A 115343-nucleotide genomic window follows, 5' to 3' on the forward strand; every position below is an offset into this window, starting at 1 on the left:
GAATCTGCCAGTTCTGGGCCAGATCCCACTGCCCACTCACCTGGGCCAGGGCGGAGTTATCACCGAGGTTGTAGAACAGGGTTGGCGTCACATTCACCAGCGGCGTGACCTCCACCATCAATGAACTGGCCAGATAGTGCCGTCCAAGTGTGAACAGTTCGCCGCGGACAAGCCGCGCCACGAGGTCCTCCGCTGCCGCGATCTCTTCTGTCGAGTAGTTGTCCTCCCGCAGTCCGAAACCGTTAAAAAAGTACTCTGCAATGCCGCTGACGTTGTAACCAACCCACACCCATGAGTAGGACCAGTTAAGCACCAGACTGGCCTCCCACCCCGACTCCACATCGGTGGCAACAACATCGCCGCGTACCACGGCATCACCTACATTCATCACGGCGCCCAGCCCCATCAGCGTCTCGTCATAGTGCTGCGCCAATAACAAGTCAAACTCGCGATCCAGCGCGAAGCTATGGTATTTGAGCGCAGTTGAGCTGACCTCCGAGGTCACGTCGCCATCATCATCCCTGCGCTGAACATTCACCAGCTGCCAGTCATTGCCCGAATCCAGAAGGTATTGACCGTAAAACATGTCGTCCCCCACCTTGTATTCGGTGTCCACAGCCGCCGGGTCGAAAGGATTAAAGAAATCCATAGGGTTGTAGATCAGGCCGTTGCCCCAGCTCACAGCCTGGCGGCCGAAGCGCACTACCGTTTTCTCGCCGCGATAAGCGAGATGCAGGCGATCCAGGCGGTGAGTTAACACGTGGTCCTCGCCGCTGTTGATTTCACGGGTTAAATCCCACCAGCGATATTCGTCATCAATGGCACCCGAGCGCGGACCAAACAATCCGTCGAGTTCACCGGCGGCACTGACACTGTCACCGTGCTGCCCCACCAGCTGGTAATCCGCCTGCCACTGCCAGGCGCCGGAATCTGCGCCGAACTTGAGCCGCGTGCTCACGGCCTGATCATTGCTAACCGCCCCCAACTCACCCCTGAACAGACTGTCTTCCGGGTACGTGGAAGTAAGCCACCGACCTTTCACGTGGCCTGCATCAAATAGCGGTAGCTCAGCGAGGGCAGCACCACTTATCGCCGACAGAAACAGCACCGCCATGACAAAACGCATCAGCTGGCTTGCACTTCGTCCGCGACCAACTGGCCATCTCGCAGTTTTACCAGGCGCCGGGCATACCCCATAACCCGAGTGTCGTGGGTAGAAATCACGAACGTAATGCCCTGCTCGCGATTGAGCTCCACGAACAGCTCCATCAGCTGCTCAGCACTGTGGCTGTCCAGGTTAGCGGTAGGTTCATCCGCCAGTACCAGTGCCGGTTCACTCGCAATAGCTCTGGCAACAGCCACCCGCTGCTGCTGCCCGCCCGAAAGCTCCGCCGGCAGTCTTTCTTCCATTCCGGAAAGCCCCACCTGGGCAAGAACAGCATTCACCCGCTCTCGCCGCTGCGCCACGGCGACACCTTGCACCTCCATCACGAACTCGACATTTTCCCGGGCCGACAGTACCGGCACCAGGTTATAAGCCTGAAACACAAAGCCAATGCTATTCAGGCGAAGGTCAGCCAGCTCTCCCTTTGACAGGGTATCCAGCCGTTGTCCGCCCACTGTCACCTGCCCGCTATCGGGCGTATCCAGGCCACCAATCGCATTGAGAAGGGTCGTTTTGCCAGACCCAGAGGGCCCGGCGAGGCAGACGAACTCTCCCGCTTCGATGTCGAGACTGACCTTGTCCAACCCGGTAATTTCCTGGTCTCCCTGATGGAAGACCCGGCATAAATCCCGACACACAACCGTGCTCATAACATATTCCTTCAGGTTTTATTCAATGCGCGCACTGGGTCCAAGCGCGACGCGCGCCATGCGGGGAGCAGGCTTGCCGTGAGACCGAGAACAATAACAACCCCGGTCGACATCCACATATCCGAGGCCTGCAGCGCGGGGTAGAGGGTTGTCCCCATACCCATCATTTCCATGCCCTCGGCCACCATGGAGATATCTATCCCACTTTCGAGCGGCTTGATCGTCAGCCAGGCCAACAGGTTTCCTGCCCCCAGACCCAACAACAGCAGATACAGGCTTTCGAGCAGGAACTGCTGCAAAATCAATGTAGGGCGCACTCCAAGCGCCTGCTGCAAGCCGATCTCTCGTGTGCGCTCAAACACCGCCATGACCAGGGTATTGACCAGCCCAAAGGACAAGGCGAGAAAGATCACCACCATGAAGATCAGGGTGAAACCATCCTGCACCTCCAGCATGCTGTCGAGAAAAGGCTGCAACTCCATCCAGGATTGCACTTCCAGCTCGCTGCCTGCCGCGACCTGCAGCGCCGGCAACCATCGCGCCACAGCGCGATAATCTCCCCCGGTAACGGCCACCTCGGATACCTGGCCCGGCACCGATAGCATGGCCTGCAGCACCTCCCGGCCCGCATAGGCAAACTGCTCTTCGGTACCCTGCAACCGGGCTCGATAAATGCCGACGACCCGCGTTCCTCGGTCTGCCACGTTGTTGTCGGGGTCCTGTGACATGATCACCACACGTTTGCCAAGCTGGGTGTCCAGGCGCCGGGCCAGCGCAGCGCCTATGACAAGGCCGCGATCATCCACCCCCTCAAGGAAGCGGCCGGCAATGATTTCCTCCGGCAGCGCATCCACGCCCCCCTCTGTCGCCGGGTCAACACCGAGCAGCGTGACGCCGCGGCTCTCTCGCTCACTGGCGATCACCGCGGGCACGCGAACCCGCGCGGACCAGGCTGTGACAGGTGCCGCTTCAAGCGCCTCCAGCAGTTCACCCCCGGGCATGGGAAGGGAGTTCACAACGCTGGGATCAGCGCGATAATTGGGATGGTGAATCTGGGCCTCGCCAGGCAGGTTGTGCAGACCATTCACCAGCACCTGGTCGGTCATGCCACGCATCAGGGCGGACATAAATACCATTGCCCACACACCGGTACCAATGGCCAGTAACATAATCAGAGTGCGACGGTGGTTGCGCCAGAGATTGCGCCAGGCCAAGCGTGAAGATACCGCGATAGCGCCCGTCATCAGACAGCCCTCATCGCTTGCACTGGCTCCAGCCGATACAGGCGCAGCGACGGATATACCGCCGCCAGCATGGTGAACAAAAACACTGTGACGGGTCCCCACATCAGCGCCACAACACTCACCTGCGGATAAAACCGGCTGTCCATGTTGAACTGGGCCGCCATCTCCTCCATCCCCGGATAGCTAAACCCGGCGTAGGCTAACCACGCCACGACAAGGCCGCCTGCGACCAGGCCGAGCACAAGCCCCAACAGTGACATCAAAAATGTTTCTATCGCCACCAGGCGCGCAAGGCGCCCCGGCCCCATTCCGAGGGCGAGCATGACCCCGAACTCCCGGGTGCGTTCCAGCACCGACATTAACTGGGTGTTCAGTACGCTGAAAGCCACGAGAAGAATAAACACGGAGTACATCACCCAACCGGAAGCCAGGTCAGAGCGAATTGCCTGGCGCAGTCCAGGCTGCAGCGCATCCCAGTCGAGCACAGTGAGGCTGGACTCCGATGGCAGCAGTGTGGCGACACGCGCTACAGCACCATCCACCTGTTCAAGATCCGGCACCCGAGCGACAACCACATGGCCATGATCTCCCATACTGAAGACATCCTGGAACCAGTTGAGAGGTACCTGGGCAACACTGCGATCGATTTCGTCCATACCGGTTGCGACAATCCCGACCACCGTTGCCAGCCCCGCGGCAAAAGAACCGTCGCGACCGCTGCCAAGGAATGTGAGCTCATCGCCCAGACCGACCTTTAAGTTGCGGGCCAACACTGCCCCAATGACGATGGCATCGCTGTCGTCGGGCTGCAGATAACGCCCCTCGCTCACCAGGCCCGGCAGACTGGATACCAAGCGCTCGCGCTCCGGCTGCACGCCCGCCAACAGCACGCCGAACGACCGGTCGTCGCTGGAGGCGAGGGCAAAAGCCTGCCCTCGCGCCGCGACAGTATCCACACCCAGCTCAGCGGCCACTTTGTTCGCCAGAGCCTCCACCGCAGGCACGGTATCGCGCATACGCTGGTCTTCGTTGTAATCCGCGTGCTGAACCTGCATATGACCGGTGACCATCGCCAGGCTGTTGTTGATCATCATGTCGTAAGTACCCAGCTGCAGGGAGATCATGAAAATCAACAGGGTATTGCAGAAGACCATGGCTGCCACCGTAAGCCAGGTCCGCCGGCTGTGACGCCACAGATTACGCCAGGCCAACCGCCAGTTGACGCTCACTGGCGCGGGTTTCTCAGATTGGAGAGCGTGAACAGATTGCCCGGCAGCTCAAGGTCATACTCCACCGCCTCGGTGCGCACTTCGGTCCACTCATTGGGGGTGTCCACTTTCGCCATGCGCAGCCGCGTAGCCGTCATTCGGCCGCCCATCTCACGAATCTCGTGGGCTTTGAGAGTCTTGACCAGCTCACCGTCCTGGTCCCAGAACTGCTGCTCCAGCAACACCCAGTCCTCGCGAACGCTCAACACCTCGCGCCCCCACACTACCGCTGCTTCTTCGTGCGGAATTGATTCAATCACCCAGACCTGCAGCCCCTCGTGTTCGCGGGTTTCCAGCAAGGAGTGATCGTAGTCTTCGATGATGGCGGTATCTTTGCTGATGTCCTTGTTGGAAAAATCCGAGCCCATCCAGTTTTGGCTCATCATTGACGAGGGCACCTTGATCACGCGATTGATCTTGGGGGCGTAAGTCCACATGTTGCTGTCGACAGAGAGAGTGCCATTGCCAGCATCTTTCTTCGGCTCAGTAACACGCACCAGGGTCTTCTTATCTCCCTCACTCCAGCCGCGCATGGTCATGCTGCGTTCCCAATCGGGCCGATGGATGACCATCGTCATCTCTGAATAGGAGGTTTGCCCGCGATAGTGATCCATCGCCTTGCGGATAATGTCCTGGGCACTGATATCGTCAGCGGCGCTTGCGGTACCAAGGGCGAATGCCAACACTAGCGGAAGCCATTTCATGGATCACTTTCTCCTGTCGAGGTGGACACAGTGTAAACAATCACCCGACCGGCAGAAATAGATGTCCACAAATGCGCATCACTACGTTATATATCAAGCATGCGTTTTTTCCTGCTGCCACTGTTCTGCCTGCTTCCCTCTCTCATGCTAGCGGCCTGTGACGCATCCGATCACAACCAACCGTTCGCTACCTATCTGGCGAGGCTGGAGAGGACCCTGGATCGCCCTGCGACTCAGCCTCACCTGGCGGTGAGCACGCCCCGCCGCCCTCGAACAGGCCAGCTGCGTATCGCCGTGCCTGCTGACGATCTGGATGTCCTGGACTTTATGGACCTGCGCGGCTGCACGTTGCAAGAGACCATCGGCAAGCGCAACAGCGTCCTCGGACGGCACGCACGCGACTCACAGCGCCTGTTGCTGGAACTCGAATTCCTGCGCCGGGCGCCCGCCTGTATCGAAATGCTACGACGCGATGGTGACAATGCACTGGCGGAACAATTAACCAGAAACATGGCGACAAAGCACGAGCAGCTGCCGGCACGCATTTTCAACGCCACCCTGGGTAACGATGAGTACGCGCGTTTCTGGCGCCCTGCAACACTGTCGCGACAATACCCGGACAGCACCTCTTCCGCCCCGGTGGCAGCATTGGCCTCTGTTAATGCGCTGGCAAGCCGCTGGCTGGCAGGCGACTACGCAGCAGACAATCGTGAATTCGAGTTACTGCTCTATGATCTCTCCATTGGTGACGGAGGCACACTGTGGCTGGCTCTGGATCAACAGGCGGCATGGCTTGATGCCGCCAACAGCGTTCTGGCGACGTACGCTGCCAACGGGCCAATGTGCCGCGGACAAATCAGGCCAGAGGCCGCAGACATTCTTCCTGCGGTAGTTAAGCGATTTTTTATCCAGGATATACAGCCCCGAGCCGCCAAGCTGGGCCAGCGCTATCACCAACTGCTACCACCAGTACAGGCGCTGGAAACCTTGCTTGAGGACGCGCTCCCAGACAACTATCGCAGCTGGCAAAGACGGCGCGACCAAGATCTCGAGAACTACCGCGATGCCCCGAGATTTCACGTCAGGCAACTGCAGACATTGCTTGGAAGCTGCGGTGGCATCAACGGGAACTGACGACGGTGTCGCCGGTCCGATATTCCGTTACACTACTCGGCAAACTCATCCCGTTGGAGACACCAATGAAAAGCTGGAAGCGTATTTCCGCAACCTTCCTGACCCTCACTGCAGCCCTGTTGCTGGGTGCGTGCACGACCCCACCGAAGCCTGTATTTGACTACAAGCAGGACTACGACTTCACCAAGGTACGCAACATTGCTCTCTACAAGGGCTCCGGCCAGGTGAGCGGCGACAACCCCCTGCAGCTGAGTGATTTCCAGAAAGAGCGCATTGACGACGCCCTGATGGATACACTGCGCATGAAGGGCTTTAACGTCGTCGACGATGCCAGCCAGGCAGACATGCTACTCACCTGGCACCTGGGCACCCAGGACAAAACTGATGTCCGCACCTACGAGACGCCCGCCAGCATGAGCGCCGGCTACGGCCGCTACGGCGGTTACAACCGCTACAGTATGTACAACTGCTGGAACTGCACCAACACAGAGGTTCGGGTCAGCAACTACACCGAGGGCACTTTCATTATCGATATGATTGACCCGGAACTGAGGAAAAGTGTGTGGCGCTCTGTGACCCAGTCCAAACTCAAGGGCAAGAAAGACGAGGATGAGCCGGGTGAAATCAACGAAGCAGCCCAGCGCGTACTCGCTGAGTTCCCGCCTCTATAAGCTGACAGGCAAATGACCGGTGGGGGCCCTGGCCCCTGCCAGTACAGCTGCCAGAGCAATATAAGCCGGGCCAGGTATTCCCTCCAGGCCCACCGCAGCGCCGTCATAGCTGGCCAACACAGTGTCCGCCAAAGCGTAAAACTCTTTCGCGCGGTACGGCGAGTTAAGCATTACCACACCTCGATGACAGCCCTGGGCCTCGGCCAGCAGGGCTTTCAAAACCGTAGCAGGGCGCTGGTCGGCCAGCCCGGGTAAATCTTCCGCGCCACCGACAACCACCGCACTGATAGCCGGCTCACTGACGCCGACAACATAAGCATCACACGCCCTGACCTGCTCGCGCTCAAGCGCCAGATCGAGCGCCGTGAGTGACTGATATGTAATCTCCAATTCTGGCCGCATCTGGGTAAGCGCCATTGCCATCGCGCTCGCCGATTCTGCATTGGGCATCAACAGGTGCACGCTTGATACGCTTGCAGGCAAGCCGCCCTCACCTTGCAAGGCGGTGACACTACCGGCAGCTATCCGGGCCTCAAGTTCGCGATGCGCCTCGTTGGCCAATGCGCGCCCTGCCCTGGGCTTAGATGAGGTTTCAGCTGAGGGCTCGGGCAAGGCGTACTCTGCACGCATGGCAGCAACCCTCAACGCAGATGTCCGCAGTTCAGCTTCATCGAGCTCGCCGGCGCGAACGGCGGCAGCGAGATCATCGACCAGAGCGCGCAACGCAAGGAGGCTTGCGGTATCACGCAGAAGCAGTGGCATCAATGCGATATCCGCGCCCGCCCGGAAGCACTCCAGGGTCGCTTCCAGCGGTGACAGCATCTGGCTGATGGCACCCATATCCATAGCGTCGGTGATCACCACACCCTCAAAGCCCAGTTCACCGCGCAGCAGGTCGGTAAGAATCCTGCGCGACAGGGTGGCCGGGCGCACCACGCCATTACCCGACAGGGTGCTGCTATCCAACGATGGGTACTGAATATGTGCAGTCATCACCATTGCGGGATCAGAGCGAGCGATGACAGTCGCAAAAGGCTTCAAATCGATAGCGTGGGCCTCGGCCGCGCTTCTGCTCACCAGTGGCAGCCCAGTGTGACTGTCCTGGCTAGTATCTCCATGGCCCGGGAAGTGCTTCAGGGAGGCGGCAACACCACCGTCCTGAATGCCGTCAGTGACCGCACTTCCCAGCTCGGCCACCACCTCGGGATCATCGCCAAAGGCGCGTACATGAATGACGGGGTTCGCGGGATTGCTGTTCACATCCAGGCTGGGCACGAAATTCACATTGATTCCCAGTGCCAGTAGCTCCGCTGCCTGGGCCCGTGCCATGTCACCCGCCAGCGTCGCGCGATCGCCGGGAGAGCAGGCAGCCAGAGCCATATTGCCACTAAAACTGGTGCATTCACGGCGCGGCAAGCGGGTCACGCACCCCCCTTCCTGATCGACACCGACAAGCAGCTCGGGCGAGATACAGCGGCGCAGCTCGGCGGTCAACTCGCAGATCTGTGCGATATCGGCCAGATTTTCCCGAAACAAAATCACCCCGCCTGGCTGGATATCTCGCAGGGCCTGCACAAGATTGGCTGGCAGCTGCCGCACCGGCTCGGACCCAGTACCACTGTCGAACAGGCGGATATCCACCATCAGCTTGAGCGCAATACATTGCTCTATAGTCAGGGTGGCGGAGGATTTCATGGTCTGGCAATGTCTCAAAGGGAAGCAAAGGCCCACCATAACCGGTGCTACCCCAAGGGGTAAACCTGTTCGCGAGCTGTTCACTCACACTCCACTTGTTGGTACCCTAGCGGCCTTTCGCCTGTTGCGGCGCAAACCCCTTCGGGCCGATACACTCTTTCCTGTCACGGAGCACCAGTTTGGATTCCATCATCGTCAGAGGCGGCCGCCGCCTGGACGGCACCGTCTCTACCAGCGGCTCAAAAAACGCCGCACTGCCCATCCTGTTCGCCTCTCTGTTGGCCGACGGGCGGCACGAATTTGAGAACGTCCCTCATCTGAAAGACATCCAGTCAACCGAGCAATTGCTGGAGTCTCTGGGTGCCAGTTGCCACCGGGACGGCGAGAAGTTCATCGTCGACGTCCAGTCCGGCGGCGACCATGTCGCAGACTATGACATGGTGCGCAAGATGCGCGCGGGCATACTGTGTTTGGGCCCCCTGCTGGCCCGTTACGGTGAGGCCAGGGTTAGCCTGCCCGGTGGTTGCGCCATCGGCTCACGCCCGATCGACCTGCACATAGAAACCATGCGTCGCCTCGGCGCAGACATCAGCAGCGACGGTGGCTACGTGATCGCGCGGGCCCAGCGTCTCGTTGGCGGACGCATCCTGTTCGAGAAAGTCACTGTGGGTGGTACCGAGAATGCCCTGATGGCCGCCAGCCTCGCCAGCGGCACCACGGTGATCGAAAACGCGGCCAAGGAGCCGGAGGTTGTCGATCTCGCTCACTGCCTGATCGGCATGGGCGCCCGGATCGAAGGTGTGGGCACCAGTGTGATCACAGTCGAGGGGGTCGAATCTCTCAGCCCAGCAAGACACCGCATCATCCCGGATCGCATTGAGGCAGGAACCCTGTTGCTGGCCGGCGCCATCACCGGGGGCAATGTCACCGTGGACAAGTGCATCCCCGAGCACCTGTCATCGCTGGTAGACAAGCTGCGCGACGCGGGCTTCCGTATCGATGTCGCCGACGACGCCATCACCGTGAAAGCCGCCGAGGGATGTCGCGCCGTGGACATTTCCACCGCGCCCTACCCGGGCTTCCCGACTGATCTACAGGCCCAGCTAATGGCCCTGATGACCCAGGCAAAGGGCACGTCAGTCGTCACCGAGGGCATCTTCGAAAACCGCTTTATGCACGTACAGGAACTGGTGCGCCTGGGGGCCGATATCACCCCCATGACCCAGGTTGCCGTGGTCCGTGGCGAGCACGATGGACTCAGCGGCGCTCAGGTAATGGCTACCGACCTGCGCGCCAGTGCCAGCCTGGTTTTGGCGGGCCTGGTTGCTGAAGGTGAGACTGAGGTCAGCCGCATCTATCACCTGGATCGCGGCTACGAGCACCTTGAGAAAAAACTCGCCAGCCTCGGTGCAGACATTGAGCGCCGCACTGAAGAACAACCCCTGGCCGACGAACCGTAAATAGACCGGTCAGGGCTGATCAGTGAGCGGTAGCTTGCGCTTGGGATGCATACCCTCGACCATCCCCATGAAAGGCGGGTGAATGGAATACCCCAGCATGCGCCGCATGTTCTCCGAGACCTCAGCAGCGGTCTCCCTGGACACAGACAGGAAATAATTCTCCTGGGTTCTCAGCCACGGCTCGCAGTACTGGGCGGTGATCGCCAAACGGCTGGCACCGCTCTGATTTTCTCCACCGCCGTGCCACAGGTTGCCCAGGAACAGAATCGCTGACCCCGCGGGCATCACCGCTCTTATGCGCGGGTCGCTGTCCTGCGGAAAGCGGTCTTCAGCCCACAAATGACTCCCGGGAATGGCCACTGTAGCGCCGTTTTCCTCGGTAAAGTCATCCACAGCGAATACTGTAGCGACGGAGAGCGCTGGCCGTGGACGCGGCCAGGGATAGAAACCGTCGTCGATATGCAGGGGCTGGGCCGGCGAGCCGGTCAGTATATTGATCACCTGCGCCTGCGAGAGCAGGTAGTTCGGCATCAGCAGCCGGTCAAGATGGGCGAGAATATGAGGGTGCTCGATGAAACGATCCGCCGCGCGAAGCTTTTCCGGCACGCCGTATATCCGCTGGGTTCGCTCGCCTTCAAATGAATTGCGCCCCATCTTTTCGAGCAACGGCCGGGATTGCTCGCGCAGCTCTTCCAGCTCGGCCAGGCTGACCAGGTCCCGCAGAATAAGGTACCCATCGCGCATCAACTGCCCGTGCTCACAATCGATAATCTCCGAATCGACGGCATCGGCCTCATCCGGGCGGGTAAAGCCATGCGTGCCTGCCAGATCCTTGCCCACATACTGGTCAATGGAATCGATCTGCCTGAACCGCGGATCATCGCGTCCACTTTCTTCATTGCTCATGTTTTCTTCCAAATCTGCGACCGTCTCTTACCATAGATGTTATGGCGCCAAACAGCTATCCTGAGGGCCTGACAAGGCTCCTGCACAGAAGGCCAAGTAGTTCTGTGCAGCAGGGGAGGGATTCCATGGAGCAGATAGGTATCGCGTTCACCGGCCTGGTGGCCATCTGGTTAACGCAACACCGCGATTATAACTACCGCCGCTACGCCTGCCTGTTCGGCCTCGCCGGCCAGCCTTTCTGGTTCTACAGCGCGTATATGGCCCAGCAGTGGGGCATCTTCCTGCTCTGTATTTTTTATGCCGTCGCATGGGCCAGAGGCATCAGAACCTACTGGCTGAAGCCGGTACCGGCCGCCAGCCAATCTCCCTCCAACGCCAACGAATGAGCCGATAGCAGCAAACCCTATGCAATGTTCCTCATGCCAAGCCGACAACGACAACAGCCACAAATTTTGTGGCCAGTGCGGCACGCCGCTGCCCCGGCCTTGTGGTGCCTGCGGTTTTGAGAACCCGCCCACGGGACGTTTTTGTGGCGGCTGTGGCACGAACCTTGAAGGTGAAGCGGCAGCGACACCGGCACAGAAAGAGCAGCTCCAGGAAACCGCGAGTAGCGGACCGGAGCGACGCCATCTGACAGTCATGTTCTGTGACCTCGTGGGCTCCACCGATCTCTCGGTGAAGTTTGATCCCGAAGACCTGCGGGACATCATCACCAGCTTCCAGACCTGCTGTGAGCAGGTGATCCGCAAACACCAGGGCTATGTCGCTCGGTATATGGGCGATGGTCTGCTCAGCTACTTTGGCTACCCTTCCGCCAGCGAATACGACGCCGAATACGCAGTCCGTGCGGGGCTTGAAATTATCGAGGCTGTTTCGAAACTGGACCCCGGCCACGGCATCCGACTGCAGACACGGGTCGGCATTGCCAGTGGCAACGTAATTGTCGGCGATGTGATTGGCGACGGTCGCGGCTATCGCGAGGAAACCGTGGTAGGCGAGACGCCAAACCTTGCGGCACGCCTCCAGGGTCTCGCGCCTCCCGACGGGCTGGTAACGTCTTCGCACACCCAGCGCCTGGTCGGCGGCCTGTTCGAATACGAAGATATGGGCAGTCATCAACTGAAGGGCTTCGACAAGCCGGTACCCGTTTTCCGTATATCGGGTGAGTCCATGGTAGAAAGCCGCTTCGAGGCGGCCCGCAACAGCCAAGACAACGGCACCACCTACGGCCGCGAAGGCGAACTGGGCCTGCTACAACGCACCTGGCAGCAAGCGAAATCCGGCACGGGCCAGTTGGTCCTGGTATCCGGTGAGGCGGGCATCGGCAAATCACAACTGCTGGAAAACTTTCGCTCGGAGCTAAGCAAGGCAAAAGTTGATGTGCTGCGCATGTACGGCTCACCACATGCTCTATCTACACCGCTTCACCCCATTATCAACCTGCTCAGGCGCAAGGCCGGGATTCAACACTCCCAGACACCAGAAGAGCAGTTAGAGCTGCTCAAGGCTTTTGCCCTGCCGCGAGGTTTCCCGGACGAAGAGCTCCCACTACTGGCATCACTAGTGGGCATCTCGGCGGACGCTGGCTACGACTTGCCACCCATGCCACCCCCGGAACAGAAGTTCCGCACCATGCACGCGCTTACTCAGATGATCGCCCGGGCCGCCAATTCAACACCCGTTGTCGTTATCATGGAAGACCTGCATTGGCTGGATGCCAGCTCGTTGGATTTCATCGAGCAACTCACTTTCGTGATCGACAGACTACCGGTACTTATCCTGGCGACGGCGCGGCCTGAATTCAGCGCCCCGTGGCAAAGTGCAGCCCACGCCCACAGCCTCATTATCAATCGGCTGACGGAAGTCGCAGCGCGAGACATCATGAGCCAGGTCAGCGGCGGCAAAGATCTCCCGGAAGAGATCAGCGCTCACATTCTCAGCAAGGCGGAGGGGGTACCACTCTACGTCCAGGAACTGACGAGAGCAGTTTTGGAGGGCCCTTATGTAGAGGAACAGGACGACCGCTTTATCCTGACTGGCAATTTCCACCCTGAAGCCATACCCGAAACCCTACAAGACTCCTTGATGGCACGCCTTGACCGCATGGCACCGGTCAAGGAAGTGGCACAAATTGCTTCCGTGCTGGGCCGGGAATTCCAGCTCTCGGTCCTCCTGTCCATCACAGCACAACCTGAGAACATTGTGCAGGATGCCCTCACCCAATTGGTGGACGCTGATATCATCGTGCGCCGCGGCATGGAACCGCATGTGTCTTACCTGTTCAAGCACGCGCTGCTACAGGATTCTGCGTACAACGCCTTACTGCGCAGCCGCAGGCGTCAGATTCACGCCCAGATCGCGATGAGCCTGAAGGACAATTTCCCAACCCACATCGAAGAGCGCCCCGAACTTCTGGCACACCACTACACCGGTGCCGAGATGTGCGATGCCGGTTTCGACGCCTGGCACGACGCCAGCCAATACTCACTGCGTAAATTCGCCCACCGCGAGGTCTGCGACAACCTGCAGCGCGGCCTGGAACAGTGCGAAAAACTCGAAGATCGCAATGCGCGCCGACACACAGAATTCGAGATGAGATCACTGCTGGGTTCGGCATTGATGGTCAGCAAGGGACCGGGCGACAAAGAAGTGGGCGAGGCCTACGGCGAGGCGGTGAACTTCGCCGAGCAACACCCGGATCTGGCCAACACTTTCCCAGCGCAATTCGGGCTCTGTCGCTTTCTATGGGCGTCAGGTGAATTGAACAAGGCCGTGGATATGGCGCGCAAGCTGTCCGGTGCCGCCAGTGAGAAACGCGACCCGGGGCACTATATGGCGACCCATGTACTACTGGGCATCAGCCTCTGGCATGCGGGCCATAACGATCAAGCCCTGGAAAATCTGGACAGGGTCTGCAACTGCTATCAGATGCAGCGCGATGCGGGATTGTTCTTTACCTACATGATGGACTTTGGCGTATTCGGTAACTTCTATCGCTCCCTCGCACTTCAATCTCTGGGGCGCACTGAAGAAGCCATCGTCGCCGCCCAAACCTCGCTGGATTTCGCGCGCAAGCTCGATAACCCGCACGAGATCGGCTTCGGTCTTTTGGCCAACTTCATTGGCGCCACCTTGCGCCGTGAATGGCACCAGGTATTGGCACTCACTGGCGAGTGCATCGAATTTTCCAGCGCCCAGGGATTCCCTGAATTTGTCGCCCTGGCGCGGGCTTGCCAGGGTGTAGCGCAGGTTCAGTTACTGGATCCAACCATCACCAGTCAGGCCATAGAAAGCGCGATTGAGGATTGGAAAGGGACGGGGTTCAATGCCTGGCTACCCTGGCTCTACGGCCTGCTTGCAGAGTCGGCGCTCGAATTAGGAGACTACGATTGCGCCAGAAAGAGCCTTGCCAATGCTCAGATCTACATGGAACACCAGAACGAACGACAAGTCGAATCGATGCTCTCCGGGCTTGAGCAGAAACTTACGGGGAACACCTCTCCCGCCTGATACAGCTAGGCCAGCACTACGCGCAAAGTGGATGTAGTCAATTGCAGGCGCCGGGTTACCAGACGCAGCATGAAGCTGTGGAACTGCGAAGCGATATGAGGGTGATCTCGATTCAGACGCTCCCCCTCTTCCCGTGTGAACACATATAGCTCTCCACCGTCGTCGACTATGACACTCGCTGTACGCGGCGTCCCCAGGTAAAAACCCACTTCACCAAACACGGTACCCGACGAGGCGCGCCGGATCCGATGCATGGTTTCCAGGTCCGTGCCCAGGTAGACCGACGCACTGCAGGTTTCGAGCAGAAAGAGTTCATCAGAGGGCTCTCCCTCACGGGCGAGAATGTCTCCTGCTACTGCTCTGCGCTGCTCGAAATAGGAAAGAAGAATCTCGACGTTTTCCCACGAACCGAGCGCATCATAGAACTGGTTCAGCAGGCTGGCCTCCTGCTGCTCAACCACCTGCCCCGATAGCACTTGCTCTTCACACCATTCCAACCCTCGATCGAGATCCTGCATCACCTCCACACAGTCCATGCTTTCGTAGTCGAAACCGCTGGAACGCAGCTGCCCCATCATGCTGTCGCTCAGGCCCGTCATCACCAGCACGAAGCCTGTCTTCGCCGCTTCCTGGGCAATCCGCGTAAAACTGTTGGCCGCCGAGGCATCCATATCGTTCACTTCATTGAAATCAAACAGCAGGAATCGCAGCGGCTTCCGCTCTCTGGCCTGACGCCATTTATCCAGCCGCGCGACGAGATCAGCGGAGGTACCAAAGAAAAGATAACCCTGTAATTTGGCCACCAGAATCTGCTCACCGTGCTCACCCAGGAATGCGGCCTCCGCCTGGTTGCGGTCAACATTACTGCTCAGCTGGGCACCAGTGAGCGAGTAACGCACAACATTGATGCGACTGTAGTTCACGACAAAAAGTACAACGGCACAGAGCAGGCCGACGACCACGCCCTCGAGGAAGCCCACCAGCACCACCACGCCCACGATGATCCAGATGACGCCGTATTCCAGCGATGGCATCTGCGACCGAGACTCCAGCAGCCACTGCTGCAGGAAAGTCCAGCCCAGGTAGATCAGCAGGCCAGCCAACACCGGCTTAGGCAACCATGCCAACACATCGAGGCCGCCGTACAGAGTAGCCGCACACAGTGCCGCCGCAACGATTCCTACCCAGCGACTGGGCGGCGCCCCAACGTCCATGGCCAACTTCGATAGCGCCATGGAGGGTAGCGCCGTTAGCCCCCCGGTCAATCCGCTCAAGGTGTTTGCCCAGCCAGACACCCGCAACTCACGATTGATATCAACACCACGTTGCTGCAACAGCGAGAGCCCGCTGACAGTGAGCATTAACGAGACCGCACTCAACATGATAATGGTGAGAAAACTACCCGGATGCATGAACAGGGCGTTCCAATGAATATCGCTCGCTGATGTGAAGAGCACCGGATTTATCACCTTCGCCTCGCCCTCGGGGAAAGGACCGAGCAAGACGCCTTCTGCCATCAGCATCGACGGCGTATAGCCAACACCATAGGCTGCGGCAAAGAAGCTGAGGCACAAAGCTATAAAAATGGCTGGCATCACAATCGCCCCTGAGAAGCGGCGCAACGCCTGGTCGAATACCAGTGCCGCGACGCATGCGGGCACCCAGCGCATCAGGCTCTCATACTCGAGCAGGAGGCTAACCTCCACAACGCTCTCCAGCGACAAATCAGTCGCCACCTTGAACCCACCCAAAGTCATCAGCAGGCCGGCACCGGCAAAGTACCCGCCCATCACCGAATGAGGCAGGTAGCGCACCAAACCTCCGAGACGCAATAGTCCAATCGCTGTGAGTGCCAGACCGGTTAGCAGCGCAACCAGCGCTATAGAGGCAAGAGCTGTTGCAGCCAGATCGGAGGCGGGCAAATCTGCCGGGAGGGACGCGACAACCAGAGTGACCATCAAAGCCAGGATTGGCACCGTGTCGTCGTCAGGCAAAGCCAGCACAGGCCGACAAACACTGAGCATAGTAATGAAACTACCGGCAACAACCGCGGTGGAAACAGAGGCGTTGATACCGACAAATACGCTGTCGGCCAATTGGCCGTTAAAGATCAACGCGGCAAAACTCACGCATGAAATGAGCGCCACGAGGCCCGAGACGAGGCCGGCCAGTAGCGAAGATACCAGCTTCTCGGTAAAGGCCGGCGAGAGAGAGAAACCGGCTTTATTGCGATTAATGTACTGCTTCATTCAGGCCACATAGCCCTTGCCACCGCTCAGAATTGCCAGCGAACCTCCAGACTGTACTCCCGGCCGCGGTTGTAAACGCCGGTGTACGTTTGGAAAGCAAGGCCCCACACACCCGTAACGAGGTAATCCTCGTCGCTCAGATTCCTGCCAGACGCAATCACTGTCCAGTCTTCTGAGTCGCTAACCCATTGCAGCCTCGCATCCCACAACTGGTAGGAATCGGTTTTCATTATCTCGGTATTGTAGGCGTCGTTGTAGACCTCGTCTCGATAGCTCCAGTCCACGCGGGCGATCCACTGGCCATAGGACGAAAGCCACTCCTTGGACAGGCCAAGATTCGCCGCCCATTCAGGCACCCGCTCGAACGCATTCCCCTCGTCGATCAAGGTAGTGTTAGAGTCAATTTCATCATACTTGGCATCGAGCCAGGCACCCATAACGTCAATCAGCCAGCCCTCTCCCGGGGCCAACTGCATTTCCAGTTCAGCACCCTGTATAGAGGCCGCACCCACGTTCTTGGTCACCGGCGCTACACTATTAAACGCCTGGACCTGCATGTCCTCGTAATCGGAATAAAACAACGCGGCATTGAGACGTGCCCGGCCCTCGAGGAAGGTAGATTTAAGACCCAGCTCGTAAGCATCCACAAACTCCGGATCAAACGTGGGAATCAGATCGGTTCCGCTCAGGCCCGCGGGTACAGTTATGCCCGGCACTGCAGGGGGGAACACGCGCTGAGTGAAACCCCCTGACTTGAAACCCTCGGAGTAGCTACCATAAATCATGACATCGTCGCTGACGTCCCAACTCAGGCTCGCCATGGGCGTGAATTCACTGACGTCTATCTTTTTTTCGAGGTCCGGCAGAATACGATACCCCTCTTGCAAGAAGAAGGCGTCCAACGCCGCCAGTGGGTGATCTGGTGGCACCAACTCACTGAAGCCCTGGAAGTAGTTTTTGAGGATGTACTGGTCTGGGTGAAACTTCTTTTCTTCATCGGTGTAGCGCCCGCCTACCGTCAGGTGCAGGATGTCAGAGATATCCCACGTAGCCTGCGCAAATAGCGCCATGGATTCGTTGTCGAATGCCCCGCCAGACAGAAAGTTACTGACCGTAAAGTCCAGCGTGTTCCGGTCGGTGCCCTCCTCCTTGAAGTAGTACGCGCCGAGAATCCAGTTCCAGTCAGCGTGGCTGCCAAGCAACTGAAATTCCTGCGTGAACTGCTCCTGCTCCATCTCGACCGTCCAATGGGCGATGCGATGGGGCGAAATATCGCCGTCCTGACCCTCCAGGCTGTCCAGTTCGCGCCAACCTGTAATGGATTTGAAGGTCATGCTGTCACTGAAATCCCAGGCCACTGTGCCCGCTACGCCCCAGACGTCCAACTCTGGGTCTTCAATTTCGGTAGCGGCGCTCCTGCCACGATCCAGCAAATAGCGCTCGTCCATGCAATTGGGACTATCAGGGTTGGAAGTAATGCCATTGCCCGCGACATCTGTCACGGCACAGGGCACACCGGGAGCCGTGGCCGCAAAAGTCACGTTATGAATGAAGACCATTGGAGGCGGGACGGATGCTACCAGGCCATTGAACTGACTCAGGTCAGTAAAGTCGATGCCCAGCAATTCGAACGCAGCTGCATTCGTTTTCATCTGCGAGTAGTCGGCATTGATATCAACCGACAGGGACTCAGTCGGCATCCAGGCCAGCGCAAAACGGCCCGTCAGAGTGTCTTCATTCCCGAGATCGGCACCATCACTCTGACGCGTAACATAGCCATCCTGTTCCAACGATGCCAGAGAAGCGCGAATCGCCAGGCTGTCACCGAGTGGCACCTCCAGGGCGCCCTTGAGGTTAAGACGATCATCACTGCCTACTGCCAGCCCCAATTCACCCCCGAAATCGCCACCAATCTGCGGCCTCACTGTATTGACACTGATGGCGCCACCGATGGTATTGCGACCGAAGAGGGTACCCTGCGGGCCACGCAATACCTCAATTTGCTCGACATCGATCACGTCCAGCACCGCGCCGAGAGAACGGGCGATGTAAACACCATCGAGATACAGGCCTACACCCGGCTCTACCGTGGCGAGATGATCTTTCTGTCCGACACCGCGAATATAGATAGTGGAAACATTGGAGGAGGCTGTATAACCGGGATTGTTCTGCAAGGTGAGATTGGGCACATAACGCTCGATTTCATCGAGGCTGGTGACACCACGATATTCCAGCGCAAGCGCATTGAATGCTGACACGGCTATCGGCGTAGTCTGCATGATCTCTTCGCGCCGCCGCGCCGTTACCAGCACTTCTTCCAGAACGCCTTCAGCGCTGAGCTGGCGAGCTTTTTGTGCGGGTTCCTGAGCATGGCTATCAACCGCGCTAGCCAGCGCCAGCAAGGCCGATACCGCAACGGGTACTGCGCCGATCATTCCTTGACGCATAACATCTCCTCCCATGAGACGCATCTTACTAATTATTGCACCCAGCCTAGCACAGACGGTAACTAGTGATCATTACCATTCGAACTACAGGTCATTACACCGCCCGCGCTTTAATCCAGCCGCGTGAGGGCCTGTCTTGCATGTGTCCACGGTATTGACCGTACTGTGGATGACGCGAGAGAAACGCCTCCACATCCAGCGGCGCGCCACAGGCGCGACCCCAGCGAGCATCAAAATTTAGTGCCTTTGCCTGGCCGGCTGTCGCAACTTTTCCATCCAGTGAGCCCCAGGGATAGAAAGGCCCCTGCCCTGCACTATACTGGCCATTGTCATTGTCCAGATGGCCGCAGATCGTGCGCGATGAGGCACAGTCTTCGCCGGTATACATATCACCGTGATCGCCCAACATCTGCCGGGCGATGTCTTGATCAATGTTGCCCCTGTGAGCCGCCATCAACTGATCCCAGCGAATGCGCCGGCCAGCACTGCCCAACAGATTACTCCAAGCCGTGGCGCCGCTACCGGTTTGCGCTCGAATGGTTTCATCCAAAGGAATATTGCACCCGGCGTAGTAACCGGAAGTCAGCGGTGGCTGCAGCGCGGAGTGGTTCAGCGTTAATTCGTAGGCAGCGATTCGACCTGTATTTACCTCTGCCAGGAACCAGGTATTTACGTAACCGCCGTTATTGCCATCACTGAACAATGCGCACCAACTCTCAATAGAATCACCGTACTGGCAGGCACGACGGGTGCGCAACCACTCTGGCAGGCCATCGACCTCGAAGCCTGCCACGTCCAGCGAAGTCTCGGTGACGATCAGGCCGCCACCTGTCACGCTGAAATCAGTGCTGCTGTAGACGTAGCCTGGTACTGATTGCATAACCATATCGTGGCCGGACTCCGGCCGGATATGGAGCAGCACATTGTAGGCATCGCCATTGGCGAAACGCTGCCAGGTGGTGTGCACCGCTACAGGCCCGCCATCGGCGGTGTAGTCACCTGTGGCGACAAACGCGCTGCAACTGTGGTGAAAATGGTGTGCGCGTAGCGGGCCAGCGTGGGTGGCGTGCCGGTCCCAGGGCAGCGGTTCATTGGGCGTAATATGCCCGGACATCACCGCCGGGTACCACTGGCAGATCATTTCCGGGTAGCCATTCCATCCCAACAAATCTGCCAGGGTCAGCGCAGGATCATCCGGAGTCGCAGCGTTGACACCATCTACAATGCCCTGCAACTCTTCAAGCAGTTCCTCTCCAAACCCATCGGGTGCTTTTGGCAGAACCTTCATGTAGAGCGCTTCTGCGTTACGCGCAAACCAGTCAAATCCAATGCCCGTGTCGATACGCAAAAGGTAATCGATCTCGCGCAGGGCAGCGCGCAATTCATTGGCCAAAAGGTAGCCGTGCTGGTAGCCGCGCTGACGCGGACTACCCGCGATGTGCAGGCGAATCCAGCCCTCGCTGTTTTCTCGATAGGCGCCCTCCAGTGAGGGCGCTTCCAGTTCACTCATTCCCTGAGTCTCCCGCCAGCACTAGTGACCAAACTGATGATTGTTCAGGAACGCATCATCGCCCGCGCCACTCAACGCTGTCATCAAAGCCAGAGTTAGCATCATGTCATAGTCCAGGGAGACAAACGCACCGGCATGACCCTCGGCGCTCATGGGCACTTGGGGGGGGCGGTTCTGGAACCAATTGGCCCACTGTTCTGAACCGGGGTTGTAGAACAGGAACTCCTGACCATCGGCAGGAAACACCATGTTCGGCGAAGGATAGAGATTCGCGCCGAATGGGTACTGAGCAGAACCGTGACAACTCATGCAAGAACTGGCGGCAAACTGGTCATCCTCGGCGCCGCTATGACGCGAACCATCCAGAGTAATGACATTGTGTCGCTTCGCCACATCCATGGGCGCTGCCAGACGATGTCCCCAGCCGAGGCTGTCTTGAGTCCAACTGGGGGCATTGGTGTTGTACCAGGTTTCCTGCAGCGGTGCGCCGTTTGGACAGAAACCATCGGAGGTGCGAGCACAATCCGGGTCGTTGCCCCACATGGCCCCCACTGCGACGACCTTGTCCCAAACCTCGCAATTTGTGCAGATATCCTTGCCATAAGTGAAACCGATGAACACCCAGCCGGTCTCAGGTGAGGCCACTGAGTCACGTACTTTCACCGCCATTTGGGCGAAATACATTTTCACCATCTCGGCTTGCATCAGGCCTGTGGGGTGCACTGAATTCGCTTTGACGATTGCTTCTGCGGTCGGCCGGTAGACCCAGGACGGCGTAGACCCTTCCAGCGCATCCCAGCCCTCCACAGCCGCGCCCTCTACCTTGACCACAATGGAGCCTTCGGGGAAATTCACCGCGCTGGGGTCGGGCTGAAACGGATTCTGCCAAACCTGTCCGAGCATCGCGCCGGCCACGTCGTTGTAATAAACCACCGAGTGGTTTTCAAAATAGTCGCCGGGAGGAGGTGCGCTGTAAAAAGTATCACTTTGAATAATCTGGCCGGCATAGGATCCCTGAATGGGGTCGCGGCCTGTAAACGGATTGATGGTTCCATCAGCTTGAGGGGAACCTGCACCACCCCAGGGCATGTCGTACCAGCCGGCCACGACCGGGTTCCAGGCATGCGGATCATTCACCAGCCCGGTAATCCCATTGGCCGCCAGAAATTCTTTTACCTTGGCCACGTATTGAGGTGCGGTAGTCTGATCCAGTCCGGCTGCACCGATCGGGAGCCCAGCTCCCGCTACCCAGGTAGCAGCCACCGGTGCTTCAGGGTAGGCGTAATTACTGGTACGAAATGTCCCGACGGGCGCGATCGCACCGGGCCATTCATCCGCCGTAGGGTAAACCGTGTTATTGAAAGCGAACGGGTCGGCGGCTAGTGTGCCACCGGCCATCGCCATACCAAGAGCCAGGGCCGCGAAGCCGACAGGGATTGAACGGGACGGGTTACGCCCTCTACGCTGGATAATCATAATTGCTTCCTTTCTATTATTTTCAGTGGGCCAGACACCCACACCAATTCCTTCTTGCTGCCAGCGCAAGTCTCACCGAAACGGTGGCAGTAGCAATTTAAAAGTAGTTGCTACTAACCTGAGGTCAAGTACGGCAATCTGCTTCAACACAAATGCCGTATGTACTCCTGATTACCGAACAAGTGAGATATCGTGAATGATTCGCCAAACTTTTCTCTTCGCCACCATAATGGCGCTGGTCACACCAGTGGCTAGTGCACTGGAAGAACCTTCGTGGGAATTACTGGAAACGGTAGGCCCGGTCGAATTGCGTCGTTACGCCCCGAGCATAGAGGCCCGCACGGCCCTGGCCAGCAATGGCGAAAGTAGCGGGGGCTTCCAGCGTCTGGCCGGTTACATCTTTGGCGGCAATGAAAGCGGTGAGAAAATTGCCATGACCGCCCCTGTGGCTGAGACGCTAGAGGGTGACAACCCGGTGATGAGCTTCACCATGCCCAGCGCCTACGATATGACACAGTTACCCGAGCCAAACAGCTCGGATATAACACTGCACGAAACACCGGAGCGCATCGTCGCCGCTCTCTCGTTCTCCGGCTGGGCAACCAGCGGAAAGGTTGCCCGCTACCAGCGGCAATTACTGGCCACGCTCGATGACAACGGCATCAGTGCCAAAAGCGCGCCGATTCTCCATCAATACAACCCCCCCTGGACGCCCCCTTTTATGCGGCGTAACGAAGTTGTCGTGGAAGTGCGTCTCGACTAGCCCGGCCATCATCATCACGCACTGGCAAGCTCGACCAGCGCCTTCGCTCCTTTGCCAATACGATCCGCGTAGTCCCGCAGCTCGTTTTCAGGGGGACATACGCCCCCTTTCGCACGCACTTCCAGTTCCGCGAGCTCTCCGGCCAGCGCCACCAGGCCGAAACTGCCACAGGTACTGGACAGTGTATGGGCCTCGTGCGCTACTTCTTTCGCTGAAGCAGCGGCAGACAGAGCCTCCGAGCGTTTCGCACTCTCCTGCGCGAACTTCTCGAGTACCCTGCGCAAATTCTTCGTCCCAAGCTCCGCTAGGAGCGAATCGAACACGTCCCGGTCAACGTTTGCCACAGCCTGAACCGGTGCTGCGGGATCGGGCGACAACCACTTCGCCAGCGCGGACGTCAGCTGCCCCCGGTCCACGGGCTTGGTGAGATAATCATTCATGCCCGCCTCCGTTGCGGCAACACGCTCCAACGAACTCGCGTAGGCGGTCAGTGCCAGCACCGGCACATCAGCTACGTCGACGGATGCACGGATTCTTCGAGTCGCCTCCAGCCCATCTATACCCGGCATATTTATATCCATCAATATCAGATCATGGCCGGCGGCCCGCTCCACTGCCTCCTCTCCACTTGAGACAGTTGTCACGCTGAGCCCCAGGCCGCCCAAAATCATACTGCCCAGCATCAGGTTAGTTTCATTGTCATCAACTAACAGGACACGCCCGGACAACGACGCCTGGGGAACAGACTCCGTGCCTGCCGCCACATCCAGCTCCCTCGCTTCAAGCTGCTCAAGCGGCAACTCCAACCAGAAGGTTGAGCCCCGACCCTGCTGCGATGTCACCCCCAATATTCCGCCCATCGCTTCTACATTGCGACGCACGATATCCAAACCCAGGCCCGTGCCGGATTGGCCAATGGGCTGCTTGTCATCAACGCGACTCCAGTAAGGCTGAAAGACATTCTCCACATCGTCGGGGTGAATCCCCGCACCGCTATCGATCACTTCAATACGAACAGCCTGCCCCTCAACCGTACCTGGACAGGCACGCAAGGTAACGCCCCCTGTCTGCGTAAACTTCACGGCATTGACCAGCAGATTCAACAGCGCTTGCCGCAATCGTTCGGCATCGCCGCGAAAACCCAACGGCAGCTGGGGCACAAGATCAATTCTTGCTTCCAGCCCTTTCTCCTGAGCACTGGCGCGAACCGTATCCAGCGATTCTTCTAGCAACAGACCCAGCTCAAACTCAACCTCACCCTGCGACTCCGTCGCCTCTATCTTGGCAACATCCAGCACATAGTTGATAACCTGCATGAGATTTTTGGAAGACTTGTGGCCTAACTGCACAAGCTTATCGGCACTCTCGGAGAGCTGCTCGCCTTGAAGTAACGCCAAAGCACTCACGACTCCGTTCAGCGGCGTGCGCATTTCGTGACTCATTTGGGCAAAGAACGCGTTTCGCTCGACCTGCAAAGCCTCAAGCTTTTCCTTGGCTTCATTCAGTTCGCTGTTCAGTAGCTCCAGGTCGGCAACCATTTGCTTCTCAGTCGACATGTAAAACAACTGATCCAACTGGGCGTCCTGGGGTGCAAAGTCACCCAAACCGAGATTCAGTTCGGGCCGGTTGGTGGTTAACCATAACAACCAGGGTGAACCGCAAAAGCACAACAGGTCTCCACCGGGCGGGCGCAGTAGTATCACCTGGCCTCGTATAGCGAAACTGTCGTCGTTCGCTTGCATCATGAATAGCGAGTCCATGTGTTCACACATGGTGTCGAAGTCGTTTACGGATCGGGGACGCTGAAGCTTAAAAAGCTCAAACAGCGGCGCTTCTTTTTCGAGTGCGGGCACAAACCGCTGCAAGGTCTCACTGGCATGTACAATCCTGAGGTCACGATCGACACACATCACAATCGAGAACAATCGCTGCAGCTGCTCAAGCTCATTGACGCGACGGTCCCTCACTGCAAAGTCACTTCAAATACAGTGTGCTCGCCTCGATCAACGCCGACAGGTTCCTGCGATTGAATTTCGAGTTCACACGAAAAATGATCGGCCAGACCCTTGAAGAGACCGACAACGAAGGGAGTCAAACCCTCGCGCTGGCTGATGTAATGAACACGATGATGTTTTTCATCGATCGATTCGATCTGGAACTCAGGCGGCACATAGTTAAGAAAGGTGCCTGTGATCCTGTCATGGAGACCGTTGATATTCGCCAGAAAGCCCACCATGTCTTGCCCAGTGGCGTCCATCAACGAACCGTAAGCCTTGGCTGCAACCTCTTTCACCCAATACACGCCGAACATTTCAAGGCAGGCTTCAACCGGGGCGCCAAGAACCTCGGATGCAGCACCAGCCAACGCATAGGTCAACTGGTCGTCATAGCTGCGCATGGTCAGAAAGGAATCCTGCGGTATTCCAGAGGCCTCAAACACTGCCTGCCACTGTTCTTCGCCGAATTCACTCTGGATCATATCTTTCAGCGCTTTGTTGATTAATCCGTACATAAAAATTCCTCCAAAAAGGGGTTATCAGGCAATCTCTTGCTTCCAGGATTGCAACTTACGATAGAGCGTCGAAGGTGCAACTTCCAACAGCCCCGCCGCCCGGTTCACGTTGCCATCGCAAGCTTCAATAGCTGACTCAATAGTGTTTTTCTCAACTAGCCAGAGTGGCTCGATCTCGCGCCTGCGCTGCAGCCCATCATCGGCTGAGCGCGGTACCACAGGTGCCGCGGGACTTGCCGCTTGCATGCTACCCAGATCAAGGTGGCCTGCACTAACAGACTCGGGCAACATCGCTTCCGTCACCCGCTCACCATCATGAAGCACCGTTATCTGCTGTACCGTGTTCTGCAGCTGGCGAACATTGCCCGGCCAGGGATAACGACACATGATCTGCAAAGCCTTGTTATCGAAACCCGTAAAGGACTTGCCCTCGCGCGCCGCGAAGTCTGCAAGGAAATGCTCAGCCAACATTGCGATATCATTTTCACGCTCTCGCAGCGGCGGCATCCGCACGGGAACCACGTGTAGGCGATAGAATAGATCTTCCCTGAATCGCCCGGCGCGCACCTCTTCCAGGGGGTCACGGTTGGTGGCGCAAACGAAGCGCACATCGACCTTTTCGAGAGTATTACTGCCCACCTTGCGGAATGTTCCGGTCTGAATAAACCGCAATAATTTCTTTTGCAGCTCCAGACTCATTTCACAAATTTCGTCGAGGAAAAGGGTTCCTCCGTCTGCAACTCCGGCAGCACCTTCGCGCTGCGAACTGGCCCCGGTGAACGCCCCCTTCACATGGCCAAACAGCTCGCTCTCCATCAACTCCCCGGGAATGGCTCCGCAATTGATGGCGATGAACGCCTTGTCACGTCGCGGGCTGTGTTGATGGATTGCCTCGGCCGCCAGTTCCTTACCGGTTCCGCTTTCGCCGACGATAAACCCCGTAGCGTCACTGCCGGCAAGTGCGTCAACCGTCTTGTACACCGACTGCATGGCGAGCGAGCTTCCAATGAAACTCCCAAACCGATCGCGCTGAAGTTGCGCCAGCTCACCTGCCTGCCGATCGAGGCCCAGCTGCGTGGCAGCGTTTTCCATAGTCACGCGAAGTCGCGCCGCGTCGAAGGGTTTGGTCAGGAAGTCAAAGGCACCGCGATCAATCGCTCGAACAGCCAGGTTGGAGGTGCCATGCGCCGTCATAACGATAACCTTTGGCGGCGTATCCAACTGCATACATTCATCGAGAAAGTCCATGCCGTTCCCGTCGGGCAACTCAATATCCAGCAACACGATATCGGGACAGAAGCCGGAAAGGCTCGCGTTGGCAGTGCCCAGGCGATCGACGGCTACCACATGATAATTTCCCTGCTCGAGATAGGCTTTGTAAACCTCGGTCAGCGACACGCTGTCCTCAACCATCAGCACCTTGAGTGGCGGTGTAGTCATCGTTCAATTCCTCACTATCGGTCCTGGTAGCACAGGGTTAATGAATTGGGGGCTACCAAGCTTTCTGTACTTAACAATCCATGGTTTATGCCAACTCTCGCACTTTGCAACTCAATCCAGAAATAAAATTATAATCCATTGTTTTTATTGACTAAATTCTCTTCAAGATAGAAGGAAAGCGGGTAGTTATTTCATTAGCATCTCAACCTTAAGTGATGAATTCGCAATATGCAATTCATTATGCGACGCATTTCGAGACCTAATTGATAGCGCTGCCAGCGCAATCGCGAACGAACCGAGGGTAATTCCCTGAGCATAGGCCAAACCTGGATTGAGCAGCAGATTAAAGCTCTGCGCCGTCATGAAGATAAGACAACCCCAGAGCAGCGGATCACCACCAGACCGGGACACTCTTGCACCCATGTTCGCGCGGTACAGTGCGAGCCAGATTTTGACATGCATAACCAGATACACACCCAGCCCCACCAATCCGTACTTGTATGTCACACCCACGAGACCGAGGTCGGAAGGGTAAAAATACGGCGCCACAATATCCTGATAGGAATCGCCATAAGCGCTGTCTTCACCCGCTCCCAGGAGGAGGTGAGAGGGAATGTGCTCCAATGCAGCGGCGAAGGCCATCAAACGGATGGAGCCGCCGTCGGCGTTAAGGAAATGCTCGGCCGCAAGCAGCAAGATATAGGGCGCAGCGAGCAGTACCAGCGGCGCCAGCAAGACCAAACGGCGCAACTGGCCCGGATGTGCCAACAACAAGGGGTAGAGCAAGACAGAAACAAGAAGTGTGGCAAGCGTCGACCTGAACTGCACAATGCTCCAGATATAAGCCGCCAACAGCACCAGCAGCAGCGCACCGATCCGACTCAATCCTCTGCGACTCTGGGTCAGCACATACAAACCCCCAAGCAGAGCCAGCATGATGGCAAACAGTGGCGGCTTAAGACGAAAGCCTCGCCACTCATCGAAGGTCACCAGGTTGCTCACCGTGTGGTCGCTGGAAAAGAATGCCGCACTCAGGTCCATCGTGGCATAGAAAAACAGGTAGTTGACCATCAGCGCAAAAAGGGCCAACCAGACCGCACGTCGCACGCCCGCCAGGGGCAGCCCACAGCGCACCAACAGGTAAACAGCCGGGCCCAGAAAACCCAACAGAAACTCCCGGGCGGAGAACAGGCTATACAGCACATTGCCTCGATACTGCAGCGCAAAAACCACCGCGCTCACCAGCATGATACCGCCCAGCAGGAGCACCGGCCCCAGCACCCAACGCCGCCACTCTGCGAGAGGAAGGCGGAACAAACTCCGCCACGCACCCACGATGAACAGCAGCAGCGCACAGGCGATACCCACCTCCTGCAGACGATTAGCCATATAGTAGCGTCCACCCTGAAATCCGGCGAAGAGTCCCAGCCAGAGCAGCCACAGAAGCAGTCCCTGGATATCCACGCTGGTCTTGCCAGGACTCTTGGTACCGGTCAGTTCAGGTAAAAGTTTCGCGGCTGCAATCACGCCGGCGCTCCAGGCTGAGGCAGACCAAGCAGAACACGCACCACCGCTCGAGCATTCGCAAACTGGCGGCGCAGCAAGCACTTACCCACATCCAACCATGCGGCCAGATAGGCAACAGGTAGATAGCGACGGTAGTGACAGCGCATGAAGCGCAAGCGACTGCGATAGAGATGATAATCAGCGAACGCCGAAGCGCTGCGCTGCCAGCCCGGCGAACCAATACTACTGCCTTCCCGGTGGTAAATACGCGCTGCGGGCTCCACCAGCAGTTCAAAACGTCCATTCGCACGGGTGAACCAATCTATTTCTTCGTAGTAGAGAAAATACTGCTCTCCCATCAGACCCACATCCTCAAGAAATCGTCGAGGCAAGAGCATGGAGCAACCGCTTAAATAGGCCAGTGAAGCTCCCTGGGCATCCTGTGCGGTGATATCTTTCTCATGAACAAAGCGCCCTTCAGATCTGTGTGCCACACCGGTGAAGTGGTTGAAACGATTGCCGCCCAAGGCCTGCACAATCTCTGGCCGATCAAAGAAATGAATGACTGATCCACAAACCGCCAAACCCGGTGCAGCCGCGAGGCGATCGCGCATCCGCAGCAGACAGTCGGGCTCCACCATGGTGTCGTTATTGAGCAGCCAAACATTGCCCATATCGTTCTGGCTGAGCGCAAGTCGCAACCCGACATTGTTGCCCGCTGCAAAACCCAGATTGGCGCCATTGTCCACGAGCATCAGATCACCATCGAATACAACATCACCGCTTTCAGCCTGTTCTTTGGTGATGCGCCGCTGACGCAGCGGGCGAGGGGCGCGCCCCAACAGCCGCGCCAGGCGAGCCTGCTCTACCGACTCAACCTCAAGCTCTCCCGACGCCCAGGCACTGATCTTCTCGAGGCTGCCGTCACCGGATGCATTGTCACAGACGATCACCCGCAGTGGCGCACCTCCACCCGCGAAAACGCTCTCCAAACAAGCGATAGTATCGCTCCAACCGCGCCAGTTGAGCAGCACGACGTATGTGACATCACGCATCGCAAGGCTCCCCTGCGATCGCCGCCAGCAGCTCACTATCGTCGACAAAAGCCAGCATCTTACCCAGCCCGGCAACCTTGAACATTTGTCGCGTATTGGCGGACGCGCCACTGATAAACAAGTTTCCTTCGCCCGCTTCCAGCAGCGGCATAAGCGCACCGATTGCGGAACTCTCCAGCAGATTTACACCGCGAAGATCCAGCAGGCAGCGATTGCGCGCAACAACACTTAACAGGCTTTCCACGACACCCATCTTCGCAAGACCATCGGCGTCCATCAGCCCACGCAGAAATACCAGGGTCGTGTCGTCCAGTGCGTAGCTACTACACAACAACTCCTCCGAACCATCGGCGCGACGCGCACCCAGGCTTCCCAACGTCGACTCGTCGCCATCGTTGACGAGATCCAACACGCGACAGCTCGCCAGCTGACGTCTAAGTTGCGGCGTCATACCGATGAACTGCAAGCTGCCTTCGCTCATGCGCTGCAGCTCTGCCAGCGTGAAGAACGCCTCCTGGCCAGCCATCTCCACACACCGCACAGCCGAGAAGTCCAGGATACTCAGCGCGGCGGCAGAATCATCAACATCCAGTTCTTTAGCGACGACATGCAAATATTCGGCGGAGACGTATCGCGGCAGCGGCAGAACGCGCAAGGACTCCTGCCGAGAGGACCAAAGCCATCGCCAGACCGGCTGCTGCCGTTTAGCCGGCATAGCGAATACCAGCTGCTGCCTGAAGCGTGCATACAAAAGCGGAGTGCTGAGCAACGCCAGCTTCACCAATCCCTCAGCATAACGACGCCATAAGCGCACCGGATCCTGGGTTATCCGGTAAAGCCATTCAATATTCATGCGCTGCATCCAGCCCGGAGCCCGGCTCACACCGCCGGTAATAAATTCGAATGTGCCGCCAACACCGATCGCCACTGGAACCCTGAGATGGCGCCGGTTCCTGTTGAACCACAACTCCTGCTTGGGATTACCCAGACCGACAAGCAGTATGTCGGCACCAGAGCTATTTATCTGCGCCAGCAACTGCTGGTCATTATGCGCACTATCCTTCAGGCCAGGCCCGGCGGTGTGTATATACGGCGCAGATGTACCCGCGATGGCAAGACCGGGATACCGTTGTTGCAGACAATCCGCAGCGCGAGCTGCGACACCCTCGCCACCTCCCAGAAGGAACAGGGACAGACCATCCTGCGCAGCGCGCTCCGCCAGGGCGGGCACCAGATCAGAACCACATACCCGCTCTTTCAAGGGCTTACCCATGATCCGACTCAGCCAGACAATCGGGAAACCATCGGCTGTCACCAGATCCGAATTGCGCAGCACATTCAGCAACTCCGGATGGCGAGCACGACCGGAGCCGACCCCCAGCGCGTTTACCAGGAAATCCACATTCAGCGTTGACACCAGGCGGGCTCGACCTTCTTTGCATCGCGCCCAATCCATCATGCGATCCACGACCTGATCAAGAGAGAGGTTATCGACAGGGATACCCAGTGAGTTTACGCAGTCTCGAAGAGGTGCATGCAGCGTTGTAGTCATAGGGAGTTCTCCTCAGTTTTTTGCAGCGCCAGAACCTTATGTTCGCGGCGGTAGGCGAGAATAGTGTTTAACATTTGAATAATTGTCAGCCGGGCAAACACAAGGAATACCGAGACAAGAAGGCCGGCAATAGCGCCGAAAAGCACTTTGCGTTTGCGAGAAAGATTGAAGCTGCGATAAGGGAGAGCAGCAGGGTCAATGATCTCCAATGCATATTCTTCTCGTGCATTCGCCAGCATGGAGATGGCCGCTTGCGCTTCAATGAGCCGGTAGATCGACTGCTGAATGTCGACGACATCGGCGCGCTGCAGTTCGTTTTCAAGATATGCTTGCTTGCGCGCCACATCAGCGAGCGTACGACCACGAATAAACTCATTAAACGCAGCCACATATAGATTGGCCCAATCGCGTGCCAGCACAGGATCAGCCCAGACCATACCTACAGCAACAATGTCAGTTTCTTCATCGACATCAATTGTCCTGACCTCGTCTCGGAAGCGGGTAAAAACCGCGCCGCGATCAGGCTCAAAGCCGTTTATCCATGCGCCCGACTGCTCATCCCAGAATTCAGGATAGAAGTGTCGATCCAACTTGTGCTCTGCCAGAAAGCGCATGGTGAAGTCACGCGAAGACAGGCGTGCGAGCATGACGTCGTTGTAATTGTCATGCGTAGTGCCCATGACAAAACCGTGCTCCACTAGCGTAAGCACCTCAGAGGCGCGACGGTCGTCCGGAGAGACCCCACCCGGGTCCTCGATATCTACAATGCTCACCCGGGCAGAGGACTGGTACATATACGGACTTGAGTAGGCCCACCAAGCGGTGAGTGCCGCCGCACAGAGCACCCCTCCCAGCAGCCACCATCGCGCATCAATCAGCGCGTTGACATAGGGCATCAGGTCAATGTGCATCACTGCCGCATCTGCAGCGGCTGTGTCGTAATCACTGTTCATCGCTGAATTCCTCACAGCACGATACCGGCAAGAATGGCCGAGTTAACCAGCGTCTGAACCCAGGTCTGGGCGCGCTCTGTGCCATTCATGCGATCTACATTCAAGGGGACGTAAATTCTTGCGCCAGGCATCACTGACTTGCGCGCCATTCGCGAGGAGTTGCGACCGCCCTTGAGGTTAAGCACCTCACCGTTGGCCTGAATGACATAGGCGTGATCGAGTTTTCCCAACACCGTGCTGCCACCGCTCAGCTCCACGTAGTCTTTGATGTTGCGGTCGTCGCTGTAGAGATGTGAAGTCGGTACATATACCTGCCCCGCCACCTGCACATAGTCAGGCACGCGCGGAACGACCAGTGCGTCACCGTCTTCCAGTGCCAGCTCGTCGCGGCTGCGGCAGCGCTGCACCTTATCCATATCGACCACCATGCGGCCGTTAGCCTCCGCCTTCTCCAACTGCCGAATGGCCTTGAGATAATCCTGTTTGCCCGCCCACTCCGGCGCCGACTTACCATCGTTGTTGAAAGAGTGGGAAAGCGACAACTCAACCATCAGGTCGTCCAGCTGGCCATGCAACTCATCGATAGTTTCCTGCTGCATTTCCCGGACGGAATTGCGAGTGAAGTAAGCGCCATAGGCATAGGCGTCAACCGTCAGACCACCGGCGCGCTGCAGCACACTACAGAGACTTTCATGTCTGTCGATCGCATAGGTACCGGGGCGCTGAACTTCGCCACTCAGTACAACAGTTGCCTGCTCGACCCAACCGGGCTTCTCACTGAAGGCGAGTTGATCCAGGGGCTGTAGGCGCGGGTTACTCACTTCCGCCGTGTACGCGGCCAGGTATTGCTCGCGACTGATTTCGCCGCGCTCACTGCGCCGCTTGAGATCACAAATCGCCAATAACTCAACGCTGTCCAGCGCAGTGTGCGTGGTGATGCCACTGCCAGTATTGTCGGCACCGATGCGCGACAACTCTGCTGTTACGCCCCAGGCCTTGCGTGCCAGGCCGCCGGCACCACAAAGCAAGTCACTGGCACGCATATCCGGCACCATAGGGTAAGTACCAGGCAGGCGCGCTTCACCCAGTACGGTAACGATCGACTCCGGAGCACCGTACAGTGCCTGCTCACGGAGCAAGCTGATATCTTCAGCCAACAGTTCTGACCGCGCCTGCTGCTCACTAAAGAAGTACACCCGGTCACCGGGCTCGATCACCGGATTTTCGCTGCCCAGTGGATTTTCCCGTGCAGCCGCCAGGCTGAAGGCATGGGCCTCCACATAGCGGCCTGGAGAGCGGGTACGCACATAAATGCCGTAATGCATGTCAATCCGAGGGAGCAAGCCGCCACCGAGAGCGACCACATCAAGCAGCCGAGCACCCACCTGCAGCGGCAGATTTCCGGGTTGGCGCAGCGCACCGCGAACACTCACTACAGCGGCCGGGCGCGATTCCGTCGCCTGGACGCGCAACTGTTCAACAATATCCGCCAGCGTATTTTCACGCACCTCGGAAAGGTCAAAGATAAAGACCTGGTCACGCGGAGCCAGTGTCAGATCTGCGGAACCGCCGGGTTGCTCCAGCGCAGCAGTCAGGTCGCCGTAGAGGACCTCGCTGCGCAGCGATACCGGGTTTTCACGACGAATCAGGTAGAACGCCATATCCGCCCCGGGCAAGAGAGCCTCAGCGCTGCCAATAAGATCACTGAAGCGCATGGCATCGCGATACTGGTAACCGCCCGGACGATCGACGTGGCCGGACAGCAGCACCACCGACTCCAACTGATCCTCCAAGGGCAGCACTCTCAGGAAATCGCCGTTGCGCACAGCCTTGGCTCGAATCGCCTGATCGCCACCAGCCGCAGAAAAGTCCACCAGAGTGCGATAGCCCTGCGGCTGTATGCGCTCTATGTGTGAGTCTTCCAACGATGCCGTTGGCAGGAGCCCCCCCGCCATGGCCAGCACCTGGCCGATAGTGGTCTCCCCCAACAGCTCATAAATGCCCGGGCGCTGCACATCTCCGGTGACGTAGACAACCTCACCTAGCGGAGGAACAAAGATGGTGTCGTTGTGCCGCAGGTAATGCTCCGTCCCGCTGCCGCCACGCAACAAAAGATCGTATAAATCGAGAGTGGCAATACGCTGCCCATTGCGCAGTAACTGAATGCGCCGCAGAGACCCTGTCTCGCGAACACCACCTGTAGACAACAGTGCATCAACCAGTGTCGACAAGCCGCCTATGGTGTACACGCCTGGCTGCACTACGTCTCCGGCCAGGCGCAGCTGGATACTGCGCAAGCGCCCCATGGTCACGACAGCGCGAGCGCCGATCACCCTGCGCTCGAACCCCTCGGTGATCATGGCTTCAACTTCGTCGAAGGTCATGCCTGACACCTTGATGGGGCCATACTCCGGCACAAGAATATTGCCGTCGCGAGTCACCAGTAGCTTGTACTCAACATTCCGCTTGCCATAGAGCTGGACGATGAGATTATCACCTGGGCCAACGCGATAATTCGGCGGCACAGGGATACCGTCCACTGGCGCAAAGGTACTCGGGGCCCGGTTGAAAATGTCGTAGCCAAACTGCTTGAGCTGGCCCTCTCCCGCCTGCTGCTGTTGCGTTTCTGCCAGACTGAGAGGCCCTGCCCTGTCTTCTGCGACCTGCTCCACGCGCGATACTTCCGAAGATAGCCCCACGGTCAGGCCGGCGATCGGCATAACCACCTCAGGGCTCGCTTCCTCTAGCGACGCATCGTCTCCCTGGGGTGCAGCCGCCACATAGGTGCGCTGCTGAGCCACGTGCAACGGCTCTATGTAGGGAATGTAACGATCAGAAGCGGCCGCCGCACTTAAAGGCAAAAACAGTGCGACCCAGGGCAACAACCTGGACATACAGGAGAACGTTCTCGAAATAGCCTTGTGCATTGGTCTTTACCAGAAAACGGATAACGCCAGAACTATTGCAAGCGCAATGCCAGCCATGCCAATGCTTATTTATCTATATTTTTCAGCTAGTTAAGATACCGAACTGTTTTTTGAACTATGGTTTTCGCAATTTGCAACGCGTAGTGAGAAACGCATTTTTCGCAATTCGCGAGACTTTTTGCTCAACCAGCCCCATAAGACTGGCGCCAGGGCGGAGCGGGCAGCGGTAGCTCATCGAGGAGAGCGAGGTCACGCGCATAGTGGGCGCGCAGCCGCTCGAGATTGGCAGCCAACGCATCGGCCTCGCCCTGTGCTGGTCCGGCACGCACGTTCCAGCGCTCGTACAGGAAGCGCCAGCGGCCCCGAAGAGGATCAGGCATACGCTCCCAAAGTGCTGCGACCATACGCTGCCGCCGCAGCCAGACGCGCACACCGTGAGGAATGCGACTACGCGAGCCGCCCCGGTGCACGACCTCGCCGAGGCCTCGAGGCTCGAACCCCTGCGGCAAGCCGATGAAACTCAGCACACGATCCAGTGTTTCCCTCGGTGCAGACTGCAGATCTTCGGTATAGATCACCAACAGCTGCTCGGCCGGGAAATGTGCCCGGTAGCGTTGCAGGATTCGCCCATATTCGCTCCAGGCGACATAGAACTCCGATTCTGGCTCATACCCCTCGCCGTGGTCAGGCACTGGCAAACTGCGACTGCGCTCCAGGGTCGCGCTATCGAGCAGGCCGTCCAACACCTCGGAGAATTCGCGCTGCTCCGTATTGCGACGCCTGTCCATCTGGTAGTGCGACCAGGTACGTTGTGCCGGGTCGCGCAGGATTGCGATCAGTTTCACGCTGGGCATAAGCGTGGCTATGCGCGAAGCAGCCTCAGGGTCACACATATACTGCGGCGTAGCCTTGCCCCAGAGCTTTCCCTCACTGGTACCGAACTGCGCGCGGGCAAATTCGCGCCAGCCCTGCGCATCGACAACGGGCGCAGTAAAGAATGGAACCTCCTTCTCCAGCGGCATGCGGATATCCGGGTGCTGCCGGAGTAGCTCAAAGAGTGTCGTGGTTGCACATTTCTGTGCACCGATAATCAAAAAATCCAGTGGCTTCATGAGATAAACTCCTGTGACCGAATGTGCCGCAAAGCGGCCATGTATGAGAGCAAATTTTTGAGCGCCAAACCGGCACTGAAGAGGAAAGCCAGACCGACAAGACCCCAGCCTTCAGCCACCGGCCAGGCCAGCAGCAAAGTCAACGCCATTGCCACAACCTGCGCGCGCAACTCCCGCCGCGCTGCTCCCGTCATGTTCAACAGGACGCCCGACAGGCCCGTAGCCGCATTAATACACTGACCACCCAGCAGCAGCAGTAGCACCGCAACAAAATCTTCACCGGGCAATCCAAACACTGACGCCCAGATGCTAGAGCTGAGCCAGAGAAATGCAGCACCCGGCAAGAAAATCACACAGGATAGCTTCTGGGTCTTCCAGAGGAGGCCCTCAAGTGCGCCGCCATCTCCGGCTGCCGCCGAGCGGGCGAAGGCAGGGCCAAACACTGCCGCCTGAAGTAGCAGCAACAGCGTAACGATCGATACCAGCTTATAGGCCACGGCATACAAACCGATCGCTGGCGTATCTACGAACCACGGCAGCACGACAAAGGGCAACTGCAGAGAAAGGGCAGCAAACAATCCCCCTGCCCAGAGCGCACGGCGATCACTGCGCCCAGGTAACCGCAAATTTTCGCTTGATGAGGCAAGTGGTGGCTGTGTGATTCGAGATACCAACATCCGGCATACCGCCAACAAGGCCACCAGCAGACCGGCCAGGCCTGCTGCAATTGGCGAAAACGGAACTCCGAAGACACTACAAAAACCACAGAACAGAAGTATCAGCGCGGGTGGCGTTATGCTCTCTAGCGCAACCGCCAGCGCTGGTGCAGCACAGGCCTTGAGCATCTCTGAGGCGACACGCTGCAAGGCAAACAGGGGCGCCGCAATCGCCACAGCGACAGCCAACGCCATCAAGTCTGCACCGGCGAGCACAAAACGCTGAGCCACGAGCACAGGCGCGAATCCGGCGAGAAGTAGTAACAGTATCAACCACAAGAATCCGATACGCCGGGTAGCCGCATGCCAGTCTGTCGTGATTCCGCGCTTGTCTCCCTGGGAAAAACGCACTGCCGTCATGCGCATGGCGCTGGCGGGATACCCCTGAGCAAGCAACTCTCCCGCGATCACCACCCAGGACTGAAACAACTGCAGCACTCCCAGACCAGCCGGGCCCGCCACCGCACTCACAGCCAGCTGTGCCAGAAACTGCAAGCCCACCGCCACCGCCCGGCCACTCGCCAATTGCACGGGCACGACAAGCGCCGCCAACCGCGCGCGAGAGACAGGTAGAGTGCTCGCCCAGGTCTCAGCGCGCATGCAGCCCCCGGTAAGCGACAAGCTGCTCGCTGTGTCGAGGGCGCTCAAACAAACTCCCCAGCGCGCAATGCATGGCCGCAAACAGGCTGTCCCAGGTATAGCGATCGGATATCAGCCGCCGAGCGGCAACACTCATCTGTTCCCATGATGATTGATCGGTCAGAAGAAGATCCACAGCCGCGGCAAAATCCTCCGGGCTGTCGGCAACCGCAAGCTGTTCGCCCCGGGTTATGGCAATACCCTCGGCGCCGACGGCCGTTGTAACAGTGGGCATCCCGCGGGCCATAGCATCCAGTACCTTGACCTTCATTCCCGAGCCAAACCGCAAAGGAGCCACGGAGACACGACTGCGGCTATAGACATCCTCCAGGTTTTCCACAAAACCCAGCAGCTTGATTCGCGGCACATCTTTGACCGCCGCCAGCAGACGCTCGTCCGCTCCCTTACCCACAATCTCGAAAGTCAGGTCTGGATGACGCCGCGCCAACAAAGGCCAGACGCTGGCAATAAACCACAACAAACCCTCAGCATTGGCCTCCCAGCCCAGAAAGCCGACATACATCAGGCGCTTCCCTGTACTTCCCCAACGCAGCTCGGGCAGCGCAAGCTGACTGTCGTCGCCGAGGTGATAGGTATCGCGAATAAGACGCTCGTCCACACCACCAGCAATGAGTTCAGCCGCATCATTTGGCGCTGCGAACGTCAGCTGCGCGCAACGTGCGACCCGCGTTTCACAACGGCGCACACGGTAAGACTCCATGGCCGCAGCCAACCGCAAGATTGGATTGCCCGGCAGTTCGGCATAGCGCTGCCAGAGCCGGTAGTAGGCGTTGTGAGCGTGATAAACCACAGGGACCGAGGTGTTCGCTGGGATATAAGGATAGATTTCATAGTGATCGAGAACAGCGAGATCGTAGCTCTCAACAATTTCTGCTACCCGCTGTTGAAGCGCCGCACTGAATGACCGCTGCACATTCAGGGGCCAGCGGCGCAAATAACTGAGCAGCAAATTTTTCGCCGAGCGTGGCACATTCACCGCTTCATGCAGATGCTTACTGCAGGGCGAGACTGCGTGGAAGGCCTCCAGATGCTTAGAGTCCTCAAGCTTTAGTGGGCAAACAAGCGTAATCTCGTAGCGCTCTGCCAGTGAGGCCAGCAACCGGAAGGTCTTAACCTTGCCACCACTCTGCAAGGGGTAGGGAAGCTCAGGCGTGATGAACAACAAGGACTTTTTCATGCTGCAAGACCTCCCTCACCCAGAGCTAACTGCGCTCTCGCACTTTTCACTATGGCATTTTCTCGCGCGGCGCTAAGCCCGATATTTGACTGCAACAACAAGGCAATTGAGCCATCTGCAATGCGTGACTGCTGACTGGCAAGTGATTCCACATCTTCGGAAAACCAACAACAGTGACAGAGCTCGCCGGGCTCATAAAAATGACCGTGCCGCTCGCGCGCGACATGCTCCACGTACATGCCATACAAGGTGTACTCCGAACAGCGCAGACTGCGCGCGAACAACCTATGCCAGGGACGCCCGCCCAACTGTTCAATATGTGCCTTCATCGCAACCAGTTGGCTGCGCCGCCAGGTAACGAGTTGCCCGACGTAGTCGCTGCCGCCGTAACCCGGCGCAAGGCCGAGCAATTCAGCGCTGCGACAGTGCCAGGCAATGTGATCCCTGGACGGTGCAGAACCCGGCTCGCGGCGCAAGCGCAGCAAGTCTTCGCTGTAGACAAGAGCGATATCGAAGTCTCGAACAAACACCAGATCCGAGTCGGCGAACAGAATGAGTTCCGCCTCGGTTACCTTGTCAGCACTCAACTTGGCAAGTTGCTGCATCATCCAGCCCCGCACCGGCCAACCTCGGTTGTCCACCCACCAACGATCCGACCAGGGCAGTTGACGATAGCCCGATGGCAGAACCTCCTCCACTACACGCACACTGCGACGCTCGTTCGCCAGGCTGATGAAGTCCTTGTAGTCACGGGCCGGCACGACCAAGGCATGACGGATATCCCCGGACACATGACGATCGATGGATTCGCAGAGTCTCCGGCAGCGGTCCAGGTCCGGCCCATAAGAGCAGGTAATTATTTCAAGGCTGTTCTGCATGTGGTGTTCCTCATAGTGTTTAGCGGCCCATATCCGGCGCCAAAATGTGCAACCTGCCCTTGTCTGTGCAGGCCGCGTGCCAGATGCCTTGAAAGATGAGTAGAAAATATTTTATTCAGATAAAACAGACACTTACTGATAGCTATTGTGCGACCACAAGCGATCAAAGGGTCCAGACACCGGTTTGAGTGATCGCATTCGCGGATAGATTCGCAAAACGCAATTCATAACGCTCCATATCGCCTGCCAACACCTGAAGAATTCACACAATAATTGTAATTTTATATGTATATCAGTGACTTACATGTTTGGCACAACGATTGCGATGTAGTCCTCCAAGAACCGCCTTGAGGTTCACCAACTGGAGATCAGAACCATGTCAAACATCGCTATCGCAACAATCTCGTCATCACACAACCCCCGGCTCGCGAGCTACCAACTTTTCAAACGCAGCCTCGATGTATTCGCGGCAACTCTTGGTCTGCTGCTGCTCAGCCCGGTGTTACTAGCCACCCTTGTCATCATCAGGCTGGACTCTCCGGGCTCCGCACTGTTCTCGCAAACAAGGGTGGGTAAAAACGGCCGCCTCTTTCGCTGTTGGAAATTCCGCTCTATGCATGTCGATGCAGAGTCACGGAAAGCAGAACTGATGGATGTAAATGAAATGACAGGGGGCGTACTGTTCAAGATGAAACAAGATCCCAGAGTAACTCGCGTTGGGGGCTTCCTGCGCAAGGCATCGATCGACGAACTCCCCCAACTCTGGAACGTGCTCAACGGAGACATGTCCCTGGTGGGCCCACGCCCCCCGGTGCCCTCGGAATACAATCAGTACACGGCCTACGAGAAACAGCGTCTCCAGGTGAAGCCCGGCATCACCTGTTTCTGGCAGGTATCTGGACGCAGCGATTTACCTTTTCCCGAACAGGTAAAACTGGACCTGCACTACGCCGAGGTTCGGTCACTGTCAGTTGACCTGCAGATATTGCTGCGCACTGTGCCCGCGGTGCTGTTCGCCCGAGGCGCCTATTGAAAATGCAGCAGGCCAGCTACCACTGATTGATCTGCCCGTCGCTGCATGCGCCCGTAGACTATTCAATGCCGGACGGGTATCATCGCCACCCTGCAATTTCAGCCTGTTTTCCGCCCGTAGCTCAGCTGGATAGAGCGCTGCCCTCCGGAGGCAGAGGTCAGAGGTTCGAATCCTCTCGGGCGGGCCATATAAATCAATGCGTTACAACCCAGCCCGGCAAGCACAACCTGCCCTTCTCTTAGTTTAAGTCCAAGTTAAGTCCAAATGACTTACTGTGTCGCGCATTTCTCACTGGCACAGAGCGTCACCGCTATAAATCACCTCTTCTAGCGCGCACCAGAAACATTTGGGTCTCAATGCCAGATGTCCACTATCACCCCGTCAGGGACGGTATCGACGGGCGAATCGGGCTATTTTAGATGTCCGCTTTGGGGCCAAGAGCGGGCATTAGAATTACGCCATTTCCAACAGATCAATACCGGTCAATGCTCTCAAGAGTAGGGCTAACAGCAAAGGAACACTAACTATAAGAACGAATTTTCCAATCGCAAACCAGCACTTCTTCGCATGTATCCTCCCTTCTGGCTTCAGCCAACCGAATAAGACTAACCCATTGAATGGATTGAAGCCTGTACGCCAGCTCCATGGATCAATATCGTCTTTGTAATGCTTAGTGAGAGCAACCATGTGATAGAAGACCAGGCACCATTGAAAAAGACCATAGGCGATGATGCAAAACAAGAGAACGTCAACGACAGCAGAAATCATGAATTCCAGAAGGTTAGTCTATTGCCGAGGGCAGCTTTGGGGCCATTAGCTGTCATTGGACTACAGATGAAATCATAACCATCACACCAACCAACGCTTACTGATTCTGCGTCCTTGCCCTAGCCTGGCATTTGCAAGCAATCAGACTAGTTATTTTCCGCTTGCCATTTCTCGTAAGATTTAATCAGCTCTGTCTCGAAGTCAGAATAGTTTCCGGACTTATTAAACTCGGTGGGCAAGTGAGTTCTTCTAAATTCAGGATCGTCCCACTGCCAGTCCAATACTGCAAGCCAGTAATCCCACTCGCCTTCGAGTAACAGGCCATTGGATTCAAGCACATACGCACTCTTCACGAGCCCGTAGTCCCTCCCGTAATACCTGCGAAGCGCATACTTTTCTCGTTCATTCAGTTCTTCGCCGTCTCTACGCTTGGCAACTGCTTCGTGGTAGTACTTCCAATCAATTTCATCGGTAATAGAGTCGTGCTCGAGTGTATAAAGACTTAGCGTGAGCTCCGCCTCAGCGATGTCCCGGGATTGCTTTAGTTCATAAGCAACGAACAGCAGGGACAAGGCTACGCTTAGTCCGGCGAGAACTTGTGCTATCCACTTGTATCGATCTTCTTTCAATCCATGATCTCCTAATGCCTATCAATTTAAGGGGTCAGAGCCCTTAAATTCAATGGCAGCTAAGGGGCCAGGAGCTGCCGCTCACAACACTTCAAAGGCGAAATACTGTTTCAACTAGCGGGCTATATCTCTTTTGAGCTCGTTTTTACCAATATCGAAGTCAGCAACGTATGTCGCGGCATATATCTGTTTCGATTCTTCATCGACCTTTATGCAGTATTGTGCCGGCCGGATGAAGCTGAATGGCATCCCAATTTGATGATACTCACAGGTTTCTATGATTTGTCTCTCGAGTTCCTCAGCCGATATTTCAAACGGCCGCCCCACATCATTTAGCACGTAGAGCTGGTATTCGCCTAATTCACCTTTTAGTGATGCGTAGAACGCCTCTAACTCTGCCCCAGCGTTCGCTTTTGTTCTTTTGAGCTTGGAGCGCGACCATATTTCATACCATGCCCAAAATGCGAAGAATGCTGCCACTAACATGTATTTCAATGGAATCGTCCTTTACAACTTGTTATCGATGGTGAGCTATGGGACCAAAACCGGACACTAATCAACAGCCTTCAAGTTGTTAGCACCCACCACAAATGCAAGCACCGACATAATCAGAACGATAGCACCCGAAATATAATAATTGCCAGTGAAGTAGGAAAGACCACCGGCGAGAAACACTGGAGGTACCATAGCCATTCCAATGGAGTCAGCAACCTTTACTCGGCCCCCACAGCCAGCGCACTGAACGTGCTTTTTGATGAGCACCCACTGGGAGATTGGATTATTGCAACTTGGACAGAGGTAGTTCATGTCATTCCAAAAGTATTCTGGTCAGGGGCCATTAGATGCTGTCCAAAAGCGCCTCAAGCGGGGGCCACTGTAAAGCTGTCCCTGCGCGAAACACCATTGCTGCCTTGACTTATTGTGAGGCTTCACAGTAGCGAGCCAGTTTGTAGAAATAGGACTGTGATTCACCAGTACGAATACGACGGCTGTGTACAGTGAAATCGGCCCCTCTTAACTTGAGCACTTCAACGTCGTCACCTGCTTCAACCCAAGGTCTCTCGCTGTTTGTTAGCGTTAATGCGCCTCTACCAGTCTCTACCGAAATTTCTTGCACGCATCCGCCACCGGACATGCATAGAACCCTCTCCTTTATGACCTTCCCTTCAAAAGAACCAGCCACATCGCCGCAGGATAAGGCAGGGCTGCTGACCAAAATACCAAGTAATGGCAAGTGGCAAACTAATGCATAGCTATGCCGCATGGCCAGATTCATAACAGCTAGGTATATGGAAAAGCTCGTAATGCATCGAAAATCCTTTTCAATGTGAAGGGCAGCTTTGTGGACGAAAGCGGACGTTGGCAACAGCCTATCCTAAAGACTCCCACAATCAAATAGCGGGGTCCTGGAAATGGCCATAAATGAATCAACCTCTAAGCGTACAGCATGGAATCGGGGCCTAATCATCGGCCAGAAGAGGCCCCTGAAGTTGCGGGATATCTGGGAGATACGAATCCGTCTTAAGATCGCTCGGAGCACTCGTAATTTAGCCATGTTCAACCTGGCTCTAGATAGCAAGCTTCGAGGCTGTGACCTGGTAGGACTACTTGTAGGCGATATAGCGCAAGGGGGTAAGGTAGCCAGCAGGGCCACTGTCATGCAGCGCAAAACGCAAAGGCCGGTTCAGTTCGAGATAACTCCCTCAACCAGGGATAGTCTGACGAGTTGGATTCGAGAGAAGCAACTCAGAGATTGTGACTATCTCTTTCCAAGCCGCAACAACGCTGGGTCACATATCTCAATAAGGCAGTATGCTCGGCTAACTGACAACTGGTTTCGCTCTGCGGGACTAGATACAAAGGAATACGGTACTCATTCACTGCGGCGCACCAAGCCATCGATGATCTATAAGCGGACGGGGAACTTGAGAGCGATCCAGCTGCTACTTGGTCACACCAAGCTTGAGAGCACGATCCGTTACCTTGGAGTGGACATGGAGGATGCACTGGAGCTGTCTGAGCAAACAGAGATTTGACTATTAATTGATCAGCGTCACCAGCTTACAGCTGGGACGAACAGCATACATCTGTGATATTTTTGTCTCTAGAGTCCGCTTTCGTCCACAAAGCTGCCCTTCACATTGAAAAGGATTTTCGATGCACACTGACTCTTTCACCGACCCCACCTTTTACGCAAGCGACAGAGAGGCCTGCTTAGATGGATGAAACCAAACAGAAGATTGCACTGTTCATTGATGCAGACAACGCGCCTGCTAGCAAGTTTGAAGATGTTCTTAGTGAGGTTGCGAAGTACGGTGTCGTAACAATAAGAAAGGCGTATGGGAATTGGAAAAAATCATCGATCAAGGGCTGGGAAGATCTATTGCATGAGTACGCTATCCAACCTGTACAACAGTATGATCTTTCAAAAGGCAAGAATGCATCAGATATCGCACTCGTGATTGATGCGATGGATGTAATGTATACAAAGAATATTGACGTAATGTGCTTCGTCTCTTCTGATTGTGACTTCACCCCAATGGTCACTCGTGCATTAGCTGAGGGTAAGGTAGTTCTCGGTTTTGGTGAGAGAAAAGCCCCAGCACCATTTGTTAATGCGTGCTCCAAGTTTTTGTTCCTTGATCAGGAATCAAAAAGTGGCGAGACAAAGACCACGAAAACGAAAAGCATCAAATCCGACACGAAGCTAATAAATCTATTGCGCCAGGCAATTGAAGCGACGGAGGATGAGAACGGTTGGGCGGCCCTAGGTCCTGTCGGTTCACATATATCCAACAAGACCTCTTTCGATACTAGAAACTACGGTTACAAAAACTTGAGTACTCTAGTTAAGGCCATAGACCTGTTTGAGTTAAAGCGAGGCTCAGGTAACTCCTATCTGGTTAAATATGTACGGCGAAAGAAAACAACATAGTAAGTCCAGTCAAGGATTTCTCCGCACTCGGTGCCTCGGCGTTAACGTGCGTCCGCTTTTGGCCCCAATGAAGTCGCCCAGAGATTCTGTATTTCTGGACGAACTCTGTTCCGCTGATGATAGTTGGCCACATATTTCATCGGGCGACAGCTGTGGATGTACCTCGGTGAATATAGAGCTGAAGTAACAGGTGCCTAACCCAATGCTAGATTATGTGAAAAGAACTGTTCATTTTGGAAATGAGTGGGGAGTGGTTATTGAAAATAGGTCCATATAAGACGCTATCAGTTGGATTGGTTTTGATCGTAGCTCTGGGTCTTGCATTTAGTGCAGGTTTAGGAGTCGGCTGGAAAAAGCTACAGATTGAATCTGATGCACTTATCGGGGAGTGGGTACTCGACGTTGAGGAGACAAGGAACTTCATATCCGAGCATGTTCCGGAAGGCCAATTCGACCTCGAAACTTTACCATGTTACTCAACACGCCTCTCTATTACTGAAAATAGATTATTGGTGGAATCAGATAGTCAGACATGTATGTTTGGAGAATACTACAAACGATGAATTTGTGACCTCAGACAATCCTGTCGCTACCTTCAACCTTCTAATGCGAAATGAGAAAGTAACTGGTGTGTCCGGGACGATGAGCAAAGGGCTACTTCTCTTTCTGCCACTTGACCCCAGAAACTGTATCGTTCTCTATAACTACGACGTGTACCGGGTAGGAAGAGAAAGGTACCCGAATGCGTGGCTGCATATTATTGCTCGCAGGTTGGTCTTCAGGCTCAACTACACCGTGTCGAACCGGACACACGGATAGCACAGCGTAAGCCAAACGCAGCCTCGTCTGGAAGGCAGGCCACGTGGTGCGTCAGAATTACATGCCCCCAGCAGGTACCCTCCTCTCTCTATTTAGCCAGATTGACCTTCATCCTGGTTGCCATTATATTACTTAACGAACGTTCAACAGGCTTGCTATCTATGTCATCTACCAGTTCCCGCATGCTCGAGGTCGCCGCACAGCAGTTCGCGGAAAAAGGCTACTCCGGCACATCAATGCGCAGTATCGCCACCGCCACTGGCACCACCCAGGCGGCTATCTACCACCACTTTCCAAATAAGGAAGCGCTTTATTTATCGGTGCTATCCCTACAGTTGAAAGAGAAAACCGGCGCAGCTCTCGAAGGGCTTGATCAGATAAAGGACCCGGAGCAATGCCTGAGGGAGCTTATTTTTCGGTTGGTTAGGCTGGCTGAGGAAGATGAGCAATTCCGGCAGCTCTACTTTCGTGAACTGCTTGAAGGTAACGAGGAGCGCCTGGCGACTCTGGCCGAGAACGTATTTGGTGGCTTGTTGGACAGCGTGGGAGGGCTACTCAATAAGCTGGCACCGAGGTTCGACCTTAACCTGCTACTGCTATCTGTTGCTGGCCTGGTCTGTCATCACGTGGAGGCACGCAAGATCAGTCCTTTCATGCCGGGTAGCGAACCCGATCATCAAGAACTAGACACACTGTCTGAGCACATAACAAAGCTGTTGTTATACGGAGTACGCGGAGCATGAACAGACGTCTTGCGGTCTTGTTGAGTTGTATATTCATCGTGGCCTGTAGCGATTCTGGTTCGCAGATTGAGAAAACAAATGATGCACGACTGGTGCGAGTGAAGGCGAAATTACCGGAGCAGCGCGATATCCAATACGTACTCACCGCGTTGGGAAACGTGGAAAGCATCTATGATCCCACAGTCTCGGCTGAAACAGCGGGCCAGGTACAGCGCATCAGTGTCAGGGAAGGTGACGGCGTTACTGTCGGTCAACAGCTGGTAGCACTGGACAATACCCTGCACTCAATTGAAACCTCAAAAGCCGAGGCGGAATTGCGCCGGGCAGAGGTATTGCTAGACAACCAGGGCAAGGAAGTAAAACGCCTGGAAAAGCTGAGTGAATCCCAGTCGGTATCCCGCGACAATCTTGAAGATGAGCAGGCACAACAGGAAATATTGCGCGCGCAACGGGATGTCGCACGTAAGCAGTGGGAGCAAGCGCTATACCTACAATCCAAAACCGAAGTGATATCGCCAATTGCAGGCCTGGTGGCTCGTCGGCATGTATCTCCGGGAGACTTTGTCACCAGCGGGCAGCCCTTGTTTGACCTGCTTAGTATTGACCGTCTGCGAGCGCGGATTGCATTTCCTGAGCACGACGCATCACAGATAGCACTGGGAAAAGAGGTACAACTGACCACGCCTGCCGCCCCTGATGTCATTGCTATCGGCGAAGTAACTGCCATTAATCCACAGATAAAAATGCACAACCGTGCCGTAGAGATCACCGTTGAGTTCGACAACCCAGGGGGCTGGCTGCCCGGCGCCAGTGTTGATGCAACCCTTGTAGTGGAAGAGCGCCCCAGGGCCCTGACAGTGCCCATCACAGCGCTAAGCAACCGCGGTGGAAAGGATGTGGTTTTCAGAGTGTCGAACGGCGTGGCTGCGACGCTACCGGTCGAATTAGGTTGGCGGGAAGAAGACTGGGTCGAACTTGTCAGCGGAGTGACAGAGCACGACATAATTATTACCGAGGGTGCTGCGCTAATTAGCCAGGGAAGTGCGGTGGAAGTCTCGCCAGAAGAACAGAGAGCCACAGGCGCTGCGCTCGAGGAGGAAGCGCTTTGAACTTTGTCGCTCTATTCATTCAGCGCCGAGTACTGGCTTATATGCTCAGTGCAGCGCTGCTGCTATTTGGTTTCATCGGCTTGAGCGGTGTCGGACTGGATCGACTGCCCAATGTAGAGCCACCCATGATTGCCATCACTACAATAAATTCCGGCGCCAGCCCAGAAGTTATGGATGCCAGTGTCAGCTCAGTCATTGAGTCCGCAGTAAATTCCATTGCCGGTATTGAAAATATTGAATCGACATCAAGTCCGGGGGTTTCTCAGGTTTGGGTCCAGTTTATCTTCAGCAAAAATACGGACGTAGCCTTCAATGAGGTACAAGCCAAAATAAACCAGGTAATCAATGATTTGCCGCGCGAGGTGGAGACTCCGATAGTGGTAAAAATGGATCTGAATGCCGCTCCGATCGTCTGGCTAGTGCTCAAGGGTGATAGGCCGTTGAGCGAACTAAACCAATTAGCGAGAACGCGGATAAAGCGCCAGCTGGAAAATATCAACGGCGTCGGCGGAGTTTCCGTGGGCGGCGGGCGTGAACGCAAAATCAGGGTCGATCTGGATCTACAACGTCTGTCCTCACTGGGCATTTCCGCCCAGCAGGTGATAGCCGCTTTTTCACGGGAACACATTCAACTACCGGGCGGCTATCTGGTGGGAGATATGCAGGAAAAGATGCTGCATCTGGATCTTGAGTTTCACAGCACCGCCGAGCTTGCGCAGCTGGTCGTAGTCTGGCGCGAGCAGGTGCCGGTCACGCTCGGGGATATAGCCGACATAAGTGATGGTCTCGACGACAAGCGTGGCCTGGCACGTTTTAACGGTGACGATGTGCTGGCAATCGCAGTTCGTAAAGTGAGTAACGCCAACACAGTTAAAATTGTAGACGAGTTGAAGCGGCGCCTGGATGAAGTAATCGTGCCCGCTCTACCGGATGGAGTAGAGTTGTTAGTGGCCAAAGACGAATCCAGCATTATTTCAGGAACCGCCAATGCCTTGAAAAACCATATAGTGGAAGGAACTTTATTGGCAGCTTTCGTGGTATGGCTGTTCCTGTTGAATTTGCCCGCCACACTGATTATTACCGCCGCCATTCCCGTATCCCTTGCCGGGGCCGTCGTCGTTATGTTTTTTGGCGGCTACACATTCAACATCATGACCCTCAGTGGATTGTTACTGCTGATAGGTGTGGTAGTGGATGATGCCATCGTGGTGCTGGAAAATATTCATCGTCATCTTGAAGCTGGCGATACCGACCGTATTCGCGCGGCGACGAACGGCACGAGAGAAGTTGTCTTTGCAGTCCTGGCTGCTTCACTTACCCTTGTCTGCATTTTCGCCACCGTTATTTTCATGGAAGGTATGGTAGGCATATTTATGCGTTCCTTTGCGGTGGTGGTCTCAGGGGGTGTAATTACCTCGCTGTTTGTTTCCCTCAGCCTGACCCCGGCACTGTGCGCGCGATTTCTGAGTCACAGTGACGTTGAGTCACGCGCTATCGTGAAATGGATAAGCCGCCTGCACCAGCAGATGGATAAGGCCTACAGTCGTCTACTCGCTTTTTCTCTGAAGCACAGAATTACAGTGTTGGCAGCCACAGCTTTGCTGGTGGCCTCTACCGGTTGGTTTATGGGCCAGCTGGGAAGTGAGTTTTTCCCGGAGGATGACGAGTCCCGTTTCAGCCTTACGCTCAAGGCACCCTTGGGATCGTCAATTGACTATATTGAGCAAAAGATCGGCGATATGGAGATGATTCTCAATGATATACCTGAAGTGACTCGCGTACTCAGCACCGTGGGTTCCGGCCAAGGGTCAGAGGTAAACGAAGCTCAGCTCAATGTGATACTACTGGGCAAAGAGCAGAGGTCGCGATCCCAATCGGCAATAATGCAGCAGGTACGCACCGCGGCAGGTGACGTGATAGGTGTACAAGCCTATGTCAATGTCTACCCGATGTTTGGCGCAAATAGTGGCGAGCCGTTTAATGCCTATATCACCGGTCCAGACTTATACCGGGTTGCAGAGCTGGCGGAACAATTCATGCAGCGTTTGAAGAATGATCCCCGCATGGGTGATGTTCGCATGGAGCTGAAACTGGATCGCCCCCAGCTCTACTTCGACGTTGACCGCAATCGCGCCCAGGCACTGGGGATCAGCACCCAGCAAATTGGCGATACTGTGCGGGTGCTGGCGGGCGGTGCTGATATAGCCAAGTACAATGCGCTGCCCGGCGACGGTGAACGTTATGACATACGCCTGGCAGCCAAACGGGAAGGCATGCGCGCCCAGCGAGATATTGAGAATGTCTACCTGCAAGGACCAGAAGGTGGGCTCATTCCACTGGACGCTGTCGTGCAGGTAGAAGAGTCTCTCGGGCCAGCCACGGTGGAAAGGCGTGATCTAAATTTTGGCGCAAACTTCAGTTCAACCCCTGCGGTCGACCTCGGCCAGGCCGTTGAAATTTTCCAGGGACTGGGTGATGAGTTACTTCCTCCTGGCTATCAGGTGGCGCTGGCCGGGCAAGCGCAGGAGTTAGGTAAATCTGCCAATGCCATTTTGTTTGTCTTTGCCACGGGGCTGATTCTCGTATACATGGTTCTGGCAAGCCAATTCAACTCTTTCCTACAACCAGTGCTGGTTATGCTGGCACAACCGCTGGCCATTGTCGGTGGCATCATAGCCTTATGGCTGGTGGGCCACACCCTCAATATCTACTCCATGATCGGCATGGTGTTGCTGGTGGGATTGGTGTCGAAAAATTCCATCCTGTTGGTAGATCTGATCAATCGCTACCGGGCCGAAGGAATGGATACCATGACCGCCATCTCGCAGGCTTGCCCGCGCCGCATGCGACCAGTAATGATGACTTCGCTGACGATTGTGCTGGCCATGTTGCCAGCCGCCATTGGTGTTGGCGAAGGTGCGGGCCAATACGGCCCTCTGGCTGTTGCTGTGGTCGGCGGCGTGATCTCCTCCACCCTACTCACCCTGATCGTTGTGCCGGTGGCCTATTCCATGCTGGAACGCTGGCTCGCGGTAAAGTAAGTGAACACCCTCCCCCTACTCACTGATCACTATCGGGACAAAAGATAAGCATATATCTCCGATAGACAGATTTTATTGCCGAGATATCCTCCTTAAGGCGAAGATTGATCCCAGAAACTACCGAATTCTCAATTGAGAATGTGTTCATCAGTCGAAAAAGGAAACATAGACTGCGAAACCCACGAGGAGTGGATGGAAATGATAAAAACTATACATCGCAACAGTAATGGTGCGTCCCAACCGCCAAAACCCAAAGCCCGCCGCGGCCACAAGCCCGGATTCACGCTGGGACTAATGGCTATTGGCCTGCTCAATGCAGGCGGTGTCGCCACTGTTTCCGCACAGAGTTCTGGTGCAACGCTCGAGGAAGTCATGGTGACGGCACAGCGACGGGAACAGTCCGTGCTTGATGTTCCAATCGCGATATCTGCTTTCAGCGGAAATTTCCTCAACGAGACGGGTATCAAAGACAGCATGGAACTGGAGATGGTAACGCCAGGACTAACCTACGGACGACAACTGAACGGTGCAGTCCCATTTATTCGCGGGGTCGGCACTCAAACTACCGCTGCTGGTCAGGATTCAAGCGTTGCCTCGTATATCGATGACGTGTATGTCTCCTCCAGCGTCGGCTCTGTGATGCGACTAGCCAATATAGAGCGGGTCGAAGTCCTGAAGGGCCCACAGGGCACCCTGTTTGGACGCAACGCCACAGGTGGCCTGATGCACCTGATCACCAAGACGCCAGATCACGAAACCCAGGGAACCGCGGAACTGTCTTACGGCAACTTTGACACGCTTGAGGCCAGGTTCTACGGAACAACAGGACTTTCAGACAATATCGCCGTCGACCTGTCGGTGCTCTACCACGATCAGGACGAAGGTTGGGGCGAAAACATTCCCACCGGGAACGACGTCAATCAAGGCAAAGAAACCAACATCAGGAACAAGTGGTTGATCACCCCTGGAGACAACACTGACATCGTTGTCTCCCTGAGCTACGCCGACATAGAGAGTTCATTCGGCACCAGTATGCGACTGGATGAAGGTGCGCTCGGCGTTGATGGTCAACTGGTCTTCGGGGGCCTGCTTGCGCAGGGCGTCGACCCAGCCACCGCGGCTGGTATAGCAGCCTCACAGGCCACAACCGCACCGGATGACTACTGGGACCTGACCGCCGATATCGATCCGGAGGCAAATATCGAGCAGACTGGAATCTCTATAAATATCAGACATCAATTCGATGACATTGAATTGGTCAGTATCACCGCTTACAACGACATTACAGCCGATCAGTCCTTCGCCCAGGACGGTACGCCGTTCCCCAATCTGCTACCCGTTCTGCTGGATCAGTTCACAGAAACCTGGACGCAGGAGTTCCGTATTTCCTCCGCGACAGACAATATGGACTGGATTGCTGGCGTCTACATACTTGATGAAGAAGCAGGCTATGATCCGACGATCGTGGGGGGAGAGTTTATTGCTTTAGGATCTGGCGGCTTACTCACCTCAACACAGGACAACAACCAACAAGACACGTTCTCCTGGGCCGTGTTTGCACAGGCTGACTACAGCTTTACAGAAAGGACCACATTGACCCTTGGCCTGCGTTACACCGAGGACGAGCGTGAAATTTCAGGTACTTCTTCAGGGTTCCAGGGGGATACTCCCCTGCTCGTAGCTCAACTCGATGACGAAGAGACCTGGGATGAGATCACCTGGCGTATCGCGCTGTCATACGATTTCAGCGATGACACTATGTCTTATATCTCATACAACCGCGGTTTCAAGAGCGGTGTTTTCGACATGAACGTGCTCGACCCGATTGGCGGGTCAGATAATCCTGTGGAGCCGGAAATTCTGGATGCCTACGAAGTCGGCATAAAGTCTGAATTTATGGAGAGCCGCATGCGACTGAGCGCATCTGCGTTCTACTATGAGTATGATGATCTGCAGGTATTAGTCTCTGTACCAGGCGGCACCCAGTTGTTCAACGCGGCAGAAGCGACAATGTATGGTGCAGAACTGGAGCTGAATGCTCTGGTAACTGACAACCTGACCATCAATGCGGGCTTGTCCTACCTGGACACCGAGTACGACAAGTTTCCAGAAGGGCCTACCTTAACACCGACTGGTTTCGGCGGTAATATTCAGTCAACGGCAGACCTGCAAGGTAACGAGCTTCCACGCTCACCCGAGTATACTTTCAATCTGAGTGCCATCTACGATGTGACAACCAGCATCGGGCGCATCAATGCCAGCGCACATTACTATCATAGCGATAGCTTCTACTGGGAGTCCGAAAACAGAACTGAACAGGACTCCTATGATCTACTTAACGCGCAGCTCACCTGGTATAGCAACGACGAAACTTACTACGTGGGTGCCTATGGCAACAACCTGGCTGATGAGGAATACGGTACCTTTGGTATTTCAAGTGAGTTAGGCGATTTTCTTAGCCCAGGATCGCCGCGTACCTATGGTGTGCGTTTAGGTATTAATTTTTAAGGACGAGGATTCGCCGCTCAATTCGGCGCTCGCCACTCACCCGGCTATCAGAATGTAGGCCGGGTGAGTGGCGATTACTGTTTCGGGTGATAGCTAATCCGGCCGAACTTCCAGACAGGCGTAGACCTTATTAGAGGTTACATACAAGCGACAAGCGATGATACTGAGCTGCGCAAGCATGTGCTCGAATTCTTCGGGTTTAATGGGAAGCCAATGGAACTTGTCAGTTCCTCTCCGTGCCTGATCATCACGCTGGTAAATAAGGAAAGACAGGCACCCGATCATCTGAACAATATGCACGCCCTGCTCAGCGCAGGGGCTGCGATGCAAAATATGAGGCTCACTGCCCGGGAACTGGGCATTGTAGTCCATGAGCAATCGCAGCTGTACGATGTACCGGCATCGCGGCAGGAATTGAAGAGAGTCCTGGGTTTGCCTGAAAACATCAAGGTAGTTGGGGCTATGCGAGTAGGATACAGGCCCGCCCGTAAGTCTGGTTCCAAGGTATTGTCTTTCGTGAAATCCAGCGTCCGGCGTCCTTTATCAAAGATCGCCCACCGCAATGGCTATGGCAACTATTGGGATTGAGGGCTAGCAGTAATGGCCTGCTAACTCTCGCTTAAAATGGGCTTTTCTTCGGCGAACCAGATTATCGAGCGCTGCAAATCTACGAACTGTGCTTCATCTTCAAGTATCGCCCTGGCGACCTCTTCCGGTGTGTCACCGCCGCCGGCAAGCATTTCATCAAAGCTGTTCCAGCAGGCTTCGGCGACACCATCGAAGTCGCCCATAACGCAACCGCGACTTTGCCGGCTCGATTCTGCGACCACATGATCGACCCTGTGGTTCTGCACATACCGTTTCATCTTCATACTGGCGGCATGTTCCAGAGCGAGCGGAGCGTGCTTGTTCTGCCAATACTCCACAAATTCTTCTCTGCTAAGGTGTGGAGCCCGGTACAGCATAAACAAACATTTGATCATAGGAATTCTTTTCGCGCACTACACAGGAGTCAGACCCTCAACCTATAAAGTATCCCCCATCGATACTCATGGTCTGGCCCAACATGAACGAGGATTCATCAGAAGCCAGATAAACAGCGGCGCCCACAAAATCGGCGGGAGTGCCAAGCCGCGCAGCTGGAGTGGCCGCTGTGATTGCATCATCGGGACTAACGCCATACATCCCCTGGAACTGCTCTCGCACGTGATTCCACATCGGTGTCTCGGTGGTGCCGGGTGCTATCGCATTTACTCGAATATTTTGTTGCGCATATTCCTGGGTTGCGCACTGAGTCAGACTAATGGCTGCAGCCTTGCTAAGGGAATAGACCGCAGCTCCCGGCGACGCCTTGCGACCAGCGCCCGAGACGATATTAATAATCGAACCGCCATTATTGGCCACCAGCATGGACTTGATCACAGCCTGGGTCATGAAGAGCAGGCCGCGAGTGTTAATACCCACAATACGATCAAATTCCTCTGCTGTTATCTCAATTATCGGCTGCATTCCAAATACCCCGGCACTGTTTACCAGGATGTCGATTTGACCAAACTGCTGTTCAACAAACGCTACTGCTGCATCGATAGAGGCCTGATCGGTCACATCCAGGGCACAGCCACACGCGTTATTGCCAACCTTTGCCGCCACCTGGTCGCAGGCTTCCAACGACAGATCGGCCACGCACACCCGGGCGCCTTCATTCGCCATGGCTTCTGCTATGGCAGCGCCGATCCCGCTAGCACCGCCGGTGACTATGGCTACTTTGTTTTCCAGTCGTTTCATATTAACCCTGGCTGGCTGGCAGTTTTATGCGCAACCCATCCATTTCATCGGTTACGTCCAATTGACAACTGAGTCTACTCTCGGGCTTCAGGTCTTCGACCAGGCCCAACATTTGCGACTCGATAGGGTCCGGGTCGGGAAATACACCGCCCTCAACATAGCAGTGACAAGTGGCACAACTACAGGCACCGCCGCAGTCAGCAAGAATCGCCTCCACATTGGCCTCAACTGCACAGAGCATGACACTATGCCCCACTGGCGCCTCTACAATTTGTTCACTTCCATCGATGTTTTCAAATACCAATTTTGGCATCACTTACTTCCTCTTACTGTCCTAATTGTTCCATCAGCGCCATGGCGGGCAGCGGATCAAAATACTCTGAATAGCCAACCAGGTTACCTTCAGAGAACTCCGCTCCTAATACGTAGATATTGCTATAGCTCGCGCCCGTAGAGGTAATCGCTTTGGAGCTGGCAGTAGCAAACACATGCCCCTCCTCCTTACATTCCTTAATGTCGAGATTACCCCACTCCCAGGAATCGAACATACCCAGGAAGCCCTGTAGCACCTCCATGCATGAATCCAGTCCGCGCACTTCGCGAGGAAGCGGCGAAGGTGCGTATGGAAATTGCATCACCACGTCACTTGAGAGCAGAGAGGGGTATTCATCAAATTTTTTCTCTGCCAACAGTTTTAACCAAGTCTGCATAAGCTGTTGAGACATGATCAGGCTCCTCGAAATCAGTCGTGTTTCTCGAATTCTACTGGAGTCTCTCCATAACCTTCACCCTTTTCGGCTGCATCCCAGGGCAGCGGCCGTGGCTTGTACTCGAAGTCCAGCTTCCAACTGGCTGGGTCCAGTTCTACCGGGTCACCGGCAAACGAAAGGTGTGTATGCATAATACGCCACTCACCATCCTGTTTTTCAACGACATCGGTCTGGCGCATCACCCAGAGGAACTTCTCACCACCGTGGTCACCCTGGTAAACCTGGTTCATATAGACAAAACCAGTATTTTCTCTGGCATAGATTCGCATGTTGCGAAGCCAAAGGTCACCGACGAACTGTGAGCCTATCCACTCCCACCAGTTGAGCACATCCTTGCCGAAATACTGCCCCGGAGACAGGATATCGACAAAACTTACATCGATATTTTTGCTGTAGTGGCGACGTACGATCTCACCCGGGTTGTTCAGGAATTCCTTGTTGAACATCGCCTCAACGTTTTTCTCCAGCTCGTAGATTTCCTGCACGAGTTTTGGGTCTGAACCGAAAACCGCTTGGGGCTCGTCGCTCCATTCGCGGTCTGAAAAATCACCTGTTGCATTAGCGTCTGTCATTTTTAGCCTCTTCAATTATTTGTTGTGTTCGGGTGTTCTGTGTAGAGCGGGTCATCTGGCCTGGGGCCGCCACGAGTCGTAATCTTCGCAAAATGACCAGCTTCCCAGTCCGATGTGCCGGGCGCCAGGGTGTAGGCATCCAGAGCGAGAATACGCCGCTTGATGCGCCACTCATCACCGCGCTTTTCGAAGGTGTCAAGATAGCGGCCTCTCAGTGCGAGATTCATACGTTGCGTTGAGCCCGGTTCAGGCGGCATATCGTGCCAGGCGACGTAATATGCCTCTGAGAACGCCTCTGTTTCAGACTGCAACTCGATCAAACGATTGCCTACAAAGTGATGCGTAGGCATGTTGTCAGTAAAACCAAAGGCCCACTCGACCAGGCCATCCACGTCGCCCTCATACAACAGGTGGTCGTCGTAGGCGTCGGGCCAGTAGACGGTCCTCAACAACGCCGGATCCTGTCGGTCGATAGCCCGGGCGTAACGCATCAGTTGCTCTTCGATGTCCTGCTTGTCCAGCAAGCCCTGGAGTTTTGCTTGATTGATAGACTCCATCTCTGCTGACCCCCTGGCTCAACTATCCCGGCGTGGACGCGCCGTAAACCGTGCCGGCAGCTCCAGGAAGCCCTGAGTCTCGGCACCATGGAAATCCCACTTCACCTTCTCTGGCGCCGTCAACTCGATGTCTGGCACGCGAGCGAGCAGTTCTTCCATTACCACCCGCTGTTCCATCAGGGCCGTCATGCGGCCGACGCAGGAATGCTTGCCCAACCCCCAAGCCAGGCTTTGGAAACCAGACCTGTCTATATTGAAGTCGAGCGGGTTTTCGGTGACAGCCGGGTCACGGTTAGCCGCTTCCCACGCCATATAGACAGATTCACCTTTCTTGATAGTTTTGCCGTGAACTTCAACGTCCTTGGTGGCCATCCTGTAAAGACCGAGGAATGGGTGGTGCAGGCGAAGTCCCTCATCTACTGCGAGTGGTATATCCTCAGGGTTGTCAATTAGGCGCTGCTTCAATTCAGGACGCCGCAACACCTCATAGAACAGATTAGTCAAGGCAGCGGTGGTGGTACCGTGACCCGCTGTCAGTAGAGAGATGACACAAGCCCCCACCTCTTCTGGCGTAAGAGGTCGACCGTCAATATCTGCGTCGGCAAGTACCGACAGGTAGTCATCCTGCGGATCTGCTTTCTTCTTCTCCACCGCCTTCCAGCCGAACTCGGCAAAGGGTACCCATAGTTCCATGAATTTTTCCGGCTCGCCAACGGCCGCCAGAAGTTCAACGTTCATTTTACGCAGAGTATCGTGAAGCTCCGGTTCTAGGCCCAGAACGTGAAAAATAGCCTTCATGGGTATGAGCTCAGCCAGATCGAGGTGAAGATCGCACTCGCCCTTTTCAACAAAGCTTTCGATCAGCTCGATGGTATCGGCGCGAACCAGCGGCTCGATTCGACCCGGCGTACGGACATTTACCCCACCGGTAAATATCTTGCGCCAGGGACCGTGCTCGGGAGGATCAAAAGAGCTTGGCGGAAACACCGGCATGTCTTCACTGTAGGGTCGAAGTACCGAGGGACCAGAAGCGTAGGTTTGAAAGTCGAGCAGACCATTGCGAACATCTTCATAATTCATGAAGACGTGGAAGCCCCCGAGCTCCCTGGAATACGGCACCGGACACTCTGTACGGGCTCGCTCAATCAGGTCATGAGCCTCGTCTGGCGTCATGCTATAGCTTGAAAACTTCTCGAATTCTTCCTCGAGAGAAAATGGGCATTTTCCGGTCATCTGTAACCTCCTCAAAATTCGCGTAGCATTGAATTTACAGGGCCCATGGATGGAGATGAACCCCTCGCTACTCTATAAGCCATATAGATTTTTCAAATACCTACAAATAATACGTGTTTAACGGCTTCACGCATTGATGCACTCACCATAGGAGTCAGCAACACATTCGAAAAAGAATTCAATATCAGGCAGCAATTCCGGCGTAGATTGAACGCCCAGGTACAACTCGTCACAGTAGCTCGTTACAGTGCACAGTAGCCCCATGCCATCTATCAGGAAACCCAGGCCATAGTTGCTCAACATCTTTGCACCCATAAAGTAGAGCGGTACCCGCGGCCCTGGTACATTGGTCAAAACCATCCCACTGAATGGAACTGGTATTTTTTCAACCAGCTTGAAATAATTGATCGCCTTGAACACCTTGCCCAAGGTATAAGTCGGGACCACATCGACGACGTCCAATGGGCTTCCGGATCGCGATGTAGCTTTCTCCTTCGCCTGTCTGGTGTTGTCCCGGATAAATCGGAGCCTGTCCAGCGGGTCGACGATATCGCTGCCTATGGCTGCGCGCATAGCTGAAGCCTGGTTTCCTGAGCTTTCAGTATTGCTTTCCTTATGCTCCGATCTCGGCATCGCGATAACCAAAGAAGTTTCAGGTAGTTCCCCATGATGCTCCATGTATTTCCTCACAGCCCCTGCGAAAATCGCCAGCGTGGCATCATTCACCGTGGCGCCTTCAACCTTGTTCTTGATGGACTTGATCTCCGCCAAGGGCCAGGTAATGGAATCATAGACCCGCTCGTTAGTCTGGATGCTGTTGGAAAACCTCGTCCTGGGAACTTCCGGACCTTCCTTCACCTTTGAGCGAGAGAGTATTCTTTTCGCTGCGCCCTTGACCAGACCTGGCATCATGCTTGCCGCAACCCGGGTAGACATATTCGTCCACCGGTATCGGTTACCGATTGCCTGCAACAGCATTTTTCCAGGGACATCCCTTCCTGGCTCCCGCGAGGTTCCCGCTGGACTCCAAGCAAAATCCGGACTGGCACTGTGCAACCTCGCCTGCAACTTCATTCCAGACGTACCGTCGAACTGGCTGTGATGTAGCTTGGAGACCAGCGCAAACGCGTCCTTTGGGAGTCCCGGGATGCGACCCAGACCCGTGACCAGTGTCATCTGCCATAAGGGCCTTGCCTGGTCCAGCGGCTGTTCAGCAATGCGCTCAAACAGGTTCATCATGTTGCGCTTGGTCGAACTACCCCTGAAGCTGACCTGCTGCACGTGATTGTCAATATTAAAGTTCCGGTCTTCTACCCAGAACGGGAAGTCGGGCTTTATTGGCGACGGCTGTAGTTTCTGGCACAGGGGGAGACCTGAGACCATGCTCGACATATAGCGTTTGACACTGTCGAGGGCAATCTTCCCTGACTCAACTGTAGATGGATCGTAGATACTCACCATCATCACATGCATCGGTGTGTTCTTCGTATCGATCGCAAACCAGATGTGGTTAGTGCCGCTTAGCTGTTTAATATGCATAGCTCCGCCTACCCGCTTCGAACTACACAAACAAAGCCAGTATTAACATGCAGAAAAAAGTGGCCCAAAGACGAATCTGGGGGCCACCAAGAGGGAGTGGACCTGAAAAAACCCTAGACTGCGAGCTCGTCCAGGACAGAGAGCTCTCTGCCCAACACATGGTCACCATAGGCTTCGAAGCTGATGTAGGGGTTGAACACCACATGCCTGGAGCCCACGTTGAAATCGAGCCAGTAGCGCTGAGCCATGTTTGATTCGCTGAAACCGGAGGAACCCGCCAGGTCCATCAAGGTCGTGGACGCCTCGGATAAAAGCTTTATCACCAGCGCGACTTCGGCCCTGATGTGTTGCGCCTCGTCAACCGAGAGATGACGAGCCTTCAGCGCAGATTGATCGTTTACATCATTAACACTGTCCATCATCGTTCTGGCGGTGCGAATCTTGGTTGCGGCCTCACCGATATACGCCCTGAATGCGCCGGAATCCTGCCTTGCGGTGTAATTCGTATAGACCACAGGTTTGTTGGCTCCAGCCGCGACTGCATCCAATAAACCTTCTACGGTGCCGACAAGAACGCCAAGCGCCTTGGCGCGCAGCAGAGGAAACACCACCCAGTAATCGGACGCTTCCATCTCGTAGCTGAAGCCCTCTGCACTAACAACAGCGGCCATCTTACAAGCATATTCCAAAGGTACGAATACCTTGTCAGCTACCAGGGTGTCTGACCCGGAGCCACGCATGCCTACAACGTCCCAGGTATCAAGACGCGTTACATCATTGATAGACACCAGACATTGAACCGGTTGGGTCTCTTCAAGTATGCCAGTTAATAACGCGTACTCAGCATGATGAGAATTGGAGCCATAAGACCATCGGCCGGTGAGAAGATACCCACCTTCCACCACTTCCAAAGTGCCAAATCCATTCTGGGGGCTGGTGAGCATGGGTGTACCGTTGGCAAAAACTGCCTCCTGCATGGAATCTTTCATCTGGGAAGCCATCCACGCACAGGAATTCGTTATCGAAACACTCCAGGCCGTCGAAGGGCAACCGCGGGCAATTTCAGCCGAAACACGTGCTAGTGCAACCGAAGAAAGTCGCTCCCCATCCCAGCGAGACGGTACAGCAAGATTGTGCAGACCCGCGTTGGTGATGGCATCTACAACCTCTTCTGTCATCTCACCAATCTGGTGATGTATCTGGGCATTTTTTTGCAACAGAGGCCGGAGCGCTTTCGCCGCGCGAATCGCTTTTGCCTCCCCCTCCGCACTGAAGGAAAGGGCCCTTCGTGCTATTTTCGTGTTTGCGCTTGCAGTCATAACTTTACATCCTTCGACGATTTTCCACTCCAGGTGACAGAAACATGCCAGCTGAGACACCTCCTTCAGGCTTGAGATAACGTTACGTCAGTCTTGCGAGAGGAAGAACCCACGTTTACCCAATAGGCAGTATAGAAGATTCAAATATCTCAATTATTACAATGAGTTATGCCTAACTAGCGATTCTTCCGATAAACACTATTCGACAACTTACATAGGCCCATTGGAAGAGATCAGCCATACTTGCCAAATGGGGAACGGCATACCGCCATTACCAGACGATCAAGGGTGCACCATGATGATGCAGCGCTATTGCTACGAGTGCGGTGGCCCACTTTCTCTTTCCTACCCTGAAGGCGATGAACGTCCACGAGAAACGTGTCGACGCTGCGGTTGGATAAACTATGTAAACCCAAAAGTGCAGGTAGCCATGGTCGCTACGCATCAAGACAGAATCCTGTGGATGCAACGTGCGGAGGAACCCAGGAAAGGTTACTGGTCTCTCCCCGGTGGTTTTATGGAAGTTGATGAGTCGCCACGCGAAGCGGCTGTTCGTGAAGCCAAGGAGGAAACCGGGATCGAGTTGGATCCTGAGTCCACAGAATTATACGTAGTCGGTAACATCCGATCGATCAATGAAGTACACCTATTGTTTCGTGCGGAGTGTAACTCTCACTTTACCAACCCTGGCCCGGAAGCCCAGGATGCCCAGTGGTTCACGGAGGAAAACGCTCCATGGCAAAAGCTCGCTTACGGAATAGCAGAGGAAGGGCTACGACGTTTTTACCGGGATATGCGGACAAACGATTTCGGTATCTATTACGCAGAAATTATCAGCGATGAACTTTATTTAACCAACTACCACAGGTCCCTTGATACGATTAGCTCGAAATACAATTTATAAGGGGCTGTCTACTCTGTAACGTGTGCAAGGTGAATTCACCGCGGATACATTTTCTTGAAAATGTTCCTGACAAACTCGTGAACGTTATCCGACTGGTAAACCCTGTCCCACATAATGCAATAGGCGAATGCGACACCGGGGTTCATCGAACCAATGATCTTGCAAGCAAACTTGTCTTGCAATTTCTTTGCGAGTCGCCGGGGAAGCAGGACAACGGAATCCGTCTCTTCGGCAATCAACGGCAACAATGACCACTGCTGAACTCTCAGGTCGATTTTTCTACCCTGCTCGAACTCGGAGATAACTTTTCTGGTAACACTTGAATACCGTTCGAGGCCAACTGAAAATGTAGCGAAAGAAATATCTGGCTGCTCCTCAATTTCTTCGGCACTGAGCTCAGCAAGTGGGTTGGAATTGCCGACAAGGTAGACCATTTCTTCTTCGAACAGCGGGAAATACTTAAAATCCTGAAACACCGGGGAGTGACATATCGAGTCTGGCACAAGGTAAAAATCCAGCTCGTTTTCCCGGTTTATCAACTCCTTCGTTTCCGCAACATCCACATACTGGACACTAATTCCAGGGGCGCTTCTATTCAGTTCATTTCGCAGGCCTGAAGCTGTCATAGCGGCACCGTAATCGGTGGTGCCTATTACAATACCACGGCTCGCGGTTTCAGGCGTCGCGGATTCCATTTGCCACAGCTTATCCACCGCATCAAAAATCTCATCCAGTGGTTCACAGAGAGTTCGGGCCTTGGTCGTCAGCTCCATCCGGTTGCCTACCCGCACCAAAAGCATATCGTCGAATTCTTCCCGCAGCTGCTTCAGGGCCGAGCTCAGGGTTGGCTGGGAGACTCCAAGAATTTCTGATGCGCGCGAAAGATTCGGTTCCTTCAGAAGAACCGTCAAAATCCGCAGCTGGTTCAGATTGGTTTTGCGACCTGCCATAGCATTACCACATAGTTATTATAATAAGCAGCGCCACCCGAGTTGCTTTCGCTACCCGCAGGCTAGCTATATCGAACTAATACATTATCAGATATGGGCTGAACTACGCGAATTTTCCAATAAGCGCATCGGCGCACTTCTTGCCCGAAACGACCGCGCCCTCGATTCCTGCTGCATTATATTCACCGGCGAACGTCACAATGTCGCGCGTGAACTGTGGCTGTGCCTGACGCAAAGATCTGTAAACGCCCACATGACGCTCGTGATCCACCCAATCCCAATGATGCAAATTGACCATTTCCACATGGTCCTTGAGATCTCCCAGAAATGGTTGGGCGGCGTCCAGGGCGTTGAATGCGACCTCTGTATCGCTGAGTCCTTCCTGGCTTTTGGCCCAATCACCGGTCATATGCAGGGCCAGCAGCCCCTTACCCTCTGGCACCCTCCCTGGACATTTGTTATGTTCGAGAGCGATACCAAGTATGTCCCTCGCCTCAGAGCTGGGCACCAGAAGCAGTGCAGCGGCACTGTCCGGCACCGAGCGTAATCCGACATGGACGGTCAGACTGGGAACAGCTCTGGCTGAACTGAACCATTCTCGCTGCCTACCATCCATCCATGGCGCCATCTCAAGTGCGTAGCCCGGCGGCGTGGCGATGACCGCGCCATCGAACTCAACACGCCGTCCATCAACAGTAACGAAAACCTGGTTTCCTTGCTTTTCAACGAGTTCGACTGTCGATCCACAATGAACCGAGGCGAGTTTACCGGCAATTTTTCTCGAGATGGCTCCCATGCCAGATTTCACCTGCAGAAGCTTGGCTCCACTGAATATTTTCATCAGCCAGACAATATCCGCTGCGGAAGAAATCTTACTGGAAGTGAACATATTGACGCGTATGATGGGGTCGACCAGATAATCATGTGTCTCTTGTCCAAGCACCCTCATGGCGAAAGACTCGGCAGTTTCAGAGTCCAATTCTTCGAGCTGCGTCATATCTTCAAAATCACATTTCGACCAATACTTGATCATGGTGGGCACCAGCTTCACCAGGCCTAATTTTGCCCAGAATGAAAGAAAGCTGGTTCGAAGACCAGAGAGGATTGCGTTTGACAGGTCAATACAATGGACCTTCCCGCCCCTGGCAACGCCGAGAACAGGCTTGACCTGAATGCACTCCTCCATTGCACCCACATCACGAATCAGTTTTATCGTTTCCTTATATGCGGGAGACAGGGTTATGGCGCCTAAATCCATGGTGTAGCCGTCTTTGATCAACGAGACAGTTCTTCCACCGACCTCAGGGTTTTTCTCGTATACCGTGATATCAAAGCCGGCTTCCTGCAAACGGTATGCAGCAGACAGCCCTGCCATACCGGCGCCAATTACCGCAATATGCTTTCTTTGGCTCATTAGGATTGCAGCAGTAACGCTGTGAGCAAGATAAACACCGCTACACACCAGATATCGGTAGCCGCTTTCAAAATAAAAGGCGCAGTTCGCACTTCCATGAACTCCTGGATGACGAAACGAACCTTGATCAGGGCAATAGCCAGAATTGCCGCCCCTCCGAATTGAAAAGTTTGCGACTGTCCCTGGTCGATCCCCCATGACAGAAGGGTTGCGGCTACCAGAATTAGCCATACCGCGGTGATACGAGTGAAGATAATAGTTTTCATTTTACAAGATACAGAAGCGCGAATATTACGATCCAGAGCAGATCGACCAGGTGCCAAAAAATTGCCCCACTTTCCAAATTCTGCAGATCGCTGGCAGTAAGGCCACTTTGCCTCGATCGCAAAAGCAGCGTCATATAGAGAAGGATTCCCAGCCCTATCAAAACGTGTATTCCATGTATTCCCGTATAGATGAAGTAGTACATGAAAAAGTCGTTAGTGCTTAAAGTAATGCCAGCGGTGATCTTCTCGCTGTACTCAAAAAACTTAATCACGATAAAGCCCGCGCCACAGACGAAGGCAAGGAGCAGTAACTTCCACGACGTTCGATACAAGCCAAGTCGCACACAGTGAACCGCTGTAGCGACAAACCAGGAACTACTCAACATCAAAAGCGTATTCAGAACACCTATGCCTTGATTAAGCTGAGCCTGCGAGGTGATAAATAGAACCACGTCCTCATTACGATAATAAAGAAACGTTGCGAAGAAGACGGTAAATACCAGCAGGTCTCCCAAGATGAAGAACCACACACCTTCTTCTCCCGGGAGACGCGACTTTGCCCGGGAGTGTGGCTGACCCGGCGTGGTCGCTGCTTGCGGTTGTACTGTCATTTCTGGTATCTGCTGCACTATATCGCAGCAGCTGCCTCACTCACTTGCCGACGAATCGCACTAACAGTAAACCACCACATCAGCACTATCCACAGGAAGAAGCAGAATACAGGGATATAGAATGAGAGAAGGCCATCCCATGCGAAAGGCCCCTCGTACAAAAATGGCACCAGGGCTGCGGGAAGAAACAGTATCGCTATCCAGAAGTTAACAAAAGCCAGCCAGCGTGGGAAAATTTTCTTGTCACTCTTATCGCCTAGAATACAAATACCAACAGATAGTGTCTGAATCAACAGCGGTGGAAAAGCAGCAACAATCATAAACCAACCGAAGTCGTGAAAGATCTGGATGACATTCGCCGGCATATCGTGCCGATAAGCCGCAGCCAGGATGAAGTAGGACGCGAAAAATGCAACCATAGTAGTGACAGTGGATCCGAGGGATTGACTGCGCGCCAGCAGTGGATCCTCATGCCCCTCAATTCGGCGCATCTGTCCACTGACCGCAGCACAAAACGGTACGAAAAAGACCATACCGGTTGCACAGAGTGTCATGCCTATCCTGATGCGCGTTCTGTCCTCGATAAACATAGCCTTTATCGCCTCCGCGTCCAGTGCGGGGTCAACAGGCGGCAGCCAGCCAGGAATAAAAAACCACCCTGCCCCCACCAAAAACATAACGACTATTGCGCTGTTCGCGCATATCATCTGATTCTTATAGTTCATTTATTTCCCGCTCTTGTATTCAGTAAGCCGCCCAATGTCCCTATCGCGCCCAAACTGGCGATCTACGCTGACGCTTCTCCGTGGACGCTCGGATTGTGTCTGATTCCAGATATGGCATGCAATAAGATCTGTCTATTGCCAGTATCAGGTTTTCCGCTTTATTGGCAACTATCCTCAAGTACTGACATCGCGTTCAGCACTATGGAATCCGCTTCGCGCAGATGCAAAAAGCACAAGACTGAGAAGCCCTGACGCCAGGGCAACCTGGCCAATAGCCTCTCCCAAAGCCCCTTCGCCAACATAATAATATTCGGCCGTCATCGGCACCAACACGGGGGCCAGTCCGAAAGCCAGCAGATAGATCAGGAAAAAAACAACCGCGGATAAACGGCCGCGGAGGTTAGATGGCGTGTAGAGCTGGACTATCAGGGTCGGCATAATACCCACGGCGCCCGCACAGAACATGAATATAAATATTAGGACCATCGCTACAATGATGTTACCAGAGTTACCGGCGAAATAAGCTGACCCGGCGGCCCCGACGATACACAACATGACTAAATTCACCATCGCATCTATGCGCTTCGAGCGAATTAGATAGCGGATAATTGCTGGTAATACGATAGTTCCGCTCACGCCACCAACAAGTGCGGCCAGGCCTACCCTGTAGCCCGCCTCAATCGCTGTAAGATCGAATGTCCTGGCGAAGAAAGTTGGCGCCCAAAGCGCGATGCTCGCCAGATTCATCAATAATAAAGCCAGGCCAAGGAATGCGCAGGTGTAGAACCAGCCGTAGCTCTTAAGGTGCGTAAGAGTTAGCGATTTTGAATCAGTATCAATGCGACCCAGATCCTCCCTAGGTGGTTCCTTGCTGGCGAGAACAAAAACCAGCGCGAGAACCAGGCCCGGCACTCCAACCCCGATCAGGGTCAAACGCCAGGGTTCGGCAGCACCGATCCAGGGCAGAATCACATGCAACCCGGACACCCATTGCAAGACCATTGCGCTCATCAGTGCCGAGCCAGTGCTGCCAACGGTTGATCCCGCAACATAGGCGGCGGTGGGCAGGGGGCGATCATTGCGCTCAAACATATCACCGATCATGGAAATCGCAGCTGGCCCAAGCAAGGCTTCGCCAAAGGCAACGCCTGCCCGCAGCCATAATAGTTGCTCGTAGCTCTGGGCAAACCCAGAGCCAACAGTAAGAACACTCCAGATCACAACACCGAGAGTAATCAGCCACTTGCGGTTCCATCGATCAACAACAAAAGCGGCCGGGATCAAGGTTACGTTGTATACGATGAAAAAAGCCGGACCCATCAACCAACCCAGCTGTACGTCAGTGATAAGCAGTTCGGAGCGAATATCCGAGACCAGCACAGCGAGCACCTGCCGGTCGAGAAAAGAAACTACCGAGAGGAGCGCCAGTACGATCGAAACTGCCCAGGCCCGACGATAAGAGCGCACGGTGTCGATGCCTTTACTGCTCTGTGAGTTCGGCGTAGCGGCCACTGTAGAAAAGCAATGGCTTCGCCTCATCTCCTGCACTGGCGGATAGCACGCGACCTATCAAAATCACATGGTCACCACCATTTACCCGTGTCTCGATTTCGCACTCAACGCTTGCCAGTGACTCTGCGAGTACCGGGCAGCCACTCTTCCCCTCCTCCCAGTCACCATCATGTAGGGCGTGCTCCGCCTTCTTTGAGTAGCGTGCGGACAGATACTGCTGGTCCTCGCGGAGAATATTGACTGCATAGCGACCTACTTTTTCAAAGTCCGAGAAACAGTCTGAGCTCTCGCCGATGGACCACATTACCAATGGCGGCGACAGAGATAATGAGCAAAAAGAATTTACCGTCATACCGAAGGCGGGCACCCCGTCGGCTGAGGTTGTGATTACACAAACACCGGTAGCGAACTTGCCGAGAATATCCCTGAAATCGCGATTATCCATCACTCATCTGGCCCCAGTCTCCATAAGATCGAATCTGGTCCAGGTTCTTTCGGGTGCGTGGCGCCCTTTCCATCTCGTGCAAGGATTCCGGAATAGCTTCTTCCTGCAACTGGTAGCCGATAGTGATTACTGACACCGGCCTGTAGACATCAGGGACGTCAAAAGCGCTCTGCACAGAGGCTGCATCAAACCCGGCCATCTGGTGCGCCATCAGGCCCATCTCAGTAGCCTGGAGGCAGATACTCAGTGCGGCCGCCCCAGTATCATAGATGGCCCAGGGGTTTTCCTGGTCCGGCTCAACAAACCGGGTACGGGCAACGGCAACGATAAACACCGGTACTACTGCGCACCACTTCTGGTTCAACTCCCACAGGGACTCGAACACGGCCTGCCTGGCATCCGGGCTTTCCTGCAGCGAACAAACCAGGAAACGCCAGGGCTGAGCATTATTGCAGGATGGCGCCCAACGGGCCGCCTCCATTAATGACTCCAGCTGATCGGGGGTGGGGTTGCGTTCAGGATCGTAAGCCCTGCCGCTCCACCGCCGGGTCAGTAAGCTGGCAACCTCTGTGGAAGTTTCAGTCTCTTTATCGAACACGGTACCCCCTACTGCTCACAAAACCTTTTCGCAAATCGCCAGGAACTGGGTATCGGACAAGAGCTTGCGCTGAATACGCCCCTCCGCCTTAACCCTGTCGGTGATCTCCCCCATCTGTTCCTTGGTAGCTTCAAGGCCGTGCTTTTCAAGGAAATGGGCAATTGTGGAGCGGCCGCTGTTCTTCCCCAGCACGGGCTGCCCGTCTGGCTGTCCCACCAGCGACGAAGCAAAGGCGCCGGTTACTTCGGGAACCTCAAAACCAATTGAGTCGAGTTTGCGCATGATATCCACACCAATGCCCGACTCGGAATTGAACAGGCCCCGGCCCACAATCGGCTTGTTGGGCCCAACGGCCTGGTTAGTGATATTTTCAAGCAGAATGGAGGTCTCCATAATTTTGTTGAGGTTCACCCCAGTGTCGACACCCGCCAGTACCTCCAGCATAACCACGACCTCTTCCGTCGAGGCGTTACCGGTGCGCTCTCCAAGCCCATTTACGGATGTGTGAACCACCTCTGCACCGGCGGCAACCGCCTCGAGCATACCGGCGTTAGCAACGCCGAATTCGTTGTGATTGTGGTATTCCAGCACAGTATCGGGCAACCACTCCTTGAACTGTTTCACCAGGTAACCCGCCGACCTGGGCAGGGCGCAACCAAGTGTATCCACAAGTACGATAGACTCTGGAGCACAGGCATTGAAAATCTGAGTGTAGACATCCTCGAGGTAGTCAAAATCATCAGCCCGGGTCAGGTCCCAACCCATAAAGGTGGTCTTCAGGCCCTTCTCCTGAGCGTAGCTCACCACGTCGATGCAGTTATCAATGACCTGCTGTTTATCGATTCCGTAGGCCTGCTGAATCAGATAGGGATTCATGATGTGCTCGACGATGACAGATTTCACACCGCACTGTTCAGCCAGGTCGACATCGATACGGTCGGTACGACAGAAGCCCACCACCTCGGAATCAAGGTTCATATCTACCATTTGCCGTATACCCTGGCGCACCTCCTCAGAGATGATTGGCATGCCGGCTTCGATCCTCGCTACCCCGAGTTCATTCAAGGCTTCTGCGATCCGCAGTCTGTCCGCCATGCTGAAGGCAAGGTTAGAGGTTTGCTCCCCATCGCGCAGGGTGACATCGTGTATCTTGATGCTGCGCCCGTCCAGGCCCATATTGTTGTCCCCCATAAAGTTCAGGGGGGAGGCCCAGTATTCGCCTTCCTTGAATGAGCGTTGCTTCTTCAACCTTTCAATATCGTACACGATGCTATTTCCTCAAATTACGTTCGTCTTCGGGGTCAAACCACGGGCAGCGCGCTTGGGTCCGCTGCGGCTTCTGCTTCCCTCAGGCATTGGGCATAGTCCTTGCCCGCCCTGAATTGCTGTAGCAAAGTGTCAGGGTCAAACGCGTTGCCGATGGGATTGGCGAGGTAGGCTTCGGAGGAGAAAACCGCCTTGGACTCTTCCGGCGTAGGGTGATTGTCCAGTTGCAGTTCTACTTCGGTGCCGTCCGGATCCGCATAGTAGAGCGAGGTAGTTATCCAGTGGTTGATGGCCCATCGCGGCACTATCCCCTCTCCCTTCAAGCGCTCGTATGTCGACAACAGGTCGTCAGCAGAACCATAGGTATAAGCATAGTGCGCCACGGCCGGACTCATCGGGTCCTTGTCAGGGCATTCGGGCGGCATATTCACGAAAGCAAAGCGGTGATGCTCATCGTCATAGGTCATAAATGTGAGCTTTTCGTTGGCAAACATGGGCTCCGCGTGGAATACCGTTGTGTACCAGTCAACCATCTCCTTATACCGCTTGGTCTGGAATACGATGTGTGCCATGTAGGCGGGAACGATCTTTTTCTTTTCTTCGCTCATAATTGATTCTCTTCGGAATTTTAAGGTGACTGAATAATCGCAGGCGTGACTTCTCGCCGGGAGAACTTCCAACCGCCAGGCGTTTTCACGAAATGGTCGTGAAACTCTGCCACGCCTATGGGGCCTTTGACTGCGGGCGGCGCCTTGCCATCACCCTCGGCCTGGTAGATCGTGCACTGCGTAACAGACTCTGCTTCAGTACCGGTGGCGCTCAGGAAAAACGGAGCGCCAACTAGGTGCCGGGTTACGACGGTTTCTGGTCTTCCCTCCCATAGCGAAGCGATTTCCGTATGCCCTTTTTTGACCCCATCCGGCCGAATAAAGCTGCCACCCTCACTGAACAGGGAAACCGCATCAGAAAATAGGCGGTGATCGACGTAGTAAGCAAAGGCATTGATCAGGTCTGTGCACTGCCTTCTATCCTCGTGAAACTCGTTAATCATACTGGGTCTGTCCTTTCCAAAGATGGAGCAAGCGAGATCGCGCACTTCTAACTGACTAATCTGATTGTTGATGCGTAGAGGGCTACAGGCAACAAAATATCCTGATGGGCGCCATGGAATTTTTTAGTCGTAGTGGGTCCAGAGTCGACACCAAGAATTCTGAATAGCCGCTATCAATGGGTTTTGTCGTAAGCCATCCGTTGCCGTGCTTACAATACACGCGCTGTGTTTAACCGGGAAAACGAAGACTGTGACGACTCAGGCCTGGAACATCAACGAAGTTTTGAGTGAAGACAAAAAGGAATGGATCGAGTCCATCGATTACATTCTTGATGCTTTTGGCGAGGAAGGCGTCAGGGAGATTCTGCGTGGCTTGCAGGATCATGTACTGTCACGTGGCGTTCCACTGAACGAGGCCACCCTGAACACGCCCTACATCAACACTATCCCCGTATCACAACAACCCAAGTATCCCGGCGATATAACGCTGGAAAAGAAAATCGAAAATATCATCCGCTGGAATGCCATGGCCATGGTGCTTCGGGGACAGGACCAGGGAACCGGTGTGGGTGGCCACATTGCCACCTATACCTCTGCCGCCACAATGCTGGAGGTGGGCTTCAACCACTTCTTCCGTGCCCGCTCTGAGTCCTATGGGGGTGACACGGTGTTGGTACAGCCCCACGCCGCTCCCGGTGTTTATGCCAGGGCATTCCTGGAAGGCAGGCTACCGGAAACCCAACTGAAAAACTTTCGTCGGGAGCTACAACCCGGGGGAGGCCTGTGTTCCTACCCGCACCCACGATCAATGCCGGACTTCTGGCAGATGCCCAACGCCTCAATGGGCCTCTCCACACCGTCTGCAATCTACCAGGCCCGTTTCGCCAAGTATCTCGAACGTCGTGGCCTCAAGCCGGATAACGGCGGCAAGATTTGGTGCTTTATCGGTGACGGGGAATCGGACGAACCGGAAGTACTGGGCACGATCAATATCGCAGCCCGTGAAGGTCTCGACAACCTGGTCCTGGTCATCAACTGCAACCTGCAGCGACTCGATGGCCCCGTAAGGGGCAATGGCAAGATTATCCAGGAACTGGAGAGAACCTTCCGCGGCGCGGACTGGAACGTCATCAAGACGATCTGGGGAAGCGGCTGGGACAGTCTGCTCGCCCGGGACACTAACGGCGTCCTGCGCAAACGCATGGAGGAATGCGTCGACGGGGACTACCAGTACCTGTCCATACTCCCTGGTAATGTCCAGCGCGAACACTGGGTTGAGGACAACCCAGACCTTTCCGCGATGATGAACTCTCTCACAGACGAGGAGATCAAGGAGATCAAACGGGGCGGACAGGACCCGAAGAAGGTATTCGCAGCCTTTGATCAGGCAGCAAAAAGCAAGGGGAAACCGACTGTCATCCTGGTTAAAACAGTTAAGGGAGACGGCATGGGGGCGGCAGCCCAAGGGCGCAATACAGCCCACCAGAAGAAAGATCTCAGTCCCGAAGAGCGGCTGGAGATAGCTCGCAATTATGAAATCCCCCTTAGTGACGAAGAGGCCCGTGATGCAGCGTTCTACCGGCCTTCCGATGACAGTCCGGAGATCGAATACCTTCAGCGACACAGGCAAGCACTGGGTGGCCACCTTCCTTCACGGCGGGTCGACTGTCCCACCCTGCAGCCACCGACAGACGAAGAACTGAAGACATTCGTCGCGGGTACGGGAGAGCGGCAAGTATCAACCACCATGATCGTGGTACGAATCCTCTCGAAATTACTGAAGAGTAAAACCCTGGGGGATTATGTTGTCCCCATTGTCCCTGATGAAGCGAGAACCTTCGGCATGGATGGACTTTTTAGCCAGGCGGGCATCTACTCACCACAGGGCCAGAACTATACGCCGGTGGACCATGAAAGCCTGACCTACTATCGGGAAGCCGAGGACGGCCAGATCATGCAGGAAGGCATTTGTGAGACTGGAGCCATTGCGTCATTCATGGCTGCCGGCACCGCGTATGCCGTAAACGGCGTGCCGACTATACCCTTCTATATTTTCTATTCGATGTTTGGCTTCCAGCGCGTGGCCGATATGATCTGGGCTTGCGGCGACATGATGTGCCGCGGCTTTTTGCTGGGGGGCACCGCCGGCCGAACCACGCTGAATGGCGAGGGGCTGCAGCACCAGGATGGCCACTCGCATGTTACCGCTGCCACCATTCCCAACCTGAAGTCCTATGATCCAGCCTTCGGTTATGAACTTGCGGTCATCATTAAGGACGGTATCAGGCGCATGTATACCGAGGGTGAGAACATTTTCTACTACCTCACGGTATACAACGAAAACTATGCCATGCCCGAGATGCAGGATGTGGGGGGTATCGAGGAGTCCATACTCGCTGGCGGCTATTGCTACAAAAGGTCGACGGGGGACGATCCTGCCGTCAACCTGCTTAGCAGCGGCCCGATCATACAGCAGGCCCTGCAGGCGGCGGACACGCTTGAATCCATGGGCTTCAGTGTGAATATCTGGAGCATTACCAGCTTTATCGAGCTTGCCCGGGAGGCCGAGGAATGTGAGCGGATTAATCGCCTTTCATCCCCAGGAGGTTCAATAACGCCATTCATTGAAAAACTGTTTGCTAACGAAGAAGGCATATTCGTAGCCGCAACAGACTACATGAAAGCGCTTCCCAACATGATCGCCAAGTGGGTCCCGGGACCGTATTTGGCTCTAGGAACGGATGGATATGGGGTGAGTGAATCCCGTCCGGCCTTGAGAGACTATTTTGAGATCAGCAGGGACTATATCGTTCACGCCTCTCTCACTGAGCTACTTCGCCAGGGGACCATCGACAGCGTTCGCTTTTCTGAACTATCGGCGGAACTGAGCATCGACCCGGGCAAACCCAATCCAACTGACAAGTAAGCGATTCGACAACGCCAATATGACTTCTATTCCTCTTATCCTCCCCGCTCTGGGCGATGACGCGAGCACCTCGGGTGAGATTATCAGCCTGTCTGAAGCCGGGTCTTCTCTCCGCCGCGGCGATATATACTTGGAAGTCGAAACTGACAAGGTGGTTGTAGAGGTGCCTGCGGAGTCCGACGGAATTATATCCAGACTTTCGGTCGACGTTGGCGATACCGTAGCGGGTGGAGATGAAATCGGCGAGATTACCCTGGGATCGACAGAGGAAACAGATAAAGCCTCCCCTAAGCCCGATGATAGTGAGGCACCTCAGGCAACAGAAGGCACACAACACAGTATAAAAGCAGATGTGGCCCACCCGGTGAACAATGCAGCAACTGATACAGCAGAGACGCCGACTACCGCCGCCGGTCCCGCAGCCCGCAGGCAGGCGCGGAAGCTCGGAATCAACATCGAGGACGTTAAAGGCACTGGGACCCGCGGTCGGGTAACCAAGGAGGACATCATTGAGTATGCTAAATATATTATTACCGCGAAAAACAGCGGCTCAAACCCTGGGGCGGCTGCCCGTGAACTTCCCGATATTTCCCAGTTTGGCCATGTTTCCAGAGAAAAGTTGAGCGGAATTGCCAAAGCTACCAGTCGCAATATGCAATTCGCCTGGAGCGAGATACCCCATGCCTGGGTGCAGGAAGAAATCGATATCACAGAGCTGGAGCAGCTACGCAAACAGGTCAAGGCCCAAACCAGGGAGCCCATCCCTCTCACCATAACAGCGATACTTTGTAAGGTAATGGCACTGGCACTCAAGAATTATCCACACTTCAATGCGGTGCTGGATCGCAATCACGAAGAATTAATTCTACGTGACTACATCAATATTGGTGTTGCCGTCGACACCCCCAGGGGCCTAGTCGTTCCGGGCATACGCAACGTGAACGAGATGAACGCCATACAGATAGGCCACGAGCTCAAGAACCTCAGTGAGAAAGCAAAGGCTTCAAAACTCGCAGAAAAAGACTTTCAGGGAACTGGTTTCACCATTTCAAATCTCGGCGGCGTGGGTGTAAGCGGCATGTTCCCCGTTGTGAACTGGCCGGAAGTAGCCATCCTGGGCGTATCCTCTAGCCGCGAACAGTGTCGCCTCAGTGACGGCCAGGTAGAAAACCGGCTGATGATGCCGCTTACTCTCGGATTTGATCACCGTGTCATTAACGGCGCAGACGCCGCGCGTTTCCTCGGATTCGTTAAACGAATTATCGAACAGCCGGCGACTCTGCTAATTGAAACCTGAAAAAAAACCAATAACGGACATATGCATTTCAAAATTGTTGGACCTGCATCAATCTGAAAGAATCAAGCTATCACCCTGTATGAAGTAGGCCAATTCACAAACAAGGAACCGGGCACATGACAGAAACAAACTTTGACGTACCAGTGTTGATAGCCGGTGGTGGGCCAGTCGGAATGGTGCTTGCGCTTGAATTGGCCAGGCACGAGATTCATTCCATCCTGTTAGAGCGCAATGACACAACCACCAGTCATCCGAAAATGGACCTGACCAACGGTCGTAGCATGGAGTTATTTCGTCGATTGGGCATCATTGATGAAGTACGCGCGGTGGGCGTTCCCGAAGACCAGACCATGGACATCATCTATGCAACCAGCGCCACCGGCTACTGCCTGCACACCTTCGACTACGGCACCCCGGAGGAGCATAAGCAGCGTTCGCGCGAGACTAACGACGGCACCATGACGCTTGAGCCCTACATGCGGGTTTCCCAGGTCGTACTGGAGCCCGTTCTTAAACAGGCCATTGACGATAGTCCGTTTGTCGACGTGAGGTTTGGCAACAAGTTCGAGGACTTTTCTCAGGACGCAGACGGCGTTACCAGTACTGTTTCAACTAAGTCAGGGTCCTACACAGTTCGTAGCCAATATCTCGCCGGGTGCGATGGCGGCGGTAGTCGGGTGCGCGATATCGCTGGAATCGAGCTGGAGGGTGATTTCGGAATCGTTCCGATCTACATGGTGCATTTGCGCTCCTCAGACAAAGATGTACTAGCGAAGTTCGGAGCGGCTTATCACTTGCAGACAGGGTTCGGTACCCTGATCGCACAGAATGGCAAGGACATCTGGACCTTGCATGTCGTTCTGAGCCCGGACACCGATCTAGACAGTATCGATCCGGCTGACCTTGTTAAACAATTTGCAGGGACTGACTTTGACTACGAAATCCTCGTGGCAAACCACTGGACACCGCACCTTGTGGTTGCTGAAACGTGTCGTAACGGCAGGGTTCTGCTCGCTGGCGATGCTGCACACCAGTTTATTCCCACCGGGGGCTACGGCATGAATACCGGCGTGTGGGACGCCGCTGACCTGGGCTGGAAGTTGGCTGCAGTGCTCAATGGATGGGGTGGTGAAGCTCTGCTCGACAGCGTTGAGGAGCGTCGCAAGATCGCCCTGCAGAATCGCGCAGCCGCTATCAGCAATATGACCGACCGCTTCGCAATTGAAGGCTTCATACAGGAACAACGCGCACAGACTGACATTGAATCCGCCGATGCAGAGATGATCCGCTCACAAATCTCCACTGAAATAGAGAGAATCGGCAATGCAGAAAATGAGAGCTGGGGTATCGAACATGGCTACAGGTATATTGATTCAAACGTCATAGCCTATCCACAGGACAGCAGCGAAGCGCCAGAGTTTGATCATCTGCGCGCACAGCCTAGCGCTTGGCCCGGATCTCGCTTACCTCACTTCTATCTGGGTGATGGGCAACCTATTTACGACAAACTAGGCAATGAATTTACCATCATCTGCCTTGATAGTGCTGATACAGCCCCTCTGGAAGAGGCCGCCAGCGAACTAGGTGTGCCAATGATTACACTAAGCATCTCGAATGATGAAAACCTGTCGAGTATGGGTAAATCACTCATTCTGGTGCGCCCTGATCAGCACATCGCCTGGAGCGGTAATTCAATGCCCTCAGACTGTTCATCACTCCTGAAGAAAGTGGTAGGGCAAGTCTGAGCCAGTCTAGGAAGAAGTTCGGAGTTCGGTTTGGAAAAGCTGTTACAAATCTTCGGCTTGCTGCATCCCGGTACCGAAACCGATCCACAACAGGTTCGGGATAGTCTCGGTTTCGCACGTGCAGCACCCTCCCCCAGCCTTTTCTTGCTATTTTACATCATCTTACAGACCACAACCCACCCTCTCCCAGCTACTCCTAAGCGGCAGGTCGGCCGTTCAAATCGGCCCAGGCGGGCCAATTCCTAGTCGGTGTATACCGGACACATGGTTTACATCTTATACCGGCGCTAAGTGTCAAGATAGTTGTCGCCCGGCCTCGCCGGCAGCCCCTTCTTCAACGGGCTCTGGGTTCAGTACAACCTCCTCAATCCTCGCCCCGTTACGACTCACACCACTCCAGCTTTCGAACTCAGGATGAAGAGGGTAGCTCTCAATGTGACTTAGCCGGGAAACAAATCAGGTTCCGCTGGTACAGGAATAAACATGCGACGATACTCTTGGAACATATCTCGAAATTCTCTCGCCTCCTTCTCACCTGCCAAACGAACGTTGCTCACCAGGTAATGAAGGGGAGGCTCTCCAACATCCGTCAAGGGTCTCCGGCACGCTATAAGCTCGACAAAGTAGATTTTGCCAGCGTGATTTTCAAATTCATGCAGTAGCTCCCTTGGAACACGACATGGGGCATCGATAAGGTTCTTGTTACGATAGTCTGGAAAGACCAAGTTTATCTTTGAACCACTGAGACTCCACCCAGCCCCTCGCTGTATCCGAAGTAGCCCCCGTGACTCCGTTCTTATTGAGGGCATCAAGGCCCAACCGGCCCGCGGTTTACAAGGTCAGGATTGCCCTGACACCGCCAACCAGCACGCTGCTTTGGCCAGGATTTTTTGCCGGATTGCGCACATACTGCAAATCCGGTGTCAGTGAAAAATTAGGCGATAGCTGAAACTTGTAGGACGTCTCAATCACGGTTTCGTTATCCAGCCCTGGGCCATGCGTTTTGCGCGACGGTTTCGCCCAGCCCAAACCAACACTCCAGACCTGATCCATGCGAGGCTTGATCTCAACGCCAATTGAGGCGGCATCCTCGGCAGCAACGCCTGCTCCACCATCTGAGTGACCCAGGCGAACAAACGGCTGCCATCGCTCGTTCCATTGGTAGGTGGCACTGGCCGTCCACCCCTGCCCGGCAGGGATGCCAGCTGCGCGGCGCGCATCTTTTTCCCACCAGGTAAACTGTATGCGCTCTCGGTTACGACTCTCCATGGACGGCGTCCAACCTATCTCGACAGACTTCAACCATTCGTGTTCGTCAAAGGTGTCGCTATCAAAATCACCGCTAACTGCATTGCCATCGTAGACCTGCCCGCCCAACCAGATATTCGAAGACACAAAGCCTTTGGCCACCATGCCAAGTGCACCAATGCCCGTGGTCGCGAGGGTCGGATTAACCAGGAAGGAACGGTTGATAAAGCCACGTGAGAATGTCTGGAAGGGAAAAGCGTCGAGATAAGCATCAAACGCCAACCGGCCCACCGCAACGGCAGATCGGCCATCGTTGAAGCGCTGGGTCCAGTTAAATACGGCTAGATCGGTATCAAAATTGTCCGAGTAGCCGAAACCTGTGTTGAGGGAAGTGGTGCCCAGTGCCGCGGCCAGCGACTGAGGGGCCAGCTGCGAGAAAGCCTCCGAGCGGTTCTCTATACGCCATTCAAGGCTACCTGCGTGACCCGTGCCTCGACCAAAAGCTGTCCAACTACCCTGCAGGCGATAAATTCCTCCAAAAGCGTCATCGTCATCGATCATGCTGCCGCTTGCTGCCTGGTACAACCAGTAGGCATTTACACCCAGAGTAAAACCGTGGTCTTCGTTCAGTTTTCGCTTCCAGTCGAACCAGGGGCCAAAGGTCCGTTGCAAGGAATCGAACTGGTAGAGGGAGCTTCGAGTTTCATTACTCTCCCGCAGCTCTTCCGATACGCTGGACGGCCCGCCGAATCCCGGCGCGTCGCCATAGCCCGACTGATAAGGGGCCTTTGCCTCATCGCTGGGGGGCTTAGGAGGGGCGTCTTCGGCCTGCGCTGCCGTGGCGACAATGGCTGCCATTGCAGGTATACACACTCGCCTGATTAGCTGTGCTTTGATCATCTTTCCCACCATGACAATTTGCGTATCGGCATAAGAGCCGCCCGGGGCCATTCGAACATCAACATGATCTCGCCATTTTCTGTAAGTTATAACAAGATACCCCTTCCCACTATTCCTGATGGTGGGCTGCAGAGCTGATGCGAGTTCAGGGATCCAGCGCCGCCATCGCGTATTCTTCACCTTTGACATATTCGTCTGGTGGGATATAAAGAAGGTACTGCTAGAAAAACCGAGAGATTTCCACTTGTTGTATCCCCATGTTCAGGTCGGCACCCGCAAGGCCGGCCTCTGTGCTGCCGTACTGGCCGCAGTTGTTTCAACAGCCCAGGCACAGTCTCCTGCTATCACTGTCACAGGAGTCCCCGCTGAGCCACTGATTGGCGAAGAATTCTGCACAATCGTCAGCTTCACCAATGCCGCGGCAGCCACCGGCTATGGCCCCTATCTGGTGAGCACAGTCGACGCGGGAGTATCCCGGATATCGATCGATTTCGTGGACATACAGCCCGTGCTGGAACCGATCGGCACCTTCGATGCCAGCGGTGTTCTGGTCGACCCTATCTCTGGCGAGATTATTAATGGCAATGAGGGCGGAACCGCGCTCAATGCACTGTACCCGATTGGCGCTGTTGAGCAGGGTACGCCGCCACTGGACATGGAATTCTGCGGTGTTGTGGATGTCGGTACAGAGCCCAATGTCCCACTGGATGTTGAATTCATTCCCGGTTTCGAATTTGGCGATACGGCCACCGGAGACAACGGCGCCATCCTCGGCTCTCAGTTTGACTCCACCATAACGCCTCGACTCGCTCGCGTCACCAAGACCAACAGCGCTCCGGAAAATGAACGCCCCCCCGGACCCAGCCACGCATTCAACTACCGCTACACCATGGACATCTCCGACGGGGTAACCCTAGATGATGTATTACTGGAAGATATCTTACCGCCGGAGATTCAATGGACCGGCGCAGCCATCACCATCAATGCTCCCATCAGTGTGGGCTGCATTACTGCAAGCCTGCCCACGTTCCCACCCGCGCCTGGCGGCACACTGATCGTCCAATGTGATGCCGTCACGGGCAGCACGTCAACGGAGGACCTCACGGTAGTAGTGCCGGTTTACATCACCGACATTCTCGACGAGACCATTGACGACAGCCAGTTGATCACCAACACAGTCAACGCGGAGTACAGCTACGACGGCGATGACTTCAATGACACGGACGACTCAAACGTAGTCGCTGTCCACGCTGCTGCGCAAAAGACAGTGACCGGCGGCAACTCTCCAGGGGACACTCTCACCTACACCATCAATTTCCAACTCACCGACTATCCTGACGATGTGCCCGGCGCTGGTGCCGAGAGTTTTATCATTACCGACCTGCTACCCGACGGCCTCGGATATACCACTACCCTTGACCTCGTCATCAATGGTGCCAATTACCCGATCGCCGCAGACGTAGACTATGACCCCACCACAGGCACCACGCTCCTCACCTGGGACATCGCTGCTGCGGTCGACAACCTCGACCCACTGCTACCCAATGCCGTTGCGGGCAGCCTGCGTTATGAGACCGAAATCCTGACCGAATACGTCAACCCTGCAGGCCCTGTACAAGCCGGTGACAGGTTCACTAACAATGTCACCCTGGGCTATGGACTGACCGAAGGCGGCAGCGGTGGAGATGGATCGGACAGTGAATCTGAGATTGTTCAAAACGACCCGACCAAGGCACTCACGACCCCAGCCCCGGGGTCATTCGACACCATCATGCCCGGCACAGCGGTCGTCTTTACCCTCGGCATGGAAATCCCGGCAGGCTCCAGCTCGGATGTCGTCATCAAGGATTTCCTGCCCAGCCCGGTTTTTGACGTAACCCAGGCACCACAGCCGACTATCAACGTCCTCCAGGGGCCGTTGGTCAGTCCGGTGATCAGCGGCGCAGACAACTCCGTCACCCTCGATTATGGTGATATTGTTTCCGACACTCCGACGACCATCCTGGTTGAACTGACGGCTACCGTCACCACCGACCCCTTCGCCGATGAACTGTTCCTGACCAACCTGATGCAGTCGGCCTATACCACCACCGATGGCCGCGTGATTACCGAGCAAGACGTGGCTGGCATCACCGTGGGCGCACCCAAGCTGACGCTGACCAAGGGCGTACTGTCTATCGCCAACAGCAATGCGACGCTCGACCCCAGCCCAGTAGAATCACCTGTAGATTCCAACGGCGCCAATGCCGATGCACGAGACGCGGTTACCTACGAAATTACCATCGAGAACCTGGGCACCCAGCCGGCTTACCGTGTCACGGTACTCGACCGGAATGTCGCCGGATTGAACTGCCAGCAGAACACCATTGATGTGGTCAATGGCGACGACCAGACGCTGACTTATAGCGGCGATCTCGAAAGCGGACTGATACTCGACGACCCGCTCGCCGCCAGCGACAACGACCCCGCGGAAGGTGGCCCGCCCTATGGCACCGACACCGCGATTATCAACATCACCTGCACACTGGCGGACGATGTTTATCCACGCCAGGTTGTCACCAACACCGCAGCTGTCACATGGACCTCGACGGACGATCCCGCCGATACTCCGTTCACCCCCGCGACGGATGACGCGCGGGTAACCATTGCAGAACCAACGATCACCAAAACAGTCATCGCTTCCGACCCCGGTTACACCGGCGACATTTTCCAGCTGCACATCGGTGAGATCGTCACCTATCGGGTTGAAGTGACAATTCCGGAGGGCGTATCGCCTAACGTTCGTTTCGAAGACCTGCTGGACTCCGGCCTGGTACATCTCGAAACCACCCAGATCGTATTCCCAGATGGTGTATCCAGCAGCCTTACTGACGTTGAACTGCAGGCTAACGAAGGGATTATTCCCGCGAACAACGATACCTCTGTCGAGGGAGTCGACCGCTGGAAAATCTTCGGCCCGGCAAAGGGGCAGGACGGATTCGGCACTGTCACCAACACCAATAACAGCAACGCCACGCCCGACGTGATTACCATCGAGTACCGCGCGCGCGTCATCAATTCAGTCCTGAACGTGAACAGCACCTCGCTGCGCAACCGCGCACGCTGGTACTGGAACCCCGATGATATCGACCGGCAAAACGTCCAGGCCAAGGCGGACCGGGTTGTAGTCGTAGAACCCGACATCCGCATGACAAAGACTTTTAGCCCTGAGATAGGTGACAACACTACGCCACCACTCGTCACTATCGAGTTCGAGCACAGTGATGCCTCTACCGCCAGCGCATTCGATCTGACCTTGTTCGACTTACTGCCCAAAGATATGGGCATCGTCGGCAACGAGGCCGGCGTGACCGTTGACGGGGCCTGTGATCCCCCCGAAAGCATCACAGTCCTCGACGCCGGCCTATCCGAAGAACTCGTCATAGAGTGGGATCAGTTCGATATCGGCGACGGTACCTGCACAATCAGTTTCCAGACAGAGTTCCTGATAGAGCAAGTCCCAGCAGGAACCCAACTTAATAACTGCGCGCCGCTGTTTTGGGAGAGCCTGTCAGACAATGATCCCGCTCTGCAGGATCCGCCTAATAATACAATTGCAGTAGAGCGGACGGGCGACACTGACGATGCCGGTGCCGACGCGAACACCTACAGAAGTGAAGCCTGTGACACATTCCAGATCTACGATGTCGGCATTATCAAAAATGTGGAGAGCTCCACCCAGAGCCACACTGACAACACACCAGGCACCCCGGCTGGCACTGAAGCGTTAACGATTGGCGAAATCGTTGTATTCGACCTGGTCGTCACCCTGCCCCTCGCACCAACCCTCGAACTGGAGGTCACCGACCTGCTGCCACGTACAGAGATGGTGCTGGAACTGCTAGATATCGAACACATCTCACTGGGTGCCGATCTATCTCCCTCTATATTCCCGCCCGACAAATCAATCATCGATTCCAATGGCGACGGCATCAATGACAAAGGCGAACTGGACTATGGCTCAGTGGGGCACATTATCGAACCCCCAGTGATAGACGACGATGACCGCATCCTGGTCCGCGTCACTGCAAAGGTACTGGACGTACCCCAGAATGCTAATGAAAGAGTCGATAGCAATTCCGCTGTCGTAGAATTTCTGCCAGACACTGCCGCGTCAGACACCTACCCGCTGGAGCTGGTAGAGCCCATTCTTCAACTAGAGAAAATTGGATCAACCAACACTGTTGAAGCGGGGGACTCTGTCGACTTCCGCCTCGTAGTCAGCCACGCAAATGGGTCGCGAACCGACGCTCAAAATCTCGAATTGGTAGACGCACTACCGCCGCAATTTGAGCTTGTTGGAGGCTCGGTGGTCGTGGGCGATGTCTGCTCCGTCCAACCAGACGCCCCACCCGATGTCAGTGGCCAGACTATCAGCGCCAGCTGGACTGAATTCCCCCTGGGAGCCTACTGCGAGATCGATTTCTCCGTCACCGTCAGTCTGGGCGCCGTGTCCGGTCAGACGATTACCAACGAGGGCGACATCAGCTGGACCACGCTAAACCGAAGCGAGCAGACCGACCTCGACGACGAGCGGGAATACATGTTGTCAGACGCATGGACTGTTGTCGTCAGTGTTCCCGGCCTCAACAAGACCATCACAGATACCAGCAATCCGGATACGCCATTCACTCTGGAAATACCGCTGCATCGCCTTACCATTGGCGAGGAAGCCACCTTCACACTGGTCACCTCTTTCCCGGACGGCACCACTCTGGACACGCGCATCTCAGACCTGCTCCCGACCAACGACGTCGCCCTGGAATTTGTAAGCTCTCGCATTGTTTCCGTGGGCTCGGATTTGTTTGTCTCAGGCGCATCAACCATAGGGGAGCCAGGCACAGACTGTTCACCACCGGCAGACGAATGCCTTAACTGGATACTGGGCACGGTAATCAATCAGCCGGACTTGAGGGATGAGCCTGACGAGGCGGATCAATTCGTCGTCGAACTGGTCGCCATCGTACTGGATGACCCTCTGAACTCCGGTGCACCCGGGGAAGACAAAAACCTCCTCAATACCGCTAATACGGTCACGTCAGAAGTGACATTAACCGACGCCGCGCAGTTCGACATCGTGGAGCCTCAACTGCGGCTTCAAAAACTCACTTCCAATGGCGGCATCGAGAAAACCACGGCCGCAGGAATTGAGGAAGAGTTCACACTGATTATTCAACACCGCGCTACCTCAACCGCAAACGCACGCACTATCCAAATCCTGGATACCTTGCACCCAGAAATGGAATGGGTTGATGACGCCACGGTGACCAGTACTTGCGCAGGCCTGGTGATTCAGTCTGCGCCCCTGCCCGGCACGTCCGGCAACGTGGCCTTCGTACTCGACAGACTGACGTTGGTGCAGGATCAATGTGAAATCAAGTACACCGTCATGATGAGCGATGAATTGCCGATACAGGGTGTATTCAGAAATGAAGCCCTGCTGTCATGGGAATCTTCGCCCGGCTCGCCAGAATCACGATTCTACAGCGACCTGGCAACCGCGGTACTGATCTCTCTGGAAGATGCCGATATCAGCAAACGGGTCTTCGCCACCTCAGTGCCCGACAGTGAAAGCGGCCAGGGTGACCCGGACATTACCGACGTGCTCATTGGCGAGCACATCGAGTACACTCTCAGCCTCCGCTTTGCTGAAGGCACCACTCCCGATGTTGTGCTGACGGACACCTTCCAACTCGACGGTGCAGGTGAACTAGAATATCTTGGCGGAGATCTCTTCTTTATCGGCGATAACATCACCGCGACCCCGCAGGACCCTGTGCTCAGCGGCGACACCATCACCATAGACATAGGCGATGTCATTAACACGCCTGATCGGGACACCAACCTCAACGACACCGTGGTCATACGTTTACAACTGCGCGCACCCGATGTGCCGGCTAACAGCGCCGGCGACATCCTGCTCAATGAGACAGAGTTGAGTTACAGCGGCGTAGGCGGTATCACCCTCACCCAGGAGTCAGAGGCAGAGGTCGAGATTATCGAACCAATACTCACTCACGTGAAAACCTTCACCTCACTCGTGAACGCAGTTGCCACTATCCAACTGGAGATCGGCAATACAGGGACCGGCCCCGCATATGACCTCGTCATCACCGATGAATTCGACGAGGCCATCTGGGTACCCGGCAGCCTGCTCGAAATCAGCGCACCCGAGGGCATGGCGATCACCGAGTCGTCCAGCGGCGGCGTGACTACCGTCACTATCCAGGCCGAGACCCCGACCACACCACCACCGCCCAACCAGGTTCTGTCACCGGGCGAGTCTGCCACCGTGATTTTCAGCATGACGCTGCAAAATGACGGCTATCCTGGCCCCACACGTATTCCCAATACGGCAGAGTTGGAAGGAAGTTCTCTGCCAGGGGACGACGACGCTGAACGCATCTATATAGAGGATGCGTCAGACGAGTTGCTGCTGCCCGCGCTGGACCTGCTCAAAGCATGGGCCGGGCCCACCAACCCCGCAGTCCCCGGAGATACACTGACATACACCTTAACCCTGCAAAACACAGGGGATGCACCCGCAACGGATATCGTCATCACCGACACCCCCGATGCCAACGGCAGCTTCCAGGTGGGTAGCGTGGTGGCACCCGGCGGCACAATCGTCAGCGGCAACACCTCGGGAGACACTGCCATTGAAGTGACCTTCCCCAGCGTAGACGCTGGCGCCGAAGTCACTGTGAGTTACAGCGTTCTGGTACCCCTGCCCTACCCCGCGGGCCTGATCGCCGAAGAGCAGCTGGTTAACCAGGCGCTGGCCACATCGGAGGAATTACCCGACATTCTCTCCGACGACCCCGCGACCCCTGACGTCGACGATGAAACCATCGTGCCGCTGGTAGCCGACCCTGTCATGACTGTCAGCAAGACTGATGGCACCGATCGGGCCAGCCCTGGAGATACGCTCACATATACAGTGACGTACGGCAATACCGGCGACCAGAACGCCACCGGCGTTCTTCTTACCGAGATCGTGCCGCTCTATACAAGCTTTGACGCTGGGCTGTCCGATCCAAACTGGGTCTGCGACGACGTGGTTGGCGGCAGCACCTGTGAGCTGGACATCGATACACTGCCGGGCGGTGGCGCAGGCTCAGCCCTGTTTGTGGTGACCATCGACAACACTGTACCGCCTGGTGTGTTTGAGATCATCAACGACGTAATGGTCGAGGAAGACGGGCTGGAGTTTGGCAACGTACCTTCCCCGCCCTCGGTAGACACCGACCAGGACATTGACTATCTGAGCGCACAGCCCAACCTGGTGATCGCCAAAAACGACGGCGGCATTTCGGTCATTCCAGGACAGGGCTACCGCTACGGCATCGTCTACGGCAACGTAGGTGACCAGGGCGCCAGCGGCGTGGTGCTGTCAGAAGTTGTGCCCGACTACACCGTCTTCAGCAGCAGCCTCAGCACACCGGGGTGGATTTGTGATGCTTCCACCCCGGGCTCCGTCTGTACCTTCGATGTAGGAATCCTCGACGCGCGGTCGGGTTCGCAGGCAGATTTCGGCCTGATCACCGACTTCCCGGCAGCGGCGGGGGTAGACCTGATCAACAACACCGCAGTGCTGGCCGATGACGGCTCCAGCCAGGTGGGCCCACTGGAAGTCGATTCCAGTGATATCACCCCGGTCATTGCCAACCCGGACATGGAGATCACCAAAACTACGGAGTCGCCTCCCCCGCGCGAGGGCGATGTCATTGTCTACGACATTACCTACCGTCAGGTAGGCAACCAGGACGCGACAGGTGTTGTCATCCGGGAGATTGTTCCCCCCGGCACCGAGTACCTGGCCTCCGCAAGCGACGCCTGGAGTTGTCCTGATGGGTCTGCGGGCGGCACCCTGTGCGCAATAGCCGTCGGCAATCTCGCCGCAGGAGCCGGTGGTACTGCGACCTTTGCGGTCACCATGGTGACGGAGTCCAAGGCTGGCAAAATTGTCAACGTGATTGAAACCAACGATGACGGCACCAATGGCAGCGATCCCACGCCCGGGAATAACATTGATGTGCTGATTATCGAGTTCTTCGACGGCCGCGGTATTCCGGTCATGCCCAGGCTATTCCTAGCGTCACTGCTGCTCGGCCTGCTTGCAGTCGCTGGCAGCTATCTGAGCAGACGACGACAAGCACATTGATAAAGCACCGATAAAAAAAGGCCACCTCTAGAGGTGGCCTTTTTTGTCGATTCGCCGAACAGTTACATATAGTCTGGACGCTTCATGGGGCCCACTGACCTGGAGCGTGCAGGGTACACAAACTCGGGTGGCTCCGTGTCCTCGTAGCCTTCGCCCCAGTTCACCGGGTCGCCCTTCATCTCAACGCTGGCGTTGTCCGTGTACCAGTCGACCAGTTGGCCGTCGCAGCGCAGAATCCATACAGTCCCGTCATCTCCGGAGGTGAAATCGCCATGGCGAATACCTTTCGGACGCCAGAAGTACTGACCTTCAACCATTTCGCCGAAGTTGTAGTCGAAGGAACCCTCAAGGCAGTACGCTTCCTCAAAACAGGGGTGGTGCGCTAGCGGGTGCTCGCGCCAGCCTGGCTTGGCCTTGATCAGGCGGGTATAAAAGCCGGTTTCCACATCGTGGTACAGCATCTTGATGAACAGGCCGGGCACCGGTGTGCCGCCACGTTCGAAATCCATCGGGCTGCCGTTCTCAGGGTCGGTCACATCGAACCAGTCCTGGCTGTCCGCGCTGCAAATGGTGAGCTCATCGAAGTCACGCGCCTCAGGGCCATTGCTGTCTGCAGGCGTGAAGGTCCAATCGCCGTATTCACGGAACAGCAAGATGATAGTGCCCGCCTTGGCTTTGATTTCAGGGGTCAGGATGCCCTTGGGGGCGGCCCAGTAGTCGTTCTTTACCAGCGTCTTGTCGCCGAGCTGGACTTCACCCTCGAGGATATACCACTCGGTAAACGCCTTGTGCAGACCAGCTGGACGAGACCAGTCGCTGTTAAAACGCACGCGCAGGGAGGCAGAGCCATCCTCTTCGTCGTAACAAAGGTTCTGCTGCTCCGCGTCGCCAGTGCCATGGGGCATTTCGGCGGGGTGCCAGAGCAGATCGCGTATATCCACCAATTCAACATGAGGTCTCATTTTTCTTACTCTCCTGAGTGTGCTCGAGGTCCGCAAAAGAATAGACCATGGTTTATATTTATAATAATTGTTATTTTGTTATTCTTGTATAGCTTAAAAGCTATATTCTAAAGGACCCCTGCCATGGCGAGACGCCCCGAGGCTCAACATCTGGCGAAGCAAGTCACCATGCGCCAGCTAGAGATATTTCTCACCGTCGCTGAACTGGGCGGTGTGGTGCAGGCAGCAGAAAAATTACACCTGTCGCAACCGAGTGTTTCCATCCAACTGCGTAAGCTGACCGAAACGCTGGGACTACCGCTGTACGAAATAGTCGGACGACAACTGACACTGACAGAGGCCGGCCACAGAATGCAGGACACCTGCCGCGAAGTGCTCGACACCTTCGATCGCCTGGACTGTGATATCAACGATCTCAAAGGATTGCGCGCCGGCCGCCTGCGCCTTGCGGTGGACCCCAGTGCCAAATATTTCCTGCCCCAATTGTTAGGCCCCTTTATGGCGCAGTATCCTGGAATAGACGTCGACTTTGTTGAAGGCAAACGCAGCGACCTGCTCGAGCGCCTGAACGAGGACCGGGACGACCTCTATATCTTCAATCACCTGCCTACCGGGCTCGACATAAACCACTTTCCTTTCCTCCCCAATCCGCTGGTTGTGGTCGCTAACAAGGAGCATGCCCTGGCCAAAAAGAAACAGCTGGGCTTGAGCCAACTGAGCGAAGAGCGAATGTTGCTGCGCGGACAGGGTTCAGGCTCGCGCCTGGCACTGGATGAATTTCTCACCGCGCAGAACATAAAGCTGAATCGCACGATGGAACTGGACAGCAGTGAGGCGATCAGGCTTTCGGTGAAGGCCGGCATCGGTGTAGGCGTGCTCTCCGCGTACGCTCTCGTCAATGCACACACCGAGGGTCTGGTGAAGCTGAACGTCAAAGGGTTTCCGCTGACCACACACTGGCACATTATCCACCGACGGCAGAAAAAGCTCAGTACCGTCGCCGCGTCATTCCTGCAATTTGTCCTGGATGAAGCTGAACAGCATTTGCCCATGGAGCAAATCCATGCGCGGATGCAACAGGCAGTGCACTAGCTACCCATAAGGCAGGAAATCAAAGGAGTAATTCACCCGGGTACTCAAAACGCTCTCTGCGCCAAAGCGGATCATCCTGATTCTCGCCAGGATTTTCTGGGTGAGCGCCTCGTCGTGCAGTTCGCTGGACACCAGCTCCAGGCCGGAGATTTCACCCGACGGCTCAATCACCATATTAAAGACGAGTTTACCTTCCAGCAGCGGGTCTTTACGCAAAGCCCGGTTGTACACCGCAAAGATCGCGCCCTTGTTTCTGTCCATCACCCGACGAATAGAGTCGTCGCTGCGGCCACCCAGTTGCTGTGAACTGTTCTTCGCTTCCTTAGTGCCTGTGCCGGCAGTGATATTGCTTTCGACCCTGGTCGCCTCCCGACCAGAGAGTGCGGGCCCGCCGGCATCACGACTCACACTGGACGTAGTAATACCGCCGCTACCACGATTATCTGCTGTAATCAGCTTGCGCTCGACTTTCGCGGCTGCGGATTCGCCTCGACTGGTCTGGCTCTGATTGAGGTCCTGCACATTGAGACTGTCACGCATGGCCATCAAGTCATCCTGGAAAGCCAGCACCCCGGCAACCTTGGCCTCGTCCCGTGCTTGCTCGATGCGATTAATCGGCTTGACCTCCTCCTTCACTGTTGTCGGCGGCACTACCTTCTCTGGCAGCGGCTCGGGTCTGGGCAACTCTTTCGGTTTTGGTTTCACCACCTCCGGTTTGGGCAGTTCCTTTTTCTCCAAAAGCACCCGGGCCAAATGCGGAGGCACTTCCTCCTCCTGTTCACGGGTGAGTTCCTCCAGCGGCAGCAGAGGTACCACAATCGCGAGCAATAGAAACAGGAATAGAGCCACACTTAACAGCCGAGCGAAAAAGCGATCCTCCTGTGCGCTGGACTCCCAGGGCAGCAAGAGCTCCGGCGTCTTTGCCATCACTGCCACCGTCATCGAGCCGCCACCTCGGGAGTGTTCTGTCCTGCATCAAGGGCAGGCTCGGGTAGAGTACTCACAGCCAGGGAAATATCGCGATAGTCCTCCGCCGCACACGTGCTCATAATTCGCTGTAGCAATTGGTAGGGCATTGTCTCGTCACCCATCACAATCACCGAACGGCCACGCGCCTCGTCTTCCTCGGATAATGGGCCAGCACGCTCGGCGTGGTGCTGCAGCTCCTGCTGCAGAGAGGGGATCAGCATTTCTTCCAGCGCCAATGCATCCTCTACGCGTTCTACCGCACGCCCCTGCACCAGTATGCTTTCCGGCGTTACTTTGATGGTGAGGCTCTCCTCCGGCCGCTGCTCGGAAACAGATTCCGGCAAGGTAATGTTCTTGTCGGACTGCAGGACTTCAACATCGCCGTTGTTCACCATCAGGAACAATACAAGAATGGTGAAGATATCCATCAACGCCACGAGGTTGAGCCTGGCCGGCCGCTGCATGCGACGGTGGTTGCGCGCCATACGGCGAGCCCTGAGGGAACTCATTGCATCACCCCCTCTTCTCCCAGCGACGCTTCCTGCTCAGGCGCGGCGCCGAATGAAATATCCGGGAACAAGGCCGCATCGACTGCCTCAGCAGCAACCAATGCCTTGAAGGAGCGCACGGTATCCATGGCCGATACAATTGTCTGGTAATCGACATCTGGTTCGGGCAACAGGGTGATGTCACGCTTTTCGATGCCCTTCTCCGAGAGCTGTCGCTTTACCTCCTGCAGTACGAGCGAGAGCATGGCGAAGTTCTGCTCGCCCTCTTCGGTCCGCGGTATCGCCCGCAGTTGAATACCACTCGGATAGTCGACCCGCATGCCGTCATCACGAATGATCACTTCCAGTATTTGCTGTTCAGGGTTGGGCTCCCCAAGAGCCGCTTCAGGCAAGGTGACATCGATAACTGTGATTCGCGAGAACACCATCCCCAGCAGCAGGATGGGCACCAGCACAATCATCAGATTAAGGAAAGCGGTGATATCCAACTCAGCTTCCTGAGCCGGTGGCCGCCTGTGTCGTCGCATCCTCATCGGTAGTTACTGATCAGCAGCGCGCGTTTTGTTGGGTAGTGCTCCGGCGTCTGCAAGCGTATTCACTACTTTGACGCTGGCCATCTCCAGGCTATCTACAATTTCGGTAGTCTTGGTCTGCAGTACCGCATGGAGCAACAACAGCGGAATCGCAGAGATCAAACCAAATGCAGTGGTGTTCATCGCCACGGAGATGGAGCTGGACAGCATGCTCGCTTTCTCCGTTGCCTCGGCGTTGGCCACTGCAGTAAATGCGGCAATCAAGCCAATGATGGTGCCGAGCAGGCCTAGCAGCGTCGCCACATTAGCGAGCGTTGCCAGGTACTGGGTGCGTTTCTCCAGCCGGGGTAGCGCCTCCATCACGCCTTCTTCCATCGCGGATTCGATATCCTCCCGCCGTCGACTGCCAGCGTAACGGGCTATACCGGCAGCGACGATACGAGCGATAGGCACCGTTGATTCAGTGCCGCTGTCTACTACCGCCTTGTAGTTCTTCTGTTTCAGTTGCCCCATGGCAGTGTCAAAGGCCCGGCGATTGCGCTGCCTTGCAACAGTGAGCACCAGGTAGCGCTCCACAGCGATGGCGAGGCCGATCACCAACACCACAGCGATCGGGTACATAAAAGGCCCTCCGTTCTGGAAGAACCTGACCACGATATCGTAGCTTTCCATTGTGATTACTCCGTTTACTCTGCTAATTCAGGATTGTCTTGTTCAGTGTGGTTTTGAGGGCCTGGCGAAGATGCTTGCCGATAGCGAAGCTCTCGCAGATATTCATCCCGCCGCAATGGCTGAAACAACTCACCGGCGATCCCCGGCTCGGGCTGCCAGTCAAACTCCACCTCGGCAGGTTGGCGCCAGGGCAGTATGTACATCACCCGGGGAAGCTCCTGGTTACCGGTAACCCGCGACTCCAACTGCACGCTGGGTTGCTGCGCCCAAACCATGCTGGGCCAGCTAGCGAAACACAGAGCCGCCCAGAGATAGAGAATGAATCTCCTCATGAACTCCCTCCCGCATGCAGCTGTCGCTGCAGATCAGCCATCCAGCCGGCCACCTGCCGATCTTCCTCGGTATTCAGCGCCTGATAACGACCAAAATGTTCCAGTGCTTGCGCTTTCTGACCGAGGTAAAGGTCGTAGAGAATACCGAGGTTATAGTGAGTCACAGCGCTATCCGGCTCAGCGGTAAGAGCCGCCAGATAGTGTTGCTCTGCGCGGTGAAAGTCGCCCTGGCTGCGCAGCATGATTGCGAACTGGTTGTGCGCGTCTGCATTGTCGGGGTTGGACTGCAGTGCTCTTTCGAACCAGACTTCCGCCTGCGCGAAATCGCCCTGTTGGCTATGAATCAGTGCGGCGTTCAGGGCGGGGCCAGAAAGAAAGGGATAGTCTTCGTACAGCGAAGCCATCGCGAGCGCAGCCTGCTCCCACGCTTGCTCATCCATCAGAACAAGTGCTTCGGCAAAGCGAGATTCAGCTGCAGGCGGCGCCGAGAAATCCGCCGCACCCGCCTTACCGGTTGAGGTACTCGGCTGCTGGGCACAGGCGGCCAGCAGCATCAGGCAAGCAATGGCAACGACGCGCTGCATCAGCGAATCTCCCTGCTCACGGCCACTCGAGCTTCCTGCTTGCCCCACCTCGCTGGCATCAAATCGCCAAGCGCACTGAAGCTGAGTGCAATCCATTCATCATACAGGCCGTCCCAGGCACGTTTGGCATTGGCCTCATGAATGGCGATAGCTTTCTCCTCGAAGGGCCACGCCTGTTCTTCCAGCAGCAGTTCGTATTGCTCCAGAGCGAGCGCATCAAGACCGTCGGGGCGCTCAGAATTCATCAGGTCGGCAGAGAACTGACGGTACACCTGGCCCAGGCGGTAAGTTGCGCGGGTACCGTATTCCTGCAGACCATAGCTGTTCACACGCTCATAGGCAGTCACCGTGTCATCGAGAGCGTCACGCTTGCGCGCCAGGCTTTTCTCCAGGGGATGGGCAAGGCGCAGTTCGACGAAAGTGGCGTAATGAGCATCGGCGATCTCGGTCATCGAACTCGCGGCAAGATATCGACTGCGATCAGTGGCATTGCCCCCGGCCTGCTCGTGGGCGGCTGCCATCGCCTCCAGCCAGTAGTGACGCTTACTGACGTCGCCCTGATCCTGGTACAGGCCCGCGAGTGTAAGCATGGCCTCCATTCTAGGACCCATAGGCTGAGGCCAGGCGTGAGCGTACGTCCTGTAACGTTCAATCGCAGTATCTATAGCACCTTCGCGCAGGTAGTAATCAGCCGCCAGATACTGGGCTTCACGCTTTTCATCGGCATCGACAGCAGTCTCTCCCAGGCGGTCGAGTTCTTCAGCTGCGCCCCGCCAGTCACCCAGCGTTTCGTAGTTTTGCACCAGCACCGCACCCACCCCGGCAGACAAGGCGTGCTGCGGATAGCGCCGACGGAAGTCCAACAACAGTTGATTTGCCTGGTTCAGGTCGCCGGCTATACGGTAGCTATTCGCCGCATCGTATTGTGCGTTCACCCGCACACTGGAGTTCGGCGCCACGGCCACAATACGCGCGTAGTGATCTGCCGCTGCGAGGTGATCTCCTGCAGTAGCCGCAATTTCGCCTTGGCGATAAATCGCAGCAGCGAGCTGCTCGGTAGTTTTAGCGCGGCGCACATCCTCGTCTGACATCAGCGCCAAGGCCCTGAAATACGCCGCTTCCGCCTCATCGTAATGCGCCAGTTCAAACCGAGCGTGCCCCAGCTGCAACCATGCGGGAACCAGCAGCTCGGAACCTGGAGCGGGCTGCCAGTTGATGAGCACGGTGGCATTGTCTGCCGCTAGCGCATACTCCTCCGCTTCCAGCAGACCGGACACGGCACGCGCAAGAACCGGGGCGGCGCGGTCATCGACAGGGAAGGTCTTTGCGAATTGCAATTGGCTCGCCACCAACGCAGCCGCATCGTCGTCTTCTACCGGGGTCAGCTGATCGAACGCAAGAATAGCTGCATAGGCCGCTTCAGAAGCCTGGGGATGCTCGGAGTAACGATAAGCCATCCATTGATAGTCCTCGATCGCCCTGCGGTAATCGCCACCCGCCTGGCGCGCCTCGGCCATCAGCAGGGCCAGATCGGGCACCTGCTCATCGCGAGGAAAACTGCGGATGTAGTCTCCGTAATAATCGGCGGCGGCGTGATAGAGGGGTGCGGCTGCCGCGTCATCTTCCTCGCCCTGAGCAAGGGCGTGATTGTGCCTCGCCAGTTCATCAATATATTGGCGCAAGCGATCACCCATAATGCTTCGTTGCTCATCTTCCGCCTTCTGCCAATAGGCACCTTCGGTATCGTAGCGGGCGGCGTAGCTTGCTTTCGCGGCAATCACTGCCTCTGGAAAACCACCACTCTCGTAGGCGCCGATCACCCGCCAGTCGAACTCATGCGCCACAGGCGAGAAGGGTTTGGCCGCTGCAAAGCCCGCGAATGTGTCAGCACTGTCCTGATAACGCTCCTGCTCCAGGTAAAGCTCACCAAGAGCGAGATAAACCCTGTGGTCATAGGAGCGCGGCCCGCGTTGCGCAAAGCTTTCGGCTACCGCGGTCGCGCCGCCACCGCCATCGAAGATCACGGCCATCACTCGAAAGCAGTCCGCGGCCATTTCCCGATCGCCGCGCGGCAGTGCCTCGAATTCGTCGCCGGAAGCTAACAAGGTGTCCAGTGATTCGGTAAAGGCGTCCACCGCTGCTTCCTTCCGGTCCAGTTTGAAACGCGACCATCCAAGCATATACAAGCTGCTGGCGCGGTAATCTTCAGCTCCTGCAGCGCCAGCCACTTGCGCATAAGCCTGCTCTGCGCGCCTATAATCACCGTCGCTGAAGTAGGCCTCGCCCTTGCGGAACTCTGCTTCGGCAAGATGCTCCGACCCCGGATGAGCGATACTGAGTCGCTCCATCAGCGCCACGGATTCAGGGTTGCTTCCATCCATGTCGTAGGCACGGGCCATCTGGTACATCAATTGATCCGAGCCCTCCGTATCCGGGTAGTCCTGTAGCAGTTCCTCGTAGGCCGCAATCACCTCGGCGTATGAGACAGGGGCCCCATCCTCTATATCCTCGGCCTCACGCGCCAGCAACTCGAGATCGGCCAGGCGTCGCCGCACCTGCAAGCGTTGCGCAGGGTCTTCGGCCACGGCGAGTACCTCACGGTAGCGGTCAGCAAGCTCAAGCAACGACAACGACGCTACTTCCCGCGCTGGGGCGGCGCGCACGACCGGTTCCAGTGTGGCTATCGTGGGCTCATACAGCTGCGGCTCGCTGCCTGGCAACGCGGGGAGATAACCACAACCTTGCGCAGCAAGCAGACACGTCACCAGCGTCAGGCGCTTCATCTTGGCACCTCCGCACTCGCCTGATCATAGAGCCTGGCCACCGCCAGTAGCGCATTGGCCTCGTTGCGAGCCAGTAGCTGACGCTGGGAATCGAGTTCAGAAAGCGCCGCCAGTCTGAGCCGGTGTTCAGCCCGCGCCAGTACCTGAACAACTTCGTCCTGCCGCTGGTCCACACGCAAAAGCATGCCGTCGATCCGAGCGGAGTAGACTGGCCGCTGGCGCAAAGACAGCGCATCGTTCAAGGCTGCCTCTGCAGCTATCGATTGTTCCGCGAGTCTCTCAAGCACCTGCATGTCACGCTGCAACTGCCAGCGGCGCGCAGCAAACTGCTCACTGTCCTGCCACTGCATAAGCCCACGCATCAAACGCAATTGCTGAAGCTGTTCGGGTTTGTTCAAACGCTGCGCTGAAGCCTCCGCCCGCTCAAGGCGGCCCCACAACGCCAGCTGCTGCGGTGTCGCCAACGCGCGCAGATCCTCATCCGCGAGCGCCTTATTCAGTCGAGCGCGAAGCTCGCTAGCCTCCAATGCCAGGTGTTGGCGCTTTGCCAGAAGCGCGTCGGCGCGGCCACCTGAAGCGGTGTCCTCCCAGACACGGCGCTGATCCTGGTCCACCTGTTGCAGCACGGCCAGTCGCTCCCGCGCTACATCCAGCTCGCGGTTCAACTGGGTAAGGTCGCGGTACTCACGCAGCGCCAGCTGTACATGATCTGCAGCGAGAAGCTCAGCGAGAAATGCCGCATGCTCACCCTGCGGCACCGGATCGGCGCCGCCCAGCCAGGCCAGGTCCGACAATTTCTCCAGACCAAACAAACTCGTGAGTTCAACCTCCTTCACCTCCCGGCTCAAAGATTCGACAGCAGTGCGCTGCGCCGCATAGCGTGACGCTGCCTGCTGATACTGCTCAAGTGCGCGCGCCGGTTGCTGCAACTGTTCATAGGCAAAGGAAATGGCAAGATGACTTTCGCGCGCACTGGCCGTGTACAGGTCGCGCTCAGCGAGTGTTTCCCACGGCCCCAGGGCGCTCACAAAATCGCCGGTGTTAGCGTAGCTCCAGCCGTAACCCAGCAGTGCGCGATCCGATTCAGGACCATTGAGCCTGACACCCTCGTAGGCGAGACGAGCGGACACAGTGTCATTGGCAGCGAGATAGCCAAAACCTGCGGCAACGCCTGCGCGGTCTCTCAGGTTGCGGCCCTCATCATCGGTGCAACCCAGCGCGCCTACCTGGGCATAGGCGTCAGCGGCTTCTTGCCAGCGACCGGATGCTGCACGCTGAGCGCCGAGGTTATAGAAGTAATAAGGCTTGAATGGACAGGGTAATTGCATCTGCTGCAATTCAGTCGCTGCTTTACTCTCCTCCCCAGCCATCAGTGCCTGCACAGCGCGCAAGTAGTGGCCCTCGTCAGCCACCGAGCCGTTATAGGCCGGCGCCATTCTCGCCAGGGCTTCAGCGCTGGCAGTGGTGTCACCCCGACGCCAGCTGAGCTTGCCGAGATAGAACCATGCTCGGTCGCGGTCAACCCCCTCGCGGGGCTGCTCCAGCAGTTGCTCGAAAACGCCGCGCGCCTGATTGTCCATGCCGTAGGAGAGACTGATGCCGCCGCGCAACAACTCCGCGTCAGCACCGTGATTAGGTAGGCGGTCCAGCGACTGCGCGGCGGTGAGCTCTGTTAGTGCCGAGAAATACTCTTGCTGATAGTAGTGATACAAGGTGACGCCGTAGGGCAGATCGCGCACGCTTTCGGATTGAGGCTCGCTGCCTTTCTCCTTTTCAGAGTCAGGCTCAACCGCCCAGGCACTGGCCGACAAAGTCGCAAGCAAGGCGGCTGTCAGCGAGCATCTTCGCATGCGCGTGTGGGCAGGGCTCACGCCTACCACTCCTTGATCCGGAACTCCGGCTGCTGCCGGCGCTCGGCATCGCTGATCTGCAGCTCCAGGTTCTTGGCACCGCTGCCCTTTTCAACCTTGAGTTGGGTCGCTCGGCGGTAGTCTCGCCCTTTGGGGCCCCGGCCGGTGAATACTGCGACCACTTCGTGTTCACCGGCTTTAAGATTGCCCATGTAGAGGCGGTGGACGCCACCACGCTCCAGAGCATCCACCTGGCGCTCGGTATAGAGATAGTTCGCCACGACTTCATCATCGATGCTGAGCTTCACTGCATCCAGTGCGAAGAAGGTACCAACATCCATGGACAGGTAGACCGCCATCTGGGTATTCGCCGGAAAAAGAAGTTCTTCCTCGAGGATAAACAGATCGCGATTGAGTTCGATAGTCTGTTGCTTGATGTCCTGAATCTGCGCCGACAAACCGGCGTCCTGTGCCTGAGCCTGCGTCTGGAAAAAAGCTGTCAACGAAAACAGAAACACCCAAGATGCGTAACGAACCACATTCATGCCAACACTCCACCGCTAATACTGGCCAGCGTCTGGAAGGCCACCAGATTGTCGCGGCTGGCAGCGCTGCCCAGGCCCTGCCCAGGGAAGAAGCCCGACTCACCAAAAAGGTTCTGTTCTCCATGCAGTGCCATGTAATTCAGAATCACTGTTTCTACATTGAGGTTCACGTTGTTGGCCGCGGGGCTGGACGATGTTTCCACTGAAGAGTCCGGACGCATCCAGCCTATCTGCTGGTGCAATAAGGGATCACCACGAGTGTCCATTAGCTGGGGAGCGCCCGCCGGATCATAGACAAGGAAGAAGGAAGCGGCGGTCGCAGACTGATCGCCCGTCCACACACCCTTCTCTACACCATTAACCATCTCGAGAGTGCCGTCGCTGAAGACAGACCCGTCACTAAAGACATAGATCATCAGCGGTGTAGCGGTGCGTCTGGCATAATCGAGGCAGGCACCAATACACTGACCGGCACGAAAGTCGCGGGCTTCGCCAGTGCGGCGATCGCCGGTGTGATAGTCGTAACCTCCCATCTCTACGGTGCCGGCGCCGGCGATACCGTCGATGACCAGTTTCATCACTGATGCGGCTTTCTGGAACTCCCGATCGGATTCAAATTCTGCACTTTCGAATATGCCTGCTGCACCGACAATATTCGCATCAATACGTGGATCCAGAGCATCGGGACTTGAAAACTTCTCCAGGGTGTCGGCACTTCGCAGATATTCGCAGCTGAGCCGTTCCTTCAAGCGCAGATCTTCGCCGGTCGGATTGGTCACTCGCGTGTTCACTAAGTCCAGTTTGTAATCCGTGATGCGCTTCATGGACTCCATCACTGCGACGATGTCTTCAGGATTATCCAGTAAGGAATTGAGATCTCCCACATCTACCAGGCCGCTGGCATCCGAGGGACGATCAACCTTGGTGGGTCGAATTTCCGGATCGATCAACATCGCCGGTGCCAGCGAATTACCGCCGGAATCGGAGTTGCGCGAGCCGATCAACTGCAGTATCTGCCCGCGCAAACCCGCTCGATAAATACCATACATCGGGTTGTGCGGATTATTGCCCGTATCATTCTCTGAGCGCCCCGGAATTACCGCCCCGTTGACGAAACCTGACACGCCGCTCGCCTTGTCCAGAATGCCGCGTAACATCGCGCTTTCGGAATGAAACAACAGGCCGAGGCTGTCATCGGTAAATTCACCACTGGCTGCCACCGGGTTATTGGCAAACGGCAGTATGTCCGGCGGCAAACCCAGGCGGCCGTATCCAGCAGTGCTCAGCGCGTCGCGCTGACCGCCAGGGCCGCCCACAAGTACATTCGACCCTGCGATATTGGCACCACCGGCCAGGTCAAAACAGATAAAGGGGATCTTGCGACCAGACACAGCCCCGAGATCGCAGGCTGTATAAGGCGTTACATTCGGATCCAGCAGATCCGGCGAGATCGCGTGGGCCCGCGAACCCAGCAGGCTGAGTACCGATGTACCCAACAGCGTCGCCCCGCCAGCGCGGAACCCCTGCGACAGCAGCTCCCGACGAGTGACCGGGCGATGGTGGTCCGGGTGGCGAAGTGCCTCGTCGGGGTGGAAAAACTTGTAGCGTCTGGCCATAGCGTTAACCTACTTGATCATTACCAGTGCGCTGCCAAACACGGCGGTGCACGCGGCCTTTACCACCTCGGCCGTCTTACCGGGGCCGCAGGGCGCATCGTTTTCACAGAACATCAGGCCGTCTCGCTTATTGTGAGCTGCCGGATTGGGGTCACTCACCCAACTGCCGTTGAGCAGCACATAGGGCTTCAGATCACGGCTATCGGAAATAAGCAGTTCGACCTCATCCAACATGGCATTGCGATAATCTACGTCCAATAGCCCCGCATTGGCGGCGCGATCTATCAGCGGCGCGGCGACAAGGCCGCGCCAGTCGATGCCACTGTCTACGGCAGCGGCAACATTCAGTCCGGGGAACACCGCGGCGCGGCGCGGTCCGTCCTGTACCAGCGCATCGCAGTAAGCCGCAGCAAGCTGGGTTGCCGCCATTTGATGGGACGACATAAATGCATTGAAGTCAGCAATGCCGGGAAGGGCCCGGCGCACAGCGCCAAAGGTTTCCGGCACTGTTTTGCCTGTCACCTGGCTCACAAGATTGCTTCCAGTGGGCACACCCGTAAGCGCCGACAAGGTGGCATTGATCTCATCAAACGTGCGGATTGCAACGTCCGGGGCTGGCTGTCCGTTATAGACAGGAAACCAGGATTCGACATCACCGTCATCGGCCACACCGCTGCGCCCAGCGAGCGCATCGAAGGCGAGAAAAAATTCATCCTGCTCGGCCCCGTATTCCAGAGCGAGAATGGTACCCATGGGCGAAAGCAACTCCGGTAGCGCGCCAAGGTTGCCGCCACTCACTCTTCCCGTCACATTGACGAAAGCCTGACCCACTCCCACGAGCCGGCCATTCAGACCAATACGAATACCACGCAGGTCGAAATTTACGTCGCCACCATCGGGATTGAGATGCGCAAAGAAGGGCTCGCTGAACAGGTAGGCGCTATCGTCGAACTGACTTACTTCAAAGACCACATAGCAGTAGTTCACCGGCTCGCGATTGCTGGATCTAGTGCAGGACGCCTCTCCGTCAAGCAGCTCGCTTACACTGAACAGCAGGTAGTATTTCTGGCCTACACCGACGTCAAAATTCTGGGCGACCTGAGCCGCGCTCAATGCGCGGTTGTGCACTGCCGCCAGGCGCAGGGCGCCGGCCCAGGGGTTGGCTCCGGATGTACTGTTACCCAGTGTGACAGCAAAGGATTCATTCCAGTTGTTGAGCAGGCCACCACCCACCGAATCAACATCACCTGTGTATACGCCGTTCACGTAGAGACGACGCCCCGCCACCGGATCATAGGTGAGCACCACATGCTGCAGTGTCGCCTGGGCAAGCTCGGCATTGTCGTCTGTAGCGAGCGCGGGTTCGCCTGAATTGGACTGTTCTGTCACCGAGCTACGGGTCAAGCCCTCGTAGTTGTAAAGGCTCTGGCGCAAGACCAGATTGCTGTTGTCCGGACCGCCCGAGTAGCCGAAGATCCACGCTTGTTCCTGACTGACATTAGCGGGAGCAACCCAGGCTTCGATACTGTACTCGCCAGTACCGACGAGCTGATCGAACAATTTGGCGCTGCCAGCGACGCCACCCTGCGCTCTTGCGTTAATCATCCGCAGGCCCCAGCTGGCCATCCAGCTGTACTCACCGGACAGCGCCAGCGGTATTTCAGGTAGCACGCCGCTGGTATCTGCGACGGTTGAACCGGCGCCTTCGCGGAACTCCCATTTCGCCACAAGGTCGGATTCGTGGCGACCTCCAGCGGTGGCGATAATGCCATCCTCCGCCAGCACCTGGGCACCGCTTATCAGCAGCCCTGGATCCACTTCCGTGGCATCAATGACTGCTGCAAAACGCTCTACCGCTGATAACAGCTCGGCGGCATTCTCTTCGCAATTGCTCCAGCAGTTATGCAGTTCTGGATAAAGACGCAGCACCACACGTGATGCTTGAGGCTGGCTCAGGTTAATACGGCTGCGCAAGGCCTCAAACGCGATACTGGCATCGGCACTGGCGAAGTAAGGCACCTGCGGTGTAGGCGCGGTATCGGAATGGCAATCAGCACAATACTCAGCCAGCAGACCCATAAGCTCGCCGCTACTTTCCAGCGCCGGATACAGCGCCACAGCGTCTGTAAGAGCAGCGGGCACGACGCGCGCGCCCCCCGGATCGAGTGCCCTGCGCGGCAACAGTTGTACCGTGGCGGCAGTGCGCACCGTTTCCGCGGCCCAGCGCTCCACATAGCCGGTAACCGTGGTGGCGCAGGCCTCCTCCTGACCAACACCCAGCCAACAGTTGTGTCCTTCTGCCACCCGGCGTACCACCGCCGACACTGCCGGGTCGTTGAGGCTGACCACCGTACGCGCAGCCTGCCAGGCGTCGTTCACATTATCCTGGTTGACGAAGAAGGTGGTACCGCTGCCGCCGGGTGTATGGCATTCCCCGCAGCGGTCATTCGCCGCCAGCGGGTCATAGAAACTTTGCTTGAACTGCTGGATCTCGTCCGACGCTGGCGCCGGCCCCGCATAAACAAATCCGCCGCTGCTAGGTCCGGAGCTGACGTCTACCTGGCGCTCGCTGCCCCCGCCCCCGCTACCGCCACTGCAGGCGCCCAGTGCCGATAAGGCAAGAACGAGAGAAAGCTTCCTGATCAACGTCATCGGCTCACCTTACAATTGCTCAACGCAGTAGCCCGCCACCTGGGCGAATACACGTTTGAGGTTGTGGTGATTATTGAAACCGCCAACGATGCTGCTCACAGCAGGCGCGTCGGCAGCCGCTGGATCGCGAGCACAAACGTGGCGAAATACTTTCTGTACCTGGCATTGCGCAAACGCATCACTGTTAGCCAGCTCCCGCCCCAGTGACGATGCGCCGTCACCTTCGGCGTAAGCCGCATTGACCGCGAGATCGACATTGCCACTGCCGCCGGCATCACCCTGCCAGCCGACCCGGCCACTGTTCACGCCCAGGCGCCAATAGTTTGTCCAGTGATCGTTGGGCGTTACGTAGCCAGTGCCGAAGGTCGCGCCATTGATCAGGTATTTTGGTTGCACGGCGCCCGGTGAATAGACGAGCTGCCCAAGGTCTTTACGCTGGTCCAACTCGAGGCCGGGGGCCTCCTCTTCACTCGGGTAGGGAAAATCATAGTAGGCGTAGGCCTGGGCCAGCGGATCCATACCTGCGTGGCACTCGACACAATTATTCAGAAACAGCCGGCTGTCACCACCGGGAGAGCGCGACACGTCCTGGCGTATACGATCAGCAGGCCGGGTCGCATCCTTCAGTTGCTCCAGGTCCATGCAAAGGTGATTGAGCACAGTGAACCGGAACATGGCGCGATTGGTGCCATCGACAAAATAGGCTCGGGCTGCGGCTCGCGTACTGACCACCCCTGCCACTGCTGCTGCCGGCAACCCAGTAACGCTGCTCTGGCTGCGTCGCACCAATACCTGCTCATCGCCGAGATTGGCGCCTGACGCTTCAAGCGCTTCATAGTGATCATTGTTGCCGCCGGCATAGGCCGGCAGCCCTCCACCCTCACCCACGTACAACACGTCGGCAGAGAGAATATCGCGGAAATCAGCCTCATCACGGACCAGGCCGATCACCGTCGCACTGTAATCGTTGAGCGGCGCAAAGGCATCCTGCTCTTCGTTGGTCCAGGGTGTGACCCAGTTCTTGAGCACCACCGTGTAGAAATCACCGGTGGCTGCGACCCCGGGAGCACCATCTATCGCGTACAGGCCCGCCTCCTCACTGCGGCCAGCCTCCAGCGCGGAGGCCATTGCGTCAAGCATGGCATCCGTAGGAGGCACGCCGGTGAGCCGGTCGTGCATTCGCCGCGCCTGGTCCTGGCTATCTGCCAGTGAATTGGAGGCACAGCAAAGCAGTGCCATCAACAGGGCGCAGCGGGATTTTAGCGTGGGAAACATAGTCATCAGGTTTTTTTGGGCATTGCATGCCTCTGCTTTAAAAATTGCAAAGCCCAGCCTGATGGACAAGTTTTTTTCCGAGAAAAGTGAAGTTTTCGCGAAACATGGTTTTGCACAAGATTGCAGAAAGTAAAACCTGCGCTTTTCTCTGGTTTTCCCTTGCCGCGCTCTACCACCGCTGCAAAGCTTTCCGCGATATCTACTGGGAGAAGCCAGCGGCGAGCGGCGAGTATGCGCGTAAACAAACACCTCCAAGGCCCTGCTACGGCGTTACTGCTGGCGGCGATTTCCGCCTGCGGTGGCGGGGGCGGCAGCGGTGCCGGCGGCGTCAGCCTGGTAGCGGGCGACCAAGGTGAAGACCCGGTCGTTGTGGAGATCCCTATCGCCTACATCCGCCGCCCAATTCCGCAAGAAATCAGTGATTTACGCGACCCGCTGGCATTCAACCCAGGCGCCGAGCTGCTGGTGCGAGAGCGCGCTTCAACCACCGCCGACGACATCGACATCACCGAACAATTGCGTGCCATCGCTGCCGAGGAACTGGGCGTCGACAGCAGCGCCCTGATGGTCGACATCAAAGATCTGGAGAGCTCTTACGACGGCTCTACACTGATTTTCGCTGCGCGCCTGGTGCCGGAACCCGTGGCCGCCAACCTCGAGCTCACCACCTGGAACCTGTGGCAGTTCGACCTGGAAACCGGCGAGGCGAGCTACGTAATTCCCTCACGCATCAAGCGCAATGAAGGCCTCGAAACCGGCGGTGCACAAGACATAGCGCCACACTTTCTGCCCGATGACCGCATCGTATTCAGCTCCACCCGACAGGCCACAAGCCAGGCACGCCAACTGGACGAGGGCCGCGCGCTGCTATTCGCTGCATTGGACGAAGATGGCGACGACCCGGCTGCGGTACTGCATATTTACGACCCCTTGTTGCGGGGGGAAGAGTTCCAGCAAATCTCCTTCAACCGCAGCCACGATCTGGACCCCACAGTAATGGCTGACGGTGAGATCCTGTTCAGTCGCTGGAACAACAGCACCGAAGACCATATCAGCCTCTATCGTATTCGCCCTTCTGGCGCCGGGCTGTCACCGCTCTACGGTGCCCACAGCCGCAGTAGCGGCACTGACGGCGCAAACATTGTGTTCTCGCGACCACGACAACTGGATGATGGCCGAATCGCGGCACTGACACACGACTATGCCCCGGTGAGCCTCGGCGGTGAAATCGTGCTCATAAACACCGCTGATTACAGCGACTACGAGCAGGGCCTTTGGCAAAACGCGGGGGCGAGCGGCCCCGGTCATGCCCCCCTCACCGATACCGAGGTTCGCAGCGACAACCTGCTGTCTCGGGGCGGCCAGTACGGCAGTATGTACCCGCTGCGAGATGGCACCGGACGGCTGCTCGTGACCTGGAGTGAATGTCGTGTCATCGACGAGGAAAGTGCCGGTGATCTCGCCCCCTGCACACTGCAGCCAGACAATGAAGACGCCGCACCTCCGCTGTATGGTGCATGGGTTTATGACCCCAGCGAAAACACCCAACGCCCAGTGGTCCTCGCAGAAGAGGATGTGTGGATCAGCGAAATTATCGCAGCGGAGAACCGGAACTTCCCGCAAGTGTTACCAAGGGCGGAAGCCGAAATCCCAGAGCTCGCCAGCGTCGGTATGGGTCAACTGCGTATCGACAGTGTCTACGCTGTCGACGGTGTAGACGAATCTCCCGCCGGCATTGCAAACCATGCCCGGCCTGGTAGTGCTGCATTTACCGAGCGTCCCGCACGATTCCTGAGGATTATCCAGCCGGTGCCGCTGCCAGACCCGGACGTATACGAGATCCCTCGCTACGCATTTGGGGTGAGCACTGGCTTTGGGTTCCGCGAAATTCTTGGCTATGTACCGATAGAACCTGATGGTTCTGTGAGAGTGAACGTGCCGGCGGACAGAACCTTCGCTTTTGAAGCGCTGGATGTTCGCGGCCGCAGGGTAGGACCTCGCCACGACTACTGGCTGCAGATCAGCGCCGGTGAAGTACTGCAATGCACAGGCTGCCATGCCCATGACACCGGCCTGCCCCACGGCGTACGCGATTCCCAACCGGACTCAGCCAACCCCGGAGCTCGCTCGCTCGGCAGCGGTGTTACCGGCTTCCCGGCCACCAATACAGACCTTCTTTTCGCCACCGAACCTGGCGCGACCATGGCCTCTACCTGGGACTTCCACATGCCCGAGGACAACCCGATCGCACCCGCCCGCGATATCCAGCTGGCTCCCGCCTACACCGATGCCTGGAGCTCACCGCAGCTCACACCCGAGAGCGCCATTAACGACCGGGAATACGACCCTGCCTGGCTGGACATTCCACCGGAGCTGGCGATTATTGCGCGCACTCCCGGCAGCGATCAGGCAGCGCGCGCGGTAATCAATTACCCGGATCACATTCAGCCTATCTGGGAGCGGATGCGCGCGCCCATTGCCGACCCGGAAGGGAATCTGCACGAGACGTGTATCTCCTGCCACAGCACGGCAGGAGACACACTGGTACCCGCCGCGCAACTCGACCTGAGTAGCCTGCCTTCAGACGTTGACCCGGATCACTACCGTTCCTATCGCGAATTGCTCAACGGCGACAATGAACAATGGCTGGACGGCACTGGCGTAGTCGCCGATCGCCTGCGCGAGTGCACCACGCTGGACGACGACGGCAACACCCTCGTTACGACAACCGGCATTGCTGTAGCAGCAGTGGCCCGTGCCGGTGCAGCAAACGGCAGCGACCCATTCTTTGCGTGTTTTGAAGGCGGCAGCTGCGGCCCGGACGATGCTCCACCGCTACCGGACAACTGCATTGAGGATGGAGAGCCAGTGCCCGCTACCCGCAATACCATCAACCATACAGGGACACTGTCAGAAGCTGAGCTCAACCTGATTTCAGAGTGGCTCGATATTGGCGCGCAGTACTTCAATAATCCCTTCGATGCGCGGCTGCAGGACTAGACAGTGCGCACTCTTGTATCAGCAATGTTGCCCTGCTGGTTTGCTCTGGCCCTCTCTGGCACCGCGCCTATCGCAACGGCGGAAGAGGAAGAGGCAGCTACCAGTACAGTCGCCGAAGCGTATCTTGAGATGCATACCCACCCGGGGCGCACTTACCCTGTGTTCTATGTGGCAGAGCGAGGTGAGACGATCGAGCTGCTCAAGCGACGCACCGACTGGATCAAGGTGCGCAACCAGCGCGGCGTGGAGGGTTGGGCCCACGTGGACGCGATTGGCCGCACGCTGGACGAAAGTGGTGCTGAGCTTGGACTGAGCAGCCCTGACATGGATGTCTTCGCCACACGCGCATGGGAAGTAGGCTTTATGCTGGGCGACCAGGAAAGCACCGACGCAGTGGGTCTTTACGGCGGCTGGCACTTCACCCGCAACCTGTCACTGGAAGCGGAGTACACAGAAAACTACGGCGACTTTTCCGATGGGCGCATGCTGACTGCTAGCGTCGTACACCAGATGTTTCCACACTGGCGCTACTCACCCTTTTTCACTATCGGCGGCGGCGCACGCGAAACCAGCCCGCGATCCAGTCTGGTCATGACAGAGGATCGCACTGACGGTGTGGCCAGCGTCGGTGCAGGCATGCGCATTTATCTCACAGGCCGGCTAATGCTGCGCCTGCAATACAAACACTATGTGGTCATGACAGATCGCGACGACGACGAGGAGGTAGGGGAATGGAAAGTTGGCATAAGCGCATTCTTCTAGGGGCAGCACTAGCAGCTGCAGCAGTGAGCGCTAGCGCTCAAGACCCGATAGAGGTAGTTGAACCAGACCTGGACCGCAGGGAAGTTCAGAGCCCGGCAATAGACACAGAGGATTTCGAAATTGGGATATTCGCCGGCGTCCTGAGCGTGACGGACTTTGCCAGTGAGCCAGTTTACGGACTGCGGGCGGCCTGGCACATCAGCGAAAGCTTCTTCTTTGAAGGTAACTACGGCACCTCTGAAGTGGATCTGACAAGCTACGAAAAACTCAGTGGCGGCGCCCCACTGTTCGAAGACGAAGAGCGAGATTACACCTTCTACAATCTCGCCGTAGGCTGGAACTTCCTGCCCGGAGAAATCTATTTTTCGGAGAGTCGCGCTTTCAAATCGGACATGTACCTGCTTGGCGGCGTAGGTGGCACCGACTTCCTGGGTGACAACTGGTTCACCGCCACCGTCGGTGTCGGCTACCGCCTGCTGTTTAACGACTCATTCGCCGCCCGGATGGATGTGCGCGACCACATCTTCGACCGTGACGTCTTCGGTGAGGACGAAACCACCCACAATATCGAGTGGACCCTCGGGGTCACCTACTTCTTCTAGGAGCTATGTCATGAGACTGCTAGTTACCCTCGCCCTGTCACTGAGTTGCAGCCTTGCACTGGCACTGACGGAGGACGGACCCGCCGCCAACTTCACCCTGAAAAGCGCGGACGGTAGCAATATGCGGCTGAGCGAGCACCGGGGCGAAGTGGTGCTGATCAATTTCTGGGCCTCATGGTGCGGGCCCTGCCGTCAGGAAATGCCGGAACTTGAACGCCTACAGCAGCAATATCATGACCTGGGTTTCACTGTGTTCGGTATCAACGTAGAGCAGGACAGGGAAGCTGCAGATCGGACCCTTAAGGACATCCCCGTCACCTTCCCCGTGCTTTTTGATGTGGAGAACACGGTCAGCGAAACTTATGGCGTGGACGCCATGCCCGCCACAGTCCTGGTGGATCGCAACGGCGTTATCCGCTTTGCCCATCGCGGCTACAAACCGGGCTACGAGCAGCTCTATGAAGAACAGATTCGCGCGCTGCTCAGGGAGTAGTAGTTAATGAAGGCACTCAAACTCGCAGGACTGTTTGCGCTGCTCGCATGCACCGGCTGCAGTGGCATTGAGCCCTGGGTGAAGCCCTACGAGCGCCAGTACCTGGCGGACCCGATCATGCGGTTTGAGCGAGACCCTGTCGCCGGCGCATATACCAAGCACGTTTACCAGGCCCGGGAAGGCGCCAGGGGCGCCGAAGGCGGCGCAGGAGTTGGCTGTGGCTGTAACTAGATACCTGACGCTTACCCTGTTGCTGGTGTTGCCGGGCCTCGCAAAAGCTGTCGTTCTGCCCGACGAGCGCGCCGACCTGATGTATCACCGCTACGATGGTGGCGGCGTCACCGTGGATGGCCCCTCGGTGCTGGTGCGCAAAAACTTCAAGGAAAGTGTCTCGATCAGTGGCAACTACTATGTGGATAATATCACCAGCGCCTCTATAGACGTGCTCGCCACCGGAGCCAGTGAATACACCGAGGAGCGCACCGAATACTCACTCGGGGGAGAATACCTCTACGGCAAAAGCCTGTTCAGTGCGGGCGCCACCTACAGTGACGAGAGCGACTACGAAGCGAGTACCTTCGCGCTGGGCGTCAGCCAGGACTTCTTTGGCGATCTCACGACCGTGAGCTTTGGCTACGCCCTGGGTCAGGACGATGTGTTCCAGAACGGCAATGATGATTTCGCCGGCGAGGTCGACAGGCACAGCTTCCGCATCGGGCTCTCGCAGATACTCACCCCCAAACTGATCGCCGACTTTAACTACGAACTGATTACCGACGAGGGGTATCTCAACAACCCTTACCGCAGTTACCGCTATGTCAGCGACCCTCTGGACCCTGCCGCGGGTTACACCTTTGCCACAGAGGTCTACCCGGAAACGCGCACCTCGGATGCGGCCTCACTGCAGTTTCGCTATCGCCTGCCCTGGCATGCCGCCGTGGGAGGCAGCTACCGCTACTTTACCGACGACTGGGGCATCGATGCCCATACAACGCAGCTTTCCTACACTCACGTTTTATTCGACAACTGGACGATCGATCTCAAGTACCGCTGGTACAGCCAGGGCAACGCCGATTTCTACCAGGACTTGTTTCTATTTCCCTCACAGGACGACAAAGACTACCGGGCGCGGGACAAGGAGCTAAGTGAATTCAGTGACCAGACGCTGTCGTTCTACGTGAACTACGAACACCCTCTCAACTGGCGTTTTGGCTACAAGGCGGGGCTCACTCTGCAGTACGATCGGATCAGCTTCGACTACGACAACTTCACCGACCTCACTGACGAACCGACGGTACCGGGCGAGGAGTCGCTCTACAGTTTTGATGCCGACGTGATCAAGCTGCTGATTACTCTGTGGTACTGAGCAAAAGTTCGTCTGAATAATGGAGCTTGCCGTCTGCGTCGATGAGAATCGCGTCCACGCCCTCAAGGCTGTTGACCAGCGCCAGCCCGCGCTCAATACCCAGCACGAATACCGTGGTAGAGAGCGCATCGCAATCCAGCGACAGAGGCGCAATCACAGTTGCACTTTGCAATCCATCAGCAGACTCGCCAGTGGCCGGATCCAGAATGTGATGATAGCGAACGCCCTCTTCCTCAAAAAAGCGCTCGTAGTCGCCAGAAGTAGAAACCGCGGTGTCTACCAGCGGAATAATCGCCGCGTACTCGCCCTCCTCGCGCGGGTGGCGAACACCAATCATGCGCGGCCGATCTCCCATGTCTCCGAGGATTCGGCTATCACCACCTGCTGAAACCACCGCCGAAGTAATGCCCGCCGCAACGAGGATACTGATGCCTCGGTCCACGGCATAGCCTTTGGCGATACCGCCCAGATCCAATGCCATACCAGGGCGCGCAAAGGCAATAGTCTGTCCCTGGGCGTCGAGCACAATGGATCGAAAATCGATCGCAGCCTGCGCTGCCTTCAGTGTCTCCCGCTCTGGCCGTTTACCCGAACGGTAATCGTAGTGCTGGCCTGCCGCAGCGAAACTGATATCAAAAGCGCCGTTACTTAATTGTGAGTAGTGTAGAGAACGTAGGACAACATTGAACATCTCAGCGGAAACTTTTTGCGGTGAACGCGCTGCCTCCCGGTTTACCCGACTGATTTCGCTCGCCGGCTTCCATGGGCTCATCATCGTATCGAGGCGTTCAAATTCCGCGAACACCTGCGCCTGTAGGGCGCGGCCGACATCTGCATCGTCCGCCCACAACTCAACACGCACCTCGGTGCCCATTATGGCGCGACCCCCACTAAGCCATTCCCCGGCAGAGACTGCGGAGACCCGACACGCACACAGGATCAGCAACAGGACAATGTGCACGCGGCAATGTTGCCGACTGAAAACCATTAAACTATTTCCCAAAAAAGCTGTTGCGGCCACCATGCCTGCTTTGCCACCACCACACAAGCCGGGATACTCTTGACGCCCCAAACCTTGACGCTGAACACTATGACTCATTCCCCTTCGCGGCTGATATATGGCTGTATGCGACTTCCGACACACGACCTTGCCGCCTGCCGCCAGATCCTGCAGGCCTGTCTCGACGTGGGAATAAATCATTTCGATCAAGCCGACATCTACGGCGGGGGGCAATGCGAAAAAGCCTTCGGAGACACCTGGAAGCACATGGGCGTCCAGCGTCACGAAATCGTCCTCACGAGCAAGTGTGGCATCGTACTGAATGGACAACCACACCCCGCTTCGCCAAAGCGTTACGACTTCTCTCGCGCGCACATTGTCACGTCCGTGGAAAACTCACTGCGGAGACTGGACACAGACTATCTTGATCAACTCCTATTGCACCGACCGGATTTTCTGATGGATCCGCACGAAGTCGCTGAGGCTTTTTCCCAACTGCAGCAATCCGGCAAGGTTCGCAACTTTGGCGTCAGTAACTTCACACGCTCACAGGTCGACCTCCTCAACGGAGCGCTGCAGGAGACAGTGATCGCGCATCAGTCAGAATTCAGTTTACTGAACCTTAAATCACTCGAAGACGGCACGCTGGACCAATGCATGGCACAGGGCATCCAGTACCAGGCCTGGAGCCCATTGGCGGGCAGCTTTGGTGAGGCCACAGATAGTCAGCGCGCCCGTCTCCAGCAGGAACTCGTAATCCAGGCAGAGAAGTACCAGCTCGAAAGCTGGCTCGTCGCCCTGGCCTGGGTGCTGAAACACCCAGCCAGAATTCACCCTTTGCTTGGCACCACACGCCCCGAACGCATTCTGAGTTCGATCTCCGCACTGGAAATCGATTACCACCGAGAGGACTGGTACGCTCTACTGGAAGCAAGCCGAGGTGTGGAGGTTGCCTGAAACTGGCTATTTGCCGGTAAGATATTTTGTCAGCGGGTGGCGCAGGAAATTGGGCAAGAACTTATCCACCCAGTAGTAGGCCTTGGTGTCCAGCCCCATGGGGAACGATGTCCCGCTCCCCTCTGCTGCGCGCTGAATATGCTCCGCAACATCTTCCGGCCCAAATTTTACGCCAAGCTTTTGCGGCATCTCTGCATCCACCACCTGACCCATGGCGGTGTTAATAACGGGAGGTTTCACACAGGTCACACGGATATCGTGCTCACGCCATTCCAGGTCAAGCGCTTCAGTGATGCCGTCAATATAGAACTTGCTCGCGCTGTAAACTGCCAGCAGGGGAATACCGTGGATGCTTGAAGCCGAGCAGAGGTTAACAACCGTCGCGCCAGGTGTTTTTGACAGTAGCTCGAAAGCACATTGCAATACGAGGGTCGCGCCGCGGATATTCACATCAATCATCAGGTCGTGAGCACGAGCTTCAATGCTCTGGAACTTACCCGCTGACAAAACACCTGCATTGTTAATCAGCAAATCGAGTCGGCCCGAGGAGTGCTCAGCGAAATCCTCGATCATCGCCGCTACTGATGCCTGATCGGTAACATCGCAGTAGCCGCCACATGCCTGAGGAAAATCTGCGCTGCTTAGTAGCTCGCCCACCATCTCGCCATTGAGGTCATAGAGCCCGACGAACCAACCCTGGCTCGCATAACGCCGCGCTGTTTCCAGGCCAATGCCCTGGGCCGCACCTGTAATCAGTACTGTCTTCATAGCGAATTACTCCCTGGTCGCTTCAGCGACTACGTTTACGATTGCCCGGGCCACTGCTTCCGGCTCTTGTTCCTCGACGAAGTGTCCGCGCTCTGGAAATAGCTCATAATTACCTTCCAACTGCGGCAAGGCAAGCAACCATTGCTGTCGTACAGAGTCTTTGGCGCAGGGATCCCAGAGGCCCCAGACCGCCCGCGCAGGGATGCTGCGCCCCCCGGCGCCCCACACCTTGCTAATTTTGTTGTGAATATTGCGATAGAACTCGCTGTTATCCTGCCAGCCCAGCGTTTCATCGAAGTAACGATAGCCATGACCCCATACGCCCGTCTGCTTAACGTTGCGCATAGAACTCAATGCATTGGACCGGGTACGAAACATGTCACGGTACATCTGCTCTTTTGCTGACAGCTGCCGGGTAAGCGCTCGCCAAGCGAAACTCACCGAGTGCCGAAGGAATGCGAATCTACCCGCAGGCGAAAACATCACCATCGGGGGAATAAACCGCCACCAGCGAGCAGGCCACCAGTGGCCAAGTCGATTCCAGGCCATGAATCCCGGGAATGGGAAATTCCGGTAGTCAAAACCATCGGCAGGCATGGGAAAAACGGTGGTATTCATCAAGACCAGGGCATTCACTCGCTCTGGCATATCAATGAAGGCGCCAACGCCGATCGCTCCGCCCCAATCGTGAATCACGAGCGTTGCGTCTCTCAGGTCCAGATACTCGACCAACTCACGAAGATTGCGAGCATGATGAAAGTCGACCATTTCAAAGCTGGCCTGATCGGAGAGCCCAAAGCCAATGTGGTCCATGGCAACGACTCTCACGGCGCCATCAAACTGGCTGACCATCGCATCCATCGCCTGGCGATAGGTGTATGAACTTTCGGGATTACCATGCACGAAAACGACCGTGGCGAGAGGCTCGCCCTGGCCCAGCACGCTATCGTAGAAAAACAGTTTCTTGCCCGCATCGGGGCCCGCTTGCAGCACATACCAACGAGCTTCAGCGCCCGCCGGCAAATAGTCCGGGGGTACCGTGTCTAGCGGCGTATTACCCCGAACTGAAACGACGTGTGTCATATTGGTATCGCACGAATGAAAGCGCGGAGAGCGTATCAGCGGAAGCGCGCTGGCCGGGAGGTCATTTTCCGCCTGTAGGGAATACCTGACGCCACTCATTTTTCATATCGACAATCACCCAACCGCGATCAGGCCCTTCATCGAGCCCACGATCCAGTCGGCCGATATGCGAGTCACGATCGTATGCCCACTCGCGCTCGGCATCGGTATGATGAATGATCACGCCGAGGCTGGCGCCCTCTCGCGCGGTCACCCACTCCAACATCTGGAAATCACCGTCGGAATTTCCCACCGCCATAATCGGGCGTCGACCAATGTGGCTGTGAATGCCCACGGGCTTACCTTCCTTGTCGTCGATAAAGTCGATTTCCGGCGCACGTACCAGAGTGGGTACGCCGTCGCGAACCTCGTAAGTGGTTTTTACACTGGAACCCACGACCTGCTCGGGGGGAATGCCATACACCTCTTCTGTCCACGGTCGCATAAAGTCGATCCCACCCCCGGAGACGATATAGGTGGCGAAATCGTTCGCTCGCAGGTAGTCGAGTAGCTCGAGCATCGGCAGGTAGACCATCTCGTTATACTTGAGGCCCGTGCGTGGATGCCGTGCTGTCTCCAGCCAAGCGGTCGCAGCGGCATCGAATTCATCGGTCGTGATATTGCCATGCGTCGCCCCGACCAGTTCGAGAATCGCGGATGTACCACCGGCAAGGGCCTTGCCGATGTCGCCCTTGAGCACAGACGCGAAAGGCTCCTGAGCCTTCCACTCAGGATGCTCAGGCGCCATGGCCTTGACCCGGTCGACGGCAAAAATGAGCTGGAAATACATTGGCTGTTCAGCCCAGAGGGTGCCGTCATTGTCGAATACTGCAATGCGCTCCGCCGGGGGGACATAGGCGGGGGAGCCCTCAGTGCTGACCTTAGCCACAAATGCCTCGATGGCTTTGCGCGAAGAACCATCCTGCCAGGATGACAACGGTGCCTGCCCCGCCCACAAAGGCGTTGCCACAACCACCAGCAAAGCGGCCAGACAGGCCGCTAGCAAACGTGCCGGCATACTACTATTCGCCGATGTTCGGGCCGTACAGGCCTACGCCCAACTTACCCGAAATATAGCTGATCGCCTTTAGCCCTTTGACGCTGTTACCCGCAGGATTTAGTGGTGGCGCGAATGTGGCAATGGCAAACTTGCCTGGAACAACAGCGACAATGCCACCGCCCACACCTGTTTTGGCTGGCAGGCCTGCGCTGTACATCCACTCACCCGATTCATCATAAAAACCGGCGGTGGCCATGATGGCCAACAGCTCTGGAACATCTTCCTTATCCAACACTTTCTTCCCGGTCACCGGGTTCACACCTTCATTGGCAAGGGTGGCGCCCATCATCGCCAGGTCGTGAGTGTTGATGCCGATTGAGCACTGGCGTGTGTACACGCGCAGGGCTTCTTCGGGATCACTGTAGAGTCGGCCATAGTTGTACAGAAGGTTGGCGATACCGCGATTGGACCAGGCAGTTTCGTACTCGGAGTCGTAGACCTCCTCCAGAACGGTTAACTCACGGCCTGCATAAGCTTCGATATTTCCCAGGACCTTCTTCCAGCGCTCCTTCTCCGAATCGGCTTCCACCAGGCTGACAGCGGCGATTGCGCCGGCGTTGACCAGGGGATTGACCGAGCGGTCTTCATAGATTTCCAGGGCAATCTTGGAATTGAACGGTAACCCGGTAGGCTCGACACCAATTTTTTCGCGCAGGGTCTTCGGCCCCTGTTCCGCCATAATCAGCGACGCGGTGAAGGGCTTGGATACGGACTGGATGGAAAATTCGTACTTCTGCTCGCCCGCCGAGTACACCTCGCCATCGCGGGTGATTATCACCACCCCGAACATATCACTGGGCACCGACGCCAGAATCGGGATGTAGTCCGCGTTTGCACCTTCCTTGACGTTCTTGAATTTGGCGTACGCCTCATCCACGGCTTGCTGGTACTGATCCGGGCTGATACTTGCTGCCATGACCTGGGTCGTAGCAAAAACACCGGCGGCCACGAGGGCCAGGCCCTTTAGAGTTTTGTTCAACAACATAATGCTCTCCGATCTTGTTACAGATTTTTCAAAAATAATTTTGCGGGTCTATTAACGGGGGAAGTTCACTTTCAGGGACATCTGGATGCGCAG

The 115343-nt window shown here is 56.1% G+C and carries 96 protein-coding genes and 1 tRNA gene (2 of these 97 only partly in view); 30 read left to right on the forward strand and 67 right to left on the reverse strand.

The genetic code is table 11. The features are described from left to right. The 5 genes in view from EY643_RS16630 to EY643_RS16650 are tightly spaced (at most 11 nt apart) and all read right to left on the reverse strand, a layout consistent with a single transcriptional unit that may run on beyond the window. Positions 1 to 1126: the 5' portion of a hypothetical protein gene (locus EY643_RS16630; protein ID WP_153240287.1), read on the reverse strand. It extends 125 nt beyond the left edge of the window; 1126 of the gene's 1251 nt are visible here — the first part of the coding sequence; the start codon lies at positions 1124 to 1126; its stop codon lies beyond the left edge, outside the window. Continuing rightward, positions 1126 to 1815, reverse strand: coding sequence for an ABC transporter ATP-binding protein (locus EY643_RS16635; protein WP_153240289.1), 690 nt, complete (start codon positions 1813 to 1815; stop codon positions 1126 to 1128). The genes EY643_RS16630 and EY643_RS16635 overlap by 1 nt, the downstream gene beginning before the upstream one ends. Positions 1816 to 1826: 11 nt before the next feature. Beyond that, the gene (locus tag EY643_RS16640; protein WP_153240291.1) at positions 1827 to 3059 is read right to left on the reverse strand and encodes an ABC transporter permease; all 1233 of its coding nucleotides are present in this window, start codon (positions 3057 to 3059) and stop codon (positions 1827 to 1829) included. After that, positions 3059 to 4288, reverse strand: a complete 1230-nt coding sequence (locus EY643_RS16645) for an ABC transporter permease (protein ID WP_153240293.1) — start codon at positions 4286 to 4288, stop codon at positions 3059 to 3061. Before EY643_RS16645 ends, EY643_RS16640 begins: the two co-directional genes overlap by 1 nt. Continuing rightward, positions 4285 to 5031, reverse strand: a complete 747-nt coding sequence (locus EY643_RS16650) for an outer membrane lipoprotein-sorting protein (protein ID WP_153240295.1) — start codon at positions 5029 to 5031, stop codon at positions 4285 to 4287. The genes EY643_RS16645 and EY643_RS16650 overlap by 4 nt, the downstream gene beginning before the upstream one ends. Before the next feature lie 99 nt (positions 5032 to 5130). Between EY643_RS16650 and EY643_RS16655 the strand changes: the two genes are divergently transcribed. Both EY643_RS16655 and EY643_RS16660 read left to right on the forward strand, forming a co-directional pair. After that, positions 5131 to 6165 carry a DUF3080 family protein gene (locus tag EY643_RS16655; RefSeq protein ID WP_240732744.1) on the forward strand — a complete coding sequence of 345 codons (1035 nt, stop codon included), beginning with the start codon at positions 5131 to 5133 and terminating at the stop codon, positions 6163 to 6165. A 65-nt stretch (positions 6166 to 6230) separates the two neighbouring features. Then, positions 6231 to 6836, forward strand: coding sequence for a DUF4136 domain-containing protein (locus EY643_RS16660; RefSeq protein WP_153240296.1), 606 nt, complete (start codon positions 6231 to 6233; stop codon positions 6834 to 6836). Here the strand turns inward: EY643_RS16660 and EY643_RS16665 are convergent. Then, entirely contained in the window at positions 6831 to 8531 is a 1701-nt protein-coding gene (locus tag EY643_RS16665) for a glycoside hydrolase family 3 protein (RefSeq protein WP_170287438.1), read from the reverse strand. The genes EY643_RS16660 and EY643_RS16665 overlap by 6 nt on opposite strands. 179 nt (positions 8532 to 8710) lie before the next feature. Between EY643_RS16665 and murA the strand changes: the two genes are divergently transcribed. Beyond that, positions 8711 to 9991 (forward strand): UDP-N-acetylglucosamine 1-carboxyvinyltransferase, encoded by a 1281-nt coding sequence (murA, locus tag EY643_RS16670; protein WP_153240299.1) that lies wholly within the window; start codon positions 8711 to 8713, stop codon positions 9989 to 9991. A gap of 9 nt (positions 9992 to 10000) precedes the next feature. Here murA and EY643_RS16675 read toward each other — a convergent pair whose 3' ends face one another. Further along, positions 10001 to 10897 carry a phytanoyl-CoA dioxygenase family protein gene (locus EY643_RS16675; protein ID WP_153240300.1) on the reverse strand — a complete coding sequence of 299 codons (897 nt, stop codon included), beginning with the start codon at positions 10895 to 10897 and terminating at the stop codon, positions 10001 to 10003. A 125-nt stretch (positions 10898 to 11022) separates the two neighbouring features. Between EY643_RS16675 and EY643_RS16680 the strand changes: the two genes are divergently transcribed. Then, complete coding sequence (locus tag EY643_RS16680; protein ID WP_153240302.1) at positions 11023 to 11283, forward strand: hypothetical protein; 261 nt, start codon at positions 11023 to 11025, stop codon at positions 11281 to 11283. A gap of 19 nt (positions 11284 to 11302) precedes the next feature. Next, positions 11303 to 14407: an adenylate/guanylate cyclase domain-containing protein gene (locus EY643_RS16685; protein WP_153240303.1), complete on the forward strand. Its 3105-nt coding sequence runs from the start codon at positions 11303 to 11305 to the stop codon at positions 14405 to 14407. Between the two features lie 5 nt (positions 14408 to 14412). Here EY643_RS16685 and EY643_RS16690 read toward each other — a convergent pair whose 3' ends face one another. From EY643_RS16690 to EY643_RS16705, 4 genes are all read right to left on the reverse strand, one after another. Next, a complete protein-coding gene (locus tag EY643_RS16690; RefSeq protein WP_153240304.1) occupies positions 14413 to 16656 on the reverse strand; it encodes a SulP family inorganic anion transporter in 2244 nt (747 codons plus the stop codon). A 26-nt stretch (positions 16657 to 16682) separates the two neighbouring features. Next, a complete protein-coding gene (locus EY643_RS16695) occupies positions 16683 to 19103 on the reverse strand; it encodes a TonB-dependent receptor (RefSeq protein ID WP_240732745.1) in 2421 nt (806 codons plus the stop codon). Positions 19104 to 19197: 94 nt separating this feature from the next. Further along, complete coding sequence (locus tag EY643_RS16700) at positions 19198 to 20613, reverse strand: C45 family autoproteolytic acyltransferase/hydrolase (RefSeq protein ID WP_153240305.1); 1416 nt, start codon at positions 20611 to 20613, stop codon at positions 19198 to 19200. A 21-nt stretch (positions 20614 to 20634) separates the two neighbouring features. Continuing rightward, a complete protein-coding gene (locus tag EY643_RS16705; protein ID WP_153240306.1) occupies positions 20635 to 22089 on the reverse strand; it encodes a hypothetical protein in 1455 nt (484 codons plus the stop codon). A gap of 196 nt (positions 22090 to 22285) precedes the next feature. Between EY643_RS16705 and EY643_RS16710 the strand changes: the two genes are divergently transcribed. After that, on the forward strand, positions 22286 to 22852 hold the full coding sequence (locus EY643_RS16710; protein ID WP_153240307.1) for an SOUL family heme-binding protein: 567 nt from the start codon (positions 22286 to 22288) through the stop codon (positions 22850 to 22852). 14 nt (positions 22853 to 22866) lie between these two features. Here the strand turns inward: EY643_RS16710 and EY643_RS16715 are convergent, their stop codons facing one another. The 12 genes from EY643_RS16715 to EY643_RS16770 all read right to left on the reverse strand — a co-directional run bounded on the left by EY643_RS16715 (position 22867) and on the right by EY643_RS16770 (position 39340). After that, positions 22867 to 24819, reverse strand: coding sequence for an ATP-binding protein (locus EY643_RS16715; protein WP_153240308.1), 1953 nt, complete (start codon positions 24817 to 24819; stop codon positions 22867 to 22869). After that, on the reverse strand, positions 24816 to 25364 hold the full coding sequence (locus tag EY643_RS16720) for a heme NO-binding domain-containing protein (protein WP_153240309.1): 549 nt from the start codon (positions 25362 to 25364) through the stop codon (positions 24816 to 24818). Before EY643_RS16720 ends, EY643_RS16715 begins: the two co-directional genes overlap by 4 nt. 24 nt (positions 25365 to 25388) lie before the next feature. Then, a complete protein-coding gene (locus EY643_RS16725; protein ID WP_153240310.1) occupies positions 25389 to 26804 on the reverse strand; it encodes a sigma-54-dependent transcriptional regulator in 1416 nt (471 codons plus the stop codon). Positions 26805 to 26990: 186 nt separating this feature from the next. Next, on the reverse strand, positions 26991 to 28331 hold the full coding sequence (locus tag EY643_RS16730) for a hypothetical protein (protein ID WP_153240311.1): 1341 nt from the start codon (positions 28329 to 28331) through the stop codon (positions 26991 to 26993). Further along, complete coding sequence (locus EY643_RS16735; RefSeq protein ID WP_153240312.1) at positions 28328 to 29365, reverse strand: glycosyltransferase family protein; 1038 nt, start codon at positions 29363 to 29365, stop codon at positions 28328 to 28330. Before EY643_RS16735 ends, EY643_RS16730 begins: the two co-directional genes overlap by 4 nt. Beyond that, complete coding sequence (locus EY643_RS16740; protein ID WP_153240313.1) at positions 29358 to 30917, reverse strand: WecB/TagA/CpsF family glycosyltransferase; 1560 nt, start codon at positions 30915 to 30917, stop codon at positions 29358 to 29360. Before EY643_RS16740 ends, EY643_RS16735 begins: the two co-directional genes overlap by 8 nt. Further along, positions 30914 to 31870 carry a GumC domain-containing protein gene (locus tag EY643_RS16745; RefSeq protein ID WP_153240314.1) on the reverse strand — a complete coding sequence of 319 codons (957 nt, stop codon included), beginning with the start codon at positions 31868 to 31870 and terminating at the stop codon, positions 30914 to 30916. Before EY643_RS16745 ends, EY643_RS16740 begins: the two co-directional genes overlap by 4 nt. Positions 31871 to 31881: 11 nt before the next feature. Further along, positions 31882 to 34797: an SLBB domain-containing protein gene (locus tag EY643_RS16750; RefSeq protein ID WP_240732746.1), complete on the reverse strand. Its 2916-nt coding sequence runs from the start codon at positions 34795 to 34797 to the stop codon at positions 31882 to 31884. Between the two features lie 182 nt (positions 34798 to 34979). Further along, positions 34980 to 35909 carry a sulfotransferase family protein gene (locus EY643_RS16755; RefSeq protein ID WP_153240315.1) on the reverse strand — a complete coding sequence of 310 codons (930 nt, stop codon included), beginning with the start codon at positions 35907 to 35909 and terminating at the stop codon, positions 34980 to 34982. Next, positions 35906 to 37273, reverse strand: a complete 1368-nt coding sequence (locus tag EY643_RS16760) for a lipopolysaccharide biosynthesis protein (RefSeq protein WP_153240316.1) — start codon at positions 37271 to 37273, stop codon at positions 35906 to 35908. The genes EY643_RS16755 and EY643_RS16760 overlap by 4 nt, the downstream gene beginning before the upstream one ends. Beyond that, a complete protein-coding gene (locus EY643_RS16765; RefSeq protein WP_153240317.1) occupies positions 37215 to 38462 on the reverse strand; it encodes a glycosyltransferase in 1248 nt (415 codons plus the stop codon). The genes EY643_RS16760 and EY643_RS16765 overlap by 59 nt, the downstream gene beginning before the upstream one ends. After that, positions 38459 to 39340 (reverse strand): DUF6492 family protein, encoded by an 882-nt coding sequence (locus EY643_RS16770; protein ID WP_153240318.1) that lies wholly within the window; start codon positions 39338 to 39340, stop codon positions 38459 to 38461. The genes EY643_RS16765 and EY643_RS16770 overlap by 4 nt, the downstream gene beginning before the upstream one ends. A 376-nt stretch (positions 39341 to 39716) precedes the next feature. On the opposite strand from EY643_RS16770, the gene EY643_RS16775 reads away from it, so the two are divergent. Both EY643_RS16775 and EY643_RS16780 read left to right on the forward strand, forming a co-directional pair. Then, positions 39717 to 40373 (forward strand): sugar transferase, encoded by a 657-nt coding sequence (locus tag EY643_RS16775; protein WP_153240319.1) that lies wholly within the window; start codon positions 39717 to 39719, stop codon positions 40371 to 40373. A gap of 110 nt (positions 40374 to 40483) precedes the next feature. Beyond that, positions 40484 to 40560 (forward strand) — tRNA-Arg (locus EY643_RS16780). Positions 40561 to 40826: 266 nt separating this feature from the next. Here the strand turns inward: EY643_RS16780 and EY643_RS16785 are convergent. The 4 genes from EY643_RS16785 to EY643_RS19600 form a co-directional block, all read right to left on the reverse strand. Continuing rightward, positions 40827 to 41141: a hypothetical protein gene (locus EY643_RS16785; RefSeq protein ID WP_084198625.1), complete on the reverse strand. Its 315-nt coding sequence runs from the start codon at positions 41139 to 41141 to the stop codon at positions 40827 to 40829. A 146-nt stretch (positions 41142 to 41287) separates the two neighbouring features. Next, positions 41288 to 41770, reverse strand: a complete 483-nt coding sequence (locus EY643_RS16790) for a hypothetical protein (protein ID WP_153240320.1) — start codon at positions 41768 to 41770, stop codon at positions 41288 to 41290. 114 nt (positions 41771 to 41884) lie between these two features. Beyond that, positions 41885 to 42265 (reverse strand): hypothetical protein, encoded by a 381-nt coding sequence (locus EY643_RS16795; protein ID WP_153240321.1) that lies wholly within the window; start codon positions 42263 to 42265, stop codon positions 41885 to 41887. Positions 42266 to 42686: 421 nt separating this feature from the next. Next, positions 42687 to 43136 (reverse strand): hypothetical protein, encoded by a 450-nt coding sequence (locus tag EY643_RS19600; protein ID WP_170287439.1) that lies wholly within the window; start codon positions 43134 to 43136, stop codon positions 42687 to 42689. A gap of 46 nt (positions 43137 to 43182) precedes the next feature. On the opposite strand from EY643_RS19600, the gene EY643_RS16800 reads away from it, so the two are divergent. The 9 genes from EY643_RS16800 to EY643_RS16835 all read left to right on the forward strand — a co-directional run bounded on the left by EY643_RS16800 (position 43183) and on the right by EY643_RS16835 (position 53513). Continuing rightward, a complete protein-coding gene (locus EY643_RS16800) occupies positions 43183 to 43806 on the forward strand; it encodes a tyrosine-type recombinase/integrase (RefSeq protein ID WP_153240322.1) in 624 nt (207 codons plus the stop codon). 182 nt (positions 43807 to 43988) lie between these two features. Beyond that, positions 43989 to 44705, forward strand: coding sequence for an NYN domain-containing protein (locus tag EY643_RS16805; RefSeq protein ID WP_153240323.1), 717 nt, complete (start codon positions 43989 to 43991; stop codon positions 44703 to 44705). A 257-nt stretch (positions 44706 to 44962) separates the two neighbouring features. Then, positions 44963 to 45268, forward strand: a complete 306-nt coding sequence (locus tag EY643_RS19735; protein WP_205743091.1) for a hypothetical protein — start codon at positions 44963 to 44965, stop codon at positions 45266 to 45268. Positions 45269 to 45272: 4 nt separating this feature from the next. Further along, positions 45273 to 45524: a DUF4238 domain-containing protein gene (locus EY643_RS19920; protein WP_205743092.1), complete on the forward strand. Its 252-nt coding sequence runs from the start codon at positions 45273 to 45275 to the stop codon at positions 45522 to 45524. Between the two features lie 161 nt (positions 45525 to 45685). Further along, positions 45686 to 46267 carry a TetR/AcrR family transcriptional regulator gene (locus EY643_RS16815; protein ID WP_153240325.1) on the forward strand — a complete coding sequence of 194 codons (582 nt, stop codon included), beginning with the start codon at positions 45686 to 45688 and terminating at the stop codon, positions 46265 to 46267. Continuing rightward, positions 46264 to 47376: an efflux RND transporter periplasmic adaptor subunit gene (locus EY643_RS16820; RefSeq protein ID WP_153240326.1), complete on the forward strand. Its 1113-nt coding sequence runs from the start codon at positions 46264 to 46266 to the stop codon at positions 47374 to 47376. The genes EY643_RS16815 and EY643_RS16820 overlap by 4 nt, the downstream gene beginning before the upstream one ends. Further along, positions 47373 to 50417, forward strand: a complete 3045-nt coding sequence (locus EY643_RS16825) for an efflux RND transporter permease subunit (RefSeq protein ID WP_153240327.1) — start codon at positions 47373 to 47375, stop codon at positions 50415 to 50417. Before EY643_RS16820 ends, EY643_RS16825 begins: the two co-directional genes overlap by 4 nt. 198 nt (positions 50418 to 50615) lie before the next feature. After that, complete coding sequence (locus tag EY643_RS16830; protein ID WP_170287441.1) at positions 50616 to 52925, forward strand: TonB-dependent receptor; 2310 nt, start codon at positions 50616 to 50618, stop codon at positions 52923 to 52925. A gap of 213 nt (positions 52926 to 53138) precedes the next feature. Next, positions 53139 to 53513, forward strand: coding sequence for a nitroreductase family protein (locus EY643_RS16835; RefSeq protein ID WP_153240329.1), 375 nt, complete (start codon positions 53139 to 53141; stop codon positions 53511 to 53513). Positions 53514 to 53533: 20 nt separating this feature from the next. Here EY643_RS16835 and EY643_RS16840 read toward each other — a convergent pair whose 3' ends face one another. From EY643_RS16840 to EY643_RS16880, 9 genes are all read right to left on the reverse strand, one after another. After that, positions 53534 to 53908 carry an EthD domain-containing protein gene (locus tag EY643_RS16840; protein WP_153240330.1) on the reverse strand — a complete coding sequence of 125 codons (375 nt, stop codon included), beginning with the start codon at positions 53906 to 53908 and terminating at the stop codon, positions 53534 to 53536. Between the two features lie 37 nt (positions 53909 to 53945). After that, positions 53946 to 54710 (reverse strand): SDR family NAD(P)-dependent oxidoreductase, encoded by a 765-nt coding sequence (locus EY643_RS16845; protein WP_153240331.1) that lies wholly within the window; start codon positions 54708 to 54710, stop codon positions 53946 to 53948. A 1-nt stretch (position 54711) separates the two neighbouring features. After that, positions 54712 to 55023, reverse strand: a complete 312-nt coding sequence (locus EY643_RS16850) for a 2Fe-2S iron-sulfur cluster-binding protein (RefSeq protein WP_153240332.1) — start codon at positions 55021 to 55023, stop codon at positions 54712 to 54714. Positions 55024 to 55036: 13 nt separating this feature from the next. After that, a complete protein-coding gene (locus EY643_RS16855; RefSeq protein WP_153240333.1) occupies positions 55037 to 55435 on the reverse strand; it encodes a nuclear transport factor 2 family protein in 399 nt (132 codons plus the stop codon). A gap of 17 nt (positions 55436 to 55452) precedes the next feature. After that, complete coding sequence (locus EY643_RS16860; protein WP_153240334.1) at positions 55453 to 56052, reverse strand: nuclear transport factor 2 family protein; 600 nt, start codon at positions 56050 to 56052, stop codon at positions 55453 to 55455. 11 nt (positions 56053 to 56063) lie between these two features. After that, complete coding sequence (locus EY643_RS16865; protein WP_153240335.1) at positions 56064 to 56609, reverse strand: nuclear transport factor 2 family protein; 546 nt, start codon at positions 56607 to 56609, stop codon at positions 56064 to 56066. Positions 56610 to 56627: 18 nt separating this feature from the next. Further along, a complete protein-coding gene (locus tag EY643_RS16870; protein WP_153240336.1) occupies positions 56628 to 57842 on the reverse strand; it encodes a cytochrome P450 in 1215 nt (404 codons plus the stop codon). 126 nt (positions 57843 to 57968) lie between these two features. Continuing rightward, complete coding sequence (locus tag EY643_RS16875) at positions 57969 to 59381, reverse strand: wax ester/triacylglycerol synthase family O-acyltransferase (protein WP_153240337.1); 1413 nt, start codon at positions 59379 to 59381, stop codon at positions 57969 to 57971. Positions 59382 to 59494: 113 nt separating this feature from the next. Continuing rightward, positions 59495 to 60700 carry an acyl-CoA dehydrogenase family protein gene (locus tag EY643_RS16880; protein WP_153240338.1) on the reverse strand — a complete coding sequence of 402 codons (1206 nt, stop codon included), beginning with the start codon at positions 60698 to 60700 and terminating at the stop codon, positions 59495 to 59497. A gap of 295 nt (positions 60701 to 60995) precedes the next feature. On the opposite strand from EY643_RS16880, the gene EY643_RS16885 reads away from it, so the two are divergent. Then, a complete protein-coding gene (locus EY643_RS16885) occupies positions 60996 to 61604 on the forward strand; it encodes an NUDIX hydrolase (protein WP_170287442.1) in 609 nt (202 codons plus the stop codon). Between the two features lie 35 nt (positions 61605 to 61639). Here the strand turns inward: EY643_RS16885 and EY643_RS16890 are convergent, their stop codons facing one another. The 11 genes from EY643_RS16890 to EY643_RS16940 form a co-directional block, all read right to left on the reverse strand. After that, positions 61640 to 62554, reverse strand: coding sequence for a LysR family transcriptional regulator (locus EY643_RS16890; protein ID WP_153240340.1), 915 nt, complete (start codon positions 62552 to 62554; stop codon positions 61640 to 61642). A 103-nt stretch (positions 62555 to 62657) separates the two neighbouring features. Then, positions 62658 to 63968 (reverse strand): protoporphyrinogen/coproporphyrinogen oxidase, encoded by a 1311-nt coding sequence (locus EY643_RS16895; RefSeq protein WP_153240341.1) that lies wholly within the window; start codon positions 63966 to 63968, stop codon positions 62658 to 62660. Further along, positions 63968 to 64234, reverse strand: coding sequence for a cytochrome C oxidase subunit IV family protein (locus tag EY643_RS16900; RefSeq protein ID WP_153240342.1), 267 nt, complete (start codon positions 64232 to 64234; stop codon positions 63968 to 63970). The genes EY643_RS16895 and EY643_RS16900 overlap by 1 nt, the downstream gene beginning before the upstream one ends. Then, positions 64231 to 64845 (reverse strand): cytochrome c oxidase subunit 3 family protein, encoded by a 615-nt coding sequence (locus EY643_RS16905; protein WP_153240343.1) that lies wholly within the window; start codon positions 64843 to 64845, stop codon positions 64231 to 64233. Before EY643_RS16905 ends, EY643_RS16900 begins: the two co-directional genes overlap by 4 nt. Positions 64846 to 64862: 17 nt before the next feature. After that, positions 64863 to 65570, reverse strand: a complete 708-nt coding sequence (locus tag EY643_RS16910; RefSeq protein ID WP_153240344.1) for a hypothetical protein — start codon at positions 65568 to 65570, stop codon at positions 64863 to 64865. 174 nt (positions 65571 to 65744) lie between these two features. Then, positions 65745 to 67037, reverse strand: a complete 1293-nt coding sequence (locus EY643_RS16915) for an MFS transporter (protein ID WP_170287443.1) — start codon at positions 67035 to 67037, stop codon at positions 65745 to 65747. Positions 67038 to 67050: 13 nt separating this feature from the next. Further along, a complete protein-coding gene (locus EY643_RS16920) occupies positions 67051 to 67527 on the reverse strand; it encodes a flavin reductase family protein (protein WP_153240346.1) in 477 nt (158 codons plus the stop codon). Next, entirely contained in the window at positions 67520 to 68125 is a 606-nt protein-coding gene (locus EY643_RS16925) for a nitroreductase family protein (protein WP_153240347.1), read from the reverse strand. The genes EY643_RS16920 and EY643_RS16925 overlap by 8 nt, the downstream gene beginning before the upstream one ends. 15 nt (positions 68126 to 68140) lie before the next feature. Next, entirely contained in the window at positions 68141 to 69391 is a 1251-nt protein-coding gene (locus tag EY643_RS16930) for a LeuA family protein (protein ID WP_153240348.1), read from the reverse strand. Positions 69392 to 69426: 35 nt separating this feature from the next. Continuing rightward, positions 69427 to 69999 (reverse strand): VOC family protein, encoded by a 573-nt coding sequence (locus tag EY643_RS16935; protein ID WP_205743093.1) that lies wholly within the window; start codon positions 69997 to 69999, stop codon positions 69427 to 69429. A 20-nt stretch (positions 70000 to 70019) separates the two neighbouring features. Continuing rightward, complete coding sequence (locus EY643_RS16940) at positions 70020 to 70442, reverse strand: nuclear transport factor 2 family protein (RefSeq protein WP_153240349.1); 423 nt, start codon at positions 70440 to 70442, stop codon at positions 70020 to 70022. 250 nt (positions 70443 to 70692) lie between these two features. On the opposite strand from EY643_RS16940, the gene aceE reads away from it, so the two are divergent. The 3 genes from aceE (at position 70693) to EY643_RS16955 (ending at position 76410) form a co-directional block, all read left to right on the forward strand. Then, positions 70693 to 73368, forward strand: a complete 2676-nt coding sequence (aceE, locus tag EY643_RS16945; RefSeq protein WP_153240350.1) for a pyruvate dehydrogenase (acetyl-transferring), homodimeric type — start codon at positions 70693 to 70695, stop codon at positions 73366 to 73368. A 19-nt stretch (positions 73369 to 73387) separates the two neighbouring features. Beyond that, complete coding sequence (locus tag EY643_RS16950; protein ID WP_153240351.1) at positions 73388 to 74665, forward strand: dihydrolipoamide acetyltransferase family protein; 1278 nt, start codon at positions 73388 to 73390, stop codon at positions 74663 to 74665. Positions 74666 to 74781: 116 nt separating this feature from the next. Next, positions 74782 to 76410 (forward strand): FAD-dependent monooxygenase, encoded by a 1629-nt coding sequence (locus EY643_RS16955; RefSeq protein WP_153240352.1) that lies wholly within the window; start codon positions 74782 to 74784, stop codon positions 76408 to 76410. A gap of 831 nt (positions 76411 to 77241) precedes the next feature. Here EY643_RS16955 and EY643_RS16960 read toward each other — a convergent pair. Beyond that, complete coding sequence (locus EY643_RS16960; RefSeq protein ID WP_170287444.1) at positions 77242 to 78516, reverse strand: carbohydrate porin; 1275 nt, start codon at positions 78514 to 78516, stop codon at positions 77242 to 77244. Positions 78517 to 78802: 286 nt separating this feature from the next. Between EY643_RS16960 and EY643_RS16965 the strand changes: the two genes are divergently transcribed. Next, complete coding sequence (locus EY643_RS16965) at positions 78803 to 86761, forward strand: DUF11 domain-containing protein (RefSeq protein ID WP_170287445.1); 7959 nt, start codon at positions 78803 to 78805, stop codon at positions 86759 to 86761. A 62-nt stretch (positions 86762 to 86823) separates the two neighbouring features. Here EY643_RS16965 and EY643_RS16970 read toward each other — a convergent pair whose 3' ends face one another. Continuing rightward, positions 86824 to 87723, reverse strand: a complete 900-nt coding sequence (locus tag EY643_RS16970; protein WP_153240355.1) for a DUF4437 domain-containing protein — start codon at positions 87721 to 87723, stop codon at positions 86824 to 86826. Between the two features lie 123 nt (positions 87724 to 87846). On the opposite strand from EY643_RS16970, the gene EY643_RS16975 reads away from it, so the two are divergent. Further along, a complete protein-coding gene (locus tag EY643_RS16975) occupies positions 87847 to 88815 on the forward strand; it encodes a LysR family transcriptional regulator (protein WP_153240356.1) in 969 nt (322 codons plus the stop codon). Here the strand turns inward: EY643_RS16975 and EY643_RS16980 are convergent, their stop codons facing one another. Genes EY643_RS16980 through EY643_RS17035 form a run of 12 tightly spaced genes read right to left on the reverse strand, consistent with a single transcriptional unit; the run spans position 88816 to position 103141 of the window. Further along, positions 88816 to 89742, reverse strand: a complete 927-nt coding sequence (locus EY643_RS16980; protein ID WP_170287446.1) for an AgmX/PglI C-terminal domain-containing protein — start codon at positions 89740 to 89742, stop codon at positions 88816 to 88818. Between the two features lie 11 nt (positions 89743 to 89753). After that, a complete protein-coding gene (locus tag EY643_RS16985; RefSeq protein WP_240732748.1) occupies positions 89754 to 90293 on the reverse strand; it encodes an ExbD/TolR family protein in 540 nt (179 codons plus the stop codon). Beyond that, positions 90290 to 90826 carry an ExbD/TolR family protein gene (locus EY643_RS16990; protein ID WP_153240358.1) on the reverse strand — a complete coding sequence of 179 codons (537 nt, stop codon included), beginning with the start codon at positions 90824 to 90826 and terminating at the stop codon, positions 90290 to 90292. The genes EY643_RS16985 and EY643_RS16990 overlap by 4 nt, the downstream gene beginning before the upstream one ends. A gap of 6 nt (positions 90827 to 90832) precedes the next feature. Next, positions 90833 to 91498 carry a MotA/TolQ/ExbB proton channel family protein gene (locus EY643_RS16995; RefSeq protein ID WP_153240359.1) on the reverse strand — a complete coding sequence of 222 codons (666 nt, stop codon included), beginning with the start codon at positions 91496 to 91498 and terminating at the stop codon, positions 90833 to 90835. Positions 91499 to 91512: 14 nt separating this feature from the next. Next, positions 91513 to 91830, reverse strand: a complete 318-nt coding sequence (locus EY643_RS17000) for a hypothetical protein (protein WP_153240360.1) — start codon at positions 91828 to 91830, stop codon at positions 91513 to 91515. After that, complete coding sequence (locus tag EY643_RS17005) at positions 91827 to 92414, reverse strand: tetratricopeptide repeat protein (RefSeq protein ID WP_170287447.1); 588 nt, start codon at positions 92412 to 92414, stop codon at positions 91827 to 91829. The genes EY643_RS17000 and EY643_RS17005 overlap by 4 nt, the downstream gene beginning before the upstream one ends. Next, positions 92414 to 95197, reverse strand: a complete 2784-nt coding sequence (locus EY643_RS17010) for a tetratricopeptide repeat protein (protein ID WP_153240362.1) — start codon at positions 95195 to 95197, stop codon at positions 92414 to 92416. Before EY643_RS17010 ends, EY643_RS17005 begins: the two co-directional genes overlap by 1 nt. Next, positions 95194 to 97068, reverse strand: coding sequence for a tetratricopeptide repeat protein (locus tag EY643_RS17015; protein WP_153240363.1), 1875 nt, complete (start codon positions 97066 to 97068; stop codon positions 95194 to 95196). Before EY643_RS17015 ends, EY643_RS17010 begins: the two co-directional genes overlap by 4 nt. Before the next feature lie 2 nt (positions 97069 to 97070). Next, positions 97071 to 97592: an AraC family transcriptional regulator gene (locus EY643_RS17020; protein WP_153240364.1), complete on the reverse strand. Its 522-nt coding sequence runs from the start codon at positions 97590 to 97592 to the stop codon at positions 97071 to 97073. Beyond that, positions 97589 to 99208 (reverse strand): general secretion pathway protein GspF, encoded by a 1620-nt coding sequence (locus EY643_RS17025; RefSeq protein ID WP_153240365.1) that lies wholly within the window; start codon positions 99206 to 99208, stop codon positions 97589 to 97591. The genes EY643_RS17020 and EY643_RS17025 overlap by 4 nt, the downstream gene beginning before the upstream one ends. Before the next feature lie 9 nt (positions 99209 to 99217). Beyond that, positions 99218 to 101860, reverse strand: coding sequence for a LamG domain-containing protein (locus tag EY643_RS17030; RefSeq protein ID WP_153240366.1), 2643 nt, complete (start codon positions 101858 to 101860; stop codon positions 99218 to 99220). A gap of 9 nt (positions 101861 to 101869) precedes the next feature. Continuing rightward, positions 101870 to 103141 carry a hypothetical protein gene (locus EY643_RS17035; RefSeq protein ID WP_240732749.1) on the reverse strand — a complete coding sequence of 424 codons (1272 nt, stop codon included), beginning with the start codon at positions 103139 to 103141 and terminating at the stop codon, positions 101870 to 101872. Positions 103142 to 103366: 225 nt separating this feature from the next. Between EY643_RS17035 and EY643_RS17040 the strand changes: the two genes are divergently transcribed. From EY643_RS17040 to EY643_RS17065, 6 genes are read left to right on the forward strand one after another with little or no spacing between them, the layout of a single operon-like run. After that, positions 103367 to 106135 carry an HzsA-related protein gene (locus EY643_RS17040; protein WP_153240367.1) on the forward strand — a complete coding sequence of 923 codons (2769 nt, stop codon included), beginning with the start codon at positions 103367 to 103369 and terminating at the stop codon, positions 106133 to 106135. Between the two features lie 3 nt (positions 106136 to 106138). After that, complete coding sequence (locus EY643_RS17045; RefSeq protein WP_153240368.1) at positions 106139 to 106897, forward strand: SH3 domain-containing protein; 759 nt, start codon at positions 106139 to 106141, stop codon at positions 106895 to 106897. Next, on the forward strand, positions 106867 to 107499 hold the full coding sequence (locus EY643_RS17050) for an outer membrane beta-barrel domain-containing protein (protein ID WP_153240369.1): 633 nt from the start codon (positions 106867 to 106869) through the stop codon (positions 107497 to 107499). Before EY643_RS17045 ends, EY643_RS17050 begins: the two co-directional genes overlap by 31 nt. A 10-nt stretch (positions 107500 to 107509) precedes the next feature. Then, positions 107510 to 107992: a TlpA family protein disulfide reductase gene (locus tag EY643_RS17055; RefSeq protein WP_153240370.1), complete on the forward strand. Its 483-nt coding sequence runs from the start codon at positions 107510 to 107512 to the stop codon at positions 107990 to 107992. A gap of 6 nt (positions 107993 to 107998) precedes the next feature. Continuing rightward, complete coding sequence (locus tag EY643_RS17060; RefSeq protein WP_153240371.1) at positions 107999 to 108223, forward strand: DUF4266 domain-containing protein; 225 nt, start codon at positions 107999 to 108001, stop codon at positions 108221 to 108223. Further along, entirely contained in the window at positions 108210 to 109358 is a 1149-nt protein-coding gene (locus EY643_RS17065) for a DUF3570 domain-containing protein (RefSeq protein ID WP_240732750.1), read from the forward strand. The genes EY643_RS17060 and EY643_RS17065 overlap by 14 nt, the downstream gene beginning before the upstream one ends. Here the strand turns inward: EY643_RS17065 and EY643_RS17070 are convergent. Beyond that, a complete protein-coding gene (locus tag EY643_RS17070; protein WP_153240372.1) occupies positions 109342 to 110346 on the reverse strand; it encodes an FAD:protein FMN transferase in 1005 nt (334 codons plus the stop codon). The two genes, EY643_RS17065 and EY643_RS17070, sit on opposite strands and share 17 nt — an antisense overlap. A gap of 102 nt (positions 110347 to 110448) precedes the next feature. Here EY643_RS17070 and EY643_RS17075 point away from each other — a divergent pair, with 102 nt between their 5' ends. Next, the gene (locus EY643_RS17075; protein WP_153240373.1) at positions 110449 to 111315 is read left to right on the forward strand and encodes an aldo/keto reductase; all 867 of its coding nucleotides are present in this window, start codon (positions 110449 to 110451) and stop codon (positions 111313 to 111315) included. A gap of 6 nt (positions 111316 to 111321) precedes the next feature. Here EY643_RS17075 and EY643_RS17080 read toward each other — a convergent pair whose 3' ends face one another. The 5 genes from EY643_RS17080 to EY643_RS17100 all read right to left on the reverse strand — a co-directional run. After that, entirely contained in the window at positions 111322 to 112083 is a 762-nt protein-coding gene (locus EY643_RS17080) for an SDR family oxidoreductase (protein ID WP_153240374.1), read from the reverse strand. 6 nt (positions 112084 to 112089) lie between these two features. After that, a complete protein-coding gene (locus tag EY643_RS17085; protein ID WP_170287449.1) occupies positions 112090 to 113166 on the reverse strand; it encodes an alpha/beta fold hydrolase in 1077 nt (358 codons plus the stop codon). Between the two features lie 61 nt (positions 113167 to 113227). Continuing rightward, positions 113228 to 114223: an HAD family hydrolase gene (locus tag EY643_RS17090; protein WP_153240376.1), complete on the reverse strand. Its 996-nt coding sequence runs from the start codon at positions 114221 to 114223 to the stop codon at positions 113228 to 113230. A 4-nt stretch (positions 114224 to 114227) separates the two neighbouring features. After that, positions 114228 to 115250, reverse strand: coding sequence for a glutaminase A (gene glsA, locus EY643_RS17095; protein WP_153240377.1), 1023 nt, complete (start codon positions 115248 to 115250; stop codon positions 114228 to 114230). A gap of 51 nt (positions 115251 to 115301) precedes the next feature. Next, a protein-coding gene (locus EY643_RS17100) for a DcaP family trimeric outer membrane transporter (protein WP_240732751.1) crosses the window boundary here: on the reverse strand, positions 115302 to 115343 show its 3' end. It continues 1350 nt past the right edge of the window; only the last 42 of its 1392 coding nucleotides appear in the window; the start codon falls outside the window, past its right edge; it ends in the stop codon at positions 115302 to 115304.

Origin of the sequence: Halioglobus maricola (assembly GCF_009388985.1) — a bacterium.
Classification (GTDB): Bacteria; Pseudomonadota; Gammaproteobacteria; order Pseudomonadales; family Halieaceae; genus Halioglobus; species Halioglobus maricola.

What these genes read in the sequence shown, in the direction of transcription:
- EY643_RS16635 (WP_153240289.1), bottom strand. Translation starts at nt 1,815, where the DNA reads ATGAGCACGGTTGTGTGTCGGGATTTATGCCGGGTCTTCCATCAGGGA.
- EY643_RS16640 (WP_153240291.1), bottom strand. Translation starts at nt 3,059, where the DNA reads ATGACGGGCGCTATCGCGGTATCTTCACGCTTGGCCTGGCGCAATCTC.
- EY643_RS16650 (WP_153240295.1), bottom strand. Translation starts at nt 5,031, where the DNA reads ATGAAATGGCTTCCGCTAGTGTTGGCATTCGCCCTTGGTACCGCAAGC.
- EY643_RS16655 (WP_240732744.1), top strand. Translation starts at nt 5,131, where the DNA reads ATGCGTTTTTTCCTGCTGCCACTGTTCTGCCTGCTTCCCTCTCTCATG.
- EY643_RS16660 (WP_153240296.1), top strand. Translation starts at nt 6,231, where the DNA reads ATGAAAAGCTGGAAGCGTATTTCCGCAACCTTCCTGACCCTCACTGCA.
- EY643_RS16665 (WP_170287438.1), bottom strand. Translation starts at nt 8,531, where the DNA reads ATGAAATCCTCCGCCACCCTGACTATAGAGCAATGTATTGCGCTCAAG.
- EY643_RS16675 (WP_153240300.1), bottom strand. Translation starts at nt 10,897, where the DNA reads ATGAGCAATGAAGAAAGTGGACGCGATGATCCGCGGTTCAGGCAGATC.
- EY643_RS16680 (WP_153240302.1), top strand. Translation starts at nt 11,023, where the DNA reads ATGGAGCAGATAGGTATCGCGTTCACCGGCCTGGTGGCCATCTGGTTA.
- EY643_RS16685 (WP_153240303.1), top strand. Translation starts at nt 11,303, where the DNA reads ATGCAATGTTCCTCATGCCAAGCCGACAACGACAACAGCCACAAATTT.
- EY643_RS16690 (WP_153240304.1), bottom strand. Translation starts at nt 16,656, where the DNA reads ATGAAGCAGTACATTAATCGCAATAAAGCCGGTTTCTCTCTCTCGCCG.
- EY643_RS16695 (WP_240732745.1), bottom strand. Translation starts at nt 19,103, where the DNA reads ATGCGTCAAGGAATGATCGGCGCAGTACCCGTTGCGGTATCGGCCTTG.
- EY643_RS16700 (WP_153240305.1), bottom strand. Translation starts at nt 20,613, where the DNA reads ATGAGTGAACTGGAAGCGCCCTCACTGGAGGGCGCCTATCGAGAAAAC.
- EY643_RS16705 (WP_153240306.1), bottom strand. Translation starts at nt 22,089, where the DNA reads ATGATTATCCAGCGTAGAGGGCGTAACCCGTCCCGTTCAATCCCTGTC.
- EY643_RS16710 (WP_153240307.1), top strand. Translation starts at nt 22,286, where the DNA reads ATGATTCGCCAAACTTTTCTCTTCGCCACCATAATGGCGCTGGTCACA.
- EY643_RS16720 (WP_153240309.1), bottom strand. Translation starts at nt 25,364, where the DNA reads ATGTACGGATTAATCAACAAAGCGCTGAAAGATATGATCCAGAGTGAA.
- EY643_RS16725 (WP_153240310.1), bottom strand. Translation starts at nt 26,804, where the DNA reads ATGACTACACCGCCACTCAAGGTGCTGATGGTTGAGGACAGCGTGTCG.
- EY643_RS16735 (WP_153240312.1), bottom strand. Translation starts at nt 29,365, where the DNA reads ATGCGTGATGTCACATACGTCGTGCTGCTCAACTGGCGCGGTTGGAGC.
- EY643_RS16740 (WP_153240313.1), bottom strand. Translation starts at nt 30,917, where the DNA reads ATGACTACAACGCTGCATGCACCTCTTCGAGACTGCGTAAACTCACTG.
- EY643_RS16745 (WP_153240314.1), bottom strand. Translation starts at nt 31,870, where the DNA reads ATGAACAGTGATTACGACACAGCCGCTGCAGATGCGGCAGTGATGCAC.
- EY643_RS16750 (WP_240732746.1), bottom strand. Translation starts at nt 34,797, where the DNA reads ATGCACAAGGCTATTTCGAGAACGTTCTCCTGTATGTCCAGGTTGTTG.
- EY643_RS16755 (WP_153240315.1), bottom strand. Translation starts at nt 35,909, where the DNA reads ATGAAGCCACTGGATTTTTTGATTATCGGTGCACAGAAATGTGCAACC.
- EY643_RS16765 (WP_153240317.1), bottom strand. Translation starts at nt 38,462, where the DNA reads ATGAAAAAGTCCTTGTTGTTCATCACGCCTGAGCTTCCCTACCCCTTG.
- EY643_RS16770 (WP_153240318.1), bottom strand. Translation starts at nt 39,340, where the DNA reads ATGCAGAACAGCCTTGAAATAATTACCTGCTCTTATGGGCCGGACCTG.
- EY643_RS16775 (WP_153240319.1), top strand. Translation starts at nt 39,717, where the DNA reads ATGTCAAACATCGCTATCGCAACAATCTCGTCATCACACAACCCCCGG.
- EY643_RS16785 (WP_084198625.1), bottom strand. Translation starts at nt 41,141, where the DNA reads ATGATTTCTGCTGTCGTTGACGTTCTCTTGTTTTGCATCATCGCCTAT.
- EY643_RS16800 (WP_153240322.1), top strand. Translation starts at nt 43,183, where the DNA reads ATGGCCATAAATGAATCAACCTCTAAGCGTACAGCATGGAATCGGGGC.
- EY643_RS16805 (WP_153240323.1), top strand. Translation starts at nt 43,989, where the DNA reads ATGGATGAAACCAAACAGAAGATTGCACTGTTCATTGATGCAGACAAC.
- EY643_RS16815 (WP_153240325.1), top strand. Translation starts at nt 45,686, where the DNA reads ATGTCATCTACCAGTTCCCGCATGCTCGAGGTCGCCGCACAGCAGTTC.
- EY643_RS16820 (WP_153240326.1), top strand. Translation starts at nt 46,264, where the DNA reads ATGAACAGACGTCTTGCGGTCTTGTTGAGTTGTATATTCATCGTGGCC.
- EY643_RS16830 (WP_170287441.1), top strand. Translation starts at nt 50,616, where the DNA reads ATGATAAAAACTATACATCGCAACAGTAATGGTGCGTCCCAACCGCCA.
- EY643_RS16835 (WP_153240329.1), top strand. Translation starts at nt 53,139, where the DNA reads ATGGAACTTGTCAGTTCCTCTCCGTGCCTGATCATCACGCTGGTAAAT.
- EY643_RS16840 (WP_153240330.1), bottom strand. Translation starts at nt 53,908, where the DNA reads ATGATCAAATGTTTGTTTATGCTGTACCGGGCTCCACACCTTAGCAGA.
- EY643_RS16845 (WP_153240331.1), bottom strand. Translation starts at nt 54,710, where the DNA reads ATGAAACGACTGGAAAACAAAGTAGCCATAGTCACCGGCGGTGCTAGC.
- EY643_RS16850 (WP_153240332.1), bottom strand. Translation starts at nt 55,023, where the DNA reads ATGCCAAAATTGGTATTTGAAAACATCGATGGAAGTGAACAAATTGTA.
- EY643_RS16855 (WP_153240333.1), bottom strand. Translation starts at nt 55,435, where the DNA reads ATGTCTCAACAGCTTATGCAGACTTGGTTAAAACTGTTGGCAGAGAAA.
- EY643_RS16860 (WP_153240334.1), bottom strand. Translation starts at nt 56,052, where the DNA reads ATGACAGACGCTAATGCAACAGGTGATTTTTCAGACCGCGAATGGAGC.
- EY643_RS16865 (WP_153240335.1), bottom strand. Translation starts at nt 56,609, where the DNA reads ATGGAGTCTATCAATCAAGCAAAACTCCAGGGCTTGCTGGACAAGCAG.
- EY643_RS16870 (WP_153240336.1), bottom strand. Translation starts at nt 57,842, where the DNA reads ATGACCGGAAAATGCCCATTTTCTCTCGAGGAAGAATTCGAGAAGTTT.
- EY643_RS16875 (WP_153240337.1), bottom strand. Translation starts at nt 59,381, where the DNA reads ATGCATATTAAACAGCTAAGCGGCACTAACCACATCTGGTTTGCGATC.
- EY643_RS16880 (WP_153240338.1), bottom strand. Translation starts at nt 60,700, where the DNA reads ATGACTGCAAGCGCAAACACGAAAATAGCACGAAGGGCCCTTTCCTTC.
- EY643_RS16885 (WP_170287442.1), top strand. Translation starts at nt 60,996, where the DNA reads ATGATGATGCAGCGCTATTGCTACGAGTGCGGTGGCCCACTTTCTCTT.
- EY643_RS16890 (WP_153240340.1), bottom strand. Translation starts at nt 62,554, where the DNA reads ATGGCAGGTCGCAAAACCAATCTGAACCAGCTGCGGATTTTGACGGTT.
- EY643_RS16895 (WP_153240341.1), bottom strand. Translation starts at nt 63,968, where the DNA reads ATGAGCCAAAGAAAGCATATTGCGGTAATTGGCGCCGGTATGGCAGGG.
- EY643_RS16900 (WP_153240342.1), bottom strand. Translation starts at nt 64,234, where the DNA reads ATGAAAACTATTATCTTCACTCGTATCACCGCGGTATGGCTAATTCTG.
- EY643_RS16905 (WP_153240343.1), bottom strand. Translation starts at nt 64,845, where the DNA reads ATGACAGTACAACCGCAAGCAGCGACCACGCCGGGTCAGCCACACTCC.
- EY643_RS16910 (WP_153240344.1), bottom strand. Translation starts at nt 65,570, where the DNA reads ATGAACTATAAGAATCAGATGATATGCGCGAACAGCGCAATAGTCGTT.
- EY643_RS16920 (WP_153240346.1), bottom strand. Translation starts at nt 67,527, where the DNA reads ATGGATAATCGCGATTTCAGGGATATTCTCGGCAAGTTCGCTACCGGT.
- EY643_RS16935 (WP_205743093.1), bottom strand. Translation starts at nt 69,999, where the DNA reads ATGAGCGAAGAAAAGAAAAAGATCGTTCCCGCCTACATGGCACACATC.
- EY643_RS16940 (WP_153240349.1), bottom strand. Translation starts at nt 70,442, where the DNA reads ATGATTAACGAGTTTCACGAGGATAGAAGGCAGTGCACAGACCTGATC.
- EY643_RS16950 (WP_153240351.1), top strand. Translation starts at nt 73,388, where the DNA reads ATGACTTCTATTCCTCTTATCCTCCCCGCTCTGGGCGATGACGCGAGC.
- EY643_RS16955 (WP_153240352.1), top strand. Translation starts at nt 74,782, where the DNA reads ATGACAGAAACAAACTTTGACGTACCAGTGTTGATAGCCGGTGGTGGG.
- EY643_RS16960 (WP_170287444.1), bottom strand. Translation starts at nt 78,516, where the DNA reads ATGGCAGCCATTGTCGCCACGGCAGCGCAGGCCGAAGACGCCCCTCCT.
- EY643_RS16970 (WP_153240355.1), bottom strand. Translation starts at nt 87,723, where the DNA reads ATGAGACCTCATGTTGAATTGGTGGATATACGCGATCTGCTCTGGCAC.
- EY643_RS16975 (WP_153240356.1), top strand. Translation starts at nt 87,847, where the DNA reads ATGGCGAGACGCCCCGAGGCTCAACATCTGGCGAAGCAAGTCACCATG.
- EY643_RS16980 (WP_170287446.1), bottom strand. Translation starts at nt 89,742, where the DNA reads ATGGCAAAGACGCCGGAGCTCTTGCTGCCCTGGGAGTCCAGCGCACAG.
- EY643_RS16985 (WP_240732748.1), bottom strand. Translation starts at nt 90,293, where the DNA reads ATGAGTTCCCTCAGGGCTCGCCGTATGGCGCGCAACCACCGTCGCATG.
- EY643_RS16990 (WP_153240358.1), bottom strand. Translation starts at nt 90,826, where the DNA reads ATGAGGATGCGACGACACAGGCGGCCACCGGCTCAGGAAGCTGAGTTG.
- EY643_RS16995 (WP_153240359.1), bottom strand. Translation starts at nt 91,498, where the DNA reads ATGGAAAGCTACGATATCGTGGTCAGGTTCTTCCAGAACGGAGGGCCT.
- EY643_RS17000 (WP_153240360.1), bottom strand. Translation starts at nt 91,830, where the DNA reads ATGAGGAGATTCATTCTCTATCTCTGGGCGGCTCTGTGTTTCGCTAGC.
- EY643_RS17005 (WP_170287447.1), bottom strand. Translation starts at nt 92,414, where the DNA reads ATGCAGCGCGTCGTTGCCATTGCTTGCCTGATGCTGCTGGCCGCCTGT.
- EY643_RS17010 (WP_153240362.1), bottom strand. Translation starts at nt 95,197, where the DNA reads ATGAAGCGCCTGACGCTGGTGACGTGTCTGCTTGCTGCGCAAGGTTGT.
- EY643_RS17020 (WP_153240364.1), bottom strand. Translation starts at nt 97,592, where the DNA reads ATGAATGTGGTTCGTTACGCATCTTGGGTGTTTCTGTTTTCGTTGACA.
- EY643_RS17025 (WP_153240365.1), bottom strand. Translation starts at nt 99,208, where the DNA reads ATGGCCAGACGCTACAAGTTTTTCCACCCCGACGAGGCACTTCGCCAC.
- EY643_RS17030 (WP_153240366.1), bottom strand. Translation starts at nt 101,860, where the DNA reads ATGACGTTGATCAGGAAGCTTTCTCTCGTTCTTGCCTTATCGGCACTG.
- EY643_RS17035 (WP_240732749.1), bottom strand. Translation starts at nt 103,141, where the DNA reads ATGACTATGTTTCCCACGCTAAAATCCCGCTGCGCCCTGTTGATGGCA.
- EY643_RS17040 (WP_153240367.1), top strand. Translation starts at nt 103,367, where the DNA reads ATGCGCGTAAACAAACACCTCCAAGGCCCTGCTACGGCGTTACTGCTG.
- EY643_RS17050 (WP_153240369.1), top strand. Translation starts at nt 106,867, where the DNA reads ATGGAAAGTTGGCATAAGCGCATTCTTCTAGGGGCAGCACTAGCAGCT.
- EY643_RS17055 (WP_153240370.1), top strand. Translation starts at nt 107,510, where the DNA reads ATGAGACTGCTAGTTACCCTCGCCCTGTCACTGAGTTGCAGCCTTGCA.
- EY643_RS17060 (WP_153240371.1), top strand. Translation starts at nt 107,999, where the DNA reads ATGAAGGCACTCAAACTCGCAGGACTGTTTGCGCTGCTCGCATGCACC.
- EY643_RS17070 (WP_153240372.1), bottom strand. Translation starts at nt 110,346, where the DNA reads ATGGTTTTCAGTCGGCAACATTGCCGCGTGCACATTGTCCTGTTGCTG.
- EY643_RS17075 (WP_153240373.1), top strand. Translation starts at nt 110,449, where the DNA reads ATGACTCATTCCCCTTCGCGGCTGATATATGGCTGTATGCGACTTCCG.
- EY643_RS17080 (WP_153240374.1), bottom strand. Translation starts at nt 112,083, where the DNA reads ATGAAGACAGTACTGATTACAGGTGCGGCCCAGGGCATTGGCCTGGAA.
- EY643_RS17085 (WP_170287449.1), bottom strand. Translation starts at nt 113,166, where the DNA reads ATGACACACGTCGTTTCAGTTCGGGGTAATACGCCGCTAGACACGGTA.
- EY643_RS17090 (WP_153240376.1), bottom strand. Translation starts at nt 114,223, where the DNA reads ATGCCGGCACGTTTGCTAGCGGCCTGTCTGGCCGCTTTGCTGGTGGTT.
- glsA (WP_153240377.1), bottom strand. Translation starts at nt 115,250, where the DNA reads ATGTTGTTGAACAAAACTCTAAAGGGCCTGGCCCTCGTGGCCGCCGGT.